This is a genomic window from Rhizobium sp. 1399 (genome assembly GCF_031455475.1).
Classification (GTDB): domain Bacteria; phylum Pseudomonadota; class Alphaproteobacteria; order Rhizobiales; family Rhizobiaceae; genus Rhizobium.
The window spans coordinates 113,682-224,401 of the sequence record NZ_JAVDSU010000010.1; the positions used below are offsets into that span (position 1 = coordinate 113,682).

Below are 110,720 nucleotides of genomic sequence, written 5' to 3' on the forward strand. Positions count from 1 at the left end.
CGCCGCGCTGCTGATCGTGCAGGAGGCCGTGAACCATCTCGCAGATCCGCGCATGCTCGAGGCACCGGTGCTCGGTCTTTCGATCAACTTCGCGGCCGGTGTCATCAATGCCGTCTGGGCACGGCTTTTGATCCGCACGGGGCGCAAGCATCGCTCTGCAGCACTGACGGCGGACGGGCAGCACATCATGTCGGATGTGGTCACTTCCGTCGGCGTTCTCGTCGGCCTGCTTCTGGCGCTTGCAACCGGCTATGCGATCTTCGATCCCATTCTCGCGATTCTCGTTGCGCTCAACATCCTCTATCAGGGCTGGAAGGTGATCTCGCAGTCGATCGGTGGGCTGATGGATCAGGCGGTCGAACCGCAGGAGGAAGAGGCGATCAAGCAGGCGATTGCCACCCATGCGACAGGCTCGATCGGCGTGCATGACCTGAAGACGCGGCGCGCCGGGTCGGTGACCTTCGTCGATTTCCATCTCGTCGTGCCCGCCAAGATGACTGTGCGGGAAGCGCATGATATTTGCGATCGCCTTGAAGATGCCATTCGGGCCGCGCATTCGGGCTCGACAATTGCCATTCACGTGGAGCCGGAGGGCGAAAAGGCCCATGGCATCCGCGTCAAAGTGATCAAGGAGGCGTAATGCCCAATACAGACGTTTCCAGCCTTTCGATGCTGGGCCAGCAGACGGAAACCGCCAGGAGTCCCGAAGAGGCGGTTCTGGAAAAAGTGCCGTCCAATCATGCCGGAACCGACTATGTCGTGCGCTTCACCGCGCCGGAATTCACGTCGCTCTGCCCAATGACCGGACAGCCGGATTTTGCCCATATCGTCATCGATTACATTCCGAACGAATTCCTGGTGGAATCGAAGTCGCTGAAGCTTTTCCTGCATTCCTTCCGCAATCACGGCGCCTTTCACGAGGATTGCTCGATCTATATCGCCAAGCGGATCGTCGAGCTTCTCGATCCGAAATGGTTGCGCATCGGCGCGTACTGGTATCCGCGCGGCGGCATTCCGATCGACGTCTTCTGGCAGACAGGCAAGCCGCCGGAAAGGGTATGGCTGCCGGATCAGGGCGTTGCGACCTATCGCGGGCGTGGGTGAGCCGTGGTCTGGCGCAGCCCGAGGAATCGATGCACTGCTTTGTTCTTCGCAATTCCGGACGAAATACCGCTTGGCACTTTTTCTGGAATTGCTCTGAATCGATTGCAACGGCGAACGCCCTGAGCTTAAGGCGAAGGGCCGGGAAACGGTGCGGCAATTGAAACCAACTGCCGCTCTTTCCTTACAGCTAAATCCTAGACATCCGTCGTGTCGTCGCCGGAGTCATCTGTAAAATCGTCGTTGTCCTCGTAATCGGCCTGCTGGATATTGTCGTTATTGTCGGCTTGGTTGTCGTCAGCCTTATTGTTGTCGCCGTAGTAATTGTTGATAACGGTTTCCTCGGTGGGCGCGCTCGCATTGCCGAAGGGATTGGCGCCGCCGAAAGGTGAACCCAAGCCGAGTGACGACATGTGGTTGCCGAAAATGCCACTGAGCGAATTGGCAAGCAGCATGCCGCCGGCAACGCCGGCTGCCGTGCCGAGGGCGCCGCGCAAGAAACTGCCGCCGGCGGACGGTGCATAGGCCTGCTGGCCCCAGGGGCCTGACGGTTGCTGCGGCACCTGGCGGGTGTTGTCGTAGCCGCGTGGCTGCTCGTAACTGTCTCTCGGAGCGCCACCCCATGGGCCGGGAGCCGGCGCCGGTTGTTGCGTCTGCGTGTTGCCGAAGATGGAGCTCAGAAAGCCGCCTTGTTCGGCCCGGCGGTGATCGGTTTCGCCCGCTTCGAACTGCCGGACACGCTCTTCAAGCTCCTTGATGTGATTGGCGGCAGCTTCCAGGCCCTTTTCCTGCACGATGACGGCCTGCGCCAGATAGTAAGTGGCGGAGGGTTGCGCACGGGTCGCTTCTGATATCAGCGTTTCGGCTTCCGGATCGCGCGGCGTGGCGTCGGCGGTACGCACGCGATCGAAGAGGGCGGTCAGCAATTGGCGTTCTTCCGGTGACATGTCCTGTCTCCTCTAAAGTTCTGCGGCTTTAACATTCGGCGGATGGGCCGCTAAGGCTGAGTTAGGAAGCGATTGGGGCATTTCAAAGCCTTGGCAACTTACATTTCAGTAAGCTCAGGCCTCCTTCAGCCAGATGCGCAGCGGCCCCAGAAGTTCGAAGCCCACGCGCAGCGCTTCGTCCAGCTCGTCGCCGCGTTCGTAGCCGACAAGCGGTTCTCGCGGATAGAGTTCGGCCGCCTGCGCAATCAGCCCGCGGCGGATGGTTTCACCGTGCCGGCCCTCGGCAAACAGGTTCGAATGGCCGACGACGCCGGCGTGGTGATTGAGGATGCCGCCCCCGACCGGTTGGCCGTGTTCGAAGCCGAGCAGAAAAGCGATTTCGGGATCGTGGAGTAGTGGTTCGGTAAAGATCTTCTGCGTTACCGGGCCGTTCGCCTTGCCCCATTCCGCCTCCCATCGCGCAAGGTCAGCAGCGCTTTCCACTCGCTGCCAGGTGATTGGGGACGCCGTTGAGACTGGCATGCGCATGCCGATCCATTCAGCTTCGAACAGCAGCTTGAAGCCAAGCGGCGCAAGATCGAGGGCCGCATAGCTGTCCTTGATCGCCCAGTCCCGTTTCTCGCTATTGATCAGCGTCGCGATCGTCTCTGTTTGTTCGCCGTCGGCCTCCGTCAGCGTTACGGCATCGGGATAGAAGGGCGGCGTGCCTCGACGATGAAACCAGAGTGTGGCCGTAAACTCACCGGGCGAGCCCAGCGCCTTGCAGACGGCATCGCACCAGAATGCATTGTTGCTGATGGCAGCACGCAGAAAGGAGGAGGTCATTTTGCGGTTCTCCCGGTCTTTTCAGAGGATGCGATGATATCGTCCGTTTGTCATAAGAATATCTTCACCGCTTCCTGCTTCCTCTTTTTCCCGCATTGTTTTACGCATTGAGTCGCACTATGTGCGAGGAACCGCATTAGACGTGAGAGAGGTTCGAATGAACGACGAAGAAGAACAGGACGACAAGACGAAGGAACTGCCGCTCGGCAAGGAAACGGAGGCGAACCTTTTCAAGTCGCGTTCGATCTTCATCTATGGGCCGATCACGCAGGAACTGGCGCAGAAGGTTAGCACCCAGCTCGTGGCGCTTTCAGCCGCCAATGACGAAGATATTCGTATCTATGTGAATTCGCCCGGCGGTCACGTCGAATCCGGCGATTCCATCCACGACATGATCAAGTTCATCAAGCCGAAGGTCTGGATGATCGGCACGGGCTGGGTTGCCTCGGCTGGTGCGCTCATCTATGCCGCGGCTCCGAAGGAACGTCGTATCTGCCTGCCGAACACCCGCTTCCTGCTGCACCAGCCGTCCGGCGGCACACGCGGCATGGCTTCGGACATCGAGATCCAGGCACGCGAAATCATCAAGATGAACGAACGCCTCATCAAGATCTTCTCGAAGGCAACCGGCCAGTCGGAAGAAAAGATCGCCAAGGACATCGACCGTGATTACTGGCTCTCGGCTGAAGATGCCGTCGCCTACGGTCTCGTCTCTCGCGTCGTGACCTCGCAGAGCGAAATCTGATCTTTCGCCATCTAGCTTTTTGAATATACGCCCCGTCTGCCAGTCGCAGGCGGGGCGTTTCCATATCTCCCGAGATAGCGCCGTGTAATATGGGGGATTGCCGCCCAAGAGAACATTTCCGGCGGCAATCCGGCTTGCGCGCCTCCCGCTTATGCGGCTCCATGCGCAATCTTCGCAGCCGGAGTCGCGCCATGCTCAAAGATTTTTCCGTCCAGAGCCTGTTCATGGGTCTACTGACGGCTTTCGTCGGGTTTACCAGCTCCTTTGCGGTCGTGTTGCATGGGTTGCAGGCGGTCGGCGCGACGGATGCGCAGGCGGCCTCCGGGCTGATGGCGTTGTCAATCTCGATGGGGCTTTGCGCCATCGTGCTCAGCGCCGTCACGCGTCTGCCGGTCAGCATCGCCTGGTCGACCCCAGGGGCAGCGCTGCTTGCCAGCATCGGCACGATCGACGGCGGCTTCAATGCGGCGGTTGGGGCTTTCATTCTTTGCGGTTTGCTCATCGTCATTGCCGGGCTGTTCAAGCCGCTCGGACGGGCGGTTGCCGCCATTCCGGCGCCGCTTGCCAATGCCATGCTGTCCGGCGTGCTGCTCGGTCTCTGTTTTGCCCCGGTCAAGGCCATTGCCTTCAATCCGCTGCTAGGCCTGCCGATCATTCTGACCTGGATCGTGGTCGGCGCCTTCAAGCGACTGTGGGCGGTGCCGGCAGCGCTGGTGGCCTTCGCGCTGGTGCTGGCGTTCGGCGTCGATATTCCCGAGGGGGCGTTTGCATCACTCGAACAGTCGCTGGTGCCCGCTATCGACATCGTTCACCCGGTCTTCAATCTCGCCGGTTTCGTGTCGATTGCTCTGCCGCTCTTCATTGTGACGATGGCGTCGCAGAATATTCCCGGCATCGCGGTGCTGAAGGTCAATCACTATGATCCGATGCCAGGCCCGCTCTTTGCCGTGACCGGCGTCTTCTCGCTTCTGGCGGCGCCATTCGGCGGGCATGCGGTCAACCTGGCGGCGATCACGGCAGCGATGTGCGCCGGGCAGGATGCGCATGCCGATCCTTCGCGGCGTTATTGGGCAGCGCTGATTTCGGGTGTCGGTTACGTCATTTTCGGCCTGCTTGCCGGGGCGGTGACCGCCTTTGTCGCGCTGGCGCCGCCGATTCTGATTGAGGCCGTTGCCGGTCTTGCACTGGTCGGCGCCTTCTCCGGTTCTGCCATGGCTGCCTTCCAGGCGCCGGAGTCACGTGAGGCGGCGGCTATCACCTTTCTCGTCACGGCTTCCGGCGTTTCCTTCGGTGGTATCTCCGGCGCCTTCTGGGGCCTGATTGCCGGCGGTCTGATGCTTGCGCTGTCCCGGATAGTGCAGGCGCGGAAAAAATAGGCGAGGGGTTGCCGGAGTTTGCGGCGAAGGCTATAAGCGCGGTCATGAAGAGCACGAGCGCACGGATTTCCGAGACGATTGCACGCAGCCGCACGGCATTGCGTGACAATACGCGCGCCCTGACCTCGCTTCTTCTCCTCGGCCTTACGCGCGGTTGCCGGGTCCTTTGAGGAGCGCCCGGCGGCCGAAAGCCCGCCCGGCCATCGCTCCTCGCGACTCACTCTCAAAATTGACCAAACGACCGAGTAAAGGTCCGCATTTGCAGTCGCCAAGCCAGATATGATCGGCTAAGACGCGGGGCAAATGCCGGGACGAGGAGACAAGACAATGGATACGAACACCAGCCGATCCTCCGCAAGCGCTGCTTCCGCCAAGGGCATGCCCGACGCCGCCGTGAAGTACCGGCCTTATCCGCAGGTAAACATTCCCGACCGCACCTGGCCGACCAAGACCATCACCAAGGCGCCGATCTGGTGCTCCGTGGACCTGCGCGACGGCAATCAGGCGCTCGTCGATCCGATGGGCCATGATCGCAAGGCCCGCATGTTTCAGCTGCTGCTGGAAATGGGTTTCAAGGAAATTGAGATCGGTTTCCCCTCTGCCTCGCAGACCGATTTCGATTTTGCCCGCTGGTGCATTGAAGAGGGCAGTGTGCCCGATGATGTCTCGCTGCAGGTGCTGGTGCAGTGCCGGCCTGAGCTGATCACGCGTACCTTCGAAGCGCTGGAAGGCGCCAACCGACCGATCGTGCATTTCTACAATTCGACCAGCGAATTGCAGCGCCGCGTTGTGTTCGCCAAGGATGTGCAGGGCATCAAGCAGATCGCCGTCGATGCCGCCAAGATGATCACAGACATGGCTGCCAAGGCCGGCGGCGGCTACCGTTTCGAATATTCACCCGAGAGCTTCACCGGCACCGAGCTGGACGTGGCGCTGGAAATCTGCAACGCCGTCATCGAGGTCATGAAGCCTACGCCTGACAACAAGCTCATCATCAATCTGCCCTCAACCGTCGAAATGGCGACGCCGAACGTCTATGCCGACCAGATCGAATGGATGTGTCGCAATCTCGATAACAGAGAAAACCTGATCATCTCGCTGCATCCGCATAATGACCGCGGCACCGGGATTGCCGCTGCCGAATTGGCGCTGCTGGCAGGCGCCGATCGCGTTGAAGGCACGCTCTTCGGCAATGGCGAGCGCACCGGCAATGTCGACGTCGTCACCATGGCGCTCAACATGTTCACGCAGGGCGTGGATCCGGAAATCGACTGCTCGAACATCGAACGCATCAAGGAAGTGTTCGAATATTCGAACCAGATGGCGATTGCCGATCGTCACCCTTATGTCGGCGAACTGGTCTACACGGCCTTTTCCGGTTCGCATCAGGATGCGATCAACAAGGGCATGAAGGCGGCGCAGGTTGCCAACCATCCAGTCTGGGAAGTGCCTTACCTGCCGATCGACCCGCGTGACGTCGGCCGCTCCTACGAAGCGATCATCCGCATCAATTCGCAGTCGGGGAAGGGTGGCATCGCCTATATCCTGCAGCAGGATTACGGGCTCAATCTGCCGCGCAATCTGCAGGTCGAATTCCGCGAAGACATCCAGCGCATCACCGATGAAGAGGGCAAGGAGCTTCCTTCGAAGCGCATCCACGACCGCTTCATCGAGCGCTACGTGACCCAGCCGGGTGCTCGTCTCCGGTTCGTCGACCACCACACCTATCCCGATACAGAGCACAAGGGACAGCGGATCGTGGCGGCCGAGATTACCGACAATGGTGAGATCAAGCGTATCGAAGGCCGCGGCAACGGCCCGATTGATGGCTTCATCAATGCGCTGTCGCACTATCTCGGTATCGAGATGTCTGTCGAGGATTATTCGGAGCATTCGCTGCAGCACGGCTCGAATGCCGCCGCCATCTCCTATGTCGAGACGTCCTATCCGGGCGGCAAGCTCTTTGGTGCCGGCATCAACACCAATATCGTGGCGGCATCGCTCGAAGCGATCGTCTCGGCTGCCAACCGCGTGCTCGACGTGAAGGCCGGCAAGGCCTGACCATTCTGATCAGGCCGCGATCGCCTCGGAGTGGCGCGGCCTGACGATGCAATCGGTGAGCTCATCGAGCTCGCCCTGCGCTTGCGCGTGGTTTTGTCCCCATTGGCAGAGGGCGAGAAGGATCGGCTCCAGCCCGAGGCCGAGTTCAGTCGCGGTATATTCCACGCGTGCGGGCACCTCTGCAAAGACTTCTCGGCGTACAAGGCCGTGCTCCTCCATCTCCCGCAACTGCTGGATCAGCACCTTCTGGGTAATCTCGGGCATCATGCGCTTGAGCTCTGAAAGCCGTTTCGGTCCTGAGAAGACATGATAGAGGATGACGGGTTTCCATCGCCCGGAAATAACCTTCAAGGCTCGTTCCACGGGGAGTTTCGGCAGTCTTTTCATGGGCTCGGCCATGGTCACCTCCTGGTGGGTATGGCACTGATATGTGTGTATTTTGAACCGTAAATCGAGTGCTACAGGCAGCCTTACGCCATCAGAATGTGAGGTCTGCCATGAAAGCCGTTCAATACACCCGCTTCGGTCCGCCTGAAGTTCTCGAAACTGTAGAGGTGCCGATCCCGAAACCCAAAGGCGGCGAAGTGCTGGTGCGCGTCCATGCCGCCGGCGTCAATTTCTTCGAAGTTCTGATGCGGGCGGATCGCTATGCCGTGACGCCACCGCTGCCTGTCTTTCCCGGTGTGGAAGTGGCAGGCGTCGTCGAAGAACTTGGGGCGGATGCCGATCCGTCGCTGCTTGGCGCGCGTGTCGCCGTGCCGCTCTTTGCAATCGCTCGTGGCTTCGGCGGTTATGCCGAATATGTGGCTATAGATGTTGGAGCGGCGGTGCGTTTGCCGGACGACCTTTCCTTTGCGGATGCGACGGCATTGATGGTGCAGGGTCTGACGACTCTGCACATGGTGCGTCGTAGTCCGCCGAAGGGAAAGGTGGTGCTCGTCAACGCTGCTGGCGGTGGGGTCGGGTCTCTGTTGCTGCAGCTTGCCAGGCTCGAAGGTGCGAGCATGGTAATTGCTGCAGCCGGCAGTGAGGCGAAGAGGCAGCTTGCACTCTCCCTCGGCGCCGATGTGGCGGTCGATTACACCGCCGAAGAGTGGACCGGTTCGGTCAGGACAGCGACCGGAGGGCAGGGGGCCGATGTCATTTACGAGACGGTCGGCGGCGATATCGCGAGGGCGTCTCTGACTGCTCTTGCTCCCGCCGGAGAAATGCTGTTTGCAGCCATGGGGCGGTTCTCGCTGGAGCTTTCCGAGATCGGCTCCATGCTCGATATGAACCAGTCGCTGAAGGGCTTTTCACTCTTGCCGCGGATTGCGGCGGGCAAATGGAAGGGCGATCTCGCTGCTCTCTTTGATCTTGCCGCATCCGGAGCGCTGAAGATCGTGCACGGCGGTCGGTTTTCGCTTGATGAAGCCGCTGAGGCGCATCGTGCGCTTGAGGAGCGTCGGGTCAGCGGAAAGGTCGTGCTGGTGCCATAACCGTCAAATGGCGGCGGCGATTTCCATGGCGAGCTGGCTGAGCGTGGCTTCGGCAGAGGGGCCTGCCAGCACATAGGACGTGCCGGCATTGTGCCAGGTTACAAGGCCGATCTCGTCGCGGATCGTTTCCTTGAAGTCTTCCGTTTCCGGTGGCTGCGCATCCTTTCGGAAGCAGATCGAGATGATATCGCCATCGGCATTGGAATAGACGAGTTGGCCGACAGGGCGGCTGTCACCAAGGATCACGCGCGCGCCCTGGAAGGTCCAGGATTCTGTGGAAAGATCCGGTACGCGGAACGGCACGCCAATCGCGGTCGTCAGCCAGGAGGAGATTTCCTCTGACTGTGAGGCCGGCACTTCGACAAGGTGACGCGGCTGGCGCACGAGAAGCCGCTGGAAGGCGGTGACGTCACCCAGCCAGTCATTGGTGTTGATCTGGGGGATTGCGGCCGATGTGGTGTCATCCGTATCCGGCGCATTGCCGATGAAATAGCCGATGCCACCGCCGACGACAAAGAGAATAAGGGCTGCGGCAAGCGCCTGGCGGCCATTTGGCGCGAGCTTCAGCTGCGGGCGCGCGTTGCGCTGGGCGATCGGCGTCTTCGGTGGCTGCGTGCTCTTGATCGAGCGAACAAGCGCCAGCGGAACAGGTTCCTTCAGCATGTCGTCCAACTTGCGACGGCCGAAATCGACGCCGTGGCGGAGCTTGTCGTAGATTTTACGGGCGTTTTCATCCGTTGCCAGCCTGCTTTCCAGTTCCAGCTTCTGTTCCGGTGTGGTTTCGCCGTCAAGGAGGGCGGCAAGCTGGGCTTCAAGCGGCTGTTTTTTGAAATCGAGCAAATCAGTCAGTACCTGTGGACGGGCGGATTGTGACCGGACAATGCGGCGAAATGGAGTCGTGCGGTCGCAAGCTGACCGGCAATGCCGCCAATCGCAATGCCCATGATTTCGGCTGCCTGCTGATAGGTATGACCTTCCACGTCGATCAGCACGAAGATGCTGGCCACGCCCTCGGGCATTTCCGCGAGCATGCGGTGCAGGGCGTCGGTATCGACGAACGCTGTACGGTCGCGAATGGCATCGCGGATATCGGTTACATTGCCCCGTGCGACCGGACGCGGCTTGCGCTTGCGGCTGTCATCGGCCCATTGCTGGCGGGCAAGTGTATAGATCCAGCTTTCCAGCCGGCCTTCGCCATTCCACTGATGTCCTTTGGAAATTGCGCGCAGACAGACCGCCTGGACCAGTTCATCGGCCGCAGCCGTCTCTCCCGCGAGCGTGATGGCAAAGCGGCGGAGGCGGGGCAGGAGACCGACGAGATCACGCCGGATATCGGTGGTGGTGGCGGGTTGGCGCATGGTTTTTCCAAGAAGCATTCACATTGGCCGAAACTCATACTAGCTTCAAATATGGGCCAGCTTCGCATGCGGGTCTTACCCGGCGGGTGCGAAGCCATCGTATTCATCCCGGCCATGCAGGCGGCTTTTATGGAACAAGTCGCCTGTATTTCGCAAGCGCGGGGTTCAATTCATCCATTCCATCCCAAGGGATTTCCGCACCATACCCCGCGGAGCTTGCCTCAATATGTCCTGTAGCCGTTCAGGCTCTGCAACAGAGCGCGATAGGCCCAAGTATTTTCGCCGCCGCGATCACGAATCTCGACGAGCTGGACGCGGGCGCCCTGAATGTCTCCCTGCTCGACAAGCGCCATGCCCATATAGGAGCGAGCAAGAATGTAATTCTCATCCTGCTGCAGCGCCTTCTTGTAGTAGGACATGCCGAGCTCCATGCGGCCAGCCTTGCGGTTGGCATAGCCGAGATAGTTCAGGATGCGCGGATCGTTCTGGTTCTTGGCAAGATTGAGCACCGTAATGGCGTTCTCATACTGGCCGGTATAGGCAAACTCGCGGGCGAACTTATAGAGATCGTCATCGTTGAAGCTCTGCTTCTTCGGATCGACGCATTCCTTCTTCTTGGCATCCCAGACCTTGCCCTTGGTGCAGGTCTTGGTCGTTTGGGTCTTCTGCGGCGGGGAGGTGTCATCGTTTCCGCCACCGACCGCGAAAGCGGACGTAGCGAGGCCGAAAGCAAAGACGGAAACAAGCGAAAGTCTGCACAGGCGATGAAGAGAAGCAGTCATCGGGCGTACTCCGTTTTGAAGCGCTGCGGTTGTTGAATTGTACGCCGACGCTTAAAAATACCAAGAGCCCCGACGGCCTTTATTGCCTATGTTGCGACATTGGCGATCGCTCTTCACATGTTGATTCAACAACTGCCGAAATTGATTCCGCAATCGCCTCTAAAGCGCGAAAATATCTGCACTTTCCGGCATCATTCCGTCGCCCGTATCATTTATGCTGAAGCGCTCGCCTTTCACTTCCCAAGCGCCGGGAGAACCGGAAATGGAGAAGAGATTGTAGGCGGCGCGCGGCTTGATGCCGCCCGGTCCTTGCGATGCCGAAGCGATGCCGACGACGGGTACGGGGCCTGTCTGTCCGCGCAGCCAGTGGAGTGTGTTGAGATGGGTATGGCCGTGCAGCACGAGCTCGGCTCCGCCGGTGGAGACAACGGCGGCAAAGCGGCGGATGCCGATCATGCGTTTATAGAAACGGGTCGCGCCGCGGATCGGCGGATGGTGGATCATGACGACACGGAACAGACCGGCCTCGCCGGCAGCACGCAGCATGTTGACCGTATCGCGCGCCTGGCGCGCGCCGAAAAAGCCGGAGGCCGCGAAGGGCGGAGTTGCAACGGCAGTCGAGCAGCCGACGATTGCGACCTTGTCGCGGATGCGAAGATAGGGAAAGATGTGCCGGTTTTCTTCCCATTCCGGTGGCGCAAGGTCGCCGCGCACATAGTCATACCAGGCGCGCATCGACTTCTCATAGGAGCCCGGCACATAGGCATCGTGGTTGCCAGGGACGACCGATGTCGCGGCGGGATCGCCGAGTTCGCGCAGCCAGGCTGCCGCGCTCCGAATCTCGATGCCGCTTGCGAGGTTGACGAGGTCGCCGGTCACCGCCAGATGGTCGGCCTTGTGTGAGCGGATATCGTCCAGAAGCAGATCGAGCGTGCTGCCGAAAAGATGCTTGCGCCGGTTGCGGTGCCAGTTCACAAAGCCCGTAATACGTTTTGAGAAAAGTTCGTGAATGGAAAGGCGGGGCAGGGGTCCGAGATGGACGTCGGAGATATGCGCGAGCTTGAACATGCAACGACACATAGACCAGCTTATTTACAATTCAAACACATCCCCGCGATGAGAGTATGAAAGAACCCATGGCAGACAAACAAACATGGCCCCTTCACATGAAAGTGTTGGTGCGATTGCTGCACGTGTATTTTTCCGTCGCGCGCGGCATGACGATGGGGGTGCGTGCAGCCTGTTTCGACGAGCAGGGGCGCCTCTTTCTCGTTCGTCACGGCTACACCGGCGGATGGCATATGCCAGGTGGCGGGCTGGAACGAAACGAGACGGCAGAAGAGGCGCTCATCAAGGAGTTGCGGGAGGAAGGCAACCTCAAGATCGTGGGCAAGCCACAGCTCTTTCACGTCTATTTCAACACCAATATCACCCGGCGCGACCATGTGGTCTTCTACCGAGCCATCGTGGAACAGACCGCGCCGCGCTTGCCGGATTGGGAAATTGCCGAGAGCGGCTTTTTCGAAATCGACAAGCTGCCGGCGGAGACGACTGAAGCGACGCATAGAAGGCTGGCTGAACTCCGCGGTGAGGCGGAGCCGGCGCATTACTGGTGAGGCTCAGGCAGCGGCTGCGAGCCTGTCCCGGCCGTGCGGCCGATCGAGATCGAGTGCAGGGCCGGCTGGCACGATGCCGGTCGGGTTGATGGTCTTGTGACTGCGGTAATAGTGCTCCTTGATGTGGCGCACGTTCACCGTCTCAGCGACATCGGGAGTCTGATAAAGGTCACGCAGATAGCCCGACAGGTTTTGGTAGTCCTCGATGCGGCGGATGTTGCACTTGAAGTGGCCGACATAAACAGGGTCGAAACGCACGAGCGTCGTGAAGAGCCGCCAGTCGGCTTCGGTCTGGCGATCGCCGAAAAGGTAGCGGCCCTTGCCGAGACGCTCATCGAGCTTATCCAGCGTTTCGAAGAGCTTGACGACATTCTCCTCGTAAGCCGCTTGCGTGGTGGCAAAGCCCGACTTGTAGACGCCGTTGTTGACGGTGTCATAGACCACGTCGTTCAGTGCATCGATATCGGCCCGCAGGTCTTCCGGGTAATAATCTGCCGTCGAGCCCGTCAGATGATTGAAGGCGCTGTTGAACATGCGGATGATTTCAGCCGATTCGTTGTTGACGATCGTGCTCGTCTTGATGTCCCAGAGCACCGGTACGGTGACGCGGCCGGAATAGTGCGGATCGGCCTTCACGTAGATTTCCCAGAGTGCCTTGGAGCCAAAAAGGTGATCGACGGTGGCGCCATTGCCGACTTTGAACTCCCAGCCATTTTCCACCATCAGCGGGTCGACGACCGAAACGGAGATCAGGTCTTCGAGCTTCTTCAGCTTGCGGAAGATCAGTGTGCGATGCGCCCAGGGACAGGCGAGGGAGACATAGAGGTGATAACGGCCGGCCTCGGCTTTAAAGCCGCCTTTGCCGCTGGGACCGGCCTCTCCGTCAGCTGTAATCCAGTTGCGGAACTGCGAGGGCTGACGCTTGAAATGGCCCTTCGTTTCCTTCGTATCGTACCAGACGTCATGCCAGACGCCGTCCACCAGCATGCCCATGTTTTGTACCTCTGAAATTGTTCGTTGCGCATAGATATCGCAGCACACCGCTTTTTGCAGGTCGGTAAAGATTGAACACTGCGTCTCGGTCGCTTAATTTCTGACCGAATTTTTACAATGGACGACGGAAATTTTTCCTGCTATCCGCCTTCCTCACAAATTTCTGGAATCCTGCTTGATGTCTATTCTCAGAGGCCTGCGACGACGCTGATGCTCCCGAACGCCGACGGCGTGTTCGCGAACCCACATCTGCGTCTATACGGTCTCTGTTCCCATGCTCATGTACAAGCACGATCTCGTCTACCTCACTGAGGATGCGTCTCACGACGCGACTATTGAACTCATCAACGAAGAAGCATTCGGCCCCGGCCGGCACACGCGCGCCGCTGCCCGTATTCGCGAGCAGGGACCGCATGACCTGTCGCTCTCCTTCATCTGCGCCGATGACGGCGAGACGATCGCTTCGGTGCGGATGACGCCGGTTCTGGCCGGAACGGTGAAAGGCCATCTCCTGGGACCGCTTGCCGTGCGGCCGTCGCACAAGAGCAAGGGCATTGGCCGCGAACTGGTGCGCATCGCGGTCGAGGCCGCCAAACGCAAGGGTTCGGAAGCCATCATCCTCGTCGGTGATCCGCCGTATTACGGCCCGCTCGGCTTCGAGAAGGTCGCATATGGCGCACTGACTTTTCCCGGTCCCGTCGATCCGGGCCGTGTGCTCGTGGTCCCGATCGCGGAAGATACGCATGCGCGGCTGAAAGGCACGATCGCCTGGCGGCGATAGAGCATTTCCGTTCTTCTTCGGATCACGGAAACACTCTATCTCTTTGTTCTTACGCAATTCCGGACGCAAAACAGCTGCGCACTTTTGCTGGAATTGCTCTCGTCAGAGCCTCTTCTTGAGGAAGGTCCGCGTCCTGCCCTCGGGAAAATCGGGCAGTTCGCCAAAGACTTCATAGCCCTGACGCTTGTATGCGCTGAGCGCATGCGGGTTGAACGTATCGATCCAGGCGCCACGGCAGCCCCGGGCGGCGGCTTCTTCTTCCGCCTTCGCGAGGATCTTGCCTGCCATGCCACTGCCGCGCAGCATGTCGGGAATGTAGAGCATCTGCACGAAGAGCCAGCCCCAGGCGGTGTAGCCCGACAGACCGCCGGAGACCTTGCCATCGGTATCACGGATCAGAACGGCAAGCGCCTGCCGTTTGGACGGGCCAACATCTTCCGTGTTGAAGGCTGTCAGGCCGTCGGTGATGATCGCGAGCTCTTCCGGTGACGGGGAGGCGGTGAGCTCGAATTCCGGCATGTCAGATGCCTTTCCTGGTCAGATTGAAGCATTCTGCCGGGCAACTTTCCGCCAGGATCGGAAGCGATCGGCTTGGACGTACCAGGAGGTATGCCCTTCGCCAATCACCTCCGCCCTGACGAAAATCTGCCCGACAGAATGCTTCAATCTGACCAGGAAAGGCATCTACCGTCCTTCACGCCACCACATGGCACCAAAGGCGAGGAGCAGGATTCCGACACCTGCGAAGCCCGCAAAGAGCGGCAAGGTATTGATGCCCTTCAGCACGGTTTCATTGGTCATGCGGATCGTCATGCGATCATTGTCGGCCACACGCACCTGGCCGCGCACCGGCAGGATCGGCGGGACGGTAATGGCGCCGGCATTGTTGACGACGCGTGTGACGAGACCGCGGCTCTTGTCGGTGATCGGCTTCAGCGCAGCGGTCGTCGAAATCATCGCCTTGAATTCGGGCGCATCGACGGCGCCAACATGTGCGAGCGTCGTCAGATCGCCGTTGCGGATTTCAAACAGGCCAATTTCGTCCATGCGCTTTTCGGCCTTGTAGAGGCCGGGCTCGGTCTGCGTCAGCGGCAGGTTCTCGGTCCTGCCCGAGGGGTAGCGGACGACCGCGTCTCCGGGGGCATCGCCAATCGTCTGGCGGGTGATTTCCAGTGTTCGGCCGGAGGTCCGCGCCGTCAGCGCCTCTTCCTCCAGTGCCGGTTCCTTCATCAACCAGTGGGCGATGCGGCGATAGAGCGAGACGTGCGGGCCGCCGCCCTCGAAGCCGCGCGCCCAGAGCCAGCCCTGATCGGAAAGCAGCATGGCGACACGGCCCTGGCCGGCGCGGTTGAGCACCAGCAGCGGATGGTTGTCGGCACCGAACATGACGGTCTGGCCCTGCGGCCGCTCGACATCGACGCTTCGGAACCAGCGGCCCCAATGCGGCGGCTCATCGCCGGAACCGTCAAGCCCGCGCGTGACGGGGTGCTTGCGGCCCTGTTCGGAAAGACGAGGATAGAAGGCCTGCTCGATCATACGGCCGGTCGGCTCTGCCGGCAGTACGGAGGCAAGCGGGGTCATGGCGATCGACTCCGGGCTTGCATGCTCAGGACCGGCGGCGATCAGCAGTGCACCGCCATTTTCCACATATTGCGCGATGTTGTCGTAATAGAGCATCGGCAGCACATTGGCGCGATCCTGATAGCGGTCGAAGATGATCAGGTCGAAATCCTTGATCTTGTCGACGAAGAGCTCTCGGGTCGGGAATGCGATCAGCGACAGCTCGTTGATCGGCGTACCGTCCTGCTTTTCCGGCGGGCGCAGGATGGTGAAATGCACGAGATCGACTGACGCGTCGGACTTCAGGAGATTGCGCCAGGCGCGCTCGCCGGCATGCGGTTCGCCCGAGACGAGAAGGACGCGCAGGTTCTGGCGGATGCCATCGATGATGTGCACGGCACGATTATTGGCATCCGTCACTTCGCCGGGAATACCGGCGACGGAGAATTCCAGCACGTTCGGGCCGCCGCGGGTCACCTTGAAGGAGAAGGGTGTATCCTGGCCGGGTGTTGCCTGCAGGGTGGCGATCTCGTCGCCGTTGAGGCGCACCGTCACATTCGCAGCGCCGCCGGGGCTCGGGCCGTCGTCGAAGACGCGCAGCACGAGCTGCTGCTCCTCGTTGACTATGCCGAAGCGGGGCGCCTTGATGACCTCGATGCGGCGATCGAACTCGTTCGGCTTGCCGGTGATGAGACCGTGGATCGGCGCGTCGAAGCCGAGCGCTTGATTGACGCCGGGCACATCATGCACCTCGCCATCCGTCAGCATGATCGCGCCGCCGACGCGCGAGGGCGGGACATCGGCGATCGAAGCCGACAGGGCCTCGAAGAGGCGTGTGGAGGGCACGTCGGAATTGCGGTCCTCGTTCACGTCCACGAAGCGGGGCTCGATCTGCGGAAAGCGGGCGAGCTGGGTTTTCAAGGATGCCAGCGCATCATCCGTCATCCTCATGCGGTCGGCCGTCTGCTGGCTCTGGCTGCGATCGACGATAACAGGGACGATGGTCGAAAGCTGGTCGCGGTCCTCCTGCAGCAGTACCGGATTGGCAAGTGCTGCCAGTAGCGCCATCGCCGCAAGCGTGCGGATCCATGCGCCGCGTATGCCGCGCCAGATCGCGAATACGGCGATCAGGAGGACGATGCCGGTCAGTACCGCCAAAAAGGGCCAGGGCAGGAAGGGTGAATAATCGAGCGTCATATCACTGCCCCAGCCGTTCGAGCAGGTCGGGCACGTGAACCTGGTCTGTCTTGTAGTTGCCGGTCAGCATGTACATCATGATGTTGACGCCGGCGCGGAAGGCATATTCGCGCTGCGTCTCATCCGGCGGCACAGTGGGCAGCAGCGGGGTGTCATTGTCGTCAACGGCCCACGCGCCGGCAAAATCGTTTGCGGTGATCAGGATCGGCGAGACGCCGTCTGCGGCAGCGGCCGGCCTATTGGCGCTGTTCTGGTTCTGGCCGCCCTGCCGCGCCTCGATCCAGAGCGGGCTGCCGGCGTAGCGGCCGGGGAAGCTGGACAGAAGATAAAAGGACTTGGTCAGCACATGGTCGTGCGGAACGGGTTCCAGCGGCGGAATATCCAGATTGGCGAGGATCTGCTGCAGGCGCTGGCCGTTGGCGGTCGTGTCGCTGCCCCCTTCGAGGGAGTCGAACTGGTCGCGTGTGTCGAAAAGCACCGTTCCGCCATTGCGCATATAGGCGTCGATACGGCTGATGGCGGCGTTGGACGGCATCGGTGCGGTTGCCGAAATCGGCCAGTAGATGATCGGGTAGAAGGATAACTCGTCCTTATTTAGGTCAATGCCAACGGGTGGGGACGGCTCCAGCGTGGTGCGGTAGGTCAGGAATCTCGTGAGGCCATTGAGCCCCTCTTCAGAAATATTGTCCACATCCTGTTCGCCGGTCACGACATAGGCGAGATGGGTATTGTCGAGCCGCTGCATGATGATGTCGTCGCCCGGCTGGGTGTCATTGGCATGCGAGATGTCCGGCTGCAGCATCAGGCCGGCCGCAAGTGCCACGGCGATCGTCGCCGCAGCCCGGGCGCGCGGCCGCAGGCGGGAGAAGGCGCCGTTCATGAAGAGCACGATCAGGCTATCGGCCAGAAGCAGCAGGAAGGCGATGAAGAAGAGCAAGGGTTTGGCCGACCAGCTTTCGCCACCGATAAGGCCGGCGCGCACGACATTGACGCCATCGATGTCGAGCGGTTTCAGCTCGGCATTGTCGGGCAGAACGTTCAGTGCCGTGAAGCCATCTTCGGAGCCATAGAGGCCGGGTGGATTGTCGAAATTGGCAACGGGTGCTGCCTTCGCATTCGGGATCAGTGGACGGGCATTGCCGGTTTCGGTGACCAGGATGCCCTTGGCGGTCAGCATGCGGAAGGGCGGCAGGGTTTCGGCAACGCGCGCACTGCCCGATGATTCCGAGGTTACTCCGCCGGAACGGGAGATCTGGATGAGGTGGCGCAGCATTTCGACGAAGGTGCCAGAAATCGGCAGGTTCGACCAGGTCGCTTCGGCACTCACATGGAAGAGCACGATCTGGCCGGCATTCATCTTGTTCATGGTCACGAGCGGCGTACCATCGGCAAGGCTTGCCCATGTGCGTTCGGCGAGATCGGGTGTCGGCTCTGCCAGCACCTGACGGTTGACCGTCACGTCGGTCGGACGCGGTATGCCGGCAAACGGGCTGAATCCAGGGAATTCGGCGAGCGCTTGCGGCTCGCTCCAGGACAGGCTGCCGCCAAGCGCACGTTCCCCCTGGCGCAGGGTGACAGGGATCAGCGGATCTTCGGCAGGTGCCGCGGCAAGGCGCGGGCCGGCAAAGCGCAGCAGCATGCCACCGTTCGATATCCAGCGCTGCAGGGGCGCGTAGGTATCCTCCGGCAGGCGGCCGATATCGGCCATGATGATGATCGAAGGATTATTGGCGAGCAGCTTCGGGATCGCGACCGAAAGATTGGCATCGGTCGGCCGCACGAGGTCCGCGTAGGGTTCGAGCGCCCGCTGGATGTAGTAGAGCGGGGAGAGCAGCGGCTGGAATTCATCGCCGCTTTCGCCCGAGAGAAGCACGACCCTGCGGCGCTTGAAGGCATCGTCGAGCAGATGCACCGCGCCTGCGGTGGCGCCGGTATTGATGCTGACGCGGGCAAAATCGTTGCGCATCTCGAAGGGGGCGGAAATGCCGGCATTGACGGCCGTCTGGCCGGGGGCGAAGTCAGCCCTGCCGGTGGCGATCACGCGGCCCTGCGCGTCCTGTGCATTGAGCGGGACGGAGGCCGCGCCACTGGCACTGAGGCGGGTCAGTTTGACCGTCATCGCATCGGCCGTATTGGTGGCGCCCGAGATTGCTACCGTCTGGGCAGCATCGCCTTCGATCACGCGCAGTTCGGCGGGCCGAAGGTCGGAGAGTTGACGGACGATAGCATCGTTGTCGCTGCTTGCTGCACCGTCGGTGAGGAAGGCAAGCGTGCCGGGATGCGTGCCGTTCAGGGCGGCGCGCAGCGCTTCGAAAGCCCGCTGGCGATCCGGCACAAGCGGCTTCGGTTCCGCGGCGCGGAGCTTTTCGCGGGCGGCAGCCGCAGTGCCGGGTGTCGCGTTATTGGTCGGGTCGGCGGTGAAGGCGATGGAGACGACAGCGCCGGCAGTCTCGGCATCGTCGATCAGCGCGTCGGCCGTCTGGACGCGGCGCTCCCAATCGGGTGCCGAAGCCCAGCTATTGTCGACGAAAAGGACGAGCGGACCACCCGATGCGAGCGAGCTGGTGCGCGGATTGAAGACCGGATCGGCGATCGCGAAGATGATGGCGGCTGCCAGAAGCATGCGCAGCAGCGTCAGCCACCAAGGGCTTTTCGCCGGCGTTTCCTCGCGCTTCAGCACAGTCGCGAGGATTTTCAGCGGCGGAAAGACTTCCGCCTGCGGGCGCGGCGGGGTGAGCCGCAGCAGCCACCAGATGACGGGCAGGGCAATCAGCGCGCCGAGGATAGCGGGATAGGCGAAGGCGAAGGGAAGCGCGCTCAAAACTGTCCTCCATGCGTTGCCTTTGCCGGCATGCCGGAAAGATACATATGGACGGCAACCAGCGCTTCGGACGCCAGATGATCGGTGCGGTGGCTGACGAAGGTCCAGCCGAGATGGCGCAGCGATTGGCCGAGATCTTCGCGTCGCGCGAGATAGGCGTTGCGATAGGCCTCCCGCAGGCCCTCCGCCCGCCCCGAGGTCAGCCTTTCGCCGGTTTCCGGATCGGTGAATTCGGTGCGGCCGTTATAGGGAAAGATTTCCTCGGCCGGATCGGCGATCTCGACCACGTGGCCACGCAGGCCCCGGCGGGCAAGCGGACCGAGACGAGCCATGATGGAAGGCGCGTCATCGAGGAAATCGCCGATGAGGATGAGATCGCTCCAACCGCGCACCATCGCGGTTTCGGGCAGGCCGCCAGTCAGCGGGGTGTGCATCAGGGCGGCTGCCAGCCTTTCGGCTGCATTGCGGGCGGAGACAGGTTCCATCACGCCGGGGCAGCCGATGCGCTCGCCGGAGCGGGCGAGGATCTCGGCAAGCGCCAGCATGATGACCAGCGCCCGGCTTTCCTTGGAAACGCTGCCATAGGTCGACTTGTACATCATGGAGGGCGACATGTCGGCCCAGAGCCAGATTGTGTGGGCAGCCTCCCATTCGCGGTCACGCACATAGGTATGGTCGTCGCGGGCGGAGCGGCGCCAATCGATGCGCGACAGGCTTTCACCTTCGCTATAGGGGCGGAACTGCCAGAAATTCTCGCCGATACCGCGTTTGCGGCGGCCGTGCCAGCCGGCAATCACGGTGTTGGCGATGCGCTTGGCTTCGACCAGGCAATCCGGCACGAGGGCAGCCCGCTGCCTTGCGCGGGAAAGGGCATCATTGCCGGGTGTCGGATTGACGATCTGTCCGATGGATGCCACGCGCAGCGCTTCCTTATCCCTTTGCCTGCTTGACCAGCCCGGCGATCACGTCGCGCACCGACATGCCTTCGGCGCGGGCGGCGAAGGTCAGCGCCATGCGGTGCTCGAGAACGGGCTCGGCCAGAGCGTAGATATCGTCGAGCGAGGGCGCCAGACGGCCCTCATAGAGCGCGCGGGCGCGGGCGCAGAGCATCATCGCCTGGCCGGCGCGCGGGCCGGGCCCCCAGGCCACATGCTTGTCGGTGGAGGCATTGCCCTGGCCCGGACGGGCGGAGCGCACGAGCGAGAGGATGGCATCGACGACGGTATCACTGACCGGCATCTGACGTACGAGCGTCTGGATTTCGGACAGACGTGCCGCATTGATGACCGGTTCGGGTTTGGCTTCGGTGAGACCCGTCGTTTCCAGAAGGATCTGGCGCTCGGCGGCAAGTTCGGGATAGTGAACATCGACCTGCAGAAGGAAGCGGTCGAGCTGGGCTTCGGGAAGCGGATAGGTGCCTTCCTGCTCCAGCGGGTTCTGCGTTGCGAGAACGTGGAAGGGTGAGGGCAGGTCATAACGCTGGCCGGCAATGGTGATATGATATTCCTGCATCGCCTGCAGCAGTGCCGACTGGGTGCGCGGCGAAGCGCGGTTGATTTCGTCGGCCATCAGAAGCTGGGCGAAAACCGGCCCCTTGACGAAACGGAAGGAGCGGCGGCCGCTCTCGTCCTGGTCCATCACTTCGGAACCGAGGATATCCGAAGGCATCAGGTCGGGCGTGAACTGGATACGGTTTGCGGCAAGGCCGAGGACTTCGCCGAGCGTCGTCACGAGCCTCGTCTTGGCAAGGCCGGGAACACCGACGAGGAGGGCATGACCACCGGAGAGAACGGCGAGAAGCGTGTTTTCAACCACGCTTTCCTGACCGAAGATGACCTTGGAAACTTCCGTGCGGATGGCGGCGATATCGGATAGCGCTCTTTCTGCGGCGGCGACAATCGCCTGTTCATCGAGGCTGGCTTCGGTCTTGATCATACCCACGGGCATCTCCAACGGCTGAAATCATTCGGCTGCGAATCGTCTGACTTTAATAGGCGTGCCTCATACCCGATACAGTTATGAAGATGTTGCGGGCTGACAAGTTTGTTTCAAATGACTATCTCGTGACTTTATTTTGTTAAGAGCAAACCGGGACAGAAGAATGGCAGCCGAGGAAATGAGGCATACGGCAGATGCAGCGGGACTTGCCGCGCTGATTTCGCGCGCTTCCGAGGCGAAATCCGGCAAAAAGCGCGGCTTGCCGCCTGTCGAGAAATGGAATCCGCCCTTTTGCGGCGATATCGACATGGAAATTCGGGCGGATGGCACATGGTTCTACATGGGCACGCCGATCGGCCGGGCTCCGCTGGTCCAGCTCTTTTCGACCGTTTTGAGGAAGGACGAAGACGGAAAAACCTATCTCGTAACTCCTGTGGAAAAGGTCGGCATCAGGGTCATTGACGCACCCTTTGTGGCCGTCGAGATGAATGCAAGTGAGCGAGATGGCCAGCAGGTTCTGACCTTCCGCACCAATGTCGGCGATGTCATCGAGGCCGGCAAGGATCACCCTCTGCGCTTTCCGGATCATGGGCCAGAGTATGGGAAAGACAGTGAACTAAAGCCCTATCTGCATGTGCGGGGCCGGCTTGAAGCATTGGTGTCACGCGCCGTGATGTATGAGCTGGTCGAACTCGGAGAGGTGGCCGAGGTTGCCGGCCGGGAGATGTTCGTCGTTCGCTCCGGTGGTGAGATTTTTCCGATCATGCCGGCCGACGAACTGGAAGCAGCCTCCCGATGAGTGAAGCGATCAGCAAGACCTATCCCCCGTTTTCGGCTGCCGAGTTCCGTCGCCGTGCGCTCAATCAGATCGGTGCACCCATCGATCACGCCTGGCGCGACCATGGCGACCATGTGCTCAATCCCGATATCGTTGCGCTGGCCGAGACCTTGAAACTCCGTGATGCGGCCGTGCTGGTGCCCGTCGTCGATGATGGCGAAGAGGCGAAGGTGATCTTCACCAAGCGGACGTCGACACTGCGCAAGCATTCTGGCCAGATCGCCTTTCCCGGTGGTTCGATCGATCCCGAGGATGTCTCGCCCGAGATGGCCGCGATCCGCGAGACCGAGGAGGAGATTGGTCTTGGCGGCGGCTTCGTCGAGACGGTCGGCCGGCTGCCGAACTATCTGTCGTCTACCGGGTTCCGCATCACGCCCGTTCTCGGCGTTGTGCAACGCGGTTTTTCGCTGCAGCTCAATCCGATCGAAGTGGACGACGTTTTCGAGGTGCCGCTTTCCTTCCTGATGAATCCTGCCAATCACACACGGGACAAGCGGGTAGTTGATGGTATCGACCGGCATTTCTACCGCATGCCCTATGAAACGCGGATGATCTGGGGCATCACCGCCGGCATCGTCCGCACGCTTTATGAAAGGCTTTATGCATGACCTCTGTTGCCGACCAGGCATGGTTTCAGGATCCGGCGCTCGGTCGGGTTTTTGCGCTCCTGAACGCCGATGGCGGGGAAGGGCGTGTGGTCGGTGGCGCGGTGCGCAACAGCCTGATGGGGCTAGCCGTCGCCGATATCGATGTCGCCACCACGCTGTTGCCGGAAGCCGTCATGGAGCGGGCCGCTGCTGCCGGCATCAAGGCGGTGCCGACCGGCATTGACCACGGAACGGTGACGCTCGTCATCGATGGCCGCCCCTTCGAAGTGACGACGTTGCGTACCGATGTGGAAACGGATGGCCGTCGCGCCAAGGTGGCCTTCAGCGCGGACTGGCAATCGGATGCGGAACGGCGCGACCTCACCATCAATGCACTTTACGCAAATGCTGCGGGCGAGGTGATCGATCTCGTCGGCGGGCTCGATGATATCGAGAAGCGCAATATCCGCTTCATCGGTAATGCAGCGACGCGGATCGCCGAGGACTATCTGCGCATCCTGCGCTTCTTCCGTTTCTTCGCCTGGTACGGTTCCGGACGGCCCGATGCGGAGGGGCTGAGAGCGTCATCCGCCGCGCGTTCGAAGTTGAAAACGCTGTCGGCCGAACGGGTCTGGTCGGAGCTCAGAAAGCTCCTGTCGGCGGAAGATCCAGGCCGGGCGCTTCTCTGGATGCGGCAGGTTGCAGTTCTCTCGGAAATCCTGCCGGAAACGGAAAAATGGGGCATCGATGCCATTCCGGCGCTTGTTGCGACCGAGAAGGCGCTCGGCTGGGAGCCTGATCCGCTGCTGCGGCTGGCCTCGATCATTCCGCCCGATCCGGTGCGGCTGGAGGAATTGGCAGCACGGCTGAAATTTTCGAATGCGGAAGCCGCCTATTTCAGGGCCTGGGCAAAAGCCGCCCCGGTCAATGACGAGATTTCCGCTGCCGCCTTCGAGAAGCTGCTCTACAGAAACGGCGTGGACGGCATCATCGTGCGGCTGAAACTGGCGCTTGGCGTTGCTCGGGGCAAGGCAGAGAATGGTAGTTTTGATGAGATGAGCCGTTCGGCGCGCCTTTCGAAGCTTCTGGACCATGCGCGCATCTGGAAGAAGCCGCAGTTTCCGCTGAACGGCGCAGATGTGATGGCCACGGGCATACAGGCCGGCCCGAAGGTCGGTGAAATCCTGTCGACCTTGGAAAACCAGTGGGTTGAAGAGAATTTTGTCTCCGACCGGGCGGCATTGCTCGCCCGGCTCTCGGAGATTGCAGGTTGAGATCAGGCCGCGTTCGCTTCGTCGCGGATGCGGGCCTTGATATTGTCCACCATGTTTTCGCGAATGGTCGTTTCGCCGTGGGCTGTTCTCATATGTTCGACGGCGCGGCGAACGACTTCAGCGTCATTGTCGGCCCTGGTGTGCCAATCGCATCCGGGAACGAGTGTACCGCATTCGAAAAGTCGCATGGTCTTCTCCTGTCTCTGAAATACAAAACCATCGCGCTTTCGCGCGTTTGAGGAATGTGCGGCAACGGAGAAGGTTCCGGGGGAGAAAGCTTCGGCCGACTTAGACGCCGGCCGAAAGGCTCTGTTTATTGATGGGGCATTGCCCAGGCCATGTAAGTCTCCGAAAGGTGCGCAGGCTTGTTGCTGTTGGCAGCACCTGTTGCCTGCTGTTGAAGTTCTTCCGGAGTCTTGCCGCCTGCTAGCTGCAATTTCACCTGCTCGACAAAGCAGGAGAGCGGCAGGTCGGAACCGCTTTTCGCTCTCAAGTCTTCGGCGATGCGCGTTAGAAACTCGGGCGCTTCGATTGCGCGGGACGTTTCCTGGATATCTGCAGAAGCAGGCGAGCTGCTTTGTACCGTCATGACAATCCTCCTCCGATTGTAACGCACAGAGACTAATTTAGGACGCACTCAGTTCTGATGAAGGCCGTTCAACGCGATTTTACCGGAATAGTATTTCAAATTTATCAGCGGGTTTGCCTTTGTCAGCATGCCGGTCTTTGCCTGCATGCTTGGCGCCGGCTTATGGCCAGCGCACGACGGGCGGCAGGGAAGAAAGAATGGATTCGACATTGCCGCCGGTTTTCAGGCCGAAGATCGTCCCTCGGTCGTAGAGCAGATTAAACTCGACATAGCGGCCACGGCGAATCAATTGTTCGTCACGGTCGGCCTCCGTCCAATCCCTGTTGAAGTTTGAGCGGACGATCTTGGGGTAAACCATGGCGAAGGCCCGGCCGACATCCCGCGTGAAGGCGAAATCGGCTTTCCAGCCGCCGGCTTCTTCGGCGGAATGCAGCCAGTCGTAGAAGATGCCGCCAACACCGCGCGCCTCGTTGCGGTGCTTGAGGAAGAAATAGTCGTCGCACCATTTCTTGTAGGCATCGTAATCAGCGACCGCATGGTTGCGGCAAGTGATTTCCATGGCCTTGTGGAAGAGCTGTGTATCCTCATCCTCCTGCGTGCGACGGCGACCGAGAACCGGGGTCAGGTCGGCGCCGCCGCCGAACCAGCGGCTGGTGGTGACGACCATGCGGGTGTTCATGTGAACGGCCGGCACGTTGGGATTGACCGGATGGGCGATCAGCGAAATTCCCGACGCCCAGAAGCGCGGATCTTCGGCGGCGCCCGGTATCTGTGCCCGGAAGTCGGGCGCGAATTCGCCATAGACGGTGGATGTATGAACGCCGACCTTTTCGAAGACGCGGCCTTCCATCATCGACATGCGGCCACCGCCGCCGGCACCGTTTTCGCGGGACCAGTCCTTGGCGACAAAGCGGCCGGGCTCCTGATCGGAGAGGGGACCTTCTAGTTCATCCTCCAGCGCTTCGAAGGAAGCGCAGATCGTGTCCCGCAGCCCCTCGAACCATGTACGGGCGGCAGTCTTTTTGTCCTCGATGTCTTCGGGCAGGCCGATCGGCAGTTCCGGTCTTTCCATGCGATTCGCTCTTTGTTGATTACAATCCCGGTTTAGCAGGTGCAGCAGAAGCCTGCCAGCAGTGGAAAGCGCCTGCAAGATTCGACTCGCAAAGGGCGGATTTCGATACTACTTTTCATTCAGAGGTAGGTTTTATGGCAAAAATTCCGGGGCCTCCGCCCTTCGAAGGCTTGAAGCGCAGAATAGCAAAGCATCGGGCAGAGGCGTCCGCCCGCGAGCGGGATCATTTTGTCCGCGAAACATACCGGATGGGGCTTTTGGAAGCCCGCGCCAAGGCGCGCGAATGGTTCGACGAATATCCGAAAGCCGCCTATTGGACCGAAGTGGAAAGCTGGCGCCAGCTGGAAGGCGATCAGATCGAATTCACCATGCGTCGCTTGCCATCCGCCGATTGAACTTATTCGGCTGCATCACGCAGGCGGCTTTCGATCAGAAGGCCGCTTTCGTCGAGGATCGGATGCGCCACTGAGACGATGTGCGCATTGATACGCTTCAGGTCACGCAGCATATCGAGATGAAGTGAGCTCGTCTGGAGGCTGTCGGCACGCCCGTCGCGCAGCCGCTCCAGGTGCCGCTCGGCCGATTGTTTTTCCATGCGGCGGACCTCGACCTTCACTTCCATCATCTGCCGGGCGAGATTGAAGTCGCGGGTGACGAAGATCGTCTGGGCGACGCGCAGGTTGTCGATCGTCAGATCAAACAGTTTGCGCAATTCCCTATAGCCGTCTTCGGAGAATTTCAGGCCGAGCGAGACCTTCTTGCCGACCTGCTCCAGCAGGCCTTTCTCGATGATGTCGCCCATGTGCTCGAGATTGATCGCATAGTCGATGATAACGATCGAGCGGCGGGCATTCTCGTCGCTGAGACCGCCGCGGCCGAGCTTGGAGAGATAGACCTTCACCTCCTGCTGCAGCAGATCCACGCGCTTTTCGAGCGCAGGGATCTCGGCGAGCTTGGACATGTCATTGTGTTCGAAGGCATCGGAAGCGCGCAGGAGCATGCGTTCGATCAGATCGCCGACGCCGAGTACTTCGCGCGTCGCGCTGGCAAGGGCCACGACGGGCGTCGACAGCTCCTGCATATCGAGAAACTTGGGACCCTGATCCGGCTGCACGTCATCGGGCACCAGGCGGGCGGTAAAGATAGCCAACATCCGCGAAAACGGCCAGGCAACGGCGGCAAGAAGGATGTTGAAAATCAGATGCGTATCGACTGGCAGCTTGGCGGGGCCGAAGGGCAGCATTTGAAGCAGCGGCGCCGCATAGCCGGCAAGCGGCAGCGCAATTAGGCAGCCCGCGGTGCGGACGATGAGATTGCCGAGCGTGACGCGTCTCGCCGAGGCAGGGCCGGAGAGGGTGGCGACAACGGGCGGAATCGCGCCGCCGAGATTGGCGCCGAGGACGAGAACGATGATCAGTTCCGGGGACACGATGCCCGTTGACGCGAGCGACAGGATCAGGACGACGACCGCAAGGCTCGACGACGAGATGAAGGCGAGCGCTGCGGAAAAAAACAGAGCGACCGGCCAGGCATCGCCGAGCAGGCCGATGAAGGCAGCCAGTGCCGGCGACGTGCGCATGGGCTCCGTCGCATTGCTGAGCAGATGCAGGGAGAGCAGCATCAGGCCGATGCCGATCATGGCCGTGCCGCCGCCGTGGCGGGCGCTGGATTTTCCGCGATAGAGAACGATGCCGCCGAGAATGAGCAGCGGCGAAAGCCATTCGATGCCGGTAGCGACTATCCAGGCGGTCACGGCAGTCCCGACATTGGCGCCGAGCAGCACGATCTGTGCCATGCGCGGCTTGATGAGGTCGCGCTCCACGAAAGAGGCCGTCATCAGGGCCGTCGCGGTCGAACTCTGCAGGGCGATGGTTGCCAGGAAACCTGACAGGATCGAGCGCGGCCCGTTCGCCGTGCCTGTCGCAAGCCCGGTCCTCAGGCGTGCGCCGAAGGCACGCGTGACGCCGTCCTTGACCTGCGCAAGGCCGAAGAGCAACAGCGCAATCGCGCCGAACAGATTGATCATGACGATCGTGGATTCCATGGCCTTGGTCTTTTTCTTCTTCTTGAGAAGTTTTCTCGGGTCTACGTTTCCGTAGTCGAGTAAATCATTGGAATCTCACTGCTTGTGCAGAATTATTGATTGCCTGGCTAATTAATATAGGCGCTTTTGCGTCGATTCAAAGCGTCGTTTGCGACATCAAGGCCGCCAAGGATCGGCATGGGCCGGTTCACGACCAGGCGGTCTGCCGCATTGCCTCGCCTGTTATCATCGCGGCGGAGACGGCAAGGTTGATCGAACGCTGGCCTTCCACCATCGGAATCAGAATGCGCCCGTCGGCGCGTTCATGCACATGATCGGGCACGCCGGCGCTTTCACGGCCGAAGAGCAGGATATCGTCGGGACGGAAGACGAAATCCGTGTAGCGCTGCGATGCCTTCGTGGTGGCGAGGATCAGGCGGCGGCCGGTGGCTGCGCGCCATTCCTCGAAGCGTTCCCAATTGACATGGCGGGTGAGGGCGGCGGTGGCCAGATAGTCCATGCCCGCGCGCTTCAGATTTCGATCGGAAATGTCGAAACCGGCGGGCTCGATGATGTCGACCGCAAAACCCAGGCAGGCGGCAAGGCGCAGGATCGTACCGGTATTGCCTGGGATATCGGGTTGATAGAGCGCCAGTCTGAGGTCTGCCATGGGAAATTGTCCGTTGAGATGATAAGCAACTTGCCTATCCGAACTGTGATTTTGAGGCAACAGAACGCTTTTTGACCTGTCGATGGCCACTTTCCGAGCGGTCGGGGCTGGAAATTTAGGCATTTTCGCGTTATCGGTGCATATCTTCAATCGCCAACAGGGAGCGCCGACATGGATATATTTGTGCTGATGCGTCTCCCGCCCGTGATGCCACGCTTGGCGATCTGGCGCATATAAGGCGCTTTTCTTTCCCCAATTGCCCATTTTGAATAATTGCGCGGCCATTACGGCCTCGCCCCTTGAGCCTCCGGTTCCCATATGTGCTTTCGTGCGCCCTAAGAGCGCAAAGCCGGGGCCGGAACGCGGAAGTTCTGGAGCGATTTCATGTTTGACTGGTTCGAACGGCGACTTAATCCCTATCCGAGCGAGGAGCCGGTCGCTCCTCCGAAGGGTCTTTTTGCCTTCTGCTGGCATTACAGCAAGCCGGCGGCGGGATGGCTTGCGCTCATGGCCTTCCTGACGGCGCTGATCGCAGTCGGTGAAGTGGCGCTCTTCCAGTTCCTTGGCGATATCGTCGACTGGTTGACGAATGCCGACAAGGCGACCTTCCTGCAGAATGAGGGTCACAAGCTGATCTGGATGGGTGCGCTGGTGCTGATCGGATTGCCGCTCATCGCCGGTCTCGATTCGCTGATCATGCACCAGATGATGCTCGGCAATTATCCGATGATCGCGCGCTGGCAGATGCACCGCTTCCTGCTGCGCCACAGCATGACCTTCTTTGCCAACGAGTTCGCCGGACGCGTGGCCACAAAGGTCATGCAGACGTCGCTTGCCGTGCGCGAAACGGTCATGAAGATCCTCGACGTCTTCGTCTATGTCGTGACCTACTTTCTGTCGATGATCGTCATCATCGCGGCTGCCGACTGGCGGCTGATGCTGCCGATCCTCGCCTGGCTCGGCATCTATGTCGGCATCGTCGCCTATTTCGTGCCGCGGCTTCGCAAGATTGCGGCGCAGCAGGCGGATGCTCGCTCGCTGATGACTGGCCGCGTAGTGGACAGCTATACGAACATTGCCACCGTGAAGCTGTTCTCCCATGCAGGCCGTGAAGAGGTCTATGCCAAGGAGAGCATGGACGGCTTTCTGGACACGGTGCACAGGCAAATGCGCAAGGTGACGCTCTTCCATATGAGCGTCTACATGAACAACTGCATTTCGCTGTTCATCATTTCCAGCCTGTCCATCTGGCTGTGGCTGAACGGCACGATCTCGGTCGGTGCGATTTCCATCGCCATCGGCCTTGCGATGCGCGTCAACGGCATGTCGCAGTGGATCATGTGGGAAGTCTCGGCGCTCTTCGAAAACATCGGCACCGTCTATGACGGGATGGAGATGATGTCGAAGCAGCACGATATCGTCGACAAGCCGGATGCGCCTGCGCTGACGGCGAAGAAGGGTGCAATCCATTACGAACGCATCGGCTTCCACTATGGCAAGGGCAAGGGCATCATCGACAACCTGTCGCTCGATATCAAGGCCGGCGAGAAGGTCGGTCTGGTCGGTCGCTCCGGCGCCGGCAAGACGACGCTGATGAACCTGCTCCTGCGTTTCTACGATCTGGAGGCCGGACGTATCACTATCGATGGCCAGGATATCTCAGATGTGTCGCAGGATAGTCTGCGCTCGTTGATCGGTGTCGTGACGCAGGATACGTCATTGCTGCATCGCTCGATCCGCGACAACATTGCCTATGGGCGTCCTGACGCAACCGATGAGGACGTCATCGAGGCGGCAAGACGGGCGAATGCCTGGGAGTTCATCGAAGGGCTTGTCGACATGCACGGCCGCAAGGGGCTTGATGCGCAGGTCGGCGAGCGCGGTGTGAAACTTTCCGGCGGCCAGCGGCAGCGTATAGCGATCGCCCGCGTCTTCCTGAAGGACGCACCGATCCTGGTGCTCGACGAGGCGACCTCGGCGCTCGATTCCGAAGTGGAAGCGGCGATCCAGGAAAACCTCTTCGCGCTGATGGAAGGCAAGACGGTCATCGCGATCGCCCACCGCCTGTCGACGTTGACCGAGATGGACCGGCTGATCGTGCTCGACAAGGGCCGTATAATCGAAAGCGGCACGCATGGTGAACTGGTCAGCCATGGCGGTATCTATGCCGATCTGTGGAATCGCCAGTCCGGCGGCTTCCTCGCCGATCACGAGGAAGAAGCCGAAGTCGCAGCCCAGTAAAATAAGCCCTTCCCGTTTCTGCGGGGAGGGCTTTTCTTTTGTCCTGCTGAAGAAATCAATTTTCCGCTTAGAGCGTGCGGACTCGGTCGGCGCAGAGGCTGTCGGCCCAGTCGATGACGCGATGATGCTCCACGACGATGATCGAGTTCGAAGCAAGCGACTGAAGCGTGAAAATCCGCAGCCGTTCCTCCCGTTCGATCCAGCTTGCGATGGCTTCCGTCACGATGCTGTCGCGCGGCACATCCAGCGCGTCCGCCAGGGCGTCGAGCTTTTCCGCAAGGGAAAGCGGAAGATGCGCATTGAGCGTTTTCGTTTCCATATCTGCGGTCTCCGGTAAGGCGCGATCATGGCACGAGATCGTGGCTGCTTCCACCCGTATCAATGGAGATGACGCCGATATTACCGATCATTACGAAAATATAAGGTTGCGTCCGCCTTATATTCTCTTTGCCGCAATTCTGAACGGGCCTATATCGCGGTGATGCTGCTCACTCCGATCCTTCGCCTGTTCGAAACTTGGATAGATCCCTTCCGCGCCAGCGACAATCTTCAGCCGCCGCGCAATACTTTTGGATTCATCTGGTTCTATATCAGTCAGGCCAAGTGGCCGTTTATCGCCATGCTGATGCTCGGCGGCATGTCGGCGGCAATCGAAGCAGCCCTCTTCTGGTTCGTCGGGCGCCTCGTCGACATCCTCAGCACGATCAAGCCCGGAGCCGGCTGGGGCACGCTTCTGGCCGCCCATGGCGGCGAGATTTTCGGCATGCTGGCGCTGATCGGCATTGTCCGTTTTGTCGTTGCCTTCCTGATCGCGCTGATCGACCAGCAGGTGATCACGCCGGGTTTCTATAATCTGGCGCGCTGGCAGTCCTATCTGCATGTGTCGCGCCAGTCGCTTGCCTTCTTCCAGAGCGATTTTTCCGGCCGCATCGTTACCAAGGTCTGGTCGGCGGGGCAGGCGACGGGCGATCTCGTGACGTCGCTGATGGAGAGCGTCTGGTTCGTCGGCATCTATGCCGTCACCACGCTGGTTCTCGTCGGGCAGCTCGATTTTTCGCTGGCGGCGGTGGTTCTCTTCTGGCTGGCGGCTTTCAGCGTGCTTGCCCGCTATTTCGTGCCGCGCATCCGCTATCACTCGCGTGAAACCGCAGAGGCAGCCTCGCTGCTCAATGGCCGCATCGTCGATGCCTACAGCAATATCCAGACGCTGAAGCTCTTCGCACGCGACGAGGAGAGCGACCGCTACATGCTTGACGGCTTCAACGCCTATCAGGAAACGGTGCTGAAGTTCACGCGTTTCATCACCGGGGTTCGTGCGTCTATGGCGCTGCTCTCGGGCCTGATGATCGTCACCATGGCCGGCCTCAGCATCGATCTGTGGCTGCGCGGGCTGATCAGCTCGGGTGGGGTCGCCTTTTCGCTGACGCTGGTTCTGCGGTTGAACTTCCTTCTCGGCCGATTGATGACCCAGTTTAACGGCATCATGCGCAATCTCGGCACCATTCAGAATGCGGCCGAGCTGATTTCCCAACCGCTGCATCTCGTCAACCGCCCCGATGCGAAAGAACTCGTCATCAAGCAGCCCGGTATCCGTTTCGAAAATGTTTCCTTCCACTACGGCAAGGAGAATGCGGTCATCGACAATTTTTCGCTGACGATCCGTCCTGGCGAAAAGGTCGGCATCATCGGCCGCTCCGGTGCGGGCAAGTCGACGCTGGTGAATATTCTCCTGCGTCTTTACGATCTCGAAGGTGGGCGCATTCTGATCGATGGGCAGGATATCGCCGCCGTCACCCAGGAATCATTGCGCATGCAGATCGGCATGGTCAGCCAGGATACGTCGCTGCTGCATCGCTCCGTGCGTGACAATATCCTCTTCGGCCGGCCCGATGCCGGAGAGGAACGCCTTGTCGAGGCTGCCGGACGCGCCGAAGCGCTCGATTTCATCGAGCGGCTGCGGGACCAGCAGGGGCGCAAGGGTTTTGACGCGCATGTCGGCGAGCGCGGGGTCAAGCTCTCGGGCGGCCAGCGCCAGCGTATCGCCATTGCGCGTGTGATGCTCAAGGATGCGCCAATCCTTGTTCTCGACGAGGCGACGTCGGCGCTCGATTCGGAAGTGGAAGAGGCGATACAATCGAACCTCAACCGCGTGATGGAAGGCAAGACAGTGCTTGCGATCGCCCACCGGCTTTCGACCATCGCCGCACTCGACAGGCTTGTCGTGATCGACCGCGGCAAGATCATCGAGGAAGGCACGCATGATGCGCTTCTCAAGCAGGGCGGGCTTTACGCCGAGCTCTGGGCACGCCAGTCGGGCGGCTTCCTCGCTTCCGATGACGATACGCGCTCAGTATTCGCGAACGAAATCGCTGACTAGGCCGTAATGGTTCGAGCCGAAGCTGTCCTCCAGCCGGCTCGTCGAGCGGATGAGCAGCGGCGGTCTTGCGAAGATATGGTCGATGCTGATGCCGAACGAGCCGGCGCTGACCGGCCAAGTGGTTGGTTCCGGGAAATCTGTGGTCAGGCCGGTTCCGCGCAGAAAGTGCTGAATCGTCGGCGCGAGGATCGAGGAATTGAAGTCTCCGGCGACCACCAGAGCCCCCGTGTGAGATTGCATGAAAGTCGGGAGATCCTGGAGTTCGTCAGACTGGAAATCATCAAAATATGGCTTGGACAGGTGAGGGAACAGGAAATCGACAGGCGTTCCATCGAAGTCGATCGAAACCGACACGAGCCGCTTTTTCCAAAGCTCGCCGATGTCATGGATCTCCTGCTGGACAAAGGGACGCTTCGACAGCACAAGCGTATCGCATGTCTCGCTCGCATCGCAGCCGATACGGTAGGGATAGAGTTGCAGAAGCCGTGGCAACTGCGCAAAGACCGGCTCGGCCTCCATGATGTCGACCACATCGGCGCCTGAAGCCAGTATGGCGTCGGCAATCCGCTCACCGTTTTCAAAATTGTCATTCTCGATGTTGAAGGACATTAGCCGGAAAAGGCGAGGGGCATTCTCCGGAGGCGTCCTGCCGGCGAATTCGCGCAGCATGATGACACCGTGGATATTCAGGAAGGTTGCCACCGCCAGCATCAGAAAGCCATACCAGTGCCGCTTGAAAAAGAGGGCAATGACCGCGCCGACGGCGCAAACGATGCTGAGATGAATCTGGAAGCTGTAAACGAGCGAAAGCAGCCAGAAATCGGTAAAATAGCGGAGCGAAACGAGGGCCAGGACAATGGTGATGAGGACGCTCAATATGCAGAAAACAGTATGCCTCATCGGCGCAAATCCAAATTCATATGGCAAACTCACCAGCGCCTAACACGCCCCCTCGTTTGTTGCAACGCAGCAAAGTTGCAAGCCAGTGATTGCCTTAAAAAATTCACTGAAATTTCCCGCGACATTGTGCCCCCATCCCCTTGCCAAGGCTGGACATAATTTGCGATCAAGCATAGAACGCGCCGGATTGGTGGGGAATCTATGGCCGAAATTTGTTCTGATAGATTCGCCGCCTCTGGAGGGGCAGGGCGGAATTCCGCGACAATTGCGCAGAGGATGGTTAAGCCGTGAGCGAACACGTAACGACAAGCGAGGCCTCAGAGCCCACTCGCCGTGATTTCCTTTATCTCACCACTGGCATGGCTGGTGCGGTCGGTGCCGTTGCGGTTGCATGGCCGTTCATCGACCAGATGCGCCCCGATGCGTCGACGCTGGCATTGGCTTCCATCGAAGTCGATGTCGCAAGCCTTACGCCCGGCATGTCGCTGACGGTCAAGTGGCGCGGCAAGCCGATCTTCATCCGCAACCGCACGCCGGAAGAAGTCAAGGCCGCCGCCGACGTCCAGCTGTCGGATCTCAAGGACCCGATCGCTCGCAACGCAAACCTTCCTCCCGACGCTCCGGCAACGGGCGCCGACCGCTCGGGCGGCAAGGATAAAGAAAACTGGATCGTCATGATCGGCACCTGCACCCATCTCGGCTGCGTTCCGCTCGGTCAGGCCGGTGAATACAATGGTTGGTTCTGTCCCTGCCATGGCTCGGTCTACGACACGGCCGGCCGCATCCGCAAAGGTCCGGCGCCGCAGAACCTGGCGATTCCGACCTTTTCGTTTTTGTCCGACACGAAGATCAAGATCGGTTGAGGGGAGACTGATTAATGAGTGGCCATTCCAGCTACGAACCATCAACCGGCCTGGAAAAGTGGGTCGATGCGCGCCTTCCGCTGCCGCGCATGGTCTATGACAGCTTCATTGCCTATCCGGTTCCGCGGAACCTGAACTACGCTTACACTTTCGGCGCCATGCTCGCCGTCATGCTGATCGTACAGATCCTGACGGGTGTCACGCTCGCCATGCACTATGCCGCCGACACGACGATCGCCTTCAACTCCGTTGAAAAGATCATGCGTGACGTCAACCACGGCTGGCTGCTGCGCTACATGCATGCCAACGGCGCTTCGTTCTTCTTCGTCGCAGTCTACCTGCACATCGCCCGCGGCCTCTACTACGGCTCCTACAAGGCGCCGCGCGAAATCCTCTGGATCCTCGGCGTCGTCATCTACCTGCTGATGATGGCAACCGGCTTCATGGGCTACGTTCTACCCTGGGGCCAGATGTCCTTCTGGGGCGCGACTGTTATCACCGGCTTCTTCTCGGCCTTTCCGCTGGTCGGCGAATGGGTTCAGCAGTTCCTTCTCGGCGGCTTCGCCGTCGACCAGCCGACGCTGAACCGTTTCTTCTCGCTGCACTACCTGCTGCCCTTCATGATCGCCGGCGTCGTTGTCCTGCACATCTGGGCTCTGCATGTGGTCGGCCAGACGAACCCGACGGGCGTTGAGGTCAAGACCAAGACGGACACGGTTCGTTTCACGCCTTACGCAACGCTCAAGGATGCGCTCGGCGTCTCGGTCTTCCTGATCGTCTATGCCTACTTCGTCTTCTACCTGCCGAACTATCTCGGCCATGCCGACAACTACATTCCGGCCGATCCGCTGAAGACCCCGGCCCACATCGTTCCGGAATGGTACTTCCTGCCGTTCTACGCGATGCTGCGTTCGATCACCTTCAACGTCGGTCCGATCGACTCCAAGCTCGGCGGCGTCCTCGTCATGTTCGGCGCGATCCTCGTGCTGTTCTTCCTGCCTTGGCTCGACACTTCGAAGGTGCGTTCGGCGGTTTATCGTCCGTGGTTCAAGCTGTTCTACTGGCTGTTCGTGATCAACGCGATAATCCTCGGCTGGCTCGGTTCGCAGCCTGCAGAAGGCCTGTACACGACGATTTCGCAGGTCTGCACACTCCTCTACTTCGCCTTCTTCCTGGTCGCGATGCCGGTTCTCGGTCTGGTGGAAACACCGCGCCGTATTCCGAACTCGATCACTGAAGCGGTGCTCGAAAAGCGCAACAAGATTGCTGCGGCCAAGGCCTGAGCGAGCGACGGGAAGGAATAGAAACATGAAAAAGCTTGTTGCAAGCATTCTGTCGCTCGCGGTCACAGCCGGTGTTGCCGGTGTGGCTTTTGCTCAGGAAGCGGCGGCTCCGGCCGCTCATCACGAGGAAAGCGCTACGCCGCATTATCCGCTGAAGGAGCCCAAGGAAATCGACTGGACCTTCGCAGGTCCGTTCGGTCACTACGACAAGGGCCAGCTCCAGCGTGGCTTGAAGGTCTACACGGAAGTCTGTTCCGCCTGTCACTCGATGAACCTCGTACCCTTCCGCATGCTGAGCGAGCTCGGCTATTCGGATGCGCAGGTGAAGACCTTCGCGGCCAATTACGAAGTCCAGGACGGCCCGGATGCCAGCGGTGAAATGTTCACCCGCAAAGCGGTTCCGTCTGACCACTTCCCGTCGCCCTATCCGAATGTGGAAGCGGCTGCTGCCGCTAACAACGGTGCGGCTCCGCCTGACATGTCGCTGCTCGCCAAGGCGCGCGAAGTCGAGCGCGGCTTCCCGCAGTTCGTCTTCGACATCTTCACGCAGTATCAGGAAAGCGGCCCCGACTACATTCACGCGCTGCTGACCGGCTACGAAGAGCCGCCGGCGGGCGTCAAGGTGGCGCAGGGCTCGCATTACAATCCGTATTTCCATGCCGCTGACGTGCTCGCCATGCCGAAGCCGCTCTCCGACGACCAGGTCACCTATGACGATGGTTCGCCGCAGACGGTCGATCAGTATTCCAAGGATGTCTCGTCGTTCCTGATGTGGGCGTCCGAGCCGCACCTCGAAGAACGCAAGCGCACCGGCTTCATGGTCATGATCTTCCTGCTGATCTTCACCGTGCTGATCTACCTGACCAAGCGGTCGATCTATTCCCGGACCGATCACTAAGCGGCCCCTTAGTCCCGAGGAAAAGGCGGCTTTTTAGCCGCCTTTTTTATTTGGTTTGATCCGACGCAGTTGATAGTGTGCGGGCGCTTTGTGCCCCTCGCAGATACGGATTATCGATGAACAATACGCTTTCGGAGCTTGCGGCCAGCATCCGCTCCATTCCGGATTACCCCAAGCCCGGCATCATCTTTCGCGACATCACCACGCTGCTCGGCAATCCGCGTGCCTTTCGCCGGGCGGTCGATGAGCTCGTGCAGCCCTATGCCGGTCTGAAGATCGACAAGATCGCCGGCATGGAAGCGCGGGGCTTCATCCTCGGCGGCGCGGTTGCGCATCAGCTTTCCTCGGGCTTCGTGCCGATCCGCAAGAAGGGCAAGCTGCCGCATGACACGGTGCGCATCGCCTATAGCCTGGAATATGGCGTGGACGAGATGGAGATGCACCGCGATGCCGTCCAGCCGGGCGAGAAGGTAATCCTCGTTGACGATCTGATTGCCACGGGCGGCACTGCTGTGGGCGCGACACAGCTTCTTCGCCAGATCGGCGCGGAAGTGGTCGGTGCCTGCTTCGTCATCGACTTGCCGGATCTCGGCGGCCGCAAGAAGCTCGAAGATCTCGGTGTCGACGTGCACACGCTCGTAGAATTCGCCGGTCATTGAGCATCTCAATTTCAGTAGAGCCGTTGCAAGCTCTGCTGAAATTGCTCCAGCCGGATCATTCGAATTCCAGCACGCTGCTTTCGAAACGGATGACGGGAATACCGTCCTGATTGACGCCTTCACAAAGAATGGTGTTGAGATGCCAGCCCGGCCGCGACGCAAGCGGCCGGCCCGAGAGAAAGGTCACGGAGTAGCTGACCGTCTCATCGACAAAAACCGGCTTCAGCCATTGCAGCTTCTGGAAGCCGGGTGAGGGGCCAAGGTTCGGCGGTTCCAGGCCCTCCTTCTTCAGGCGGTCAATCTCCGCCATCCAGTATCTGAGGAAGCATTGCATCCAGGCGGCCGTCGTGTGCCAGCCAGAGGCGCAGAGCGCGCCGAACATGGTGTCTTTCGCGGCCTGGCTATCGGTATGGAAACGCTGCGGATCGTATTTACGTGCGAAGCGGAGGATATTTTCCTCTGTAAAGACGTAGGTGCCGATCTCAACCTTGTCGCGGGCAGCGTAAAGTTCGGTCATTCTCATAAGCCAGCCTCCGGGCTACCACGCATGCCGAAGATGACGGAATTTTCCGACAGACAGACCAGTTCGCCGCGCTGGTTTTCCACCTCGTGGCGGAATTTGACGATGCCGAGGCCTGGACGCGAGCGCATCGGACGCGCCTCCAGCACCGTCGAATGGCCGGAGAGAGTGTCGCCTGCCAGCACCGGTTTGCGCCATTCCATGAAATCGACGCCTGGTGCACCTTCGCAAAGCGAGTTCAGCACGAAACTGTCGGCCATCATGCGCATGAACATCGCCGAAGTGTGCCAGCCGGAGGCGGCAAGGCCGCCGAGGATGCTGGCGCGGCCTGCCGCTTCGTCCAGATGCATCGGCTGCGGGTCGAACTCCGCGGCGAATTCGATGATTTCGGGTGCCGTTAGCGGCTTCGGGCCGAGCGGGAAGCGCCGGCCGGGCTGGAAATCCTCATAGGCGAGCTTTTCTGCAGGCATCAGGGTCTCTCATCATAGGCAGGCCTCATTGCTTACAATAGCATCCGCGCGGGCTCAATGATTCCCTGGGGGCGAACCAGAATGGCAGAACTAAGGTCGATACTCGATGAGGCGGCGCGGGAGGGGCTGATTACCGCCGAGGCCGGCGAGAGGCTGGCGCCGTTCCTTGCGGCGCGTGGCGTGACCGTCGAGGCGCAGGCGGCCGGGCCTGAAGAGCCTGCCTGGTCTGATACCGAGACACCGCGCTTCGTGCGCGGCTTCCACGATGTACTGATCACCATCGGCATTCTCATCGCACTTGCGGGCCTCTGGGGGCTTGCCTCGCTCTATGCGGTGCTGCCTGCGATCCTGGTGCTGGCGGAAATCCTCGTGAAGCGCCAGCGCCTCGCGCTGCCGGCTGTCGTGCTGACGCTGGCGGTTTTTGCCTGGACCTTCCGGATGATGCTGTCGGTCTATCCCTCCAATGCCGATCTGTGGCTGACCGGTGATGGCATCGATAGGTTCATCGTCGCATTCCCTGTCATCATGGGGCTTTTCTATCTGCGCTACCGTGTGCCGCTTGCGCTTGCGCTTAGCATCTTCTCGGGGCTGGCCCTCGTCCTCGCGCTTGTCTTCCGCCTGCTGCAATGGGGGAGCGGCGACGATGCCTTCATTCTCAACCATCCGACGCTCGTGTCGATCATCCTGTTTGCCAGCGCCGTTGGCCTGTTCGTCGCCGCACTCGGCTTCGATCTCAGCGACAGGTTCCGCCGCACGACGCGATCGGATGTCGCCTTCTGGCTTCATCTCGTCGCCGCGCCGGCTCTGCTTTACAGCATCCGGATATTGCTCTCACTAGACGGCGGCTGGCTGGATATCATGGACGCCAGCTCCTTCAAGACGCCTGTTGTCGTCGTGATCGTCGCGCTGCTGATGCTGATTGGCCTGATCATCGACCGGCGCGCTTTCGTGACGTCCGGCCTGTTGACACTGGGACTGGCGATCTATGGGATATTCCAGCAGGGGAGTGCGACCGTCGATACTTACATCTTCGGAACGCTTGTTGTCGTCGGCGTGATCGTGCTCGTCATCGGTACGGGCTGGATGCCGCTTCGGCGCATCGTGCTGCGCGCTTTGCCCTCAGGCGTCGTGGAAAGGCTGCCGCCGGGCTGAGCAGCATTTAAAGCATATGGCGACCTGAAAGATCACCACATGCTTTAAGTCTTTGTCCTGCACATGTCGTTGTCGCAAAACCGCTGCACACTTTTGCGCGACATGCTTTGGTCAATCAGGTGTTGAAGCGGAAGTGGATGACGTCGCCGTCCTGGACAACATATTCCTTGCCTTCGTCGCGCGCCTTGCCGGCTTCCTTGGCGCCGACTTCGCCGCCGAACTGGATGTAGTCGTCATAGGCGATGGTGTTGGCGCGGATGAAGCCGCGTTCGAAATCCGAGTGGATGACGCCGGCCGCCTGCGGCGCCTTGGTGCCACGCTCGATCGTCCAGGCCCGCGTTTCCTTCGGGCCGACCGTGAAATAGGTGATGAGATGGAGCAGCTTGTAACCGGCGCGGATCAGGCGGTCGAGGCCCGCTTCGTCAAGACCGAGGGCCGAGAGGAATTCCTTGGCCTCCTCGTCCGGAAGCTGGGCGACTTCGGATTCGATCGCCGCCGAGATGGTGACGGTTTCGGCACCCTGAGCCTTGGCCATCGCAGCGACGGCCTCGGTATATTTGTTGCCGGTCGAGGCATCGCCTTCGGCGACGTTGCAGACGTAGAGAACCGGGTGCGATGTCAGAAGGTTGAGGCCCTTCAGTATGTTGGTCTCTTCGGCATCGAGCTTCGAAAGCAGCGTGCGGACTGGCTTGCCGTCCTGCAGCAGCGCCAGCGAGGCTTCCATGATCGGCAGCATTGCCATGGAATCCTTGTCCTTGCCAGTGGCGCGCTTGCGCGTCTGCTCGGTACGGCGCTCGAGGCTGTCGAGGTCGGCGAGCATCAGTTCGGTCTCGATCGTATCGGCGTCGGCAACCGGGTCGATGCGGCCTTCCACGTGGGTGATGTCGCCGTCTTCGAAGCAGCGCAGCACATGCACAATGGCATCGACTTCGCGGATATTGGCAAGGAACTGGTTGCCGAGACCTTCACCCTTCGAGGCGCCGCGCACGAGGCCGGCAATATCGACGAAGTTGATCCGGGTCGGAATGATTTCCTTCGACTTGGCGATATTGGCAAGCTTCTGCATGCGCGCGTCGGGAACGGCCACTTCGCCGGTGTTCGGTTCGATCGTGCAGAAAGGATAGTTCGCCGCCTGTGCTGCCGCCGTCTTGGTGAGCGCATTGAAGAGGGTCGATTTGCCGACATTCGGCAGGCCGACGATACCGCATTTGAAGCCCATGGCTGAAACCTGCTGTTCTCTAGAATTCCTTGGCCGTGCCTATGGGATAAAGGAGGGGAGCGGTCAAGTCTTAGAGAGCTTTTCTCGCGGCTCCCTTGCCGACAGGGTCTAGTGGCCTTATTCTTATTGCGGCGGGATTTTTGCCGACACCGAGTGTCGAAATTCTGCAATCGAAATAGTTTAGTTAGATCGAACCCCCTTCCCATGTCATCAAGGGCGGATTTCCGATGGTTGACAACGATATTGCCTTGAAACCCAAAACCAGAACGAAGCTCAAGCTGGACAAGCCGAAGCTTTACAAAGTCATTCTCGTCAATGACGATTATACGCCGCGCGAGTTCGTCATCATGGTGCTGAAGATCGTCTTCCGCATGAGCGAGGATACCGGCTACCGCGTGATGATGACGGCGCACAAGCTCGGCTCGTGCGTAGTGGTTGTCTGCACTAAGGACATAGCGGAAACAAAGGCCAAAGAAGCCATCGACCTTGCCAAGGAGATGGACTTTCCGCTGATGTTCACCACGGAGCCTGAGGAATAAGGGCCTGAGAAATAGGACAGGCGTCTCAAGACGGCCGGCGGATATGGTAGCCGGTCTTGTCCTGCATGAAACCGCAATTTTCATAGAAACGCAGTGTCGCCGGATTTTTCGATCCGGTCAGCAGCATGACCTTGTAGCAGCCGGCATTCCAGGCTTGCGCAATCGCATGCCGGATGACCCTGCCGGCATAACCTTGCTTGCGGTGATCGGCGTGGGTGACGACGTTTTCGATCAGTGCGTAAGGGGCGCCATTGCGCGTCAGGTTGGGCACGATGATCAGCGTGACGGTCGCAGCAGCAATCTCGCCGGCAACGCCAATGAGGACCGTCATGCCGGGCTGCGCGAGAATGGCGGAGAAACGTTCCATTGCCACATCAGGCGCGAGGACCGGATCGGTCGGGCTGAGGTGCTGGTAAAGGGTGATCAGGTTCTGCAGATCGCCGACGACCGCAGGTCGGATGATGAAATCCCCGCCAGCCATAGCGTTCAGTCGCCCTTGTTGCCGAACATCTTCTTCAGCATCTCGGCCATGGGACCGGTTGCAGGAAGCTTCTGCTGGCTCTGATTGCGGGCCTGATGGATATGGGACTTTCCCGCCGGCTTCTTCTCCGGTTTCGGCTTTTCCTCTTCCGCTTTACCGCCCAGCGCCAGCGCGATCTTGTTCATGAGCTGGGAATCCTCTTTGCGGACCAGCATCTCGGCATTGTCGGCAAGCGTGTCGAGCAGTGGCTCCAGCCAGTCGCTGTCGACTTTGGCGAAATCGCCGAGCACATGGTTATGCACCAGTTCCTTGACGCCGGGATGGCCGATGCCAAGGCGCAGCCGGCGATATTCCTTACCGCAATGGGCGTCGAGCGACTTGATGCCGTTGTGGCCGCCATGGCCGCCGCCGGTCTTCAGCCGCGCCTTGCCGGCCGGCAGATCGAGCTCGTCATAGATCGCCACGAGATCGGAAGGCTGCAGCTTGTAGAAGCGCATGGCTTCGCCGACTGCTTCACCCGACAGATTCATGAAGGTCTGCGGCTTGATCAGCAGCACCTTCTCACCCGCCAGTTCGCCTTCGGAAATCTCTGCCTTGAACTTCTTCGACCAGGGCGAAAAGCTGTGGCGGCGGTAGATGGCATCCACCGCCATGAAGCCGATATTGTGCCGGTTGCCGGCATATTTCGCGCCGGGATTGCCGAGACCCGCAATGATCAGCATGGCCTGTCTTCCTTGCAAGAGCTGTTGGCGTTCACCACCGCGAAATGGCGGCAAAGTCAAGTGGCAAAGGCAGGTGTGAACGGCAGGCGGCCGATCATTTCAGCAGATGCAGACCATATTTCAGGAAGATCTGCTTCTGTTCGCCGCTGGCGATCAGCTTGTCCAGCGAGGCCTGCATGCGGGCCAGGAGATCGTCCGGGAAATTCTTCTCGCAGGCAATACCCATCGGCTGCGAGGACAGCACCGTCACCATTTCCAGCGGCTGGTCGGCCTTCAGCTTGTCGAAATAGAGTTCGGAGATCGGCATCATGTCGATGCGCCCGCCAAGCAGCTTGCGCAACGTCGCGTTGAAATCGCTGGCGACGTCGAGCTTGGTGAAGCCCTTCTCCTTCAGCGTCACTTCCGTGTAATCATCGCGCTGGGTGCCGATCACATATTTCTTCGCCTCTTCGAGATTGGTGGCAGAGACGCCCGATCCCTTGCGGGTGATCAGGATGTTGCGGTCGATGAGAAGCGGCTCGACCCATTTGAACAGGCCGTCACGCGCGGCGTTATGGGCGGTTGCGAATACGCAGGTCATCGGCGTAGTGCGGGCGAGGCTGAAAGCACGGGCCCAGGGCATCACGTCGAGCGTATAGTCGACGCCTATATCGACCATGACCTTCTCGACCTGTTCGACGGTCGCGCCCTTGATGACCTTGCCATCGCGGTAGTTGAAGGGCGCGTATTCCTCGGTCACGAAGGCTACCGTCTGGGCTGAGGCAGACGTGGCAAAGCAGGGTAGGGTCAAAAGTGCAAGAAGCAGCAGCTTTTTCATCGCGATACCTCCCATTTCGTCAGTTCATGAAGCGCGTGCCACGTTCGGCAGCGAGCTGCTTAGTTCCTCGATCAGCTTGGCGGCATTCTGCGGACGGTGGAATAGATAGCCCTGACCATAATCAAGACCCATCTGGTGCAGCGTACTGCATTCCTCCTCCGTCTCGATGCCTTCGGCGATGACGGTGCAGTTCATCTTGTGCGACAGCGTGGTGATGCCTTCGATGAGCATGCGGCTCTTCTGGCGCACGTCATCGTCAGCATCATTGATGGCGCGGGTGAAGGACTGGTCGATCTTGATGATGTCGACCGGGAAGCGGTTGAGATAGCTCAGCGACGAATAACCGGTGCCGAAATCGTCAAGCGCGATGCGGCAGCCGAAACGGCGCAGTTCCGTCACGATCATGCGGATCTGCGGGTTGTCGTGCATCAGCACAGCCTCCGTGATCTCGACGACGATACGATCCGGCAGGATGCCGTGGCGGCCGAGGATGGCGGCAAGGCGGGCAGCGAGCGCCGGCTCGAACTGCAACGGCGAGAAATTGATCGCGAGGTAGCTGTCCTGCATGCCCGGCAGGCGTGAAATCGTCGCCAGATTGGCGATCGCCTTTTCCATGATGACATTGCCGACGCGGACGATCTTGGCAGTCTCTTCGGCCACGCTGATGATCTCGGCCGGTGGCATGAGACCCTTCTGCGGATGGTTGAGGCGCATCAGCGCCTCGAAGCCGGCGATACCGCGGCCGTTCAGGTTGACGATCGGCTGGAGATAGGCCTCGAACCAGTCGTCAGCGAGACCGGCTTCGATATGGGCTTCGATCTCGGCGCGGCGGCGGGCATGATCGAGCATGCCGCTATCGAAGATCTGTGCGCCGTTCTTGCCGTCGCGCTTCTTGGCATACATGGCCATGTCGGATTTCTGCAGCAGTTCGGCGGCGGTCGCAGCGTGGCGAGGATAGATGGCGATACCAACAGAGGCGCTGAGATGCATGTCCGGGCCGAAGGGTGTCTCGAAGATCGAAGCGATCTGGTCGCACATGGCGCGGGCGCGCTTTTCGGCATTCTTGGCCGGCAGCAGGATGGCGAATTCATCGCCGCCTAGACGGGCAGCTTCATCGGAGGGGGCAAGCAGCGTCTTCAGCCGCTCCACGAGTTCGATGAGGGCCGCATCACCGGCGGCGTGGCCCATATTGTCGTTGATCCACTTGAAGCGGTCGAGGTCGACGAAGAGGCAGGCGAGTTCCTGATCGGCGGCATCGGCGGCTGCGATCTTGCTGTCGAGCACGGCTTCGAAGCCCTGGCGGTTCAGGAGGCCGGTCAGATGGTCAGTGATTGCCTGACGATGGTTGCGGTCTTCGGAGGCCTTCAGCTCCGTCACATCGGTCATGACGGAGAGCGACTGACCTTCCTCTCCGTGAGTCGTGAGCGCCGATTCCATGATCAGGACGTCCATGATGCGGCCGTCCATGCAGATGAACTTGACGGTGACGTCGCCGGTGCCGTTCTCACGCTGGCTCTTGCGCTTGATGAACTTGTCACGGGTGAAGGAGGTAACGAGATCGGAGAAGCTCCGGCCGATGACGGCGGCGCGGTGATAACCCGTCGCAAGCAGCCAGTAGTCGCTGACGGCGGTAATGCGGTCTTCCTCGTCGAGGGAGAAGAGCATGGCGGGCGTCAGGTTGTAGATGTCGGTGGCGCGGCGATGCGCGAGCTTCAGCTCGGTTTCTTCGTTTTCAAGCTTTGTCTGCATTTCGTTGAAGCTTTGGGCGAGCCGGCCCATTTCGTCGTTCGATTGCCAGTCGACATGGTGGCGGGAGCCGAGCTGGCGTGTCGCCTCGATTGCAGCCGTCAGGCGCATCAGAGGCTGGATGACGAAGATGCGGTTGCCGATGAGTGCGGTGGCGAAAACGGCCAGCACCGCGAAAATGAAGATCGAGATGAAGACGACCTCTTCCTGCTTCAGGCCGGAAAACAGGCCGAGTGCCGGATAGAAGACGGAAATGCTGCCGAGGTTCTTCGGCCCATCGACGGTGTTGTAGATGATGGCGCGGGAAACCTGAACCAGCTTGCCATCGAAGGACCTCGGAATGGTCGACTGGCTGACGTCGAGCTCGCCGGACTGGTCGCGGACCTCCACCTTGACGATGGCGCCCTGCGAAACGACCGTCGCGCTGATCTGGGTCACGCTATCGGCATCGAGATCCCAAAGCGGCTTGGCGAGCGCTTGGGCATTCGCCACAAGAAGAACGGAAATATGGTCGCGTATTTCCTTGTCGGCACGCTCAGAGGAAAGGAAAAGAAAAAGAACAAAGAGGGGAGCTACAAAAACAAGCAGCGCGCCGCAAACAATCGCAAAAAATCTGTTCTCAACGGAATTATTCATGGTTCCGTTTGCTCCACGGGGTCGGATTATTCTGCGGTCACGCGGCAGGGCGGGGACTTCGCAACCAGCCGGAGCATGCTTCCATAAATGTGTTAAATGTTGCTGAAATAAGCCTTTTTCGGCAATGAAAAAGCCCGTCTTCCTCACGGAAAACGGGCCTTATGCTTTACAAATTGGTAGAAGCTATCAGGCTTCTGCTTCGCCTTCGGCAGCAGCTTCGTCGATGCCGCCAGCCGGAGCAATGATCGTCGCGATGGTGAAGTCGCGATCGGTGATGACGGGCGTCACACCCTTCGGCAGGGTGACTTCCGAAATATGAATGCTGTCGCCGATCTTGTGACCGGAAAGGTCAACTGTGAAGAATTCCGGGATCGCGTCAGCCGGGCAGTGAACTTCGACTTCGTGACGCACGATGTTCAGAACGCCGCCGACCTTGAGGCCCGGGGACTTGTCTTCGTTGACGAAGTGAACCGGGATTTCAACGCTAACCTGGGTGTTGCCAGATACGCGCAGGAAATCGACGTGCATCGTGAAGTCGCGGACCGGATCGAGCTGATAGTCCTTCGGCAGAACCTTGTACTTCTTACCGTCGACGTCGATGGTCGCAACGGTGGTCATGAAGCCACCGGCATGAATGCGCTTCGTCACCTCATTGGTGTTGATAGCGATAGAAACTGGGGCCTGCTTGTCACCATAGATGACAGCGGGAATAAAGCCGTTGCGGCGGAGTTCACGGGCGGACCCCTTACCAACCCGTTCGCGCGCCTCGGCCTTGAGCTCGTAAGTTTCGTGGCTCATGGCTAGTCCTTTCGAGGTTATTTGGAGAGTCCGCGGCGAGCTTGAAGCCTTGTGCCGTCGGACCGGAGGCGGGCAAGCCCATCCTCATCCGCGTTGCCTCCAAGGGTGTCTACGCGGACGCGTGGCCTATAATATAAGTGTCACGCAAACGCAAGCGGTGACAGGCTCTGTCAAGAGGACCAATGCCGGTGGCCGTATCGCTGATCGCGCGTCATCGGCACTACACCCGAAAGATCGCGAAATGCAATCCCTGGTGTTTTGCAAGTAATTCCAAAAACCGCTGATAAGCCTTCGTTGTTCGGGCGTTAATCACAAAGTCGAACAGAAGGTTCCACTTTACCTGTGAAGGCGCCGGATTATCCCTTCTTTAACACGGCAAGACCGATGTCAGGCTTGAAAAGAATGGGTTTTCTCATGTTTGCGATCGTATACTGCCTGACATACCAACACGACTTTACGCTGGTTCTTCTGGCTGCCGTACTATGCCTTGTGTCCAATCTCGGAACGATCCTGTTCCTGAGAAGTGCTGGCAGGTCAAACGGCGTGCCACGCTGGATCTGGCTCTCCGTGGCGGGGGCGGCAGGCGGCTTCGGCATCTGGTCGACGCATTTCGTTGCCATGCTCGCCTATGATCCGGGCATCGTCGTCGGTTATGATCGCGATCTGACGCTTATTTCGCTCGGTGCGGCTTTTGCCTCTACCTTTGTGGCAGGCCTTGCCGCGGTGTCGCTTCCGGGTTCTCAGGCCAATATTGCTGCAGGCCTTGTCTTTGGCGTCGGCGTCGCAGCCATGCATTTCGTCGGCATGGCCGGTCTGCAGGTTCCGGGGGCCATCGTCTGGGATCGACATCTCGTTATCGCTGCGCTGATCATATCGGCTGCCATGGCGACCTGGGGATTTACGCTCACAAAGAACTGGAAGGGTTCGAACTGGAGCATTCTTGCGGCGGCGTCTGCGCTGTCGCTCGGCATCGTTTTGATGCATTTCACCGCGATGGGCGCGCTGACGATTATCGAAGGGGGCGCAAACGCGATCGAGCCGCAGGCGCTTTCGAAGCCGTTCCTTCTGGTGACCATTCTCGTCGTATCGATCTCAATGCTGGCCTCGGGCATTTCGGCATCGATCATTGCGTTTCGCGCCGCCAAGCAGGCAAGTGCAAGCGAGACCAGGTTTGAGCTGCTCCTGCAGGGCGTGACGGATTACGCAATCTACATGCTCGATCCTTCAGGCGTCGTGACGAACTGGAATACGGGGGCGGAACGCGCGAAGGGCTATAGCGCCGCTGATATCGTCGGCCAGAACTTCGCCCGGTTCTACTCCGCGGAGGATCAGCAGAATGGCCTTCCGCAGAGAGCGCTCGAATCCGCTCTCGCCAACGGCAGATTTGAGGCAGAGGGGCTGCGTTTTCGCAAGGACGGATCCTCGTTCTGGGCACATGTCGTCATCCAACCCGTGTATGACGATGGCCATGATCTCATCGGATACGTGAAGATTACCCGCGATATCACGCAGGCAAAGATCGACGGGGATCGCATCAAAGAAGTATCGAGGAACCTCGATCTGGCACTAGAGAACATGAGCCAGGGCATCTCGATGTTTGACCGCAATGAGCGGCTGATCCTCGCAAACGCCAGGTATAGCCAGCTCTTCGGATTCCCTGAGAATTTCATTCGCCCGGGTCTTGCCTATTCCGAGATCGTTCGCAGCGGCTATCAGATCGTTTTTGGCGATAGTGATGCTGCGGATTCGAAGGCGGCCGATCACTATCGCAGGCATATGGCGACCATGCGCTCCGGCCAGAAGACCCTTGTGCATCAGACGACGAGCGGCCGGTCAATTCTTGCGACGTTTAATGTTCTCGCGGATGGTGGCTGGGTTACGACATTCGAAGACATTACCGACCGGCTGGCGCGCGAAGAGAAAATCGCGTTCATGGCCAAGCACGATGCTTTGACCGGTCTGCCGAACCGTCCCACCTTCAATGACTATCTTTCACATCAGCTGACAATTGCCAAAAGGCTGTCGACCAAGGTTGCGGTGATTGGCATCGATCTGGATAAATTCAAAGAGATCAATGACCAGATGGGCCATGTGGCTGGAGATTTCGTGTTGAGCACATTGGCTGCACGATTGAACGGGATACTGCGTGACGAGGAACTTGTCGCCCGGCTTGGCGGCGATGAGTTCGCGGCTGTGAAGCGCTTCAATGACAGGGCAGAGCTAGACGACTTCATTGCGCGGCTGGAAGCCACGCTCATGGAGAAGATGGATTTCGAAGGGCATCACATCGTCCCCGGCGCAAGCGTTGGTGTCGCACTTTACCCCGACGCCGGCGAAAACGCCGAAACGCTTCTCGCAAACGCAGATCTGGCCATGTATCGCGCAAAACACGAGGTCGGGCGCAATGTCTGCTTCTATGAGGAGTCCATGGACGAAGTGTCGCGCGACAGGAGAAGGCTGGCGCGTGACCTCTGGGTCGCAATCGAGCGCGACCAGATGTACCTTCACTATCAGGTGCAGAAGTCGGTCGCGACCGGCAAGACGACCGGCTACGAAGTGCTGCTCAGGTGGAACCATCCTGAACGCGGAAATATTCCGCCCGTCGATTTCATTCCGATCGCCGAGGAATGCGGTGCAATCATGCCTATCGGAGAATGGGTCCTTCGCGAGGCATGCAGGGAAGCGGTCAGCTGGAAGGACGACATCAAGATCGCCGTCAATATTTCGCCCATCCAGATCGCCCATGCAAACATCGCCGAACTGGTTCGGTCCGTCCTCCAGGAAACGGGCCTGCCAGCATCGCGGCTCGAACTTGAAATAACCGAGTCATCGATCATCGTCGACAAAAGCAAGGCGCTGCTTGCAATGCGTGCGCTCAAGCAGCAGGGCGTTGCGATCGCCATCGACGATTTCGGAACAGGCTATTCGTCGCTCGAGACCCTTCGCTCGTTCCCCTTCGACAAGATCAAGCTCGATCGCAGCTTCATGAACGAAGTCGAGAGCAGTCAGGAAGCAAAGGCGGTCATTCGCTCCATCCTGGCGCTGGGACGCGGCCTGTCGATCCCTGTGCTTGCTGAAGGGGTCGAAACGTTGAGCCAACTCGAACTATTGACATCCGAAGGCTGTGACGAGGCCCAGGGCTACTATTTCGGTCGCCCGGCGCGAATGGAACAACAATCGGTTACCCTCAACACTGCGGCCTGACGCAGGGCGAGATCAGAATCGAGGGCCTTCGCGTGCGGTAGTGCCCGGCAGGATACGTTCACTCTCAGCCGTGGTCGCAAAATAACATTTGTCCAAACGTGCCGGGTTGACACCGGAAGATATCCGATCTTCCTATGGCCGCATTCAAAGCGGCTGAGGAGAGTGTGAATGCGTCTCAAACTTGTCACGACAACGCTTGTTGCCCTATCGCTGTTCGGGGCGGCGCAAGGGGCTGAGATCAATCAGGATGGAGCGAACAAGCTTCGCGACAGCCTGACGGGCTTCCTGCCCGAGGATTTCGCCAAGAGTGGTTTTGTGACCGTCAACCCGGCGGGTACCCGCTATGAGGTTATCTACGATCTTGCCAAGCTGCTTTCGAAAGTGGATACGACCAAGTACGCGGTGAACGGGCTGACGCCCTGGTCGGTCTTCGCCACACCGCTCGACAGCGGGCTCTGGAATCTCGAAGGCAACAACAGCTTCAACATCTCCGGCAACGTCAAGGGGCCAGACGACAAGAGCACCGATTTCACTTATTCCATTGCCTCGATGGTCTATAACGGTGTCTTCGATCCGGCGATCGCCTATCTGCGTTCCGGCGATTTCAAGGCCAGCGATATCCGCCTCACGTCGAAGTCCGACGCCGATCAGGTCGATGCGAGCTTTGCCGGCATGAATTACAGGCTCGATTCGACTGACAGCGCCAGCGGCAATGGCCGGCTGGATTTCAAGGCGAGTGGTGCGTTTACCGCGCTGTCGGAGACGGTTACCAGCGCGCAGACGCCGCCGGTCACCATCAAGGCGGATTCGATCGACTTCAATGCCGATGTGGCCAGCCTGCCGGCGAAGGAAATTCGCGATATCGTCTTCTTTATCCTTGACCATGTGGATGAGAAGGAGCTCAGCAAGGAAGACGGCGAAAGGCTGAAGTCCGTCCTCAAGGCATCCTTTCCGCTGTTCTCCTCCGCCAACGAAACGATCACGGTAAATAATCTGGCGGTCGGCACCGTCGCCGGAAGTGGCGGCGCCAAGGCCTTCGGCTATAATTTCTCGGTCGACGGGCCGAGCGATGCTGTCCGATTTGCCTTCGGGATGAATGCCCAGGAGGTCACGCTCGACAGCCCGGTCGTGCCGGCGAGCTACCATGCCTTCCTGCCGAAGAGTATCGATATGCAGATCGCCGTGCCGGACATGGATTTCGCCGCTTTCGGCGATGAGTTCATGAAGATCGATTTCTCGTCGGGCAACAATTCGGAAGAAAGCGGCAAGCTGGCTGCCGAGAAGCTCTTCCACGACGGCGTCGTCGTCGTCGACCTGCCGAAGTTCATAGCAGTCTCGGATGTCTACGATATTGACGTCACTGGCAAGCTGCAGGGCCGCGTCGATACGCAGAAGGATTATTCGCTCCAAGCTTCGATCCTGGCGCGGGATCTCGACAAGTCGATCGCCGCCATCCAGGAGCTTGCCAAGAGCGATCCGAACCTCCAGCAGGTCTCCTTCGGCATGATGATGGCCAAGGGCTTTGCCAAGACGGACCCAGATGGCCGCTCGCGCTGGGATATCAATGTCGCCGGCGACGGTTCCGTGGCGATCAACGGCCAGCAGATCAAGGGGCCGGATGCCGAGGAACCGGATCAGGATCAAGATCAGGGGCTGGAGCCAGACCAGGGGCAGGGGCAGGAACCGGAGCAGGGTCAGCCGCAATAAGTGCTCTGAACTGCAGCCTGAAACGAAAGGAGCCGGCCTCGTGCCGGCTTTTTTGCGTCTGGTGTCACATGCAAATTGGTCGGCAAATCGATTGCCACCGTTCAGGAGTTCACAAGAAAGGCACCTGATCTCAGCGAGGTCGGCTTTGGGATGATGATGTCCAAAGGCTTTGCTAACACCAACAGTTCGGACGGCAATGGTGCGCGGACGGCGCAGTGACCGTTGATGGTCAATCTTTGAGAGGACAGCACGGATCAGCGGTAAATGTCAGAGAACTGCAATTCGAAGATCAAAAGAGCCGGTCGAATGCCGGCTCTTTTAGTCGAAGAGGCTGGAGACGGATTCTTCCTGGGCCGTGCGGCTGATGGCTTCGCCGATCAGCGGAGCTGTCGTGACGACGCGGATATTGTGGGCCGAGAGCACGGCCGTGGTCGGCTGGATCGAGTCCGTAATCACGAGTTCGCGCAGCTTCGAGGAGGTGACGCGGGTGACCGCGCCGCCGGAGAGGACGCCGTGGGTGATATAGGCGGTGACGCTGGATGCGCCCTTGGCGAGCATCGCATCGGCCGCGTTGCAGAGCGTGCCGCCGGAATCGACAATGTCATCGATCAGCAGGCAGTCCTTGCCGGTGATGTCGCCGATAATGTTCATGACTTCGGATTCACCCGGCCGATCGCGACGCTTGTCGACGATGGCCAGAAGACAGTCCAGGCGCTTGGCGAGCGCGCGGGCGCGCACCACGCCGCCGACGTCAGGTGAGACGACCATGACGTTGCTGAGGTCATAGTGGCTCTTGATGTCGCGTGTCAGCACGGGAAGAGCGAAGAGATTGTCTGTGGGTATATCGAAGAAGCCCTGGATCTGCCCGGCATGGAGATCGAGCGTCATGACGCGGTCGGCGCCGGCTTCGGTAATGAGGTTTGCAACCAGCTTGGCGGAGATCGGCGTACGGCCGGAGGCGCGGCGGTCCTGACGGGCATACCCGAAATAAGGGAGAACGGCAGTGATGCGGCGGGCTGACGAACGACGCATCGCGTCGATCATGATCAGCAGTTCCATCAGGTGGTCATTGGCGGGAAAGGCGGTCGGCTGCACGAGGAAAACGTCCTCACCGCGCACATTTTCCTGGATCTCCACGAAGATTTCCTGATCGGCAAACCTTCGGACACTGGCTTTCCCTAAGGGAACATTGAGATAGTTGCAGATCGCTTCGGCGAGTTGCCGGTTCGAATTGCCTGCGAAAACCTTCATCTTGGTCCGCCTGTTATGCGCTGATAGCCGCGCTTTTTAGCCAGCTTCCCGGTGAATGCAAGGGCTAAGGCGTCACATACTTTTATATTTATAAAAAGCTTGTGACTAACCGCCCTGGCTTTGCCGCCAGGATGTGAACTCGGTGATCGTCTTTGAGGCGATCTGCTGCATCACGGAGGCGGGCACGCCGGCCCAGGGATCGGCCGCCGCCGTCGGCACGCTTTCCTGTCCCTGAATGCGGTGCAGGCGGGCGCCGGCATTGTCAAGCACGTCCCAGACATAGACCACGGTGACCTTGCCCTCGTCGCTGAAAGCGGAGAGGTAGCCCTTCAGAATATAGTCGCTGCTGGTGTCGTTGGAGCTCTTGATGGCAAGGCCATGAGCGCGGGCCTCCGCGCCAAGCTGGCGGGACAGCGGGGTGACAGCTTGTACGGGCGCACCGATGATGGGCAGGAAGCGCACTGTATTGCCGCGTACCGAGGTCGATGATGAAACCGAAGGATCAAGCGCTGCTGTCTGCGTCGGCTGCTGCGGTGCCGGTTGCTCGGTGGCGGCGGATGGTGGCGCCAGTGATTGGCCTTCGATCGGTCCGGAGGCAGCGGGCGAAGAGCCGTCACGGGAAAGCGCATCGGCCTGGGCCTGCATAGTCGTCGGCGGAGCGCCGGTGCCGGGCCGGTAGGCCTGCGCTTGGTAGTTCGGCTGGGTCGGAGAGGTCTGCTCGCTGTAGGCTGGCGTATAGCCGTTCCGGCGGGGTGCCGCCGGGAAGGTCCGTTGCGGCGCTCCGGCCATACGCTCGGCTTCGCTCTGCGTCACCGGTGTGGATGAGCGCTGACTCATCGAAGAGTCGCCGATTTCCATCGGCGGCGTGAGCGTCAATGCATCGGTCGTGTTGCAAGCAGAAAGCAAGGCAAGACAGATCAGGAGCGTGGGTGCAGTCGCAACTCGCGTCATCCCTCGGTTCGTCCTTCCCACATTCGCGTCAGCCCCGTGCGAATTTATGGGGGTGGGGGGACCTGTCTGTCAATTCCGGATTCTTGCCGGTGATTGCGGAGGTTAGACCCCGGTGAAATCCAGCGGATGGCGCGAAAGTGCACGAGGGGCTTCACCTGTCGTCAGATAGGTCTGTCCGAGGGTCATGGCTGTGCCGGTGTCGGAATCGGCGATGATCATGTGCACGAAGAGCGACATGCTCGGCTCGATCGGCTGCGGATTGCCGGCATGGAACATCTGGTGCTCCATCCAGGACGGCGAGAAGCGCGCGCCGAGCGAATAGCCGCAAGCATTCAGGCGATGGCGGGCGAGGCCGCGCTCATCCATGATCCTGGCATGCATGTCGAAGACATCGCCGAAGGTATGGCCAGGCTTCAGCACGGTCTCGATCGCCTGGATCGTTTCGAGGCAGGCATTGTAGAGTTCTCGGTGGCGATGCGTCGGCTCGCCGATGACGATCGTACGCATCATGGCGGCATGATAATGTGCGTAAACACCGGCCCATTCGAGAGTCAGCTGGTCATTGGCGTCGAGCTTGCGGCGGCCGGCCTTGTAACGGCAGAGCAGTGCATCCGCGCCGGAGCCGATGATGAACTCGTTGGCCGGATAGTCGCCGCCGCCGGAGAAAACCGCGCCTTGCATGGCGGCGAGGATATCGGCCTCATCGGCACCGGGCTTGGTCAGGCGGATCGCTGCGTCCAGCGCATCGTCTGCCAGCACGGCGGCATGCTCGACATAGGCAACCTCGGTCGGGCTCTTGATGAGGCGCAGCCGGCTGACGAGGTAGGAAGCGTCACTGATCTGGCCGAAGGTCGTCAGTTGCGCGTCGAGCAGCCGGGCGACGCGGCCGGTCATGCCGTGCGTGTCGTACTCGACACCGATGCGGGTGCCGAGTAGGTCCATTTCGACCAGCAGGTTCTTGAGGTCCATCGTCGGATCGGCATTGACGCGATCGACCCAGACATGGATGTCCTCGATAACGGAGGTGTGCCGGGCCTGACGCAGGTCGGCCGAGCGGGTGAGGAGCGTCATTGTGCCGTCAGCCTTGACGACCAGCGTCTGAAAGAAGCAGTAGCCGAACGTGTCGTAGCCGGTCAGCCAGTACATGCTTTCCTGCGCAAAGAGCAGCAGGGCATCGAGCTTTTCTTCCTTCATCTTGTCCGTCAGGCGGGCAAGCCGGCTTGCGAATTCAGCCCGTTCGAAATGAAGTGCCATGCTGCTTACATCTCCCTGATGCTGATCGCCGAAATCTGGCGGCCGTAATCCGGCTCCTTTTTATGTGTGGTCCGCCGATAGGAAAAAAAGCGCTCGCTATCGGGATAAGTGCAGAGACCGAGGCTTTCGGCACGCACGCCCGCGTTTTTCAGCCGATCGACGGTCAGTCCCGGCAGGTCGAACATGGCGTGACCCGCTGTCGGGGAGGGGATGAAGTAACGCTCATAGGCCGGATCATAGGCAAAGAAGCGCTCGACGAATTCCGGGCCGACCTCATAGCTTGCCTGGCTGATCGAGGGGCCGAGGCAGGCGACGATATTGGCCCTGTCGGCACCAAGGGCTTCCATGGCATCGATGGTGTTTTCAAGCACGCCGATCAATGCGCCCTTCCAACCGGCATGGGCCGCACCGATGACGCGGTTTTCAGGATCGGCGAACAGGATCGGGCCGCAATCGGCTGCAAGCACACCAAGCACAATGCCCGGCGTTGCGGTGACCATGGCATCTGCCGGCGGCCGGTCGCCGTCATAGTCCGGCCCGATGATGACGACGTCAGGCGAATGGACCTGATGGACGGTTGCCAGTCGCTCTACCGGCAGGTCGAACCAGGCGGCGACGCGTCTGCGGTTCTCCTGCACATTTTCGCGCTTGTCATTCGAGCCAAGGCCGACATTGAGGCCGCGATAGATGCCCTGCGAAATGCCGCCTGCGCGGGTGAAATAGCCGTGGCGGATCGCGCCGCCGGTCGCTTCGTTCAGCAGCGCGCTTTCGATCGGTGCGGGAGAGGCCGCGTCTGTCATCTGATATTCCGGGACTTTTGGAGAGGGATCGACGTCATCCTGGCCGGACATTGTCCGGCGAAGCGGTGTCATTTTGCGGCGGATGTTGGCGAGCGTAAGGCTGGCTGTCAATCCACCGGACGGAACGGCATCAGGTCGATCGCCGGATAGGAGACGGCGAGCACCTTGAAGAGTTCGCCCATGCGGCCTTCACCTGCACCGGCGAGCCGATCGACCGCGCTCTGGATGATCTGCTGCGTATTCGGCTCGCGGTCGCGACCGAGGGCTGCGGCGCGCTCGAGAATGCCGAGGCCGGTCAGGAAGTCACCCTGGTGCAGTGCGCCGTTAATGTGGACGCCGGCAGACGCTGCCGTTTCGGCAAGCTGCTGGAAATCGACATGGCTGGTCAGATCCGCTTCGCCGGGATGGGCAAGCGGCGGATCGAATTCGTGCATCCGCACGGCCTGCAGCGTATCGCCGAAACCGGTGACGAGATGTCCGTAGTCGATCGCAAGCGCCGTGCCGCTGAAGATCCGCAGCCTTTCGCAGATGGCGCTCATGACCGCCTGGCGGGCGGGCGAGATCTCGAACAGCGTCCCAACAGGCACGTTCTGCGCAGGCTCCGGCAGCAAGGCCGAATCGATGCCGGCAACACCGGCCGCAAACATCAGCTCTCCATCCGCGTCGAGGCCGACCATGCGTTCGCGGAAGCCGGTCGATGTGCGCACGAACTGGCGGATCGGGATCGCGTCGAAGAGTTCGTTGGCGACGATCAATGTGAAGCCGGGGGGCACTTCGTCGAAGCCAGCATGCCAGCTGATCTTGCCTTCATAGGCTTCCAGCGTCTGGCTCTGGATATCGCGCAGGCGTTCGCTGGTTTCGACGAGATGGATCGTCATGTTGTCGAAGAGCGGCGGGGCGATGCGCGAAATCACGCGCAACATGTCCGCCATCATCGTACCGCGGCCGGGCCCAATCTCGACGAGGCGGACGCCTGCAGGCGTCGCGTGGCGCTGCCAGGCGTGGACGACGAAGACGCCGATCATTTCGCCGAAGAGCTGGCTGACCTCAGGTGCGGTGACGAAATCGCCCGAACGGCCGAAGGGCTCGCGGGTGCGGTAATAGCCGTGTTCGGGATCGGCAAGGCAGAGCGAAAAATAGTCGGTGACGCTGAGCGGCCCGTTTGCCTGGATGATCGTCTTGATCTTTTCGCTTAATGCGGTCATGGCGGTCGTTCCGGGAGCTTCAGTGCTGCAGGGCAGCAGCCTGGCGGCGGGCGCGGAAGATCGCCCAAAGGCCGAGCAGGATCATCGGGAGGGACAGGACTATGCCCATCGTCAGCCAGTTTGTGCCGAGCAGGTAGCCGAGCTGCGCATCCGGCTCGCGGAAGAATTCCACGAAGATGCGCGAGAGCGCGTAGCCGCAGACGAAGACGCCGGTGATGAGCCCGGGGCTCTTCAGGGCCTTGGCGCCGTAGACGAGGGCGACAAGAACGAGCAGCAGGACAATGCCTTCGAGGCCGGCTTCATAGAGCTGGCTCGGATGGCGGGCGAAGGGGCCGCCAGTCGGGAAGACGACTGCCCAGGGCACGTCCGTCAGCCTGCCCCAGAGCTCGCCGTTGATGAAATTGGCGATACGGCCGAAGAACAGGCCACAGGGCACGACCGTCGCAACGATATCGAAGAGGCTCCATATCGGGATGCGGTTGCGGCGGGCAAAGAGGATCATGGCGATCGTCGTGCCGGTCAGGCCGCCATGGAAGGACATGCCGCCGTTCCAGATCTGCACGGCGCGGATCGGATTTTCGATGATGGCGCCGAGATCGTAGAAGAAAATGTAGCCGATGCGGCCGCCGAGAACGATGCCGAGGGCTGCCCAGACGATGAAGTCGTCGAGCTGGGACCTTGATATGGGCGAGGTATTGTTCGGCCAGAGTGCGTCGTTTGCAGCAATGCGGCGGGCATAGGCCCAGCCGAGCAGGATGCCGGCGACATAGGCCAGGCCATACCAATGAATCGCCAGCGGGCCGATCGAAAAAGCGATCGGGTCGATATTAGGGAAAGGCATTATAGCAAGAAGATCAGCAGCTATCGGCAAGGTTTTCCCACCCGTTGAGATGCGCGGAACATGGCGCTGCGATCTTTGGCGGTCAAGTGCATTGTTCGTCACGGCCCCGTGCGCAAGGGCTTATCCCGTGCAAAGCGCTTGCATCCTTAACGGCGAAGCCCTACCTCCATTTCAGTGGCCGCAAGGCCTGACATTCACGTCGTGCGAAGGGAGAAATACGCCATGACGACCGGAACGAACCGCATCATGGATGAATTCGCCAAGCTGATGACCGATGCGGCAGGTGCCGCGCAGGGTGTGCGCAAGGAGGTCGAGACCGCCTTCAACGCTCATGCCGAGCGCTGGCTGAACAGCATGGATGTCGTCAAGCGCGAGGAATTCGAAGCCGTGCGTGAAATGGCGATCAAGGCCCGTGACGAAAACGAGGCGCTCGCAGCCCGCATCGCTGCGCTCGAGGCCAAGCTCGCTGCAAAGGGCAAGTGATCTCAGCTTAAAGAAGATGCTGTATAAGGTGCGGCGTGGCCCATATGTTACATGCCGCATCTTGGATAAAAAAATCGGGTGTGATTTTTCACCTGTGGACACTGCCAAAAAAGCCAATGGGCAGAGTCTTTTACCTCCCCCGCTGAATTTGATTCCATAAGTGCTTTCCACAGCAGGCCAGGCCAAATTTCCGGGAAGGGGGCTGGCAGGGTGCAAGGGGCATTATACACTGATTTTAAATGATGATTCGAAGCGAATTGGTAAGCTCCGGGCAGGTTCACTGCGTTAGTCTGGCAGCGGTTCAGCGATCATCCCCAGTGGTTGTTTCCGGTATTGCGTGTGTCTCGTTTTGTGTTTTTCACGAAGTTAGGCCGCATTCATTCCGGTCAAGAAGGTGCTGCATGAGCCTTATGGAATTGGAAGTCGAACGCCAGTCGAACCCGGTCGACATGATCGAGTACGTGGCTTCAAACAATGACTGGGCCTTCGAGCGCTCCGGCGAAGACGAGATCGCGATGACGGTCGAAGGTCGCTGGGCCGACTATCACGTCTCTTTCTCGTGGATGGAGGAATTCGAAGCGCTGCATCTTGGCTGCGCCTTCGACATCAAGGTTCCCGAAATCAGGGTCAACGAGGTGGTGAAGCTGCTCTCGGCGATTAACGGCCAGGTGCTGATGGGGCATTTCGACCTGTGGCGGCAGGAAGATGTCGTCATCTTCCGCCAGTCGCTGCTGCTTGCCGGCGGTGCCGAGCCCACGAACCGTCAGGTGGAAGTTCTGCTTTCCAGCGCGCTCGATACCTGCGAAGCTTATTTTCAAGCTTTCCAGTTCGTCGTCTGGTCCGGTATGGAAGCCAATAAGGCGATGGAAGCGGTCCTCTTTGAAACCGTCGGTGAGGCGTAAAACATGCCTGCGAATGCCTTTTCTGCTGCCAATCCGGTCGTTCTCATCGGTGCCGGCAATATGGGCGGAGCGATGCTCTCCGGCTGGCTGAAGAGCGGCGTTCCGGGTTCCGCCGTGGTCGTGGTCGATCCCGGCCCATCGCCGGCGATGCTTTCGACCATTGCCGATGCGGGTGCCTCCCATGTCACGGCCGCTCCCGCCGGTCTCAAGGCCGGGGTCCTGTTCCTTGCCGTGAAGCCGCAGGTAATGGAAGCCGTGCTTCCGGCGGTCAAAAGTGTCGTCGGGCCTCAGACGGTTGTGGTTTCGGTTGCTGCAGGCAAGACGCTCGCCTTCCTTGAAAAGCATCTCGGCGAGGCGGCCATGGTGCGCGCCATGCCGAACACGCCTGCCATGGTCGGGCGCGGTGTGACCGGCGCCTATGCCAATGCGCGTGTCAGCGCTGAACAGCGCGATGGCGTCAATGCTCTTCTTCGTGTGTCCGGCCCTGTCGAATGGGTGCCTTCCGAATCCGATATCGATTCGGTGACGGCGCTGTCGGGCAGCGGGCCTGCTTATGTGTTTTATCTCGTCGAATGTATGGCAGAAGCGGGCCGTAAACTTGGCCTGCAGGCGGACCTTGCCATGCGTCTTGCGCGGGAAACAGTCGCGGGGGCTGGTGAGCTGCTGCACCAGTCCCCCGACGACGCTGCGCGCCTGCGCCAGAATGTCACCTCTCCAGGCGGCACGACCGCGGCCGCACTTTCCGTATTGATGGCTGAAGATGGCATGCAGCCGTTGTTCGACGAGGCGCTTGCGGCTGCCCGCAAGCGCGCCGAAGAGCTCGCCGGCTGAGAAAGACTGTTATGGCTGAAGAGATCACTTTTGCTGATTTCGAGCGCGTGGATATCCGTATCGGGACCATCATCGAGGCAAATCCCTTTCCGGAAGCGCGAAAGCCGGCGATCAAGCTGCTCATCGATTTCGGCTCCGAGATCGGCGTCAAGAAATCTTCGGCGCAGATCACGGTTCATTATTCGCCGGAACGGCTCGTCGGGCGACAAGTGCTCGCCGTCGTCAACTTTCCGCCGCGCCAGATCGGGCCGTTCCGCTCCGAAGTCCTGACGCTCGGTTTTGCCGATGAGGCGGGCGATATCGTGCTTGCCGCGGTCGAGCGGCCGGTGCCGAACGGCCAGAAGCTGATGTAGGCCGGCCAGACCGGTCAGCTGCATTTCGCGACTGCATAGATGATCTGGTCTTCGCCGAAGCGCGACACTTTTTTGAATTCCCGCATTCCGCACCGCTCGAGCAGACGCCGTGAGGGGAGATTGGCGGATTGCGTTTCCGCAACCAGCCTTTCGAGGCGAAGCTTATCGAAGCAATAGCCGATAACGGCGGACACGGCCTCGGTCGCCAATCCCGTTCCCCATGAAGACGGCAGGAACTGGTAGGATATCTCGATATCTTCACCATCATGATGCCGGTCGAGTTCGACAAGGCCGATGCATCGTTCGCTCTCGCGCAGCCGGACTGACCAGCGATTTTCGGCCGGTGCAAAGACCGGTGCATCTGTACGCCTCTCCGCCGCCAGTTCCGAAAGAGCGCCGCCGAGATATTGGCGAACCGCGTGATCCGTGAGCAGTTGTTTCAGTGTCTCCCGATCCTGCATCGTCGGTGCCATCAGGTCGCATCTGAGGGTCCGGAGCACGTTTTCGGCCGGCGTCATGGCTACAGGCTCAGTGGATGTCGCGCGAGAGCGGATCGCTCAATGTGAAATCGTGGAAGACGGCTTCGAAGCCGGCGCGTTGCGGCGAGCAGAACACGGGGCCGACCAGCGTGTTCTCGAAAGCCGGATCGAACCAGGCGAGGCGGGCCATGCGCCATTCGTCCATGGTGTCCGTGCTGTATTGGATGAACAGGGTGTCGCCGTTGCGGGTGGCGCGCACCGAGATGGCATCAAAGTCATGGCCGATGCGGAAGGCCGACCAGTCGGAATTGCCGTTGGTGACCACGGTGCTGAAATGCCTGGCCCCATCGGTAAATTCGATGCCGCATTTCACCCAGTGCTTCTCATCGGCACGGATCATCAGGCCGGCCTGATCGTAGAGCGCTTCATAGTTGCCGGAGAAGGTGACTTCGGCGGTGAAGTCACCCTTGCGGCTTTCATGCAGGAAGTGACCGTCGTCGCGATGGAAGCCGTAATAGGTGCCCTGCCAGAAATCGGTCTTTTCGCCGGAGCGGACATGGAGCGCGCCGTCACGTTCCTCGAAGAATGGTGGCGGGTTCAGCCAGCTCATATGTTTCATGCTCAGATCTCCCGCAGGAAGGGGTTTTCACGGCGTTCGTCACCGATGCGGCTGCCTGGGCCGTGACCGCAGATGAAGCCGACATCGTCGCCGAGCGGCAGCACTTTGTCCCTGATGGAATCGAGAAGCTGGCGATGATTGCCACCAGGCAGGTCGGTGCGGCCGATCGAGCCGTTGAAGAGCACATCCCCGAGATGGGCAAATTTCTGGGCGCGGTTGAAATAGATGACGTGGCCCGGCGCATGGCCCGGCGTGTGATAGACTTCGAATTCGTGAGAGCCGAAGGAAATCTTGTCGCCATCCTTCAGCCAGCGGTCTGGCGTGACGTTCTGCAGGCCCTGTATGCCATATTTCTCGGCCTGGGTTTCTATGCGCTGCAGGAGCGGCAGGTCGTCCTCATGCGGGCCGACGATATCGACACCGAGCTTTTCCTTGAGCTCCTTGGCGCCGCCGGCGTGGTCCAGATGACCGTGGGTGAGCCAGATTTCCTTGATCTTGAAGCCCTGCTCTTCGATCACGCCCGAAATGACAGAGACGTCGCCGCCGGGATCGACGACCACGCCTTCCTTCGTATCGGGGTCGAAGAGAATGGTGCAGTTCTGCTGGAAGGGGGTTACCGGAATGATGCCGGCCTGGAGCATGCCCATGAATGCCTCGCTTCGCGTCTTTCAATTGCCTGTCTCTATAGGCGCAAACGCAGCCGAAGGCAGCCTGAATTTTCGGCCGGCTCACGCGAAAAAGACAGGCTGCAACAGGAATTTATCGGCTTGCGGAGAGCGGCGCTGCGCTGCCTACAAGTGAATTTTTGAAGCGATTTCAGATGCTTGCTTCGGCCTTCTTTATGCCATTCTTCAGCCGCGCCGGCCGCGGCGGAACAACCACGCAACCCGTGCGTTCTCAGCCCATCGCAACAAGGAGACCTAGAATGACCCTGAAGAGAAACCTTCTGCTGGCCGGCGCCTTTCTGGCTGCGAGTGCCGGCCTTGCTCAGGCGGAGATGGTGGCGACGTCCATCAACGACCTGAACATCCGCTCCGGGCCTGGCCCGCAATATCCCTCCGTCGGCCTTGCCACGCGCGGCTCGACTGCCGTGCTCGACGGCTGCATCGAAGGCAGCCGCTGGTGCCGGGTCGATGTAAACGGCGTGCGCGGCTGGGTCTATGCCGAATATCTGCAGGTTGATCAGGGCGGCTCGCCTGTCATCGTCGAGCAGCATCGCGATGATCTCGGCGTGCCTGTGGTGACCTATGAGACGACCTCCAGCGTCGTGCCGGCGGAGCCAATGCCCGCGCCCGGTGATGAGCTGATCGGTCCGGTCGGCTCGGTCGAGGCGATTACGCCGCCGGAGGAAGTCCGCACCTATATCGACACCACGCCGGGGCAGGCCGTGCGGCTTGGCGGTGATGTGGTCGTCGGTGCCGAAGTGCCCGCCGATGTGACATTCGAGACGATTCCGGATTACCAGTATCGCTACGTCCGCATCAACGATCGGCCGGTGCTGGTCGACCCGGGCACGCGCCGCATCGTCTATGTCTATCAATAGGATCATGGGAAAGGCGGCCATGCTGCCGCCTTTCTCCTTTCCATGAAGGATCCGCAGAGCTCTCGCATGGGTTGCCAGAATCCTCTACTTCTCCTCGTAAATATGATAATATTCTAACATGACATCCGGTGATGGCATGAGTCGGCGATCGGGGAGATCGCCAGAGGAGAAAATCATGGAAGCGCTACTTCCGCTCATCACACAACTGGTTGCAGGCGCAGTCGGCGGCAATGTCGCAAGCGCCGCGCTGAAACAGCAGGCGATCAATGTCGTTGCCCGCACGATTGCGGGCGCCATTGGCGGCATTGGCGGCGGCATGCTGCTCAGCATGGTCGGCGGGGAAGCAGCAATGACCGGGCTGATCGCTGACGGCATTGGCGGACTGATCGGCGGCGGCATCCTTTCGTCGGTCGCCGGGCTGGTTATGGCCAAGGCACGCTGAAGGTTCGGACGCTGGACAACGAAACGGTCGGCAAACGCACGCGCCTGGCCGGGTCGGCATGATCAATACGGGCCGAGTTCAGACACGGGAGTAACTTCCGCTGTCGAACCGGTCTGGCAGCGTCCGGAGAAGCTGCTCAGCTCTTCCGGGAAGAGTGCCCGTTTGACGACCTCAACGCCACGGCGTTTGGCGAGTTCAATCACCGTCCGGTGAGTGATGCCGTTCAGGAAGCAATCCGGGGTCGGCGTGTGAATGACGCCATCCTCGACGAAGACGATATTGGCGTCCTCGCCACGGTGATGCGGTTCGCCTGCGCGGAAACGCTCATCATCTCACTCCCGCGCGTCGTGCGATCGGCCGCACGTAAGCTTCAGAGAACTGAAGCCATCCTTGCCTCTCCGGCGCGTTTGCGCCATGTCGGTTGATTGTTGTCCCCATTACGTTCTATCCACTGACGCAAGGGGAAATTGCGCGTTGCGTTGGAGATTTGCCGGGCGGGCTTTAGTTTCCGGGGAAAGAACAAGTCCGCGGGGCCTACAACGTTCGGGGAAGCTAGCGGCGACGCAAATTACGTCAATAAAGCTGACATATTTTGCGAAAGCTCCGCAAGGCTCACGCCAAGAGAGAGGAAATGCCGAGTGCCACGACAGACCAGCTCGAAAGCAGGCAAACCTGAGCCGCTGGCCACGCCGATGGAAGATGTCGGGATCATCGATTTCGAGATCATCGAGCTGTTCTTCTTCGCTTATCGCGACTTCGTATCCGATCCCGATGCCATTCTCGAAAAGAGCGGTTTTGGGCGGGCGCATCACCGCGTCGTGCACTTCGTCAACCGAAATCCGGGCATGACGGTCGCCGATCTGCTCGATACGCTGAAGATCACCAAGCAGAGCCTTGCAAGAGTGCTGAAACAACTGATCGATTCAGGCTATATTCGGCAGGTAGCAGGCCCGGAGGATCGCCGACAGCGCAAGCTCTATCCCACCAAATCGGGCAGGGAGTTGGCACTGGCGCTCGCCGAGCCGCAATCACGCCGTATTGAACGGGCATTCGAGGGAGCTACCTCGGAGGCGCGAGAGGGCGTAAAGGCATTCCTCAGAGGCATGCGAGACAGACAGAAGGCGGATTGAATGGCGGTCAAGACAGGCATTTCCGATGACGCGGCGCATCTTCTCGTCGTCGACGACGATACCCGTATCCGCGCGTTGCTGAACCGCTACCTGACGGAAAACGGTTTTCGCGTGACCATTGCCTCTGACGGGGCGGAGGCGCAGCGCAAGCTGGCAGGGCTCGATTTCGACCTCATCATCATGGACGTAATGATGCCGGGCGAATCCGGCATCGAGGTGACACGCGGGCTCAGGGCCGTGAAAAACGTGCCGATCATCATGCTGACGGCGCTTGCCGAATCCGACAGCCGTATTGCCGGGCTTGAAGCCGGCGCCGATGATTATCTTCCCAAGCCTTTCGATCCACGCGAACTCGTCCTGCGCGTCAACAATATCCTGCGGCGCAACAGCGGCGGTGATACGCCGAAGATCGAGCAGATCATGTTCGGGCCTTACACCTTCTCGCTGACGCGCAAGGAATTGAAGAAGGCTGCGGAGGTGATCCGCCTGACCGATCGCGAGCAGGAGATCATGCTGCTTTTTGCCCGCCGGGCCGGCGACACGATCCCGCGGCACGAGCTGATTGGAGACGATGCGGAAGTCGGCGAACGTACCATCGACGTGCAGATCAACCGTCTGCGCCGCAAGATCGAGGATGATCCTGCCAATCCGGTCTGGCTGCAGACAGTGCGCGGTATCGGATACAGGCTGAGCATCGACTGAAACGACGGGTTCGGGACCGGCGCAAATGGTGACATTCGACAGCTTGCGGCGGGAAGACCGCTCTCCTGCACCCGGCTGGCGCTGGTTCGTGCGCTGGCTGCGCCGGCGATTGCCGACGGGCCTTTATACGCGTTCGCTGCTCATCATCATCATTCCGATGGTGCTTCTGCAGTCGGTCGTCGCAGCGGTCTTCATGGAACGTCATTGGCAGATGGTGACGGAGCGGCTGTCGCTCGCCGTGACCCGCGATATTGCTGCCATCATCGAGGTCATCGACACCTATCCGCAGGGTGATGATTACAGCGATATAATCCGTATCGCCCGCGACCAACTCAACCTGCAGATTTCGATCGAGCCGGATGGAGACCTGCCGCCGCCGCGCATTAAGCCGTTCTTCTCGATCCTCGACGGCATTCTAAGCGACGAGATCACCGATGAAATCCGCCGGCCGTTCTGGATCGATACGGTCGGCAATTCCAACCTTATTGAGATCCGTATCAAACTCGACAACCGCATCCTGCGCGTGATCACTAAACGCAGCCAGGCCTATGCCTCGAACACGCATATTTTCATTCTCTGGATGGTCGGCGCGTCACTCGTGCTGATCGCCATCTCAATCCTGTTCCTGCGCGGCCAGATCCGGCCGATCCTCAATCTGGCGCGGGCGGCGGAAAACTTCGGCAAGGGACAGAAGGCCGACAGTTTCTATCCGCGCGGCGCCGACGAAGTTCGCCGGGCCGGCCTTGCTTTCATTCTCATGCGTGAACGTATCGAGCGGCAGATGGAGCAGCGCACGGCGATGCTCTCAGGCGTCAGCCACGACCTCAGAACCATCCTGACGCGCTTCAAGCTGCAGCTGGCGCTCGCCGGGGACAACCCTGATCTTGCCGGGCTCAACGATGACGTCAACGACATGCAGACGATGCTGGAGGCCTATATGGCCTTTGCCAAGGGTGAGGTGGAGGAGGATGTCGGCGAGCTGAAGCTCAGCGAGATCTTTGAAAAGCTCGAGATCGATTTCGAGCTGCATGGCAAGGTGTTGACCTATTCCATCGAGGGCGAGGACCATATCTCGGTGCGCCCCAATGCCTTCCTGCGACTTGTGACCAATCTCGCCTCGAATGCCAGGCGCTATGCCGACACGCTCCATATCGAGGCCAAGCATGGCGCGAAGTGGCTGACGATTGTCTTCGATGACAATGGTCCCGGCATCCCGGAGAAGTACCGGGAGGATGTGTTCAAGCCGTTCTTCCGGCTGGATAGCGCACGCAATCTCGATGCTTCGGGCACCGGTCTCGGGCTTGCCATCGTGCGGGATATCGCCCGCAGCCACGGCGGCAATATCACGCTTGGCGACAGCCCGCTTGGCGGGCTGAGAGCGACTGTGCGTCTTCCGGCCTAGCTTTTTGCAGCCGGTTTGGGGGCGTCGAATTCATTCAGGTGGATGACGATCCAGCGCCAGAGCGAGACGACCTGGGTCAGCAGTTCGCGGCCGAGTGGTGTCAACTCGTATTCCACGCGTGGAGGCACCTGCGGATAGAGCGTGCGGATGACGAGGCCGTCGCTTTCGAGCGTGCGCAATGTCTGTGTCAGCACCTTCTGGCTGATATCCTCCACCCGCTCCAGCACCCTTGAAAACCGCAAGGGGCCATCGGCCTCAGAAAGCACATGCAGGACGCGCAGCGGCCATTTGGCGGCGGCGCGTTCCAGCATCTGCCGGGCCCGCGCATCCTGGTCGTCGCTCATGTTGCGGCAGAAATCGAAGATATCGTCTTTCATCACAGTTACTTTCAGGTGTGTATAGATCTCCAAGGTACCTTCTTTCCATTGGAGACAATAGATCCTAAATGGGGCGGGAACCGAAAAGGAGGTTTCCCATGTCAAAGGTTTGGTTGATTACAGGAAGTTCGCGTGGTCTCGGCCGGGCGCTCGCACAGGCCGTGCTTGAGGCCGGTGACAAGCTGGTCGCGACGGCGCGCAATCCGGGCCAGCTTGCCGATCTCGTCGAAGCGTATGGGCCACGCGTTCTGGCGCTGCCGCTCGACGTGACGGATGAGGCGGCAGCCGAGTCTGCGGTGAAGACTGCGGTCGAAACATTCGGCCGGCTCGATGTGCTGGTCAACAATGCCGGCTACGGCAATGTCGCGCCGATCGAGGATACGAGCCTTGCGGAATTCAGGACGCAGATCGAGACCAATCTCTTTGGCACAATCATCATGACCAAGGCGGCGATCCCGGTGATGCGCGGGCAGGGGGCGGGCCACATCATTCAGTTCTCGTCCGTGGGCGGCAGGATCGGGCCTGTCGGGCGTGCGCCTTACGCGGCAGCGAAATGGGGTGTCGAGGGTTTTTCCGAAGTGCTTTCCAAGGAAGTCGGGCCGCTCGGCATCAAGGTGACGGTCATCGAGCCCGGCGGTTTCCGGACGGATTTTGCCGGTTCATCAACGGCGATCTACGGGGGACGTCCGGAATATGCCGCAACGGTCGGCGCCATGGCGGAATATCAGCGCAACTATAATGGCCGCCAACCAGGCGATCCGGCCAAGGCGGCCGCCGTGGCCCTGCACATTGCCTCGCTCGATACCCCACCACTGCGCCTGCTGCTCGGCAGCGACGCAGCCGCGGCCGTGGAGAAGGCGGATGCTGCGCGAATGGAAGCCGATCGCACCTGGCGCGTCGTCAGCGAGTCGACCGATTTTGAACAGGATGGAAGTGCCAAGCCTATGCCTTGGGAGAAGAAGGCCGGCTGAGGTGTGGACAAAAGAAAAGCGCCGCATTGTGGCGGCGCTTCTCGTCTGAATATCTTCAACCTATCAGCTTGCGACGCAGAAATGTTCGCGACCGTCATTGCCGACATAGGTGCCGCTCTGCGGATCGAAGCTGCGATAGCGATAAGAGCAATAGCGCTGCCATTGAGCGCTCCAGGGTTCCATGGCGCCGACTGGGCGACCATAGACGGGGCGGCTGTAGACCGGCTCGGAGTAGACCGGACGCGCGCGGTAAACCGGGGGCGGAGCATATTCCGGCTCATAGACCGGCGGGTCGATGTAACGGCGCTCTTCATAGACCGGGCCATTATTGGCATTGGCGATGGCAGAGCCGACGATCAGGCCAGTGGCAAGGCCGACAGCACCACCGACCAGCGCATCGTTGCCGTGGTCGCGGCCATGACGCCAGTAGCGATCGCCTGCAGAGGCTTCGCCGATGGCCGAAAGGGTGAGGGCGGCAGCGGTTGCGGTCAGAAGAATGGTCTTTGCAAGCCTGTTCATGGCGTAAAATCCCGGTATCGGGAACCGGAAGCGGTCCCTTCTCAATGGTTCTGAAACTAACGGCGTCATGCTGAATGGAGTCTGAACGACAAAACCCGGCATCGCTGCCGGGCTTCAACTCGAATTCCACGCCAATGCGAGGGTTCAGCCTGAAATCTGCAGATTGACGGCCTTCGGGCCCTTGCCGCGGCGATCCGGCTCCGTGTCGAAGCTTACTTTCTGGTTTTCCGTCAGACCGGCCAGACCGGAAGCCTGAACGGCAGAAATGTGAACGAAGATATCGGCGCCGCCCTTGTCCGGCTTGATAAAGCCGAAGCCCTTGTCGGTATTGAAGAATTTTACAGTGCCAGTCTCGGCCATGCCTCAGGTCCTTTTGTCTCCGCCCGCCATCCACACGGGCAGCATTACGCTATTGCCTTCTTGCGAAGACGCTGGCAGGCAGATCTTGAAATGTGAGAAAAAGGTCCCCTCTACCTCCGCCGGTTCCAGACAGGACTTAACGCCTGCTGTTTTTTGGGACCGGCTGACCGGAATATTAGCGTTTCCGGCTCGCAAATTCTTAAGGACTTCCCATGCTCGCAAAATGCCCGAACGCGCGAAGATTGCTGCGTTTGAAGGATTTTGGCAAGCAAAAGTTTTTTAACGTGTCCCTAAGAACACACCCGCAAATATGACCTGTTTTCGCAAAAACGCAAAAAATCCTCCGTCGGGAGCAAATGATTAACGTTTTATATCGTCTGCAATATAAGTTCCGGGCAGATTTTACCAAAAATGCAACGCTAGCGCGTCTTAACACCTGCTTAAAAAAAATTTCAGATGGCACTAAACGCCCCACAAATGGACGCGTGTTCAGGCCGTTTGCGAACGTCGGCGGGTCATTTCGGGCACGAGCTCGACTACAAGCATAGCGATAAACATCAGCGCACAACCGATATAGCCGAGCGGCGGCATGCTCTCGCCCAAAAGAAGTGCAGCGAGCGTGGCACCGAACAGTGCTTCGGCGGACAGGAAGATCGCCGCCTGTGACGGCGTGGTGTAGCGCTGGGCGACGACCTGCAGCACGAAGGCGACACCCGAGGAGAAGATGCCGACATAGAGGATTTCGGGTGCTGCCGCGCGGATATCTGACAGGCTGATCGGTTCGAAAATGGCAGCGATGATGAGCGCGCAGACTGCCGTGATCGCAAACTGGGCGCTGGACAGAGCAAGTGGCCGACCCGTTTCCCCAACCGTCGTTCCGGCAAGCGTGATCTGGACCGACCAGAAGATGGCGCAGACGACAGTCAGCAGGTCGCCGATCGTAAGGGCCGAAAGTTGGCCGCCGGAGAGCAGGTAAATGCCTGACACGGCCATGATAGCGCCCGGCCAGATGATCCAGTGCGGCGAGCGGCGCAGGAAGAAGACGGCAATCAGCGGCACGAAGATCACATAGAGGCCGGTGATGAAGCTGGAATTGGTGACGGTCGTCGTCTGCAGGCCGATCTGCTGTGTCAACGCGCCGCCGAAGAGCGCCAGTCCGATCAGAAGATAGAGACCGAGATGTCTGCGGCTGGTTGCGATCTTTGCATTACGGGCTTCGAAGAGTGTGAAGGGCAGGGTGGCAAATGCGGCGATGGCGAAGCGCAGACCGATGAACCAGAAGGGACCGATCGCCTTCATTGCCGTCGACTGGGCGACGAAGCCTCCGCCCCAGATGGCGGCTGCAAGCAATAGAAGGAGGTTCGCCTGAATGCGCGTCATTTTCACCCTCGATGTTGGGGAAGCGTCTTGGAGCTATGCTCAGCGGGTTAGCAGTTGCATTTCTTTTCGGCAAGGATGAGGATTCCCCAAATGGTTCGGAGGACATGCAGATGAAGGGGCAACTGATCGCCATCGCGACAGCAGTCGTTCTGGCGGGGCTTAAGGGCGCTTCAGCCGAGGCTTCCTCGTCCGTCCGCCTGATTTCGCTCTTTGCCGATCTGCCGGAGTCCATGCGGGCGGATATCGAGCCTGATGATGGCGACTGCCATATCGAAGAGCGGCGCCTTGCCTATGGCGACGCCTTCGAAGTCACCCAGGAGAAAGGGATGAGGCTAATCATCGTGCCCTGCGGCCCGACCGGGGCCTACAACATGCCTTTCGCGATTTATGGCGGTCATGGCAGCCAGATTTCTCGAACGGTCTTTCCGCTGAAGTTTTCAGAAACGACGGGCGATACGGCTTTCAACATTCGCTACGATGCGATGGAGAGGCGTTTCACCTCCTTCGTGAAGGGGCGTGGCATGGGCGATTGCGGCAGCTATTATACCTGGCGTGTCGCAGAACCTGAGAACACGGATTTCCTTGTTCTCGAGGAAGTGCGCTTCAAGGAAGAGTGCGATGCAAGGGCCGATGGCGGTCCGGCAACATGGCCGCTCGTGTGGAAGCGCCAATGACGGCGGGATATTCCGGCACGCCGCTCGCAAGGAAGCTGGGGCTCAAACCGGGACAGACGGCCTTGCTCATCAATGTTCCCGATGGGTTGGCCGAGATCAGCCGGTTCGAGGGTTTCGCTACGGTCGAACGAGTCTTTCCGAAGGCTCCCGATCGGCAATTCGATTATATCCACGTCTTCGAAACACATCGTGTGGCGTTGGAAGAGATGGCGGCGGCGTTATTCCGTGTGATCAGGCCCGATGGCATGGTCTGGATATCCTGGCCGAAGAAGAGTTCGAAGGTGGCGACCAGCGTCAACGAGGACGCGTTGCGCGAGATTTTGCTGCCGACAGGCCTCGTCGACGTCAAGGTCTGCGCCGTCGACGAAACATGGTCGGGGCTGAAATTCATGATCCGCAAGGAATTGCGGAACTCGCTTTAGCCGGCCCGGTCTGCGGCGCGGGAAACCCGAAGCAATTCGCCGTCATTCTCGTCGGTCACCATCAGCAATGCGCCATCGAGGGCGACGATCACATCGCGAATGCGGCCGTAATCGCCTTCGAACATGCGCTCCTCGGCAGCGAAGGCGCCGCTCGCATCCCGCTCCATGCGCGACAGCAACTGGAACTTCAGCGCGGCGACGATGAAATTGCCGTTCCATTCCGGAAACATCTTGCCGCGATAGACGACGAGAGCGCCCGGGGCGATCGACGGATCCCAATAGTGCAGGGGCTGCTCCAGGCCTTCCTTGGCGGTGCCTTCGCCGATCTTGGCGCCGGAATAGTCGCGGCCATAGGTGATGATGGGCCAGCCGTAATTCTTGCCGGGTTCGGGATTGTTGATCTCGTCGCCGCCGCGTGCGCCATGCTCGACGGTGTAGAGCTTGCCGTCGGCACTGTCGAAGGTGATGCCCTGCGGATTGCGATGGCCCTTGGACCAGATCTCTGGCAGGGCTTTGCTGCTATTCTTGAAGGGATTGTCGGCGGGAATGCTGCCATCGGCGTTGAGATGGACAATGGAGCCGGCATCATCCTTCCAGTCCTGCGAGCGGTTGCGGTCACCGCGATCGCCGACGCTGATGAACAACGAGCCGTCGGGGGCGATCGCGATGCGTGAGCCGTACTGGATGTTCCCGCGGGTAAAGTGCCGCATGGTGAAAATGGGCGTGACGTTTTTGAGGCTCTTTTCATCTGAGGACAGTGTGGCGCTGAAAGCCTCGGTGCCGGAGCCTCGATCGCTGGCGGTTGCGGCAGTCAGGTAGAGCTTTCGGCTGGTGGCGAAATCCGGGGCAAGCGCGACATCCATCAAGCCGCCCTGGCCGCGGGCGCTCACCTTTGGCACGCCATCGATTGGATCGGAAACCTTGCCGTCGCGGATGATGCGCAGCCGCCCCGGCCGCTCCGTGACGATATAGCCGCCATCGGGCAGGACCTCGACTGCCCAGGGGTGCTCCAGCCCTTCGGCGAGTTTCTCGACACGAACCGAAACTTCCTGCGTCCTGACGATGTCCCCGATCTGGGCAAGAGCTGGACTTGCAAAAGCAGCGGCTCCTGCCAGCAGCGCGGCGAAACGGAAAGTCGAAATGGCGTCCATCATAATCCCCCGTCGTCAGTTTAAGGGGAAGGTGGCGCGGGGTATGGTGCGCTTCAACCGTAGTCGGCGCTCCATAACGGTTTTGTGTTCTCGGATTGAATGAGAGCAGGTCAGTTGATTACGCGGGGAGGGAAACGGGTATCGAAATCGGCCTGTTGCAATTCCGCGCTCATTATCCGCTGTGTGATGTAGTAGCCGGTGCGCTTTGCTTCAGCTTTCAGGAAAAGTCCGCAGCCGATCAGCGCCATGCCGTAGAAGGCAAGGCAAACGATACCGACGGCGACCAGTTTCTCGACGATCGAAAGCCCGGGAAGACGGGGTCTTGGCGGTGCAGGCGGTGCCTCGTGGGCAGACGCGGCGGCCATTGCCAGCTCCATGTAGGTCGGCAGCGGCTCGAACGTGTCCGCTTCCTCGGTCCAGCTGGAACGCTGCGGCTTAGCGGGCATCGCGCCGGCCTCCCCAGATGACAAGGCCCTTAATGCGACGCAGCCAGATGGCGAGCCCGTTTGCGGCGACCAACGCGGCGAAAAGCACTGCTACGCCATCGGCAATCTTCTGGTCGGCATAGGAAGCGTGGAGCGAACTGGAAGCCATGGCCGGTCCTGCTTCGGCGACTGAAAAGAGGCCGAACGCCGCGACGACACAGCTTGCAAACGCGATGACCGCCACCATCAGCGACAGAGAAACCCGGCTTGCGCGCAGGCGTCCCGCTGCACGCTCGTCTTCCAGAAACATGGCATACCCTCAATAACCAGTGTCGGATGGTGATAGAGTAGCGGTTTGATCTCGGCGCTCTCACGACCGAATTGCGGCATGCCGCGGCATTTGTTGCGGCTTATTCGTGGCAAATGGTAAACGGGCGATAACCTTGATTTTAAGGAATAAAACAGGGCCGACTTCAGAAACTGATTCAACTTCCTGTGAGCCTGGATCCACCCCTTGCGACGTCTCTTCGAAGCTTGGTTCAAAATTCCAGAGGCAGGTGCGGCAATCGATCAATAAGAATCATTGCCGCCATCACGCCTTTGCGCTTGAAATGATGTCACACATTGGACATAGAGCTTAGCGCAGAACTCCGGTCCCGGCCTTCTGCCCGTTTCAACCTTGTAGGACCGATATCATGGCCTTCCTTGCCGATGCCCTTTCCCGCGTGAAGCCTTCAGCCACCATCGCCGTTTCTCAGAAAGCGCGCGAGCTGAAAGCCAAAGGACGCGACGTCATCGGTCTCGGCGCAGGCGAGCCCGATTTCGATACGCCCGAGAATATCAAGAAAGCCGCCATCGACGCGATCAATCGCGGCGAGACGAAATACACGCCGGTATCCGGTATCCCCGAGCTGCGTAAGGCGATTGCCGCCAAATTCAAGCGCGAGAACGGTCTGGAATATTCCTGGGAGCAGACGATCGTCGGCACCGGCGGCAAGCAGATCCTGTTCAACGCCTTCATGGCGACGCTGAACCCCGGCGATGAAGTCGTGATCCCCGCGCCTTACTGGGTGTCCTATCCCGAGATGGTGGCGCTCTGCGGCGGCACACCGGTTTTCGTTTCGGCCACCCAGGAGCATAATTTCAAGCTCCAGCCCGCCGATCTCGAAAAGGCGATCACGCCGAAGACTAAGTGGTTCATCTTCAATTCGCCGTCCAACCCGACGGGCGCTGCCTATACGCATGGCGAGCTGAAGGCGCTGACGGACGTGCTGATGAAGCATCCGCATGTCTGGGTGCTTACGGACGACATGTACGAGCACCTGACCTATGGTGACTTCAAATTCGTCACGCCCGTCGAAGTCGAGCCGAAGCTCTACGACCGCACGCTGACGATGAACGGCGTCTCCAAGGCCTATGCGATGACCGGCTGGCGTATTGGTTATGCGGCAGGCCCGATCCAGCTGATCAAGGCTATGGACATGATCCAGGGGCAGCAGACATCGGGTGCGACCTCGATCGCCCAGTGGGCGGCCGTCGAAGCGCTGAACGGCACGCAGGACTTCATCCCAGAGAACAAGAAGATCTTCGAAGGCCGCCGTGATCTCGTTGTTTCCATGCTGAACCAGGCCAGGGGCATCGTCTGCCCGGTGCCGGAAGGCGCCTTCTACGTCTATCCGTCCTGCGCCGGGCTCATCGGCAAGACAGCCCCGTCCGGCAAAGTCATCGAGACGGACGAGGATTTCGTTTCCGAACTCCTGGAATCGGAAGGCGTCGCCGTCGTTCACGGCTCTGCCTTCGGCCTCGGCCCGAACTTCCGTATCTCCTATGCGACCTCGGAAGAGCTTCTGGAAGAAGCGTGCCGCCGCATCCAGCGCTTCTGCGGCGCCTGCAAGTAATCATCGGCTATCAGCCGCATTAAAAAAGTCCGCCAGAGATGGCGGGCTTTTTGTTTGTCTGATGTTCTGATTTAACGCGCTGCAAAAATGATTCCGCTCGTCGCGTTAAGTCGCTGATTTCAGATTCAAAGTCCGATCGCCGTCAGCATGATGAAGGTGGCGAAGAGGATGAAATGGGTCATGCCTTCGATGGCATTCGTCTCGCCGTCATTGAGGTTGATGGCGGCTGCAATCAGCGTGATCGCCACCATGACCGTCTGGACCGGCGACATGGCCATGATGAAGGGCTGGCCGGTATAGAGCGCGATGGCTTCCATGACCGGTACCGTGAGGATGACCGTCGAGAGAGACGCGCCCATGGCGATGTTGACGGTTGCCTGCATACGGTTGCGGAGCGCCGCCCTCAAGGCCGTCAAAATTTCCGGTGCGGCGGAGATGGCGGCAACCACGATGGCAGTCACGGCAACAGGAGCGCCGGTATCGCGCAGGCCTTCGCTCATGAAGCCTGACATGAATTCGGCAAGCGCGCCGATGATGATGACGCCGATGAGGATGATGGTGATCGAGGTTGCGACCGATCCCTCTCCGTCATGTTCCTCGGGATGTTCCTTCTGCCGTTCCGAACGCGGATAGCTGTAGGAGAAGAAGTAGCTGTGCTGGCCGACCTGCATGCGCAGGAAAAGGCCGTAGAGCGCGATCATGGCGATGATGGTGAAGCCGGAATAATAGTGCCACTTGTCGTCGGGCACGAATTCCGGAACGATCATCGAGATGCCCATGGCGGTCAGAATCATCACACCATAGGTCTTGCCGGAATTGTCGTTATAGGGCTGCTCGCCATGTTTCAGGCCGCCGAGCAGGGCAGCTAGGCCGAGGATGCCGTTGATGTCCAGCATGAGCGCCGAATAGATCGTGTCGCGCACAAGCGTCGGCGACGTTTCCTCGCCGCTCATCATGATGCCAAGGATGATGACTTCGACAGCGACGGCCGAGAGCGTCAGGATCATCGTGCCGTAGGGGTCGCCGACCTTGACGGCCAGCAGTTCTGCGTGATGGGCGACACGCATGGAGGCGAGCACGATGGTGGCGATCAGCGCGGCGGCGGCGAGAAGCGCCATGCCTCGGCCGGCCTCCATGACCGAATGTTCCAGCAAGTAGGCGATGACAGCGACGACGACCGCTACGATCAGGAACTTTTCTTCCTTAAGATGCAATGCCATTTCTACCACCAGCGCCGATTTTGATTCCCTCGGGAATCTAAGCCGGTGATTTTTCTATGCAAGCAGACTCCCCACTGATGAAATTTGCAGTCTGTGACGATTAATGAAATACTGCTTTTCATACGGCAGCCGGAACCCAGATCGCGGCGTCCTCGAAATCTTCTCAAGCGGCCCGCGCTGAACCGGACATGATCCGGGAGCCTACGGATGCGCAACGAGAAGAAGAGGAGACACATGCATGGTCAAGGTGGTCTACGAAGTCGTACCGCATGACGGCGGCTGGGCCTACAAGCTGGGAGACGTCTATTCCGAGGCATTTCCGAGCCACTCCGAAGCGCTCGAAGCAGCCCGCATCGTCGCGGCCGAGCAGCAGGTCGGCGGCGACTCCGCCGAGATCAGCTGGCAGGATGCGCAAGGCAAGTGGCACGAGGAATATGCCGAGGGTGGCGATCGTCCCGAGACCGAGGTCGTGGACGGCTTTACCAAGGGCCGTTCGCCTGAGGTTTCCCCAGAGCCCTGATCTCCAGCCGATTTCCCGAAATCTTTCAGCGCGTCGTTAGGCGCGCGTTTCCTTGCATGACTTGATATAGTTCAGCAGACCCCTGACCAGCGCGTCGAAGGTGACGCGGCAGCGCGGCGAGGTCTTGAGGCTCTCGTGCATCGCGACCCATGTGCCGAGCGGGATCTCGAATTCATCTGCCAGAATATGGACGAGATCGGGGTTCGGGCGGGCAAGCCCCGTCTGGCAGACGCCGATGCCTATGCCGGCGCGAATGGCCGTATAATGCGCCAGATGGCTGCTGGTGCGGAAGGCATACGCAAAGTCGTCCGCTAGCGGGTAGAGTTTGCGCATCATGCGGATATAGGCCGTCTGCCGGTCAAAGCCGATGAGGCGATGGCCGGCAAGTTCGGTCATGGTTTGCGGCATGCCGTATCGTTCCAGATAGCGGCGATGCGCGTGGAAGCCGAGCGGAATATCGCCGATGCGCCGTACCACCAGCGCGTCCTGCTGCGGCTCAGCCATACGCACCGCAATATCCGCCTCCCGGTTCATGAGATCTTCCAGTGCATCGGATGCCGACAGCTCCACCTGCAGACCGGGATAGGCTTCCTGCAGATCGGCGATGATCGGCGGCAGCACTTCGATGCCGATCACCTCGCTGGCGCTGATGCGCACGGTGCCTTCCACTTTGTCGCGCTGGCTTGATGCGGTGCGCAGGAAGGCGGCCGTCGTTGTCGCCAGCGTTTCGGCATAGGGCTGGAGGTCGAGTGCCACATCGGTCGGCAGCAGACCATTTGATGAGCGGATGAAAAGCTCAGCGCCAACGGCCTCTTCCAGCGCATCGATATGGCGGCCGATCGTCGGCTGCGTCAGGCCGAGTTCCCGGGCAGCGGCCGAGAGTGATCCGTGGCGTAGCACGGTGAGAAAGGAGCGGTAGAAATCCCAGCTGGGTTCGATATCCATATATTTATGTATAGCGGCGGAACTTATTTCGTCAATTTTGTTTATCTGCGGTTGGAGGCATAGTCGTCTCATCGAACAAGGAGATGATCATGAGCAGCGGATATCGGGACAAGAAATTGGCGCTCGTTCTCGGCGCCACCGGGGGTATCGGCGGCGCGGTTGCCCGCAAACTGCAAGCGCGCGGCTGGATTATCAGGGCGCTCAACCGCAACGCCGCGAAAGCATCTGCGAGCGGGGAAAGCTTCGACTGGGTACAGGGTGACGCAATGAATGCCGCCGATGTTCGCAAGGCCGCGGAAGGTGCTGATCTCATCGTTCATGCCGTCAATCCCCCTGGCTATCGCGACTGGGAGAAACTGGCTCTGCCGATGCTCGACAATACGATCGCTGCGGCTCGCACGGCTGGTGCGCGCATCATGCTGCCAGGCAATGTCTATAATTTCGGGCCGGACGCCTTTCCGGTCGTGATGGAGGACAGTCCGCAGCGCCCGGTAACAAAGAAGGGCAAGATCCGCGTCGAGATGGAGAAGCGCCTGAAGGCTGCTTCCGAGAGTGGCACCGGCGTCATCATCGTCCGCGCCGGCGATTTCTTCGGGCCGGGCGCTACCAGTAATAGCTGGTTCTCCGCTGCTTTTGCCACGCCTGGCAAGCCTGTTGGTACTATCAAGAATCCGGCCAGGCCGGGCATCGGCCACCAATGGGCCTATCTGCCCGATGTCGCCGAGACGATGGTGCAACTCGTCGAGCGGGCCGAGCGCCTCCCGGCTTTCGCCTGCTATCATATGAACGGTTTCTGGGATGGGGATGGCCGGCAGATGGCAGAGGCGGTCCGGCGCGTTGCCGGCGGTGCGGCGAAGATCGGTCGTTTCCCCTGGTTCGTCGTGCCGCTGCTTGCTCCTTTCATGAGGCTGATGCGGGAGCTGAAGGAGATGCGCTATCTCTGGAAGGTGCCGCTGCGTATGAAGAACGACAGGCTGGTCACCGAACTCGGAACCGAGCCGCATACGCCGATCGATGAGGCGGTGCGTGCGTCGCTTATTGCTCAGGGCTCGCTGCCGGAGCTGCCGCATGGCGCGACGGCGCTTCTCGCGCACCCTGAAAAGGCGGGTTAGGCAAGCTCCGTGAGCGCGATGCGGGCAACTGCCAGAGGCTTTTCCGCGGAGGTATGGTCGCCATCCTCAAGAAACCAGGCGGCCGAGAGACCGGAATAGGCCACAATCCATTTGAGCAGCCGTGCCGGCTCGATGTCAGCTTCCTTGGAGACGATCGGAAGCTGACGCTGAAGGCGTTTGGGATCTGTCGTCGTCGGCAGGTCTTCGTTGGCGAAGATATTGGCAAAGTCGTAACCGCGCTCGCCATAGATCCGCTTGGGATCGATTGCGAGCCAACCCCGTTCGCCGAAATCAAGGATGTTGCGGTGATGGATGTCGCCGTGGAGAATGCTGAGCTGCTGTGGTGTTGCAAGCAGAGTGCTCGCGATCTTCCAGCAATCGGCAAAGGTGCCGCCATGCGTGCGCGCTGCCGGCTCCAGACTGCGGAACCAGCGCTCAAGTGTTGGGGAATCCTGAAGGGACTTGAGGCGGGGCGCATGCAGCTTTGCTGCAGTGCGCACCATGATGCGGCTTGCCTCATCATCCTCGCCGTTCATTGCCATGTGCAGCAGCGAGTGCTTGTCGGTCGCGCGCTCCAGAAGGATGGCGTCATCTTCCTGCGCATAGACCCGAGCTGCGCCATCGCCGTCCCACCATTTCATCAGCAATGCGCCTTCGCGCTCGCTGCTGTCGGTTGCGACTTTCAGCATGGCGGGCTTGTCCTGCCAAATGACTGGCAGAAGGCGGCTAGAATGGGTGATGATGGGTTCGCCGTCTGATGTCAGCGACCAGCGTTCGAGATAGGGTGAGAACATGGCGGCATGCTAGCGGCAATGTTTCGAGATGGAAATCCCGCCGGATGGCGGGATTTCTGTTTTCTGAAGGCGGTCAGGCGACCTTTTCGAGAGCCGGATAGTCCGTGTAGCCCTTCGTGCCGCCGCCGTAGAAGGTCGGCTGATCGGGCGTATTCAGCTGTGCGCCAAGCTTCAGGCGTTCAACGAGATCCGGGTTGGCGATGAAAGGCTTGCCGAAGGAGACGAGGTCAGCGCGGCCGCTTTCGACTGCATCGATGGCCGTCTCGCGATCGTAACCGTTGTTGACCAGCCAATTCGACTTGCCGCCGGCCTTCTCATAGGCGAGGCGCAGAGCCTTGTAGTCGAAGGGCTTGTCGCCCTGCTGGAAGTTGCGGTCGCCGCCGGTCTGGCCTTCGACGATGTGGATATAGGCGAGATTGTACTTCGCCAGACCTTCGACGACATAGGTGAAGATCGTCTGCGGGTCGGTGTCGGAGGAGTCATTCGACGGTGTGACCGGCGAGATGCGGATAGCGGTGCGACCTTCGCCGACTTCCTTGCTGACGGCGTCCACGACTTCGAAAAGGAAGCGTGCGCGGTTTTCGAGCGAGCCGCCGTATTGATCGGCGCGATCGTTGATGCCGGAGCGCAAGAACTGATCGATCAGGTAGCCGTTGGCGCCATGGATTTCCACGCCGTCAAAGCCAGAATCAATGGCGTCGCGGGCGGCTCTGCGGAAATCCTCGATGATACCGGCGATCTCTGCGGTGTCCAGTGCGCGCGGCTCGGAGGTTTCGGCGAAGGCGCCGGTGCCGTCGACATTAACGAGATAGGTTTTGGTCTTGGCGACCTTGGAGGTGGAGGAGACCGGCTGTCCGTCGTTCGGCTGCAGGCTGGTGTGGGAGACGCGGCCGACATGCCAGAGCTGCACGACGATCTTGCCGCCGGCTTCATGAACGGCGCTGGTCACGCGCTTCCAGCCTTCCAAAGCTTCCGGCTTGTAGAGGCCGGGAACATCGGCATAACCCTGACCCTGCTGGGTGATGGCCGTGCCTTCGGTGATGATCAGGCCGGCCGTGGCTCGCTGGCGGTAATATTCGACGTTCAAATCGTTCGGGATAGCGCCCGGAGACCGGTTGCGGGTGAGTGGCGCCATGACGATGCGGTTCTTGACGACGATGTCGCCCACCTGTGTCGGTTCGAAAAGCTTGGCCATGAATTATCCTTTCTTTGGGAGGGTCACTCGGCAGCAGCGGGGGCGGTCTGCGCCCGGCCGGAGAGATAGGTGAGAACAGTGGCGGCAAGGCCGATCAGGGCCATGACGGCTGCGGCGAGGGGAACGCGATTGAGATCGAGGCCGGCATCGATGACCATGCCGCCGACCCAGGCGCCGAGGGCATTGCCGGTGTTGAAGGCGCCGATATTGATAGTCGAGACCAGGTTCGGGGCACCCTTGCCGAAACCGACGACGCCGACCTGCAGGGCGGGAACCGCGGCGAAAGTGGCGGCGGCCCACAGGAAGAGGGTAATCTCGGCGGGGATGAAGAAGCGGCTCGTATAGAAGAAGATCGCTGAAGTTAGTGCGATCGCCGCGAAGATGGCGGCAAGGGCTGTGCCGAGGCGCCAGTCGGCGAGCTTGCCGCCGATCAGGTTGCCGACCGTCAGGCCGACGCCGATCAGGAACAGCGACCAGGTCACGCCTTCCGGCGAGATACCCGTTACGTCGCGCAGCAGCGGGGCGATGTAGGTGAAGAGCGTGAACATCGAGGCCGAGAAGAAGACGGTAACCGAGAGCGCCATCCAGAGGCGGCCATTCCGCAATGCTGCGATTTCGCGCAGGATGCTGCTCTGCTCTTCCTGCTTATCTCTGGGCAGGATGGCGATCAGGCCGACAATGGTGACGATGCCGATCGCGGTAACCACCCAGAAGGTAGAGCGCCAGCCGAAGGCCTGACCGACGGCGGTGCCGAGCGGCACGCCGAGCACGTTTGCGAGCGTCAGGCCGGTAAACATCAAGGCGACGGCGCGTGCCTTGCGGTCTTCGCTGACGAGATTGGCGGCGACGACCGAGCCGATGCCGAAGAAGGCGCCGTGGCAGAGGGCGGTGACGATGCGTGCCACCATCAGCACCCAATAGTTCGGAGCGATGGCGCAGAGCAGGTTGCCGGCAATGAAGAAGGCCATCAGCATGATGAGTGCCGAGCGGCGCTTCAGCTTGGCGGTCGAGACCGCCATGATGGGGGCACCGAGCGCGACGGCCAGCGCATAACCCGTAACCAGCCAGCCGGCCTCAGGGATCGTGACAGAGAGGTCGGCTGCGACTTCGGGCAGAAGGCCCATGATGACGAATTCGGTGGTGCCTATCGCAAATGAGCTCAAGGCAAGAACGAGCAGGGCAAGGGGCATGATTAAAGATCCTGCGTTAGCTGCTGGAGGAAGGCAGCGATCGTTTCTTCGTTACGCTTGTAGAAGATCCACTGGCCGACGCGCTTGCTGGTGACGAGGCCGGCGCGGTGAAGCGTGCCGAGGTGGGCGGAAACCGTGGATTGGGAAAGGCCGCAGCGTTCGAACTGGCTGGCGCAGACGCCCATTTCAAACGGGTGCTCCTGCGTCGGAAAGTGTTCTTCCGGATTTTTCAACCAATTGAGGATGTCCATCCGGGCAGGGTTGGCCAGCGCCTTGAGAATCTCGTCTTTGTCCATCGTCGTTCATCGAAGTATAAATCGGATTTTCCCGATATATGGATCGGTGATTTTCGATATGCAAATCACGGAGGCGTGAGCTGACGATTTTTCCGGCTTGCTTAAATTTTAAGCAAAAAAAGAGGGCCACCGGAAAACCAGGGCCCTTTTAAGTGTGAAGGTCAAAAACCTCCAGAGGGGAACAGCCAACGCGGTGGCACTGGGAGAGAAGCCACCAAATGCATCAGCTATGAGCGATATGGTGGTTCTTTGTGCAGCTTTCAATACATTTTTGTGCATGTCTGCTATGCACTGCACAAATTTTTCCGCATTGCGGTATCTACCGACAAAAATTCGGGCAAAAAAAGAGGGCCACCGGAAAACCAGGGCCCTTATAAGTGTGAAGGTCAAAAACCTCCAGAGGGGAACAGCTAATGCGGTGGAACTGGGAGGAAAAGCCACCGTGTGCATCAGCTATGTGCGATATGGTGCTTTAATGAGCAAACAACAACCCTTTTTTGTGCATGTCAGTCATGCGTGGGTTGCATGATTTGAAATTCGTTCCATAAAAATGGAAATCAGAAGTTCCAGTTGCGGGCCTTGCTAACGATGAAATCGCGGAAGGCTTTCAGCTTGGCGGCGTTCTTGATCTCATCCGGATAGCAGAAATAGGTATCGAAGGAGGGGACGTCGGCATTGATTGCCAGCTGAATCAGACCGGGGTCGCGACCGACGATATAATCCGGCAGGCAGGCGATGCCGATGCCGAGCAGGCAGGCCCGCTTGATCGAGGTTTGGCTGTTGATCTGCAGATGCGGAATGCGCTTGTTGTCCGACGAGCGGCCAGCGATTTCCAGCCAGTTGACGTCGAGCAGATAGTTCGGCGCAGGCTCGCCGAAGGTTATGATGCGGTGATTGTCGAGATCCTCGATCGTCTGCGGCTCGCCGTGGCGGTTGATGTACGAGGGGGCCGCATAGACGTGCATATGCACGGTGAAGAGCTTGCGCTGGATGAGGTCCGACTGCTGCGGCTGGCGAAGGCGGATAGCGCAATCGGCATGGCGCATGTTCACATCCACTTCCTCGTTGTCGAGGATGAGCTGGATCTGCACATCGGGATAGAGCTGCAGGAATTCCTGGATCTTGTCGGTCAGCCATCCCTGGCCGAGGCCGACTGTCGTGGTGACGCGCAGCTTGCCGGACGGCGTTTCCGTCGTCTCGGTCAGTTGCATCTTCACGGTTTCGAGCTTCAGCAGCACATCATGGGCGGTGCGGTAAAGCAGTTCGCCCTGTTCGGTCAGGATCAGGCCGCGCGCATGGCGGTGGAAGAGCTTGGTGCCCACATCCTGCTCAAGCGCGCTGACCTGACGGCTGATGGCCGACTGGGACAGGTGCAGCTTGTCAGCCGCATGCGTAAACGATCCGGCTTCGGCAGCTGCGTGGAAAATACGCAGCTTGTCCCAGTCCAATGGCATTCCCCCACCCCTCATGCCACTGTTACTCCGCTGCTACGGCAACGGGCATGTGGCCCGTTAGATAACGTTCTGCTTCGAGGGCGGCCATGCATCCCATGCCTGCGGCGGTGACCGCCTGGCGGAACGTATCGTCCGTCACATCGCCTGCGGCATAGACTCCCTCCAGGCTGGTCGCAGTCGAATCCGGTGCGGTCCAGAGATAGCCATTGTCCTTGAGCTTCAGCTTGCCCTTGAAAAGTTCGGTTGCCGGCGCATGACCGATCGCCACGAAGACGCCGTCAACGACGACATCGGTGATGGCGCCGGTGCGCGTGTCGCGCAGACGAGCACCGGAAACGGACGGCGGCATTGGGGGCTTTGCCGGCGTGCCCGTGATTTCGGCGACTTCGGTATTCCAGAGAACCTTGATGTTCTCTTTGGAGAAGAGACGTTCCTGCAGGATTTTTTCTGCACGGAAGCTATCGCGGCGGTGCACGACGGTGACCGACTTCGCGATGTTCGACAGATAGAGCGCCTCCTCGACGGCGCTGTTGCCGCCGCCGACCACGATCACATCCTTGTTGCGGTAGAAAAATCCGTCGCAGGTGGCGCAGGCAGACACGCCAAAGCCCTGGAAATGCTGCTCGCTTTCGATGCCGAGCCACTTGGCCTTGGCGCCGGTCGCAATAACAAGCGTATCGGCAGTCCAGACCTGGCCGCTATCGGTGCGGGCAACGAAGGGGCGCTGGTTGAGGTCGACTTCGGTCACGAGGTCGTTGACGATCTCGGCGCCGACATGCTGAGCCTGCTGCAGCATCTGGTCCATCAGCCAGGGGCCCTGGATAGGATCGGCAAAGCCCGGATAGTTCTCGACATCGGTGGTGATCATGAGCTGGCCGCCCTGTTCCAGACCGGCGATCAAAACCGGTTTTAGCATGGCGCGCGCGGCATAGACCGCTGCCGTATAGCCGGCAGGTCCGGAACCGATAATGAGCACCTTTGTATGGCGGGCAGACATGGAATTTCCTTTCGACTGGCAGGATGCGGCGGCTAAGAGGCGAATAAGGCCGTTTCGCGATCCCTTCGCCATTTATGAACGACCAATGCTTTTATTCAAGGGCAGCCTTGCATTACCAACAAGGCAAATGCAGGCGCTGTGCAAGATTCCGTCATCTGACTGAAACTTTCTTGCGTATTCCGTCGCTTTATATAGAAGCTGCCCGCGGGGAATTAAAGAAAGGCCTAAGCGTGGTTCGCGCTGAACTTGACGTTATCGACATAAAGATATTGCGGGAACTGCAGGCCGACGGCCGCATGACCAATGTGGAACTTGCCGACCGGGTGGGAATTTCAGCGCCGCCCTGCCTGCGCCGGGTGCGCAAGCTCGAAGAGGCGGGTGTCATCGAAGGCTATCACGCGATGCTGAACAGCCCGAAGCTCGGGCTCGATCTCGTCGCCTTCTGCATGGTCGGCCTCAAGCACCAGTCCGAAGCCAATCTGAAGGCCTTTGCCGCTGCCACCACCGAATGGCCGCTGGTGCGCCAGGCCTGGATGGTTTCCGGCGACAGCGATTTCCTGCTGCATTGCGTGGCCCAGAACCTGACCCGCTTCCAGGACTTCGTCATCGAGGTGCTGACGGCCAACGAGCATGTCGATACCGTTCGCACCATGCTGACGATCCGCCAGGTGAAGAAGCTCGGGCTCGTCGAACTGTAATCTAAGGCGTGTCGCGATCTTCCAGATCCGCTTGCCACGCTTTAGACTCTTGTTTTCGCATGTCGTTGCCGCAAAACCGCTACACACTTTTGCGCGACATGCTTTAGCCTCGCCAAGCATTGCTCAGCCAATCGGTATTGCCGATGCGGCGATACCATTTCTGTCCGCCGCCTTCAAAAACCTCACTCATTTTCGGGCTACCGGCAAAGACGACGATCTTGGCCTCCGGCGGCCGCTCAGGATCGCGCCAGAAGCTCTTGATGTGGCGCGGCACGCAGGCATTCTTGAAGCTCACGCACCATTCGCGCGGCCAGTATTGCAGATGTCCATGCGCCTCGAGCTGTGCACTCTGGAACTGCTGGGAGATCTCGTATTTGGACATGGCCGCCACCGGATCGGCGACATAGGTATCCAGAATATAAGCGTGGGCGCCGATTTCGTAGCGGAAGACCGAACTGTTGCCGACCGAGCCCAGGAACTTCTCGCGAGCGGGATTGAGTTTGCGCAGCGGCTTGGCGCGGAAGAGATCGTCATCGCGGATGATGAGGAACTCTCCAGGATGCTGGAAGAGCGGTTCCAGATCATCGACGATGACGAGGTCGAGATCGAGGAAGAGGGCAATGCCCTCGAGATCGGCAAGCTCGCGGCGGAAGAGCGCAAGCTTCTGCCAGCGGCGATCCTTGGAGCCCGCCGGCAGGCCGAGCTCGGGTAGGGGGAAGGTTTCAATTCCCGCCTCGAGGCCCTCCGTATTGTCGGTGAAACAGACGAAACGATGCGGGCGCTTCAGGTGCCTTTTGACGCCGCGATAGAGATTGTTGACATATTCGGGGCCGTAGAGCGTTCCCCACTTCATGCAGAGCACGTTGACCAGATCGTTATTGTTTGCGGTCGACATCTCCGAGACTCTGCCTTCCTGATATGTCTGTCACTTGGGTTCGGCTTAAGCGTCGAGAAGCTGCTGGTAAATCCGGTTGATCGCCGTTGCTTCCTTTTCCAGCGCGAAATTTTCACGCACATGCCGGAGCGCCGTTTCGCCCTGTGCTACGGTCAGCGCAGGATCGGCGAGATAGGTGGCGATGGCTGCCGTCAGTGCGCTGCCGTCGCCGGGTGGTACGATGACGCCGTTTTCGCCTGCTACGATCATTTCGGCATAGGCGCCGGCATCGGAGGCGACGACAGGTGTCTTCGACGCCATGGCTTCCAGCGGCGTCAGGCCGAAGCCTTCATTACGGGAGGGGGCGACATAGAGCGTCAGGCGGCGATACCAGACCTTGATATCTGGCACTTCGCCAATGAAGACGATGCGGTCGGTCAGGCCGGCTGCGGCGATATCGGTTTTCAGCTTGTCGGCGAATGCAGTGTGTTCCGGGGTGACGCGACCGGAAATCACGGCCGTCCAATCCGGATGTCGCGGCAGCAGCGCGATCATCGCCTGCACGAAAAGATCGGTGCCTTTCTGATGTCGCACGCGGCCGAAGCAGCCAATGAGATAGCGGCCGGGCAGGCCGGTGGCAGCGATCGTGTCGACAGACCCTTCGGGGGGATGGAAGAGCGTGAGATCGACGCCGTGCTGGATGACCGTGTGCGGCACCTTGAGGAAGGAGCCGGAGCGGCTGCTGGTGGCGATGACAGCATCCATCTGGCGGATCAGCCAGCGCGTATAGGAGGTGTGGCGGCGCTGGGCGGCCGAGGTGAAGACGAGCTTCAGCGGCATGCGCAGCACCTGCCGCATGAAGATGCCGGCCGCCATCTCATTGTTGCGGCGCGCGTGCCAGACCCGGTGACGCCGTCCCGCGGGCGGACGCCAGAGGCCAGCAAGCTGCGGCCATTTCAGGCGCGGAAGTTCTGGCGGAAGGCCGGGGCCGAGAGCCGCGATCCTGATCCCCAGCCGGATCTGGCAGGGGATAAGCTGGACGATCGTCGACGTGACGCCGGAGAGCCGGCGTTTCAGGTTGGGCGCGATGATCTCGACGTCACTGATATCCGGCACTGGCTGCTCTTGAAGAGGGAGGCGCGGGCGATCAGCCCCAGGAAACGGAGAGGATTTCGTAGGCCTTCGAACCGCCGGGAGCGTTGACTTCGATGGAGTCGCCGACTTCCTTGCCGATCAGCGCGCGGGCGATCGGGGAGGAGATCGAGATACGGCCTTGCTTCACGTCGGCTTCCTGATCGCCGACGATCTGGTAGGTCTTTTCCTCTTCGGTGTCCTCGTCGACGAGCTTCACCTTGGCGCCGAACTTGATCTTGTCGCCCGACATCTTGGAGAGATCGATGACTTCGGCGCGCGCCGTCAGGTCTTCGAGCTCGGCGACGCGGCCCTCATTGTGGCTCTGCGCTTCCTTGGCGGCATGGTACTCGGCATTTTCGGAAAGGTCGCCATGGGCGCGTGCTTCCGCGATTGCCTCGATGATTCGCGGGCGCTCCTCCTGCTGGCGCCAGCGCAGTTCTTCCTGCAGCTTGACGAAACCACCCTGTGTCATCGGTACCTTATCAACCATTTTTTCGTCCTTCTCTCCCCGCATCTGCAGTTCTCGCAGACACAAAAGAAAACAGGTCCCGAAGGGAACTTCGGAACCGTGCTACAATCTTAGTTCGTTGCTTATAGCAGATCGGCACGCGCGATTTCCATAAAATTCTTACCGAAGCTTTCCGCTTCCCGCAGAAGTGCCTGCTTTTGAAGGGAAGTTGGATGGAGGCTCATTTCTTAGTCTTGATTTTGCCGCCGTGAACATTTAGTGAACATTGCGATGAAGAAATCGCTTAAAGAACGGTTGGCGATCCTCTCCGATGCCGCCAAATATGATGCTTCCTGCGCCTCCAGCGGCACAGTCAAACGGGATTCGGCTGCCTCTGGAGGGCTCGGCTCCACCGAAGGCTCGGCCATTTGCCATGCCTATGCGCCGGATGGGCGATGCATCTCGCTTCTGAAGATCCTGCTCACCAATTTCTGCATCTATGATTGCGCCTATTGCATCAACCGCTCGTCCAGCAATGTCGAGCGCGCCCGCTTCACACCGGAAGAAGTGGTCTGGCTGACGCTGGAATTCTACCGGCGCAACTATATCGAGGGATTGTTTCTCTCCTCCGGCATCATCCGCTCGTCCGACCACACGATGGAGGAAATGGTGCGCATCGTGCGGGAGTTGCGGGTCACGCATCAATTTCGCGGCTACATCCATCTGAAATCCATTCCGGAGGCCTCCGCGCATCTGATCGAGGAGGCGGGGCTCTATGCCGATCGCCTGTCGCTCAATATCGAACTGCCAACCGATAGCGGCATCAACCGTTTTGCGCCGGAGAAGAAGCCGGCCAGTATCCGCCGGTCGATGGGCGATCTCAGGCTGAAGATCGAGGCTGCGGAAGAGCCGACGCTGCAGACCAAGAGGCGCAAGCGCTTCGTACCGGCCGGCCAGAGTACACAGATGATTGTCGGCGCCGACGGCGCCAATGATGCGACGATCCTATCGACCAGCGGCCAGCTCTACAGCAGCTATGGTCTCAAACGCGTCTATTATTCCGCCTTCAGCCCGATCCCCGACAGTTCGAAGAACCTGCCGCTCATCAAGCCGCCGCTGATGCGCGAGCACCGGCTCTATCAGGCGGACTGGCTCTATCGTTTCTATGGTTTCGGCATCGACGAAATCACCTCGACACAGCAGGGCGGCATGCTGGATCTCAATCTCGATCCCAAGCTCGCCTGGGCACTCGGCCATCGCGAGGACTTCCCCGTCGATGTCAACCGCGCCGATCGCGAGAAGCTGCTGCGTGTGCCGGGCCTCGGCACCAAGACGGTAAAGGCGATCCTGACTGAGCGGCGGCAACGCCGTCTGCGGCTTGAAGACTTGCCGCGGCTCGGCGTGTCGATCCGCAAGGTGCAGGCCTTCATCACTGCCGAGGGCTGGACGCCGCATCGTCTTGTCGACCGGCCGGACTTGCGCGCGATGTTCGAGCCAAAACCCGAACAGTTGTCGCTGCTATGATGCGCCGGGTGGTTCTGGAGGGTAGGGGCAATTTCGAGGAATGGCGCAAGGCCGCTCGCGCCTTTGCCGCAGCTGGGATTCTGCCAGAAGAGATCGACTGGCATGAAAAGAGCAGCGAACCGGGCTTTGCCTTCCAGCGTGACGCCTTGCCGCCTGATCCTCCTGCCGACGCCAAGCCGATGAGCGTTTCGCCGGCTTTCATGGCGTTAGCCGAGGCCGTGATCTGCCATAGCGATGCCAGGCGTTTTTCGCTGCTCTATAGCCTGCTCTGGCGATTGCAGGAAAACCGGAACCTGCTGGATCTGGCGTCCGATGAAGAGGTGTCGCGTGCTCTGCTGATGCAGAAGAGCCTGCATCGCGACGCCCACAAGATGACGGCCTTCGTGCGCTTCAAGGAGGTGGCGGCACCTGCCGGCGGGCGGCGAAAATTCATAGCCTGGTTCGAGCCGGATCATTATATCGTCGCGCGCAAGGCGCCCTTCTTCCAACGCCGCTTCACCGACATGGACTGGCTGATCGCGACGCCGAAGGGTTCGGCTGCCTGGGACGGCGAGCGGCTGACGACAAGCAATGTGGCCTGCGAGAAGCCTGACATCAGTGACGCGACCGATGATCTCTGGCGCATCTATTATGCCAGCATCTTCAATCCGGCGCGGCTGAAGGTGAAGGCCATGCAGGCAGAGATGCCGAAGAAATACTGGAAGAACCTGCCGGAAGCCGATCTCATCCCTGGCCTGATCGCCGAGGCCGAAGCAAAAGTGCTCGCCATGGCCGAGCGCGAGGCGACCATGCCGCTTCCCTATCACAATAAGATCCAGGAGGCGGCAGCCCGCATGCCGGCCCCGCAGATGGCCCCTGCGGGAACGCTGGAGGCATTGCGCGAGGCCGCCGCCGTCTGCAGCCAATGCCCGCTGCATGCGAAGGCGACGCAGACCGTCTTCGGCGAAGGGCCAGATGATGCCGAGATCATGTTCGTCGGCGAGCAACCAGGCGATCAGGAGGATCTCGCAGGTCGACCCTTTGTCGGGCCGGCGGGTAAGGTTTTCGACGAAGCGATCGCGCAGGCCGGCATCGATCGGTCGAGGCTCTATGTCACCAATGCCGTCAAGCATTTCAAATACGAGCCGCGTGGCAAGCGGCGTATCCACCAGAAGCCCAATCTCGGCGAGGTGCAGCATTGCCGCTGGTGGCTGAAGCTGGAACTCGATCTCGTAAAGCCGAAATTGATCGTGGCGATGGGCGCGACGGCGCTCTATTCGCTGACCGGCGAAAAGCGGAAGCTGGAGGATCTGCGCGGACGCCCGATCGCGATGGAGGAGGGGCGGTTGCTCTTCGTCACGGTGCATCCCTCCTATCTGCTGCGAATTCCGGACGAGGAGAGGAGGGCACAAGAGCTGACCCGCTTCCGGCAAGATATGAATCTGATCAAGGGCCTGGCTGCGTGAATGCAGAATTCGATTCAATGCGTCAGGGGACGAAGACGGGATCTTTCGGCAGGTTCGGCGGGTTATATCCGGTCACCATGCGCTCCCTCACGGATTCATGCAGGTTTGCGCCATCGGGGATGAAACGCCTGTCTTCGCGGGGCAGATAAATGCCCCTTCTGTCGCCGCGCTTGCGCCAGGAGTTTTCCGGCACGCGCCGCGGAATATATTCGAGCAGTTTCCAGCCTACGCTCATCGAGTCATGCAGCGGTGCGGCCGCATTGAGCTCGACATAGTACTTGTCGCTCTTGCCAAGAACGATGTTGTTGATCGTACGCGAAACGTAGAGCAGGCCTGCAGGCCCCGTTTCACGGATCATCCAGTCAAGCGGTATCTTGATCTGAGCGCTCTCGGCTTCCGGGTAACCGCCGCCGATATCGCCGTGGACACCGGCAAACCAAACCTCCTTGAAGTCCTGTTTTGCGGTTGCGGGTTTGAAGGGATTACCGCGATAATCCTGATCGGGCGTCCACAATTCCGGCTGGAACATGGTTCTTCGCTCGTCGATCGCCATGGCATGGCGCACATATTCGACGCTGGGATTCTTTCGGGTAAAGGGATGGGTCTTGAACTGAATGCGTCCTTTGCCCTTTTCGATGACAGAGGCGACGGTGTCGAAGAGACCGAGCAGCTTGATCGGCGGGCGGTCGTTGCGCAGCATGCGCTCGTAGAGCCGCATGCTCTTGAAGGCCGATGAGGGATCCCCGCCATCGGCGCGCTGCTCCTGTTCGGGAATGCCCTTATAGGTTCTGTAAGAGTAATCGAGCAGGTTCAGGTGATATCTGCTACACAGCCCAAAAGCATGGATGAAACCTGCGAGAACGCGGGCCGTATAGGCGCCGCGGCTGAAGCCGAAAATATAGATGCGATCCCTGTCGGGATGGCCGCCGTGATCGTCGGGCGTGCCGGCATCGTAATTTTCGACGAGGAAGCGGTAGGCGCCTTTGACGTTTTCATCGAGACCCCAACCAGTGGTAAGGCCCCAGACCTCGATAGACTTGCGGTAGAAGGGCGACCAGGCGTCTGACGCACCCAGCGTGCCGACGCCGGGGTCGTAATAGACGATCTGTTCGTCGGAGCGCTTCAGCGTTCCGAACAGACGTAAAATATTGGTGCGGTCTGCAGTTATCTCGTTCGACGTGCCGTCGAACAGGATGACGATATTCTTCGACATGCTGCTTCCCCGATACGGCCGGGGAGCAGGCTAACACCAAGTATCCATGTCTGCAATTTTGGGTCGCAGTTTTGACGAGCCGAGGACGCGAGCGCGAAGAGGCTATGCCTCTTCGCGGGATCAGAAGTAGCTCTGCAGCGGGCGGACTTCGAGATTGCCGGCCTTGAGTGCCTTGATGGCCTGGGCGGCAGCTTCGGCGCCGGCCATCGTGGTGTAATAGGGCACCTTCTGCATCAGCGTGGCGCGGCGCAGCGACTTCGAATCCGAGATCGCCTTGTTGCCGTCGGTCGTGTTGATGACGAGCTGGACCTGGCGGTTGCGGATGGCGTCTTCGATATGCGGACGTCCCTCGAGAACCTTGTTGATCTTCGCGGCGGTGATGCCGTTTTCAGCGAGGAAGCGGGCGGTGCCGCCGGTCGCGAGAACCTTGAAGCCCTGTTCGACGAGGATGCGGATCGCCGGCAGAACGCGCGGCTTGTCTTCGTCGCGCACGGAAACGAAGACCGTGCCTTCACGCGGCAGTTCGACGCCGGCGCCGAGCTGTGACTTGGCGAAGGCCAGCGCGAAATCGGTATCGAGGCCGATGACTTCGCCGGTCGAGCGCATTTCCGGTCCGAGCAGCGTATCGACGCCCGGGAAACGGGCGAAGGGGAAGACTGCTTCCTTGACGGCGATGTGCTTCAGGGCACGCGGATCGGGCTTCTCGCCGTAAGCCGCAAAGGTCGCATCCAGCTTCTCGCCGGCCATGACGCGGGCGGCGATCTTGGCGATCGGCGCGCCGATGGTCTTGGCGACGAAAGGCACCGTCCGCGAAGCACGCGGATTGACTTCGAGCACGTAGACCGTGCCGTCCTTGATGGCGAACTGGACGTTCATCAAGCCGCCGACATTGAGGGCCTTTGCCATGGCTTTCGCCTGGCGCTCCAGCTCGTCGAGCATCTCGCGCGAGAGCGTGCGCGGCGGCAGCGAGCAGGCGCTATCGCCGGAATGGATGCCGGCTTCCTCGATGTGTTCCATGATGCCGGCGACATAGACGTCTGTGCCGTCGGACAGGCAGTCGACGTCCACCTCTATGGCGTGGCTGAGATAGCTGTCGAACAGCAGCGGGTTCTTGCCGAGCAGGGTGTTGATCTGGCCGGTCTTGTCGTTCGGGTAGCGTTGCTTGATATCCTCGGGTACCAGTTCCGGAACCGTGTCGAGCAAGTACGTCTGCAGCTGGCCTTCGGAATGCAGGATCTGCATGGCGCGGCCGCCAAGCACGTAGGACGGGCGCACGACCAGCGGGAAGCCGATTTCGGCGGCGACGAGGCGGGCCTGCTCGACCGAGTAGGCGATGCCATTGTTCGGCTGATTGAGATCGAGCTTCATCAGAAGCTTCTGGAAGCGGTCGCGGTCTTCGGCAAGGTCGATCATGTCGGGCGCGGTGCCGAGGATCGGGATGCCGTTCTTTTCGAGCGCTTCTGCGAGCTTCAGCGGGGTCTGGCCGCCGAACTGGACGATGACGCCGACGACTTCACCCTTTTCCTGCTCTGCGCGCAGAATTTCGATCACGTCTTCGGCCGTCAGCGGCTCGAAATAGAGGCGATCGGAGGTGTCGTAGTCGGTGGAAACCGTTTCCGGGTTGCAGTTGATCATGATTGCTTCATAGCCGGCATCCTTCAGCGCGAAAGCGGCATGGCAGCAGCAATAGTCGAACTCGATACCCTGGCCGATACGGTTCGGGCCGCCACCGAGGATGACCACCTTCTTGCGGTCGGAGACCAGCGCCTCGGAGCGCGCAGCGCCGACGAAAGGCGTTTCATAGGTCGAGTACATGTAGGCGGTCGGCGAGGCGAATTCGGCGGCACAGGTGTCGATGCGCTTGAAGACTGGGCGGACGTTGAGCGCGTTGCGCAGCTCGGCCACTTCCTTCGGGCGCTTGCCGGTCAGGGTGGCGAGGCGGGCGTCGGAGAAGCCCATGGCCTTCAGCATGCGCAGGTTGGTTGCATCATCAGGCAGGCCGTGCTCGCGGATGCGGGCTTCCATCTCGACGATGTTCTTGAGCTGGGCGATGAACCACGGGTCGATCTTGCAGCCTTCATGAACCTCTTCGATGCTGAGGCCCATGCGCAGCGCCTGGGCGACCATACGCAGGCGGTCCGGCGTCGGCGTGCCGATCGCGGCGCGGATGGCGTTGTGGCTAGATTCGCCTTCTTCGGAGTCCGGGATTTCGATCTCGTCGAGGCCGGTCAGGCCCGTTTCGAGGCCCCGCAGTGCTTTCTGCAGCGATTCCGCGAAGGTACGGCCAATCGCCATGACTTCACCGACCGACTTCATGGCCGTGGTGAGAACCGGGGATGCGCCCGGGAATTTTTCGAAGGCGAAACGCGGGATCTTGGTGACGACATAGTCGATCGACGGTTCGAAGGAAGCGGGCGTCGCGCCGCCGGTAATGTCGTTCTCCAGCTCGTCAAGCGTATAGCCGATCGCGAGCTTGGCGGCGATCTTGGCGATCGGGAAGCCGGTGGCCTTGGAGGCCAGCGCCGAGGAGCGCGACACGCGCGGGTTCATTTCGATGACGACGAGGCGGCCGTCCTTCGGGTTGACGGCGAACTGCACGTTCGAGCCGCCGGTTTCGACGCCGATCTCGCGCAGCACCGCGATCGAGGCGTTGCGCATGATCTGGTATTCCTTGTCCGTCAGCGTCAGCGCCGGAGCGACGGTGATCGAGTCGCCGGTATGGACGCCCATCGGATCGATGTTTTCGATGGAGCAGATAATGATGCAGTTGTCCGCCTTGTCGCGGACGACCTCCATCTCATACTCTTTCCAGCCGAGGACGGATTCTTCGACCAACACTTCGGTGGTCGGCGAGGCATCGAGGCCGCTGCCGACGATTTCGAAGAATTCCGAACGGTTATAGGCAATACCGCCGCCGGTGCCGCCGAGGGTGAAGGACGGTCGGATGATGGCGGGCAGGCCGACATGGTCGATCGCCTGGGCGGCGATTGCCATGGCATGGCTCATATAGCGCTGCTTGCGGTCGCTCTCGCCGAGGTTCCACTGGTTTTCCAGCTCGTCGAGCGCCTTGTCGAGGTCGGGGCCGGAGAGGCTCTCTCGCAGCTTGGTACGCTCGGCTTCATGCGTCTTGCGGTCGGCGTCCTTGATGTCGGTGGCGTTTGCCAGCATCGAGCGCGGCGTTTCAAGGCCGATGCGGGCCATCGCCTCGCGGAACAGCGCGCGGTCCTCAGCCATGTCGATGGCGGCAGGTTTTGCGCCGATCATCTCGACATTGTAGCGATCGAGCACGCCCATGCGCTTCAGCGAGAGAGCGGTATTCAGTGCCGTCTGGCCGCCCATGGTTGGCAGCAGCGCGTCGGGGCGCTCCTTGGCGATGATCTTGGCGACGACTTCAGGCGTGATCGGCTCGACATAGGTTGCGTCGGCGAGGCCCGGATCGGTCATGATCGTTGCCGGGTTGGAGTTGACGAGGATGACGCGGTAGCCTTCCTCCTTCAGCGCCTTGCAGGCCTGGGTGCCGGAATAGTCGAATTCGCAAGCCTGGCCAATGACGATCGGTCCCGCGCCGATGATGAGGATCGATTTGATGTCTTGGCGCTTCGGCATGGCGATATCCATTTCTAGCTGCGCAAAAAGCCGGCCAGGGTGGGAGGTCACCGGGTCGGGTCGCGCATTGAGGGTCTTTTCAGGCTAGAAGCGGCTTATAGGCAAATGTTTTTGCAAACGGAACCCCATAAATCATGGAATCGACAGGAATTCGGACCGGCCTTTGGAAGCCTATTGCCCGCCGGGCACGACGAGCGTGCGAATCTCGCCGCCAAGCGCCGGATTGGCGATCGCTTCAGGCGCCTGTTCGAGTGTGATCCGACGCGAAATCAGCGGCTCCACCTTGATTGCGCCTGAGGCGATGAGATCGGCGGCGCGCCCGTGCGTGAAAGGGTTGAGGAAAGAGCTGACGAGGTTCACTTCGCGAAACAGCAGGTCGAAGGGCTCGATCTCAATCTTTGCGCCTTGCGGCATGACTCCGAGGATGATGGCCGTGCCGCCGCGTCTTGCAAGCTTGGAAGCCTGCATCATCGTTTCCGGCACACCAGCACATTCAAAGACGACATCGGCGCCGCCGGGCAGCAATCCACCTTCTCCGGTAATGCCGCTGACGGCATCCGCCTGTGACGGATCGAAGGTCACCGTCGCGCCAAGCCTTTCGGCGAGCGCGCGTTTCTCGGCGTTACGGGTAACTAGAAGAATGCGTGTCGCACCGGCGAGCCGGGCAAGCTGGACGGTGAGCAGGCCGATCACACCGCCTCCAAGCACGATCACGGAAGCGCCTGTCTTGATGTTGGCGAGATCGACGCCGTGCAGGCAGCAGGCGAGTGGCTCGCAAAAGGCGCCGTGCAGGGGATCGAGGCCAAGCGGCAGGGCGAAGGCCTGTTTCTGCGGAAGGATGACATAATCGGCAAAACCGCCGTCTTTATGGATCCCGATCGCCTGCAGGTTCCGGCAGAGATTGACGCGGCTGTTGTGGCATTCCTCGCAGCGCCCGCAGGCGATATTGGGATCGCCCGTGACCCGCATGCCGGGGTGGAAGCCGGTGACCTCGGGGCCGACCGCTTCGATGATGCCGGCGAATTCGTGGCCGAGGGTCACCGGTGGGTGGGAGGGGAACTCACCGAGGAAAAGATGCCGATCGGTGCCGCAGATGCCGCAGGCTTCCACGCGCACCAGCAGGTCCCCGGGTCCGGCAACGGGCTTTTCGACCTCGCGCATAAACAGCTTTCCGGTCGCTTCCAGGCGCACCGCTTTCATCGGCGTTCTCCTCCAGGTCTCCTCATCATCAGGAAGCGGGAAAGCAGGAGTCGCGTCAAGCATTTGCCGGCATTTCTTCAGCCGAAGCGTTTGCGGGCTTCCTCGGCAAAACTCCGGCTGACCGGGATCTGCGTGCCGTCACGGGTGAGGATCAGGCTCTTGCCGTTATCGCGTTTCAGGGATTCGACATGGGCATCGGCCACCCAATGCGACCTGTGTACCTGAAGCCCTGGCGTTTCTCCGATCTCGCGCAGCGCATCGGAAAAGCGCAGGAGCACCAGCTCGCGGCCGCGGCTGGTGACAACCTCGGTATAATGGTCCTGCACGGAAAGGCGCAGCAGGGCGCCGCGGTTCTGCGGCTTCAGCCGGTCGAGGACGGAGGCTGCCGGAGGTGTTTGCGCCGTTGCCTGCTCGATCTGCCGATGCATGGCGAGGTAGGTCAAAAAGCAGAAGAGGGCGCAGAGCGGCAGCGCGAAGAGCGCCCTTGCGAAGCTGCTGCCAAGCGCGGCCGGATTGCCAGTGAAGGCATAGTCGACGAGGCCGATTGCAAAGCCGATCGGCAGGGCTGCGACCAGTGAGCCGATCATCATGCGCCAGAACATGCGGTCCAGCACCTTGCGCAGCAGCGCATCGGCAAGAACCGAAAACAGGATGGCGATGGACCAGGCGACGGCGTGCAGGATCAGCCAGTAGGCTAAGCGCTCGCCGGCCGCCATGCTTTCCATCGTGCCATAGGGGCCGGTGATCGCGAAGATCAGAACGATGGCGAGGAAGGTTCCCCAGAAGCGCGGCGCGCGCCAGAAGACCTGCAATTCGCGAAGCGTGGATTGCAAGGATGGGTGATCCACGAAGTTTTCCCGCCGTCTACGCCATGTTTGTTGAGAGGAATGCAGTCATGCCGGAAACGGGGGACGAATTCAACCGGAGCCGCTCATGACCCTGGAACCTCTACTTAATGCCCCTGTTCCCATTCAGGTCCACGTTGCCGCCGTGGTGCCGGCGGCTATCCTCGGCGCCCATCTGCTCGCGTGGCCGAAGGGCACGCCGCGGCATCGTCTGCTCGGCAAAATCTGGATGGTGCTGATGGTGGTGACGGCTCTGTCGAGCTTCTTCATCCACCAGATCAATCTCGTCTATGGCTTCAGCCCAATCCATCTTCTTTCAGTCCTCGTGCTCGCGGGAAGCTGGCGGGCGGTTCTTGCCGCGCGGCGGCATGATATCCGTACACATCGGCGGATCGTATCGGGCATGTATTTTGGCGGCATCGTCGTTGCCGGCCTTGCGACACTGCTGCCGGGCCGGCTGATGCATGCGGTCACATTCTCCGGCAATAGCTGGCTGGCCCTGGCGCTGCTTGGGCTGGTCACCGCTGCGATCGGCGCGGCCATCGGGTTTCGTCCGCGCCGCAGCCGGGTCGCGTGAGGAAGCGGCTGGAATTCGTGCTCGCGGCGGATATATAACTGACTCCTGTGAGCATGCATGAGGCGCATCGCCGGGGAGATCGATCATGGAATGGAAAGGCCGGCGTCAGTCCGACAATATCGAGGATCGCCGTGGCGATCCATCCGGTGGCGGACGCAATCCCTTCGGCCGCGGCGGCGGCTTCAGCTTTCCGTCAGGCGGCGGCGTTGGCCGTCGTGGTGGCGGGCTCAGCATTGGCACGATCATCTTTCTCGTCGTCATCTACCTGATCTTCAAGGCGATGGGTATCGACCTGATGCAGGTGATGGATGGCGGCGGCGGTTCGACGGGAGATTCCGGCTATTCGCAGAGCGAGTCTTCCCCACAGGCGCCTGCCAATGACGAGATGACCGCCTTCGTGCGCACTGTTCTCGCTGAAACCGAAGATACCTGGCATGGCATCTTCCAGTCGCAGGGCAAGGATTATGAGGAGCCACGTCTCGTGCTCTTCTCCGGCCAGACCCAGTCGGCCTGTGGATTTGCCTCGGCTGCCACCGGTCCGTTTTACTGCCCCGGTGATCACAAAGTTTATCTCGACACGGCCTTTTTCCAACAGCTTTCCGACCAGTTCGGCGCATCCGGCGATTTCGCCGAGGCCTATGTGGTCGCCCATGAGGTCGGCCATCACGTGCAGAACCTGCTCGGCATCCTGCCGAAGTTCAATCAGGCGCGCCAGAGCATGAGCGAGGCCGATGCCAACAAGATGTCGGTCCGCGTCGAACTGCAGGCAGATTGCTTTGCGGGCATCTGGGGCAAGTATACGCAGCAGAAAGGCATTCTCGACGCCGGCGATCTGGAGGAGGCGTTGAACGCTGCGCAGCAGATCGGCGACGATACGCTGCAGAAGCGTTCGCAGGGCTATGTCGTGCCTGAGAGTTTCAACCACGGCACGTCGGCGCAGCGCATGCGCTGGTTCAAGCGTGGCTTCGATAGCGGACAGCTTTCGGCCTGCGATACTTTCTCCAACCCGATCTGATCAGGATATTCGGCACCCTGCCCGAAGGCAGGGTGCCGGTCAGCCGGGCAGCTTACTTTTCGCTGTCCATGTGCTTGAGCTGAGCTTCAGGATAACGGGCGCCCTTGGCGGCCCCCTTCGGCACGGCGCGTTCAATGGCGGAGAGATCGTCTGCGGTGAGTTCCACTGCGCGGGAGCCGAGCGCTTCCGTCAGCCGGTCGCGGCGGCGGGCGCCGACCAGCGGTACGATATCCTTGCCCTGTGCCGCTACCCAGGCGATCGCGACTTGTGCGACCGAGGCGCCCTTGAGGGTGGCGATCTTCCGGAGTTCTTCCACCAAAGCAAGGTTTTCATCGATATTGCCTTCCTGGAAGCGCGGACTGACGGCCCGGAAATCGCCTGCGCCCTGCTGGCCTTTCTGCCAGTGGCCGCTGATGAGGCCGCGCGACAGCACGCCATAGGCGGTGATGGAGATGCCGAGCTCACGGGTCGCGGGCAGGATCTCACCTTCGATGCCGCGGGAGATCAGCGAATATTCGATCTGCAGGTCGGCAATCGGTACGACGGCAGCGGCCCGGCGGATCGTATCGGCGCCGACTTCGGACAGCCCCACATGGCGGACGTAACCAGCCTTGATGAGATCTGATATCGCGCCGACCGTGTCCTCGATTGGCACATTCGGATCGAGGCGGGCAGGGCGGTAGATGTCGATATAATCGACGCCTAGGCGCTGCAGCGTATAGGCAAGGAAGTTCTTCACGGCGATCGGGCGGGCGTCGTAGCCGTTCCAGCCATTGGCGGGATCACGCAAGGCGCCGAACTTGACGCTGATGATGGCGTCTTCACGCTTGCGGCCCTTGAGCGCCTCACCGATCAGCATTTCATTATGGCCCATGCCATAGAAGTCGCCTGTGTCGAGCAGGTTGACGCCGGCATCGAGTGCTGCGTGGATGGTCGCAATGCTTTCAGCGCGATCAGATGGGCCGTACATGCCCGACATGCCCATGCAGCCGAGGCCGATAGCCGAGACTTCTGGACCGGTTTTTCCCAAACGATAGGTCTGCATTTTCTTCTCCTTCAGCGGCGCCCGACGGCGTCTTCGGATGCTGTTTTACCGCAGCCGAATTTGTGCGATAATCCGGATAGTCTCGAACGGGCCGTACGGGAAAATGCACAATGGACGACCTTCCCCTCAGTGATCTGGATGCCTTTGCCGCAATTGCAAGAGAGCGCAGCTTCCGCTCCGCGGCCCGCAAGCGCGAGGTTTCTGCGTCGTCGCTGAGCGACTCCCTGCGGCGCCTCGAAGAGCGGCTCGGTGTCAGGCTTCTCAATCGTACGACGCGCTCCGTCACGCTGACGGCGGCGGGCCAGCGATTGCTCGAGAGGCTTTCGCCGGCGCTTGCGGAAGTGGCGGCCGCGCTCGGTCAGCTCGACAGTTTTCGTGACAGTCCGGCGGGCACGCTCAGGCTCAACGTGCCTGGTATCGTCGTAAACCTCTTCATGGCCGATCTCGCCGTGCGGTTTCTGGCGCTCTACCCGCAGATCACGCTGGAGATCATTGCCGAAGATACATTCATCGATGTGCTGGCCGCCGGCTTCGATGCCGGCATTCGTTATGACGAGAGGCTGGAGCGCGACATGATTGCCGTGCCGATCGGTCCGCGCCGGCAGCGCTATGTGACGGCGGCTGCTCCCGCCTATCTGGAAAAGTGGGGCATGCCACAACATCCGCGGGATCTGCTGGAGCATAGCTGCATCCGCCATCGCTTCATCAGCGGCGCTTCGCTTGCCTGGGAATTCGAGCGGGGTGACGAAGTGCTGGTGATTACGCCATCCGGTCCCATCATCGCCAATGCTGTGGAGATGGAGATCGAGGCCGCTCTTGCCGGTCTCGGCGTCATCCGTACCTTTGAAGAACTGCTTGCGTCGGGCATTGCTGAGGGCAGGCCGATCCTTGAGGAATGGGACAACGAATTTTCCGGCCCCTTTCTCTATTATCCGAGCCGCCACCACATGCCCGCGCCATTGCGGGCTTTTGTCGATTTTGTACGGATGGAGCAGCGAAAGAGCGCGTGAACCATCTGTTTCGGCGGTCTCTCCATCAAAAACATTGAAATGTTCACGTATTGTTTCGGTCATTCCAATCGGCTATGTCATATATCCGGCGACGAGATCGTCTTTCCAGAAAATATCAGCTGTAGAGATGTCTTATGCTTGATCCGAAATTCGTTCGCCGCGGCCTTTTCCTGGTCTTCATCATTCTCTTTCTGGACGTTATCGGCATTGCGATCATCATGCCGGTACTGCCTGTTTATCTGGAGCAATTGACGGGCGGCACGGTCAGCGATGCAGCCGTTGATGGCGGCTGGCTGATGCTGATCTATTCGCTGATGCAATTCCTGTTTGCGCCGCTGCTCGGAAACTTGAGCGACCGTTTCGGGCGCCGCCCGATCCTGCTGCTCTCGGTGCTGACCTTTGCGTTCGACAATTTCATCTGCGCCATCGCCACCAGTTACTGGATGCTCTTCGTCGGCAGGGTGCTCGCAGGCATCAGCGGGGGCAGTTTCGCCACCTGCTCGGCTTACATTGCCGACATCAGCAACGAGGAGAACCGCGCCAAGAATTTCGGCCTGATCGGTATCGCTTTCGGTGTCGGTTTCACGGTCGGCCCCGTGATCGGCGGCTTCCTCGGTGAGTTCGGGCCGCGCGTGCCGTTCTTCGGTGCGGCCGCGCTTTCCTTCATCAATTTTGTTGCCGCCTGTTTCCTGCTGCCGGAAACGCTCGAAGCGAAGAACCGCCGCACCTTCGAATGGAAGCGCGCAAACCCACTCGGCGCTTTGCGGCAGATGCGGCACTATCCCGGGATCGGCTGGGTTTGCCTTGTCATGTTCCTATTTTTCCTCGCCCACGCCGTCTATCCCTCGGTCTGGTCCTTCGTTTCGACCTTCCGCTACGGCTGGAGCGAAGGGCAGATCGGCCTGTCTCTCGGCCTCTACGGGATCGGCGCCGCTGCGGTCATGGGACTCGTTCTGCCGCGTGTCGTGCCTGTTCTCGGTGAATGGAAGACGGCGCTGCTCGGCCTGTGTTTCTCGATGGCCGCCCTCACAGGTTATGCTTTCGCCTGGGAGGGCTGGGTCGTCTATACCGTGATCGTACTGACGGTCATGGAGAATGTTGCCGATCCGCCGCTGCGCAGCATTGCCGCCGGCAAGGTGCCGCCATCCGCACAGGGTGAGTTGCAGGGCGCGCTTACCAGCATCGGCAGCATCACGACGATCATCGGCCCGCTGATCTTCACCCAGATGTTCGGCTATTTCACCAAGCCGGATGCACCGATCACCTTTGCCGGCGCGCCTTATCTGCTGGCCGCTTTCTTCATCCTCCTTGCTGCGGTTGTATTCCTGACGCGGGTGACGACATCGAAAACACCGGCACAAGCCTTCAACGCGGCCGAGTGATCCATCAAAAACAGTGAAGCCGTGATGAATTTTTCAGCATCTGCCTGTTTTGGGGTGGTTCTTTGCGTCGCTTTGCTCTAAGCCGACATGATATTTTGCCGCACTGCGGCCCTTAACGATTCAATCTCAGGAATAGTGTCATGGACACGCCGATCGACGTGCGCGCCGTTGCGCCTGCAAACGACAACCGCTGGTCTGCGCATTTTCGCGCCACGCTGATGCTCGGCGTGCCGCTGATCGGCGCTCAACTCGCGCAATTCGGCATCGGCATGACCGATGTGATGATCGTCGGTCAGCTCGGAGCAGAGCACTTGGCCGCCATGGTGCTTTCCGCGCAGTTCCTGTTCACGATCCTGATTTTCGGTTCTGGCTTTGCGATTGCCGTCATCCCGATGGTGGCCCAGGCCTATGGCCGCGGCGATGTCGTGAGCGTGCGCCGTTCGCTGCGCATGGGTATCTGGGTCGTCATCTGCTACTGGTTGCTGATGCAGCCGGCCTTCTACAATTCCGAGACGATCCTGCGATACTTCGGGCAGAAGCCTGAAGTGGCGAAGCTTGCCCACGGCTATATCATCATCGGTCAGTTCGGCGTGCTGCCGGGCCTGCTCTATAATGTCATGCGCGGGCTCGTCAGCGCCATCGGCAAGGCCGGCGTCATTCTTCAGGTCACCATCGCCATGCTGGTGCTGAATGCGATCGGCGCCTACATCCTCGTGCTCGGCCATTTCGGCTTCCCGGTCATGGGGCTGGAAGGGGCTGCAATCGTGTCCGTTGCGGTGCAGGCGGCCGGTTTCCTCTTCATCCTCTCCTATGTACAGGGCAGGGAGGAGACGCGGCGTTATGAAATTTTCGTGCGCTTCTGGAAGCCGGACTGGCATGCCTTTTTCGAAGTCATCCGCTTGGGCTTGCCGATCAGCATCACCATTCTCGCCGAAGTTAGCCTCTTCACGGCAGCCTCGCTGCTGATGGGCCATATCGGCACGATCGAGCTTGCTGCGCATGGCATCGCTCTGCAGTGGGCATCGATGGCTTTCATGATCCCGCTCGGTCTCGGCCAGGCGGCAACGGTGCGGGTCGGTGTCGCGCACGGGCAGGGCGATCATGCCGGGCTGGTGCGGGCGGCGATCACGGTGCTGATCATCGCCAGCATCGCTGCGATCATCGGCAGCATCATCTTTGCGACCGTGCCGCAGCTTCTGGCGCGGCTGTTCCTCGATGTCAGCCTGCCGGAAGCGCTTGAGGTGCTGGCCTATGCCGGTCCGCTGATCGTCATTGCCGGTCTCTTCCAGTTCGTCGATGGCGTGCAGGCGATCGCCAGCGGCCTGTTGCGCGGGCTGAAGGATGCGCGCGTGCCGATGATCCTGGCGCTGATTGCCTACTGGCCGATCGGCTTCTTCCTAGCCTGGGCCTTTGCCTTCCCGCTCGGTTTTGGCGGTCTCGGCATCTGGTTAGGCTTTCTTGTCGGGCTTGCGGCCGCGGCCGTCATGCTCTGCACGCGCTTTTATATTCTCGTTCGTCGGGAAGGGGCTGCGGCCGGCGCCTGAGCCGGCCGTCCTACAGCATCGGCCCGAAAATCGGAATCGATTTTCGGAAGCCTGATGCGTAGATTCAAAGAGTTAGAGCGTCCTTTGTGCGTCCGAATGGACGCACGGCGCTCTAGTATCAGGCGGCGACAGGCTTGTAGCTGGCGATATCTGCGCGGATGCCGAGGCGCGCAAACATTTCCTGCGGGTCGAAATTGGCCGCCTTGTGGGCTGCGGCAACGACCGCCCGCACGCGTTCGACGACATCGGCGCTTTCCCATTCGGCAACCGTGACGAAATTGAATTCGCCGGGGCCGGCAACCTGTTCCAGCACCGTATGATTGATGAAGCCGTCCTGTGCCTCCAGCACCTTATGGGTCATCATCACATTGACGAGAAATTCCTCACGCGCCGCAGCCGGCACGACGAATTTGTCTATCCTGTAGAAAGCTCCGCTCATCCGATCTTCTCCTGCATCTGATGTGTTGCAGGCAGTTCTGTAATTCCTCAAGTTAAGTTGAGGTCAATATGCCGGCAAGAAAAAAGGCCCGCCTGAGCGAGCCTTGATCCGGTATCAGCGTTCGGCGAGTGCCGCTTCGCCCTTCTTCTCGCGCACCATGTTAACAAAGCGGCGGAAGAGGTAGTGGCTGTCCTGCGGGCCGGGAGAGGCTTCCGGGTGGTGCTGGACGGAAAAGACCGACTTGCCGAGAACGCGCAGGCCGCAATTCGTGCCGTCGAACAGCGATACGTGAGTCTCTTCAACGCCTTCGGGCAGCGACTTCGTGTCGACCGCGAAGCCGTGGTTCATGGAGACGATCTCGACCTTGCCGGTCGTGTGATCCTTGACCGGGTGGTTTGCGCCGTGATGGCCCTGGTGCATCTTCTCGGTCTTGGCGCCGAGTGCCAGGCCGAGCATCTGGTGGCCGAGGCAGATGCCGAAGACCGGGATATCGGTGCCGATCAGTTCCTTGATGACTGGCACGGCATATTCACCTGTGGCGGCCGGGTCGCCCGGGCCGTTCGACAGGAAGATGCCATCCGGCTGAAGGGCGAGCACATCCTGTGCACTCGCCGTTGCCGGCATGACCGTGACCTTGCAATCGAGACCGGCGAAGAGGCGCAGGATGTTGCGCTTCACACCGTAATCCAAGCAGACGACATGGTACTTGCTGTCGGAGGCGGCGAGTTCACCGTATCCTTCGTTCCAAACCCATGGGGTCTGCGACCACTGCGAGGACTGGCCGGACGAAGCGATCTTGGCGAGGTCGAGGCCTTCGAGGCCGCTCCAGGCCTTGGCTTCCGCCTTCAGCGCGTCGACGTCGAAATTGCCTGCGGGGTCATGGGCGATAACGGCGTTCGGCGAGCCGTTTTCACGGATCCAGGCCGTCAGTGCGCGAGTGTCGATGCCGCAGAGGCCGATGATGCCGCGGGCCTTCAGCCAGGCGTCGAGATCTTTGGCGGCGCGGTAGTTCGAGGGTTCGGTGATGTCAGCCTTGAAGATCACGCCGACCGCACCGTGGCGGGCTGCCGGCGTCAGGTCTTCGATATCTTCTTCATTGGTGCCGATATTGCCGATATGCGGGAAGGTGAAGGTAACGATCTGGCCGAGATAGGAGGGGTCGGTGAGGATTTCCTCGTAGCCGGTGAGCGCCGTGTTGAAGACCGCTTCCGCTTGAACCTTGCCGGTTGCGCCGATACCTTTGCCTTCGATGACTGTGCCGTCTGCAAGAACGAGCAGGGCGGTCGGCTTTTCGGTTGTCCAGGGTGCTGTCGCGGTCATCTTCATCCCGTTTCCGGCGGGCTTGGCGTTCTGAAAACGCGAGCCGGCCATTTGATCTCGCAGGTGCAGGCGCGCGGCTTTGGCCGCGTTTGACGCCTGATCACGAATTTTTGGTGCAGGTGGCGGTAGATAGCCACGCTCTCTGCCTAGGTCAATCTTTGTACTGCAGATTGCGGCACTTTTCCTGCCGATATTGCCGGGATTCTCGCAATTTATTTGATCCCACACATCAGCGTGGTTTATGAAAGCGCCATTCCAGAGCGGTGGGCCGGGAAACGGGTTCGCCGCTTCAAGTTTTTGTTCAAGCATCGGCTTATCTGAAAAGCCCCTTCACACTTTTCGGTCCGGTGCTTCAGAAGGAGTAATGACATGCTGCGCGATCAACTCGCCACCCAGCTCAAAGAGGCTATGAAGGCGAAGCAGATGGAGCGTCTCGGCACCATCCGCCTCATCCAGGCCGCGATCAAGGATCGCGACATCGCCAATCGCGGCGTCGGCAAGGAAGAGGCGGGCGACGACGAAGTGCTGCAGATCCTCGCCAAGATGGTGAAGCAGCGCGATGAGTCGGCGAAGATCTACGAAGAGAACGCCCGTCCCGAGCTTGCAGCCAAGGAGCGCGCGGAAATTGTCGTTATCCAGGACTTCATGCCGAAGCAGCTTTCCGACGATCAGGTGCGTGCCAATATCGCCGCCATTATCAAGGAAGTCGGCGCAGAAGGCCCGAAGGACATGGGCAAGATCATGGCTGCCCTGAAAGAGCGCTATGCCGGCCAGATGGACTTTGCCAAGGCTTCCGGCACCGTCAAAGAGCTGCTGAAATAAGGCGTCTTGCCTGCGGTTGTTCTTCGACCGCAGGCCCAAGCACGGCTTCGGCGGCTGAATCGATGATGGCGAATTTCGCCGCCTGATAGTTCCAATATTCGAGCACGAAACCGCGGGAGAGCCAAAAATCGCCCTTTCTCGGCGGTTCGGTCCATCCCACGCTTCCCATATCGGCGGCCTGCGCGAGCAGGCGTTTCAGGTGGGTATTGGAAATCATGAACTGATCGCGAATCTCGCGCAGCGACAACGGGCCGACGATGACGCGATCGGCAGAACGCGGAAAGCCCGTCAGGCGCGAAATCAGATAGTCCATCACGAGGCCGCCGGAATTGGCCCAATTAAAGAGATTGAAGGTAGCGCCCGGATCGCGCACTGCTTCGGTTTCGATGATCTTCTTGGCGATTAGCGGCTGCAGGCGGGCGATCAATGTTGGATCGGCCATCAGATTTTCCGCGCGGCGGCCGCCATCGAGGCTATCCAGAATCATCAGATGGGCGACCAGCCATTTGGTAAAATGATGCTCCGCCGTTTCTGTCGGCTCAAGGAAGCGCGTACGTTTGTCATCGCCCGGAATGGGACGCAGAAACCGGTAGACCAGCATTTCCTGCACGAAGGCAGCTGCCGTGTTGCGGCTGGCGATCTTGTTCTGGATGACGAAATCGATGAAGCGGCCGGAATAAAGGCCGCGCCTCTCTTCACCAGGATAGCCGTAATAGAGAGCAAAACCAGTATGCGCCATCAGCCAGCGCTGCTGTGCGGCGAATATCGATGCAATACGCGGGCTGTCGCGATAAATCGCGAGCATTTCATTGGCACAATGAAGAATTGCAGCAAGAAAACTATCGTCGGCTGCAAGATTTTCTGCGGTGTAGGCCATAGCGCTGTCCAGGAGTTTCGCGCATTCATTTGCCACGCCTATTGGAAGTGTCAATGCTTTTGTATTTTAGGGGTTAATTGGTAAGGTAAAGCTCAATAAAAGCGGCGGCGTATAGCCCAAAAATTAAGAAGGCAGGAGCTGGGGGCGCTCCTGCCTTCTTGCTCTTTGCTTCCGTCAGCGACGCAGGGTCGAAACCCAAGCCGGCGGGTATTTGCAAAGGCACCCTTGCGAGGCGGCGCCGGGGGTAGGGATGGTGCCTCGCTTGGGGATCGCTTTGTTGAGTTCGAACTTATGGCCAGCCCCCGGCTTATTCAAATTACAAAAATATAATAATCCCGGATTCGGCCTGTCGGGATGTGAATATGGAGTTCGGCCGCGCATTCCGAAAAAGCCTGGGCAATCCACTCCGATCTCTTTTAATTGATTGTTTTTTCATATTCTTTCTCCGAACCGGCTTTCCGCGATATGGACGGCGCCATTCTCTCGGAACTTGGAAAATGTCAAAAATGTCGCACCCCCAGTCAGGGGCCGATAACACGTTGTTGAGTGGCATTGGCCGACGTTTGTGACAATGTCCTGCGCCCTGTGAAAAGCGGGATTTACGGCAGAAGTTTCGTGGCGCGGCGCGGTAAAGCTGCTTATATGGATGTTCTGCAAGAGGTAGAGATGCGCTTTTCCCCCACCTTCCTGGACGATATCCGCGACCGCGTTCCCATTTCGAACGTGATTGCGCGGCGCGTGGGCTGGGACAAGCGCAAGACCAACGTGTCGCGCGGCGACTATTGGGCCTGCTGCCCTTTCCATGGCGAGAAGTCGCCGAGCTTCCATTGCGAGGATCGCAAGGGCCGTTACCATTGCTTCGGCTGCGGCGTGACCGGAGATCATTTCCGCTTCCTGACCGAGCTCGAAGGCCTGAGCTTTCCCGAGGCGGTGCAGACGATCGCCGACATGGCCGGCGTGCCGATGCCGGTCGCCGATCCGCAGATGGAAAGACGCGAGAAGGAGCGTACCTCGCTTCTCGACGTCATGGAAATGGCGACCCAGTTCTTTCAGGACCAGCTGCAGACGGCGAATGGTGCGAGGGCACGCGCCTATCTGCGCGACCGCGGGTTGACGGGGCGCACCATCGAGACCTTCCGGCTCGGTTTTGCACCCGACAGCCGCAATGCGCTTAAGGAATTTTTGGCCGGCAAGGGTGTCAGCAAGGAGCAGATCGAGGCCTGCGGGCTTGTGGTGCACGAGAATGTGCCTGTTTCCTACGACCGGTTCCGCGACCGCATCATGTTCCCGATCCTGTCGTCGCGCGAGAAGGTCATTGCTTTCGGCGGACGCGCCATGTCACCGGATGCGCCGGCGAAATATCTCAATTCCAACGAGACCGAACTCTTCCACAAGGGCAACGTGCTCTACAATTTCGCCCGGGCGCGTCGCGCGATGCAGGGCGCAAATGGCGAAGGCACCATCATTGCCGTCGAAGGCTATATGGATGTCATTGCGCTGCATCAGGCCGGTATCGAGAATGCCGTGGCACCGCTCGGTACGGCGCTGACCGAAAACCAGCTCGATCTGCTCTGGAAGATGACGTCGCAGCCGGTGCTCTGCTTCGATGGCGACGGTGCCGGCATTCGCGCCGCCAACCGCGCCGCCGATCTGGCACTGCCGCATCTGAAGCCGGGGCGAAGCGTGCGTTTTGCGCTGCTGCCTGACGGCAAGGACCCCGATGATCTCGTGCGTCAGGATGGCAGGGCGCCTTTCGATAAGGTCATGGCGCAGGCAAAGCCGCTGTCGGAAATGCTGTGGGACCGCGAGGCGAGAAACGGGACCTTCGATACGCCTGAGGCGCGCGCCGAGCTGGAAGCACGGCTGAAACAGCTCGTTGCCGTCATTGGTGACGAGAATGTGCGGCGCCATTACCAGCAGGACATGCGCGACCGGCTGAACAGCTTCTTCCAGCCGCAGTTCCAGAACCGCGGCGGCGACCGGCGCAACTTCGGTGGCGGCAGCAATTTCGGCGGGGGCAATTTCCGTGGGCAGAAGGAGCGGGGCGGGAAGGCTGGAGGGCCTCGAACGCAGGCGTTCGCATCAGATCGCCTGACCCGTTCGGGGCTCGTGCGCGGCCATCAGGAAAATGCGGCGCTCCGGGAGTGTGTGCTGGCGCTGACCGTCGTCAACCATCCCGCGCTGATGCTGGACGATTATGATGAGATCGCTGCCATCGATTATGACAATCGCGATCTGCAGAAGCTCTGGTCGGCGATGCTGGGAGCAGCTGCCGTTGTCGCCGGGCCACATCTGACGCGTGATTACCTGTTGGAATGCCTTGATGTCGCCGGCTTCGGTTCGCTCCTGAAAAACCTTGACCAGCAGGTGCGTAATGCCCGGCTCTGGACGGCTACCGAGCAGGCAGCGATGGAAGATGCCCGTGAGGGTTATCGCCAGGCGCTCGCCTTCCACAAGCGCGCCAAGGATCTGCGCTGGCAGAAGATCGAGCTGGAGCGTGATATCGCCCAGGCGACCGAGGCGGGCGACGATGCCGAGATCGACCGGCTGATGCGCGCTTCGCAGGAAGTGCATTTCGAGGCGTTGCGGCTCGAAAACCAGGAAGCCATTATCGATGGCTTCGGTGTGCTCTCCGGGCGCGTCAAGGGCGCTGCGAGCCACTGATGTCGCAGACTGAAAGCCACGAGCCGCTGTTTTCCGCATCCGACGCGCTGTTTTCAGGCGCGGCCAAGCCGCTCGATGTGCTGAAG

114 protein-coding genes and 2 pseudogenes (2 of these 116 cut by a window edge) are annotated in these 110,720 nt (G+C 60.1%); 52 read left to right on the forward strand and 64 right to left on the reverse strand.

Annotated features, from left to right (window positions below):
• On the forward strand, positions 1–640 hold the 3' portion of the coding sequence (gene emfA / locus J2X71_RS26805) for a CDF family cation efflux transporter EmfA (RefSeq protein ID WP_310386891.1). The gene continues 275 nt to the left of window position 1, outside the view; 640 of the gene's 915 nt are visible here — the last part of the coding sequence; its start codon lies off the left edge, out of view; the stop codon is at positions 638–640.
• Positions 640–1,104: a preQ(1) synthase gene (gene queF, locus J2X71_RS26810; RefSeq protein WP_310386894.1), complete on the forward strand. Its 465-nt coding sequence runs from the start codon at positions 640–642 to the stop codon at positions 1,102–1,104. Before emfA ends, queF begins: the two co-directional genes overlap by 1 nt.
• 194 nt (positions 1,105–1,298) lie before the next feature.
• Here queF and J2X71_RS26815 read toward each other — a convergent pair whose 3' ends face one another.
• Positions 1,299–2,048 (reverse strand): DUF2076 domain-containing protein, encoded by a 750-nt coding sequence (locus J2X71_RS26815; protein ID WP_310386896.1) that lies wholly within the window; start codon positions 2,046–2,048, stop codon positions 1,299–1,301.
• Positions 2,049–2,162: 114 nt separating this feature from the next.
• Entirely contained in the window at positions 2,163–2,873 is a 711-nt protein-coding gene (locus J2X71_RS26820) for a hypothetical protein (protein WP_310386898.1), read from the reverse strand.
• 157 nt (positions 2,874–3,030) lie between these two features.
• Between J2X71_RS26820 and J2X71_RS26825 the strand changes: the two genes are divergently transcribed.
• The 4 genes from J2X71_RS26825 (at position 3,031) to leuA (ending at position 7,055) form a co-directional block, all read left to right on the forward strand.
• On the forward strand, positions 3,031–3,618 hold the full coding sequence (locus J2X71_RS26825; protein ID WP_113321993.1) for an ATP-dependent Clp protease proteolytic subunit: 588 nt from the start codon (positions 3,031–3,033) through the stop codon (positions 3,616–3,618).
• A gap of 161 nt (positions 3,619–3,779) precedes the next feature.
• The gene (locus J2X71_RS26830) at positions 3,780–4,994 is read left to right on the forward strand and encodes a benzoate/H(+) symporter BenE family transporter (RefSeq protein WP_310386901.1); all 1,215 of its coding nucleotides are present in this window, start codon (positions 3,780–3,782) and stop codon (positions 4,992–4,994) included.
• A 44-nt stretch (positions 4,995–5,038) separates the two neighbouring features.
• On the forward strand, positions 5,039–5,164 hold the full coding sequence (locus J2X71_RS26835; protein WP_280110109.1) for a hypothetical protein: 126 nt from the start codon (positions 5,039–5,041) through the stop codon (positions 5,162–5,164).
• 157 nt (positions 5,165–5,321) lie between these two features.
• Complete coding sequence (leuA, locus tag J2X71_RS26840; RefSeq protein ID WP_310386906.1) at positions 5,322–7,055, forward strand: 2-isopropylmalate synthase; 1,734 nt, start codon at positions 5,322–5,324, stop codon at positions 7,053–7,055.
• A gap of 9 nt (positions 7,056–7,064) precedes the next feature.
• Here the strand turns inward: leuA and J2X71_RS26845 are convergent, their stop codons facing one another.
• Positions 7,065–7,454: a helix-turn-helix domain-containing protein gene (locus tag J2X71_RS26845; RefSeq protein WP_007824484.1), complete on the reverse strand. Its 390-nt coding sequence runs from the start codon at positions 7,452–7,454 to the stop codon at positions 7,065–7,067.
• 98 nt (positions 7,455–7,552) lie between these two features.
• On the opposite strand from J2X71_RS26845, the gene J2X71_RS26850 reads away from it, so the two are divergent.
• Complete coding sequence (locus J2X71_RS26850; RefSeq protein ID WP_310386908.1) at positions 7,553–8,533, forward strand: zinc-binding dehydrogenase; 981 nt, start codon at positions 7,553–7,555, stop codon at positions 8,531–8,533.
• A gap of 3 nt (positions 8,534–8,536) precedes the next feature.
• Here the strand turns inward: J2X71_RS26850 and J2X71_RS26855 are convergent, their stop codons facing one another.
• From J2X71_RS26855 to J2X71_RS26870, 4 genes are all read right to left on the reverse strand, one after another.
• Entirely contained in the window at positions 8,537–9,373 is an 837-nt protein-coding gene (locus J2X71_RS26855) for an anti-sigma factor (RefSeq protein ID WP_310386910.1), read from the reverse strand.
• Between the two features lie 5 nt (positions 9,374–9,378).
• Entirely contained in the window at positions 9,379–9,891 is a 513-nt protein-coding gene (locus tag J2X71_RS26860; protein WP_310386912.1) for an RNA polymerase sigma factor, read from the reverse strand.
• A gap of 221 nt (positions 9,892–10,112) precedes the next feature.
• Complete coding sequence (locus J2X71_RS26865; RefSeq protein ID WP_310386913.1) at positions 10,113–10,673, reverse strand: hypothetical protein; 561 nt, start codon at positions 10,671–10,673, stop codon at positions 10,113–10,115.
• A 159-nt stretch (positions 10,674–10,832) separates the two neighbouring features.
• Complete coding sequence (locus tag J2X71_RS26870; RefSeq protein WP_113322000.1) at positions 10,833–11,741, reverse strand: metallophosphoesterase; 909 nt, start codon at positions 11,739–11,741, stop codon at positions 10,833–10,835.
• A gap of 68 nt (positions 11,742–11,809) precedes the next feature.
• Between J2X71_RS26870 and J2X71_RS26875 the strand changes: the two genes are divergently transcribed.
• The gene (locus J2X71_RS26875; RefSeq protein WP_113322001.1) at positions 11,810–12,289 is read left to right on the forward strand and encodes an NUDIX domain-containing protein; all 480 of its coding nucleotides are present in this window, start codon (positions 11,810–11,812) and stop codon (positions 12,287–12,289) included.
• A gap of 3 nt (positions 12,290–12,292) precedes the next feature.
• Here the strand turns inward: J2X71_RS26875 and J2X71_RS26880 are convergent, their stop codons facing one another.
• Entirely contained in the window at positions 12,293–13,282 is a 990-nt protein-coding gene (locus tag J2X71_RS26880) for a glutathione S-transferase family protein (protein ID WP_310386916.1), read from the reverse strand.
• A 210-nt stretch (positions 13,283–13,492) separates the two neighbouring features.
• Between J2X71_RS26880 and J2X71_RS26885 the strand changes: the two are divergent.
• Positions 13,493–14,063 (forward strand): annotated as a pseudogene (locus J2X71_RS26885) (GNAT family N-acetyltransferase).
• A 102-nt stretch (positions 14,064–14,165) separates the two neighbouring features.
• On the opposite strand, the gene J2X71_RS26890 reads toward J2X71_RS26885, so the two are convergent.
• The 5 genes from J2X71_RS26890 to J2X71_RS26910 form a co-directional block, all read right to left on the reverse strand.
• The gene (locus J2X71_RS26890; RefSeq protein ID WP_310386918.1) at positions 14,166–14,582 is read right to left on the reverse strand and encodes a GNAT family N-acetyltransferase; all 417 of its coding nucleotides are present in this window, start codon (positions 14,580–14,582) and stop codon (positions 14,166–14,168) included.
• 165 nt (positions 14,583–14,747) lie between these two features.
• On the reverse strand, positions 14,748–16,820 hold the full coding sequence (locus J2X71_RS26895; RefSeq protein ID WP_310386920.1) for a hypothetical protein: 2,073 nt from the start codon (positions 16,818–16,820) through the stop codon (positions 14,748–14,750).
• Position 16,821: 1 nt separating this feature from the next.
• Entirely contained in the window at positions 16,822–19,641 is a 2,820-nt protein-coding gene (locus J2X71_RS26900) for a DUF4159 domain-containing protein (protein ID WP_310386922.1), read from the reverse strand.
• A complete protein-coding gene (locus tag J2X71_RS26905) occupies positions 19,638–20,558 on the reverse strand; it encodes a DUF58 domain-containing protein (RefSeq protein WP_310386924.1) in 921 nt (306 codons plus the stop codon). The genes J2X71_RS26900 and J2X71_RS26905 overlap by 4 nt, the downstream gene beginning before the upstream one ends.
• A 13-nt stretch (positions 20,559–20,571) precedes the next feature.
• Positions 20,572–21,582 (reverse strand): MoxR family ATPase, encoded by a 1,011-nt coding sequence (locus J2X71_RS26910; protein ID WP_037100272.1) that lies wholly within the window; start codon positions 21,580–21,582, stop codon positions 20,572–20,574.
• A 160-nt stretch (positions 21,583–21,742) separates the two neighbouring features.
• Here J2X71_RS26910 and J2X71_RS26915 point away from each other — a divergent pair, with 160 nt between their 5' ends.
• Genes J2X71_RS26915 through J2X71_RS26925 form a run of 3 tightly spaced genes read left to right on the forward strand, consistent with a single transcriptional unit; the run spans position 21,743 to position 24,278 of the window.
• Positions 21,743–22,378, forward strand: coding sequence for a DUF1285 domain-containing protein (locus J2X71_RS26915; RefSeq protein ID WP_310386927.1), 636 nt, complete (start codon positions 21,743–21,745; stop codon positions 22,376–22,378).
• Complete coding sequence (locus J2X71_RS26920; RefSeq protein WP_029868578.1) at positions 22,375–23,025, forward strand: CoA pyrophosphatase; 651 nt, start codon at positions 22,375–22,377, stop codon at positions 23,023–23,025. The genes J2X71_RS26915 and J2X71_RS26920 overlap by 4 nt, the downstream gene beginning before the upstream one ends.
• Positions 23,022–24,278 carry a CCA tRNA nucleotidyltransferase gene (locus J2X71_RS26925; protein WP_310386929.1) on the forward strand — a complete coding sequence of 419 codons (1,257 nt, stop codon included), beginning with the start codon at positions 23,022–23,024 and terminating at the stop codon, positions 24,276–24,278. The genes J2X71_RS26920 and J2X71_RS26925 overlap by 4 nt, the downstream gene beginning before the upstream one ends.
• A gap of 2 nt (positions 24,279–24,280) precedes the next feature.
• Here the strand turns inward: J2X71_RS26925 and J2X71_RS26930 are convergent, their stop codons facing one another.
• The 3 genes from J2X71_RS26930 to hemF form a co-directional block, all read right to left on the reverse strand.
• Complete coding sequence (locus tag J2X71_RS26930; RefSeq protein WP_007824454.1) at positions 24,281–24,466, reverse strand: DUF1059 domain-containing protein; 186 nt, start codon at positions 24,464–24,466, stop codon at positions 24,281–24,283.
• Positions 24,467–24,591: 125 nt separating this feature from the next.
• Positions 24,592–24,867, reverse strand: a complete 276-nt coding sequence (locus J2X71_RS26935) for a hypothetical protein (protein ID WP_310386932.1) — start codon at positions 24,865–24,867, stop codon at positions 24,592–24,594.
• Positions 24,868–25,027: 160 nt separating this feature from the next.
• Positions 25,028–25,939: an oxygen-dependent coproporphyrinogen oxidase gene (gene hemF, locus J2X71_RS26940; RefSeq protein ID WP_310386934.1), complete on the reverse strand. Its 912-nt coding sequence runs from the start codon at positions 25,937–25,939 to the stop codon at positions 25,028–25,030.
• A gap of 134 nt (positions 25,940–26,073) precedes the next feature.
• Between hemF and J2X71_RS26945 the strand changes: the two genes are divergently transcribed.
• On the forward strand, positions 26,074–26,334 hold the full coding sequence (locus J2X71_RS26945) for a hypothetical protein (RefSeq protein WP_037100062.1): 261 nt from the start codon (positions 26,074–26,076) through the stop codon (positions 26,332–26,334).
• Positions 26,335–26,336: 2 nt separating this feature from the next.
• On the opposite strand, the gene J2X71_RS26950 is transcribed toward J2X71_RS26945, so the two are convergent.
• On the reverse strand, positions 26,337–27,983 hold the full coding sequence (locus J2X71_RS26950) for a Na/Pi cotransporter family protein (RefSeq protein WP_310386937.1): 1,647 nt from the start codon (positions 27,981–27,983) through the stop codon (positions 26,337–26,339).
• Between the two features lie 187 nt (positions 27,984–28,170).
• Positions 28,171–28,632 carry a tRNA (cytidine(34)-2'-O)-methyltransferase gene (locus tag J2X71_RS26955; protein WP_310386939.1) on the reverse strand — a complete coding sequence of 154 codons (462 nt, stop codon included), beginning with the start codon at positions 28,630–28,632 and terminating at the stop codon, positions 28,171–28,173.
• 384 nt (positions 28,633–29,016) lie between these two features.
• On the opposite strand from J2X71_RS26955, the gene J2X71_RS26960 reads away from it, so the two are divergent.
• Positions 29,017–30,873 carry an ABC transporter ATP-binding protein gene (locus J2X71_RS26960; protein WP_310386941.1) on the forward strand — a complete coding sequence of 619 codons (1,857 nt, stop codon included), beginning with the start codon at positions 29,017–29,019 and terminating at the stop codon, positions 30,871–30,873.
• Between the two features lie 67 nt (positions 30,874–30,940).
• On the opposite strand, the gene J2X71_RS26965 is transcribed toward J2X71_RS26960, so the two are convergent.
• On the reverse strand, positions 30,941–31,192 hold the full coding sequence (locus tag J2X71_RS26965; protein ID WP_007824443.1) for a CopG family ribbon-helix-helix protein: 252 nt from the start codon (positions 31,190–31,192) through the stop codon (positions 30,941–30,943).
• A 162-nt stretch (positions 31,193–31,354) separates the two neighbouring features.
• On the opposite strand from J2X71_RS26965, the gene J2X71_RS26970 reads away from it, so the two are divergent.
• The gene (locus J2X71_RS26970; RefSeq protein ID WP_310387135.1) at positions 31,355–33,250 is read left to right on the forward strand and encodes an ABC transporter ATP-binding protein; all 1,896 of its coding nucleotides are present in this window, start codon (positions 31,355–31,357) and stop codon (positions 33,248–33,250) included.
• Here J2X71_RS26970 and J2X71_RS26975 read toward each other — a convergent pair.
• Positions 33,221–34,150, reverse strand: a complete 930-nt coding sequence (locus J2X71_RS26975) for an endonuclease/exonuclease/phosphatase family protein (protein ID WP_310386944.1) — start codon at positions 34,148–34,150, stop codon at positions 33,221–33,223. The genes J2X71_RS26970 and J2X71_RS26975 overlap by 30 nt on opposite strands.
• Positions 34,151–34,437: 287 nt before the next feature.
• On the opposite strand from J2X71_RS26975, the gene petA reads away from it, so the two are divergent.
• From petA to J2X71_RS26995, 4 genes are all read left to right on the forward strand, one after another.
• Positions 34,438–35,013, forward strand: coding sequence for a ubiquinol-cytochrome c reductase iron-sulfur subunit (gene petA / locus J2X71_RS26980; RefSeq protein WP_310386946.1), 576 nt, complete (start codon positions 34,438–34,440; stop codon positions 35,011–35,013).
• 14 nt (positions 35,014–35,027) lie between these two features.
• Positions 35,028–36,296, forward strand: coding sequence for a cytochrome b N-terminal domain-containing protein (locus tag J2X71_RS26985; protein ID WP_310386948.1), 1,269 nt, complete (start codon positions 35,028–35,030; stop codon positions 36,294–36,296).
• Between the two features lie 25 nt (positions 36,297–36,321).
• Entirely contained in the window at positions 36,322–37,194 is an 873-nt protein-coding gene (locus J2X71_RS26990) for a cytochrome c1 (RefSeq protein ID WP_113322015.1), read from the forward strand.
• A gap of 116 nt (positions 37,195–37,310) precedes the next feature.
• The gene (locus J2X71_RS26995) at positions 37,311–37,853 is read left to right on the forward strand and encodes an adenine phosphoribosyltransferase (protein ID WP_310386951.1); all 543 of its coding nucleotides are present in this window, start codon (positions 37,311–37,313) and stop codon (positions 37,851–37,853) included.
• 55 nt (positions 37,854–37,908) lie between these two features.
• Here J2X71_RS26995 and J2X71_RS27000 read toward each other — a convergent pair whose 3' ends face one another.
• Together J2X71_RS27000 and J2X71_RS27005 are read right to left on the reverse strand one after the other, a co-directional pair.
• Positions 37,909–38,376, reverse strand: coding sequence for a MaoC/PaaZ C-terminal domain-containing protein (locus J2X71_RS27000; protein ID WP_310386953.1), 468 nt, complete (start codon positions 38,374–38,376; stop codon positions 37,909–37,911).
• A complete protein-coding gene (locus J2X71_RS27005; RefSeq protein WP_310386955.1) occupies positions 38,373–38,843 on the reverse strand; it encodes a MaoC family dehydratase in 471 nt (156 codons plus the stop codon). The genes J2X71_RS27000 and J2X71_RS27005 overlap by 4 nt, the downstream gene beginning before the upstream one ends.
• Before the next feature lie 81 nt (positions 38,844–38,924).
• On the opposite strand from J2X71_RS27005, the gene J2X71_RS27010 reads away from it, so the two are divergent.
• Entirely contained in the window at positions 38,925–39,995 is a 1,071-nt protein-coding gene (locus J2X71_RS27010; protein WP_310386957.1) for a hypothetical protein, read from the forward strand.
• Positions 39,996–40,110: 115 nt separating this feature from the next.
• Here J2X71_RS27010 and ychF read toward each other — a convergent pair whose 3' ends face one another.
• On the reverse strand, positions 40,111–41,214 hold the full coding sequence (gene ychF, locus J2X71_RS27015; RefSeq protein ID WP_310386959.1) for a redox-regulated ATPase YchF: 1,104 nt from the start codon (positions 41,212–41,214) through the stop codon (positions 40,111–40,113).
• Positions 41,215–41,441: 227 nt separating this feature from the next.
• Between ychF and clpS the strand changes: the two genes are divergently transcribed.
• Positions 41,442–41,753, forward strand: a complete 312-nt coding sequence (clpS, locus tag J2X71_RS27020) for an ATP-dependent Clp protease adapter ClpS (RefSeq protein WP_037100028.1) — start codon at positions 41,442–41,444, stop codon at positions 41,751–41,753.
• 25 nt (positions 41,754–41,778) lie between these two features.
• Here clpS and J2X71_RS27025 read toward each other — a convergent pair whose 3' ends face one another.
• The 4 genes from J2X71_RS27025 to J2X71_RS27040 form a co-directional block, all read right to left on the reverse strand.
• Positions 41,779–42,234 (reverse strand): GNAT family N-acetyltransferase, encoded by a 456-nt coding sequence (locus J2X71_RS27025; protein ID WP_310386962.1) that lies wholly within the window; start codon positions 42,232–42,234, stop codon positions 41,779–41,781.
• Positions 42,235–42,239: 5 nt separating this feature from the next.
• Entirely contained in the window at positions 42,240–42,956 is a 717-nt protein-coding gene (pth, locus tag J2X71_RS27030; RefSeq protein WP_037100023.1) for an aminoacyl-tRNA hydrolase, read from the reverse strand.
• Positions 42,957–43,050: 94 nt separating this feature from the next.
• The gene (locus J2X71_RS27035) at positions 43,051–43,773 is read right to left on the reverse strand and encodes a transporter substrate-binding domain-containing protein (protein WP_310386965.1); all 723 of its coding nucleotides are present in this window, start codon (positions 43,771–43,773) and stop codon (positions 43,051–43,053) included.
• Positions 43,774–43,797: 24 nt separating this feature from the next.
• Positions 43,798–46,107 (reverse strand): EAL domain-containing protein, encoded by a 2,310-nt coding sequence (locus J2X71_RS27040; protein WP_310387137.1) that lies wholly within the window; start codon positions 46,105–46,107, stop codon positions 43,798–43,800.
• Between J2X71_RS27040 and J2X71_RS27045 the strand changes: the two genes are divergently transcribed.
• Positions 45,997–46,242 carry a hypothetical protein gene (locus J2X71_RS27045; RefSeq protein ID WP_310387144.1) on the forward strand — a complete coding sequence of 82 codons (246 nt, stop codon included), beginning with the start codon at positions 45,997–45,999 and terminating at the stop codon, positions 46,240–46,242. The two genes, J2X71_RS27040 and J2X71_RS27045, sit on opposite strands and share 111 nt — an antisense overlap.
• Before the next feature lie 99 nt (positions 46,243–46,341).
• Here the strand turns inward: J2X71_RS27045 and J2X71_RS27050 are convergent, their stop codons facing one another.
• Entirely contained in the window at positions 46,342–46,953 is a 612-nt protein-coding gene (locus J2X71_RS27050) for a 50S ribosomal protein L25/general stress protein Ctc (RefSeq protein WP_113324366.1), read from the reverse strand.
• A 414-nt stretch (positions 46,954–47,367) separates the two neighbouring features.
• Between J2X71_RS27050 and J2X71_RS27055 the strand changes: the two genes are divergently transcribed.
• Together J2X71_RS27055 and J2X71_RS27060 are read left to right on the forward strand one after the other, a co-directional pair.
• A complete protein-coding gene (locus tag J2X71_RS27055; protein ID WP_310386968.1) occupies positions 47,368–50,157 on the forward strand; it encodes an EAL domain-containing protein in 2,790 nt (929 codons plus the stop codon).
• A gap of 168 nt (positions 50,158–50,325) precedes the next feature.
• Positions 50,326–51,864, forward strand: coding sequence for a hypothetical protein (locus J2X71_RS27060; protein WP_310386970.1), 1,539 nt, complete (start codon positions 50,326–50,328; stop codon positions 51,862–51,864).
• A gap of 318 nt (positions 51,865–52,182) precedes the next feature.
• Here the strand turns inward: J2X71_RS27060 and J2X71_RS27065 are convergent, their stop codons facing one another.
• From J2X71_RS27065 to lgt, 6 genes are all read right to left on the reverse strand, one after another.
• Positions 52,183–53,115, reverse strand: a complete 933-nt coding sequence (locus J2X71_RS27065) for a ribose-phosphate pyrophosphokinase (RefSeq protein WP_007824382.1) — start codon at positions 53,113–53,115, stop codon at positions 52,183–52,185.
• A gap of 105 nt (positions 53,116–53,220) precedes the next feature.
• Positions 53,221–54,066, reverse strand: a complete 846-nt coding sequence (locus J2X71_RS27070; RefSeq protein WP_310386973.1) for a hypothetical protein — start codon at positions 54,064–54,066, stop codon at positions 53,221–53,223.
• 102 nt (positions 54,067–54,168) lie between these two features.
• On the reverse strand, positions 54,169–55,320 hold the full coding sequence (locus J2X71_RS27075; protein WP_310386974.1) for a Xaa-Pro peptidase family protein: 1,152 nt from the start codon (positions 55,318–55,320) through the stop codon (positions 54,169–54,171).
• 5 nt (positions 55,321–55,325) lie between these two features.
• Complete coding sequence (gene pgeF / locus J2X71_RS27080) at positions 55,326–56,120, reverse strand: peptidoglycan editing factor PgeF (RefSeq protein WP_310386977.1); 795 nt, start codon at positions 56,118–56,120, stop codon at positions 55,326–55,328.
• Positions 56,121–56,227: 107 nt separating this feature from the next.
• Positions 56,228–57,325 carry a class I SAM-dependent methyltransferase gene (locus J2X71_RS27085; protein ID WP_310386979.1) on the reverse strand — a complete coding sequence of 366 codons (1,098 nt, stop codon included), beginning with the start codon at positions 57,323–57,325 and terminating at the stop codon, positions 56,228–56,230.
• Positions 57,326–57,344: 19 nt separating this feature from the next.
• The gene (gene lgt, locus J2X71_RS27090) at positions 57,345–58,196 is read right to left on the reverse strand and encodes a prolipoprotein diacylglyceryl transferase (RefSeq protein WP_310386981.1); all 852 of its coding nucleotides are present in this window, start codon (positions 58,194–58,196) and stop codon (positions 57,345–57,347) included.
• A gap of 192 nt (positions 58,197–58,388) precedes the next feature.
• Between lgt and J2X71_RS27095 the strand changes: the two genes are divergently transcribed.
• From J2X71_RS27095 to J2X71_RS27110, 4 genes are all read left to right on the forward strand, one after another.
• Positions 58,389–58,649 carry an accessory factor UbiK family protein gene (locus tag J2X71_RS27095; protein WP_113185736.1) on the forward strand — a complete coding sequence of 87 codons (261 nt, stop codon included), beginning with the start codon at positions 58,389–58,391 and terminating at the stop codon, positions 58,647–58,649.
• A 401-nt stretch (positions 58,650–59,050) separates the two neighbouring features.
• Positions 59,051–59,551, forward strand: coding sequence for a YbjN domain-containing protein (locus J2X71_RS27100; protein WP_113323648.1), 501 nt, complete (start codon positions 59,051–59,053; stop codon positions 59,549–59,551).
• Between the two features lie 3 nt (positions 59,552–59,554).
• Positions 59,555–60,382 (forward strand): pyrroline-5-carboxylate reductase, encoded by an 828-nt coding sequence (gene proC, locus J2X71_RS27105; RefSeq protein WP_310386985.1) that lies wholly within the window; start codon positions 59,555–59,557, stop codon positions 60,380–60,382.
• An 11-nt stretch (positions 60,383–60,393) separates the two neighbouring features.
• Positions 60,394–60,735 carry a tRNA-binding protein gene (locus J2X71_RS27110; protein WP_310386987.1) on the forward strand — a complete coding sequence of 114 codons (342 nt, stop codon included), beginning with the start codon at positions 60,394–60,396 and terminating at the stop codon, positions 60,733–60,735.
• A gap of 14 nt (positions 60,736–60,749) precedes the next feature.
• Here J2X71_RS27110 and J2X71_RS27115 read toward each other — a convergent pair whose 3' ends face one another.
• The 3 genes from J2X71_RS27115 to J2X71_RS27125 are packed head-to-tail and all read right to left on the reverse strand — an operon-like array spanning position 60,750 to position 62,480.
• Positions 60,750–61,208 (reverse strand): GNAT family N-acetyltransferase, encoded by a 459-nt coding sequence (locus J2X71_RS27115; RefSeq protein WP_310386989.1) that lies wholly within the window; start codon positions 61,206–61,208, stop codon positions 60,750–60,752.
• Between the two features lie 55 nt (positions 61,209–61,263).
• Positions 61,264–61,833 (reverse strand): DUF1349 domain-containing protein, encoded by a 570-nt coding sequence (locus J2X71_RS27120; protein WP_310386991.1) that lies wholly within the window; start codon positions 61,831–61,833, stop codon positions 61,264–61,266.
• A gap of 2 nt (positions 61,834–61,835) precedes the next feature.
• A complete protein-coding gene (locus J2X71_RS27125) occupies positions 61,836–62,480 on the reverse strand; it encodes an MBL fold metallo-hydrolase (RefSeq protein ID WP_310386993.1) in 645 nt (214 codons plus the stop codon).
• A gap of 278 nt (positions 62,481–62,758) precedes the next feature.
• On the opposite strand from J2X71_RS27125, the gene J2X71_RS27130 reads away from it, so the two are divergent.
• Positions 62,759–63,376: a DUF1236 domain-containing protein gene (locus J2X71_RS27130; RefSeq protein WP_113323653.1), complete on the forward strand. Its 618-nt coding sequence runs from the start codon at positions 62,759–62,761 to the stop codon at positions 63,374–63,376.
• A 175-nt stretch (positions 63,377–63,551) separates the two neighbouring features.
• Positions 63,552–63,818 (forward strand): hypothetical protein, encoded by a 267-nt coding sequence (locus J2X71_RS27135; protein WP_113323654.1) that lies wholly within the window; start codon positions 63,552–63,554, stop codon positions 63,816–63,818.
• A gap of 65 nt (positions 63,819–63,883) precedes the next feature.
• Here J2X71_RS27135 and J2X71_RS27140 read toward each other — a convergent pair.
• Positions 63,884–64,102: pseudogene (locus J2X71_RS27140) on the reverse strand (aminotransferase class IV); the annotation flags it as partial.
• Here J2X71_RS27140 and J2X71_RS27145 point away from each other — a divergent pair.
• The 4 genes from J2X71_RS27145 (at position 64,067) to J2X71_RS27160 (ending at position 67,052) form a co-directional block, all read left to right on the forward strand.
• The gene (locus tag J2X71_RS27145; protein WP_310386996.1) at positions 64,067–64,243 is read left to right on the forward strand and encodes a hypothetical protein; all 177 of its coding nucleotides are present in this window, start codon (positions 64,067–64,069) and stop codon (positions 64,241–64,243) included. The pseudogene J2X71_RS27140 and the gene J2X71_RS27145 sit on opposite strands and share 36 nt — an antisense overlap.
• Before the next feature lie 213 nt (positions 64,244–64,456).
• A complete protein-coding gene (locus tag J2X71_RS27150) occupies positions 64,457–64,948 on the forward strand; it encodes a MarR family transcriptional regulator (protein ID WP_310386998.1) in 492 nt (163 codons plus the stop codon).
• Positions 64,949–65,650, forward strand: coding sequence for a response regulator (locus J2X71_RS27155; RefSeq protein ID WP_007824352.1), 702 nt, complete (start codon positions 64,949–64,951; stop codon positions 65,648–65,650).
• 25 nt (positions 65,651–65,675) lie between these two features.
• A complete protein-coding gene (locus J2X71_RS27160; RefSeq protein WP_310387002.1) occupies positions 65,676–67,052 on the forward strand; it encodes an ATP-binding protein in 1,377 nt (458 codons plus the stop codon).
• Here J2X71_RS27160 and J2X71_RS27165 read toward each other — a convergent pair.
• The gene (locus J2X71_RS27165) at positions 67,049–67,432 is read right to left on the reverse strand and encodes a winged helix-turn-helix transcriptional regulator (RefSeq protein ID WP_405049761.1); all 384 of its coding nucleotides are present in this window, start codon (positions 67,430–67,432) and stop codon (positions 67,049–67,051) included. The two genes, J2X71_RS27160 and J2X71_RS27165, sit on opposite strands and share 4 nt — an antisense overlap.
• A 95-nt stretch (positions 67,433–67,527) precedes the next feature.
• On the opposite strand from J2X71_RS27165, the gene J2X71_RS27170 reads away from it, so the two are divergent.
• The gene (locus tag J2X71_RS27170) at positions 67,528–68,400 is read left to right on the forward strand and encodes an oxidoreductase (RefSeq protein WP_310387005.1); all 873 of its coding nucleotides are present in this window, start codon (positions 67,528–67,530) and stop codon (positions 68,398–68,400) included.
• A 63-nt stretch (positions 68,401–68,463) separates the two neighbouring features.
• On the opposite strand, the gene J2X71_RS27175 is transcribed toward J2X71_RS27170, so the two are convergent.
• From J2X71_RS27175 to J2X71_RS27185, 3 genes are all read right to left on the reverse strand, one after another.
• Positions 68,464–68,919, reverse strand: coding sequence for a BA14K family protein (locus tag J2X71_RS27175; protein ID WP_310387007.1), 456 nt, complete (start codon positions 68,917–68,919; stop codon positions 68,464–68,466).
• A 144-nt stretch (positions 68,920–69,063) separates the two neighbouring features.
• Positions 69,064–69,279, reverse strand: a complete 216-nt coding sequence (locus J2X71_RS27180) for a cold-shock protein (protein WP_007824341.1) — start codon at positions 69,277–69,279, stop codon at positions 69,064–69,066.
• A gap of 489 nt (positions 69,280–69,768) precedes the next feature.
• Positions 69,769–70,659: a DMT family transporter gene (locus tag J2X71_RS27185; protein ID WP_310387014.1), complete on the reverse strand. Its 891-nt coding sequence runs from the start codon at positions 70,657–70,659 to the stop codon at positions 69,769–69,771.
• Positions 70,660–70,769: 110 nt separating this feature from the next.
• Here J2X71_RS27185 and J2X71_RS27190 point away from each other — a divergent pair, with 110 nt between their 5' ends.
• Both J2X71_RS27190 and J2X71_RS27195 read left to right on the forward strand, forming a co-directional pair.
• Positions 70,770–71,333 (forward strand): DUF1176 domain-containing protein, encoded by a 564-nt coding sequence (locus tag J2X71_RS27190; RefSeq protein ID WP_310387016.1) that lies wholly within the window; start codon positions 70,770–70,772, stop codon positions 71,331–71,333.
• Complete coding sequence (locus J2X71_RS27195) at positions 71,330–71,755, forward strand: hypothetical protein (RefSeq protein ID WP_405049760.1); 426 nt, start codon at positions 71,330–71,332, stop codon at positions 71,753–71,755. The genes J2X71_RS27190 and J2X71_RS27195 overlap by 4 nt, the downstream gene beginning before the upstream one ends.
• Here J2X71_RS27195 and J2X71_RS27200 read toward each other — a convergent pair.
• The 3 genes from J2X71_RS27200 to J2X71_RS27210 all read right to left on the reverse strand — a co-directional run bounded on the left by J2X71_RS27200 (position 71,752) and on the right by J2X71_RS27210 (position 73,641).
• Positions 71,752–72,906 carry a PQQ-dependent sugar dehydrogenase gene (locus J2X71_RS27200; RefSeq protein ID WP_310387139.1) on the reverse strand — a complete coding sequence of 385 codons (1,155 nt, stop codon included), beginning with the start codon at positions 72,904–72,906 and terminating at the stop codon, positions 71,752–71,754. The two genes, J2X71_RS27195 and J2X71_RS27200, sit on opposite strands and share 4 nt — an antisense overlap.
• A 110-nt stretch (positions 72,907–73,016) precedes the next feature.
• Complete coding sequence (locus J2X71_RS27205; RefSeq protein WP_310387021.1) at positions 73,017–73,352, reverse strand: sortase; 336 nt, start codon at positions 73,350–73,352, stop codon at positions 73,017–73,019.
• A complete protein-coding gene (locus J2X71_RS27210) occupies positions 73,342–73,641 on the reverse strand; it encodes a hypothetical protein (protein ID WP_007824323.1) in 300 nt (99 codons plus the stop codon). The genes J2X71_RS27205 and J2X71_RS27210 overlap by 11 nt, the downstream gene beginning before the upstream one ends.
• A gap of 385 nt (positions 73,642–74,026) precedes the next feature.
• Between J2X71_RS27210 and J2X71_RS27215 the strand changes: the two genes are divergently transcribed.
• A complete protein-coding gene (locus J2X71_RS27215; protein WP_310387024.1) occupies positions 74,027–75,229 on the forward strand; it encodes a pyridoxal phosphate-dependent aminotransferase in 1,203 nt (400 codons plus the stop codon).
• Between the two features lie 125 nt (positions 75,230–75,354).
• Here the strand turns inward: J2X71_RS27215 and J2X71_RS27220 are convergent, their stop codons facing one another.
• Positions 75,355–76,449 carry a calcium:proton antiporter gene (locus J2X71_RS27220; protein ID WP_310387026.1) on the reverse strand — a complete coding sequence of 365 codons (1,095 nt, stop codon included), beginning with the start codon at positions 76,447–76,449 and terminating at the stop codon, positions 75,355–75,357.
• A 238-nt stretch (positions 76,450–76,687) separates the two neighbouring features.
• Here J2X71_RS27220 and J2X71_RS27225 point away from each other — a divergent pair, with 238 nt between their 5' ends.
• Positions 76,688–76,969, forward strand: a complete 282-nt coding sequence (locus J2X71_RS27225) for a DUF2188 domain-containing protein (RefSeq protein WP_007824317.1) — start codon at positions 76,688–76,690, stop codon at positions 76,967–76,969.
• Between the two features lie 36 nt (positions 76,970–77,005).
• Here J2X71_RS27225 and J2X71_RS27230 read toward each other — a convergent pair whose 3' ends face one another.
• A complete protein-coding gene (locus tag J2X71_RS27230; RefSeq protein ID WP_310387028.1) occupies positions 77,006–77,914 on the reverse strand; it encodes a LysR family transcriptional regulator in 909 nt (302 codons plus the stop codon).
• An 89-nt stretch (positions 77,915–78,003) separates the two neighbouring features.
• Here J2X71_RS27230 and J2X71_RS27235 point away from each other — a divergent pair, with 89 nt between their 5' ends.
• Positions 78,004–79,026 (forward strand): NAD(P)H-binding protein, encoded by a 1,023-nt coding sequence (locus J2X71_RS27235; protein WP_310387031.1) that lies wholly within the window; start codon positions 78,004–78,006, stop codon positions 79,024–79,026.
• Here J2X71_RS27235 and J2X71_RS27240 read toward each other — a convergent pair.
• The 6 genes from J2X71_RS27240 to trxB form a co-directional block, all read right to left on the reverse strand.
• Complete coding sequence (locus J2X71_RS27240; RefSeq protein ID WP_310387033.1) at positions 79,023–79,820, reverse strand: aminoglycoside phosphotransferase family protein; 798 nt, start codon at positions 79,818–79,820, stop codon at positions 79,023–79,025. The genes J2X71_RS27235 and J2X71_RS27240 overlap by 4 nt on opposite strands.
• Positions 79,821–79,893: 73 nt before the next feature.
• Complete coding sequence (locus J2X71_RS27245; protein WP_310387034.1) at positions 79,894–81,015, reverse strand: alkene reductase; 1,122 nt, start codon at positions 81,013–81,015, stop codon at positions 79,894–79,896.
• 23 nt (positions 81,016–81,038) lie between these two features.
• Entirely contained in the window at positions 81,039–82,205 is a 1,167-nt protein-coding gene (locus J2X71_RS27250; protein ID WP_310387036.1) for an MFS transporter, read from the reverse strand.
• 2 nt (positions 82,206–82,207) lie between these two features.
• Positions 82,208–82,501 (reverse strand): helix-turn-helix transcriptional regulator, encoded by a 294-nt coding sequence (locus J2X71_RS27255; RefSeq protein ID WP_113325116.1) that lies wholly within the window; start codon positions 82,499–82,501, stop codon positions 82,208–82,210.
• Positions 82,502–83,058: 557 nt separating this feature from the next.
• Entirely contained in the window at positions 83,059–83,955 is an 897-nt protein-coding gene (locus tag J2X71_RS27260; RefSeq protein ID WP_112543602.1) for a LysR family transcriptional regulator VtlR, read from the reverse strand.
• 22 nt (positions 83,956–83,977) lie between these two features.
• Positions 83,978–84,952, reverse strand: a complete 975-nt coding sequence (gene trxB / locus J2X71_RS27265; protein WP_310387041.1) for a thioredoxin-disulfide reductase — start codon at positions 84,950–84,952, stop codon at positions 83,978–83,980.
• Between trxB and J2X71_RS27270 the strand changes: the two genes are divergently transcribed.
• Positions 84,951–85,115 (forward strand): hypothetical protein, encoded by a 165-nt coding sequence (locus J2X71_RS27270; protein ID WP_310387043.1) that lies wholly within the window; start codon positions 84,951–84,953, stop codon positions 85,113–85,115. The genes trxB and J2X71_RS27270 overlap by 2 nt on opposite strands.
• Before the next feature lie 67 nt (positions 85,116–85,182).
• A complete protein-coding gene (locus J2X71_RS27275; protein WP_007824299.1) occupies positions 85,183–85,650 on the forward strand; it encodes an Lrp/AsnC family transcriptional regulator in 468 nt (155 codons plus the stop codon).
• 103 nt (positions 85,651–85,753) lie between these two features.
• On the opposite strand, the gene J2X71_RS27280 is transcribed toward J2X71_RS27275, so the two are convergent.
• From J2X71_RS27280 to greA, 3 genes are read right to left on the reverse strand one after another with little or no spacing between them, the layout of a single operon-like run.
• The gene (locus J2X71_RS27280; RefSeq protein ID WP_310387048.1) at positions 85,754–86,545 is read right to left on the reverse strand and encodes a hypothetical protein; all 792 of its coding nucleotides are present in this window, start codon (positions 86,543–86,545) and stop codon (positions 85,754–85,756) included.
• A gap of 45 nt (positions 86,546–86,590) precedes the next feature.
• Positions 86,591–87,640 (reverse strand): glycosyltransferase family 4 protein, encoded by a 1,050-nt coding sequence (locus J2X71_RS27285; protein WP_310387050.1) that lies wholly within the window; start codon positions 87,638–87,640, stop codon positions 86,591–86,593.
• 31 nt (positions 87,641–87,671) lie between these two features.
• Positions 87,672–88,148 carry a transcription elongation factor GreA gene (gene greA / locus J2X71_RS27290; RefSeq protein ID WP_113325123.1) on the reverse strand — a complete coding sequence of 159 codons (477 nt, stop codon included), beginning with the start codon at positions 88,146–88,148 and terminating at the stop codon, positions 87,672–87,674.
• A 249-nt stretch (positions 88,149–88,397) separates the two neighbouring features.
• On the opposite strand from greA, the gene J2X71_RS27295 reads away from it, so the two are divergent.
• Both J2X71_RS27295 and J2X71_RS27300 read left to right on the forward strand, forming a co-directional pair.
• Complete coding sequence (locus tag J2X71_RS27295; protein ID WP_310387053.1) at positions 88,398–89,630, forward strand: putative DNA modification/repair radical SAM protein; 1,233 nt, start codon at positions 88,398–88,400, stop codon at positions 89,628–89,630.
• Positions 89,630–91,075 (forward strand): UdgX family uracil-DNA binding protein, encoded by a 1,446-nt coding sequence (locus J2X71_RS27300; protein ID WP_310387140.1) that lies wholly within the window; start codon positions 89,630–89,632, stop codon positions 91,073–91,075. Before J2X71_RS27295 ends, J2X71_RS27300 begins: the two co-directional genes overlap by 1 nt.
• 22 nt (positions 91,076–91,097) lie before the next feature.
• Here J2X71_RS27300 and J2X71_RS27305 read toward each other — a convergent pair whose 3' ends face one another.
• The 4 genes from J2X71_RS27305 to J2X71_RS27320 all read right to left on the reverse strand — a co-directional run bounded on the left by J2X71_RS27305 (position 91,098) and on the right by J2X71_RS27320 (position 97,942).
• A complete protein-coding gene (locus tag J2X71_RS27305; protein WP_310387055.1) occupies positions 91,098–92,288 on the reverse strand; it encodes a DUF2235 domain-containing protein in 1,191 nt (396 codons plus the stop codon).
• Between the two features lie 120 nt (positions 92,289–92,408).
• On the reverse strand, positions 92,409–95,894 hold the full coding sequence (carB, locus tag J2X71_RS27310; protein WP_310387058.1) for a carbamoyl-phosphate synthase large subunit: 3,486 nt from the start codon (positions 95,892–95,894) through the stop codon (positions 92,409–92,411).
• Between the two features lie 171 nt (positions 95,895–96,065).
• Positions 96,066–97,094 (reverse strand): zinc-dependent alcohol dehydrogenase family protein, encoded by a 1,029-nt coding sequence (locus J2X71_RS27315; protein WP_310387059.1) that lies wholly within the window; start codon positions 97,092–97,094, stop codon positions 96,066–96,068.
• A gap of 77 nt (positions 97,095–97,171) precedes the next feature.
• Positions 97,172–97,942 carry a LytTR family DNA-binding domain-containing protein gene (locus J2X71_RS27320; RefSeq protein ID WP_310387061.1) on the reverse strand — a complete coding sequence of 257 codons (771 nt, stop codon included), beginning with the start codon at positions 97,940–97,942 and terminating at the stop codon, positions 97,172–97,174.
• 85 nt (positions 97,943–98,027) lie between these two features.
• On the opposite strand from J2X71_RS27320, the gene J2X71_RS27325 reads away from it, so the two are divergent.
• Both J2X71_RS27325 and J2X71_RS27330 read left to right on the forward strand, forming a co-directional pair.
• Positions 98,028–98,516 carry a DUF2306 domain-containing protein gene (locus J2X71_RS27325; protein ID WP_310387063.1) on the forward strand — a complete coding sequence of 163 codons (489 nt, stop codon included), beginning with the start codon at positions 98,028–98,030 and terminating at the stop codon, positions 98,514–98,516.
• Between the two features lie 85 nt (positions 98,517–98,601).
• Positions 98,602–99,531 (forward strand): neutral zinc metallopeptidase, encoded by a 930-nt coding sequence (locus tag J2X71_RS27330; RefSeq protein WP_310387065.1) that lies wholly within the window; start codon positions 98,602–98,604, stop codon positions 99,529–99,531.
• A gap of 52 nt (positions 99,532–99,583) precedes the next feature.
• Here J2X71_RS27330 and J2X71_RS27335 read toward each other — a convergent pair whose 3' ends face one another.
• Positions 99,584–100,576 carry an aldo/keto reductase gene (locus J2X71_RS27335; protein WP_310387067.1) on the reverse strand — a complete coding sequence of 331 codons (993 nt, stop codon included), beginning with the start codon at positions 100,574–100,576 and terminating at the stop codon, positions 99,584–99,586.
• A gap of 110 nt (positions 100,577–100,686) precedes the next feature.
• Between J2X71_RS27335 and J2X71_RS27340 the strand changes: the two genes are divergently transcribed.
• From J2X71_RS27340 to J2X71_RS27350, 3 genes are all read left to right on the forward strand, one after another.
• Positions 100,687–101,586, forward strand: a complete 900-nt coding sequence (locus tag J2X71_RS27340) for a LysR family transcriptional regulator (protein WP_310387069.1) — start codon at positions 100,687–100,689, stop codon at positions 101,584–101,586.
• Positions 101,587–101,720: 134 nt separating this feature from the next.
• Positions 101,721–102,968 carry a TCR/Tet family MFS transporter gene (locus tag J2X71_RS27345; RefSeq protein WP_310387071.1) on the forward strand — a complete coding sequence of 416 codons (1,248 nt, stop codon included), beginning with the start codon at positions 101,721–101,723 and terminating at the stop codon, positions 102,966–102,968.
• A 140-nt stretch (positions 102,969–103,108) separates the two neighbouring features.
• On the forward strand, positions 103,109–104,512 hold the full coding sequence (locus J2X71_RS27350) for an MATE family efflux transporter (protein ID WP_310387073.1): 1,404 nt from the start codon (positions 103,109–103,111) through the stop codon (positions 104,510–104,512).
• A gap of 118 nt (positions 104,513–104,630) precedes the next feature.
• Here J2X71_RS27350 and J2X71_RS27355 read toward each other — a convergent pair whose 3' ends face one another.
• Both J2X71_RS27355 and carA read right to left on the reverse strand, forming a co-directional pair.
• The gene (locus tag J2X71_RS27355) at positions 104,631–104,951 is read right to left on the reverse strand and encodes a hypothetical protein (protein ID WP_007824261.1); all 321 of its coding nucleotides are present in this window, start codon (positions 104,949–104,951) and stop codon (positions 104,631–104,633) included.
• 114 nt (positions 104,952–105,065) lie between these two features.
• Complete coding sequence (gene carA, locus J2X71_RS27360) at positions 105,066–106,271, reverse strand: glutamine-hydrolyzing carbamoyl-phosphate synthase small subunit (RefSeq protein WP_310387076.1); 1,206 nt, start codon at positions 106,269–106,271, stop codon at positions 105,066–105,068.
• 369 nt (positions 106,272–106,640) lie between these two features.
• On the opposite strand from carA, the gene J2X71_RS27365 reads away from it, so the two are divergent.
• Complete coding sequence (locus J2X71_RS27365; RefSeq protein ID WP_310387078.1) at positions 106,641–107,093, forward strand: GatB/YqeY domain-containing protein; 453 nt, start codon at positions 106,641–106,643, stop codon at positions 107,091–107,093.
• Here J2X71_RS27365 and J2X71_RS27370 read toward each other — a convergent pair.
• Positions 107,074–107,970 carry a hypothetical protein gene (locus J2X71_RS27370; RefSeq protein WP_310387079.1) on the reverse strand — a complete coding sequence of 299 codons (897 nt, stop codon included), beginning with the start codon at positions 107,968–107,970 and terminating at the stop codon, positions 107,074–107,076. The genes J2X71_RS27365 and J2X71_RS27370 overlap by 20 nt on opposite strands.
• A 666-nt stretch (positions 107,971–108,636) precedes the next feature.
• Here J2X71_RS27370 and dnaG point away from each other — a divergent pair.
• Together dnaG and recQ are read left to right on the forward strand one after the other, a co-directional pair.
• Positions 108,637–110,634 (forward strand): DNA primase, encoded by a 1,998-nt coding sequence (gene dnaG / locus J2X71_RS27375; protein ID WP_310387081.1) that lies wholly within the window; start codon positions 108,637–108,639, stop codon positions 110,632–110,634.
• Positions 110,634–110,720, forward strand: partial view of a DNA helicase RecQ gene (gene recQ, locus J2X71_RS27380; protein ID WP_310387084.1) — the 5' end (the start) only. 1,779 nt of this gene lie beyond the right edge of the window; the window shows 87 of its 1,866 coding nt (coding positions 1–87); its start codon is at positions 110,634–110,636; its stop codon lies beyond the right edge, outside the window. The genes dnaG and recQ overlap by 1 nt, the downstream gene beginning before the upstream one ends.

Coding starts and splice junctions, on each gene's coding strand:
- queF (WP_310386894.1), top strand. CDS start 640: ATGCCCAATACAGACGTTTCCAGCCTTTCGATGCTGGGCCAGCAGACG.
- J2X71_RS26815 (WP_310386896.1), bottom strand. CDS start 2,048: ATGTCACCGGAAGAACGCCAATTGCTGACCGCCCTCTTCGATCGCGTG.
- J2X71_RS26820 (WP_310386898.1), bottom strand. CDS start 2,873: ATGACCTCCTCCTTTCTGCGTGCTGCCATCAGCAACAATGCATTCTGG.
- J2X71_RS26825 (WP_113321993.1), top strand. CDS start 3,031: ATGAACGACGAAGAAGAACAGGACGACAAGACGAAGGAACTGCCGCTC.
- J2X71_RS26830 (WP_310386901.1), top strand. CDS start 3,780: ATGCGCAATCTTCGCAGCCGGAGTCGCGCCATGCTCAAAGATTTTTCC.
- J2X71_RS26835 (WP_280110109.1), top strand. CDS start 5,039: ATGAAGAGCACGAGCGCACGGATTTCCGAGACGATTGCACGCAGCCGC.
- leuA (WP_310386906.1), top strand. CDS start 5,322: ATGGATACGAACACCAGCCGATCCTCCGCAAGCGCTGCTTCCGCCAAG.
- J2X71_RS26845 (WP_007824484.1), bottom strand. CDS start 7,454: ATGGCCGAGCCCATGAAAAGACTGCCGAAACTCCCCGTGGAACGAGCC.
- J2X71_RS26850 (WP_310386908.1), top strand. CDS start 7,553: ATGAAAGCCGTTCAATACACCCGCTTCGGTCCGCCTGAAGTTCTCGAA.
- J2X71_RS26860 (WP_310386912.1), bottom strand. CDS start 9,891: ATGCGCCAACCCGCCACCACCACCGATATCCGGCGTGATCTCGTCGGT.
- J2X71_RS26865 (WP_310386913.1), bottom strand. CDS start 10,673: ATGACTGCTTCTCTTCATCGCCTGTGCAGACTTTCGCTTGTTTCCGTC.
- J2X71_RS26870 (WP_113322000.1), bottom strand. CDS start 11,741: ATGTTCAAGCTCGCGCATATCTCCGACGTCCATCTCGGACCCCTGCCC.
- J2X71_RS26875 (WP_113322001.1), top strand. CDS start 11,810: ATGGCAGACAAACAAACATGGCCCCTTCACATGAAAGTGTTGGTGCGA.
- J2X71_RS26880 (WP_310386916.1), bottom strand. CDS start 13,282: ATGGGCATGCTGGTGGACGGCGTCTGGCATGACGTCTGGTACGATACG.
- J2X71_RS26890 (WP_310386918.1), bottom strand. CDS start 14,582: ATGCCGGAATTCGAGCTCACCGCCTCCCCGTCACCGGAAGAGCTCGCG.
- J2X71_RS26895 (WP_310386920.1), bottom strand. CDS start 16,820: ATGACGCTCGATTATTCACCCTTCCTGCCCTGGCCCTTTTTGGCGGTA.
- J2X71_RS26915 (WP_310386927.1), top strand. CDS start 21,743: ATGGCAGCCGAGGAAATGAGGCATACGGCAGATGCAGCGGGACTTGCC.
- J2X71_RS26920 (WP_029868578.1), top strand. CDS start 22,375: ATGAGTGAAGCGATCAGCAAGACCTATCCCCCGTTTTCGGCTGCCGAG.
- J2X71_RS26925 (WP_310386929.1), top strand. CDS start 23,022: ATGACCTCTGTTGCCGACCAGGCATGGTTTCAGGATCCGGCGCTCGGT.
- J2X71_RS26930 (WP_007824454.1), bottom strand. CDS start 24,466: ATGCGACTTTTCGAATGCGGTACACTCGTTCCCGGATGCGATTGGCAC.
- J2X71_RS26935 (WP_310386932.1), bottom strand. CDS start 24,867: ATGACGGTACAAAGCAGCTCGCCTGCTTCTGCAGATATCCAGGAAACG.
- hemF (WP_310386934.1), bottom strand. CDS start 25,939: ATGGAAAGACCGGAACTGCCGATCGGCCTGCCCGAAGACATCGAGGAC.
- J2X71_RS26945 (WP_037100062.1), top strand. CDS start 26,074: ATGGCAAAAATTCCGGGGCCTCCGCCCTTCGAAGGCTTGAAGCGCAGA.
- J2X71_RS26950 (WP_310386937.1), bottom strand. CDS start 27,983: ATGGAATCCACGATCGTCATGATCAATCTGTTCGGCGCGATTGCGCTG.
- J2X71_RS26955 (WP_310386939.1), bottom strand. CDS start 28,632: ATGGCAGACCTCAGACTGGCGCTCTATCAACCCGATATCCCAGGCAAT.
- J2X71_RS26960 (WP_310386941.1), top strand. CDS start 29,017: ATGTTTGACTGGTTCGAACGGCGACTTAATCCCTATCCGAGCGAGGAG.
- J2X71_RS26965 (WP_007824443.1), bottom strand. CDS start 31,192: ATGGAAACGAAAACGCTCAATGCGCATCTTCCGCTTTCCCTTGCGGAA.
- J2X71_RS26970 (WP_310387135.1), top strand. CDS start 31,355: ATGCTGCTCACTCCGATCCTTCGCCTGTTCGAAACTTGGATAGATCCC.
- J2X71_RS26975 (WP_310386944.1), bottom strand. CDS start 34,150: ATGAGGCATACTGTTTTCTGCATATTGAGCGTCCTCATCACCATTGTC.
- J2X71_RS26985 (WP_310386948.1), top strand. CDS start 35,028: ATGAGTGGCCATTCCAGCTACGAACCATCAACCGGCCTGGAAAAGTGG.
- J2X71_RS26990 (WP_113322015.1), top strand. CDS start 36,322: ATGAAAAAGCTTGTTGCAAGCATTCTGTCGCTCGCGGTCACAGCCGGT.
- J2X71_RS26995 (WP_310386951.1), top strand. CDS start 37,311: ATGAACAATACGCTTTCGGAGCTTGCGGCCAGCATCCGCTCCATTCCG.
- J2X71_RS27000 (WP_310386953.1), bottom strand. CDS start 38,376: ATGAGAATGACCGAACTTTACGCTGCCCGCGACAAGGTTGAGATCGGC.
- J2X71_RS27005 (WP_310386955.1), bottom strand. CDS start 38,843: ATGCCTGCAGAAAAGCTCGCCTATGAGGATTTCCAGCCCGGCCGGCGC.
- J2X71_RS27010 (WP_310386957.1), top strand. CDS start 38,925: ATGGCAGAACTAAGGTCGATACTCGATGAGGCGGCGCGGGAGGGGCTG.
- ychF (WP_310386959.1), bottom strand. CDS start 41,214: ATGGGCTTCAAATGCGGTATCGTCGGCCTGCCGAATGTCGGCAAATCG.
- clpS (WP_037100028.1), top strand. CDS start 41,442: ATGGTTGACAACGATATTGCCTTGAAACCCAAAACCAGAACGAAGCTC.
- J2X71_RS27025 (WP_310386962.1), bottom strand. CDS start 42,234: ATGGCTGGCGGGGATTTCATCATCCGACCTGCGGTCGTCGGCGATCTG.
- pth (WP_037100023.1), bottom strand. CDS start 42,956: ATGCTGATCATTGCGGGTCTCGGCAATCCCGGCGCGAAATATGCCGGC.
- J2X71_RS27035 (WP_310386965.1), bottom strand. CDS start 43,773: ATGAAAAAGCTGCTGCTTCTTGCACTTTTGACCCTACCCTGCTTTGCC.
- J2X71_RS27050 (WP_113324366.1), bottom strand. CDS start 46,953: ATGAGCCACGAAACTTACGAGCTCAAGGCCGAGGCGCGCGAACGGGTT.
- J2X71_RS27055 (WP_310386968.1), top strand. CDS start 47,368: ATGTTTGCGATCGTATACTGCCTGACATACCAACACGACTTTACGCTG.
- J2X71_RS27060 (WP_310386970.1), top strand. CDS start 50,326: ATGCGTCTCAAACTTGTCACGACAACGCTTGTTGCCCTATCGCTGTTC.
- J2X71_RS27065 (WP_007824382.1), bottom strand. CDS start 53,115: ATGAAGGTTTTCGCAGGCAATTCGAACCGGCAACTCGCCGAAGCGATC.
- J2X71_RS27070 (WP_310386973.1), bottom strand. CDS start 54,066: ATGACGCGAGTTGCGACTGCACCCACGCTCCTGATCTGTCTTGCCTTG.
- J2X71_RS27075 (WP_310386974.1), bottom strand. CDS start 55,320: ATGGCACTTCATTTCGAACGGGCTGAATTCGCAAGCCGGCTTGCCCGC.
- pgeF (WP_310386977.1), bottom strand. CDS start 56,120: ATGACAGACGCGGCCTCTCCCGCACCGATCGAAAGCGCGCTGCTGAAC.
- J2X71_RS27085 (WP_310386979.1), bottom strand. CDS start 57,325: ATGACCGCATTAAGCGAAAAGATCAAGACGATCATCCAGGCAAACGGG.
- J2X71_RS27095 (WP_113185736.1), top strand. CDS start 58,389: ATGACGACCGGAACGAACCGCATCATGGATGAATTCGCCAAGCTGATG.
- J2X71_RS27100 (WP_113323648.1), top strand. CDS start 59,051: ATGAGCCTTATGGAATTGGAAGTCGAACGCCAGTCGAACCCGGTCGAC.
- proC (WP_310386985.1), top strand. CDS start 59,555: ATGCCTGCGAATGCCTTTTCTGCTGCCAATCCGGTCGTTCTCATCGGT.
- J2X71_RS27110 (WP_310386987.1), top strand. CDS start 60,394: ATGGCTGAAGAGATCACTTTTGCTGATTTCGAGCGCGTGGATATCCGT.
- J2X71_RS27115 (WP_310386989.1), bottom strand. CDS start 61,208: ATGGCACCGACGATGCAGGATCGGGAGACACTGAAACAACTGCTCACG.
- J2X71_RS27120 (WP_310386991.1), bottom strand. CDS start 61,833: ATGAAACATATGAGCTGGCTGAACCCGCCACCATTCTTCGAGGAACGT.
- J2X71_RS27125 (WP_310386993.1), bottom strand. CDS start 62,480: ATGGGCATGCTCCAGGCCGGCATCATTCCGGTAACCCCCTTCCAGCAG.
- J2X71_RS27130 (WP_113323653.1), top strand. CDS start 62,759: ATGACCCTGAAGAGAAACCTTCTGCTGGCCGGCGCCTTTCTGGCTGCG.
- J2X71_RS27135 (WP_113323654.1), top strand. CDS start 63,552: ATGGAAGCGCTACTTCCGCTCATCACACAACTGGTTGCAGGCGCAGTC.
- J2X71_RS27155 (WP_007824352.1), top strand. CDS start 64,949: ATGGCGGTCAAGACAGGCATTTCCGATGACGCGGCGCATCTTCTCGTC.
- J2X71_RS27160 (WP_310387002.1), top strand. CDS start 65,676: ATGGTGACATTCGACAGCTTGCGGCGGGAAGACCGCTCTCCTGCACCC.
- J2X71_RS27170 (WP_310387005.1), top strand. CDS start 67,528: ATGTCAAAGGTTTGGTTGATTACAGGAAGTTCGCGTGGTCTCGGCCGG.
- J2X71_RS27175 (WP_310387007.1), bottom strand. CDS start 68,919: ATGAACAGGCTTGCAAAGACCATTCTTCTGACCGCAACCGCTGCCGCC.
- J2X71_RS27180 (WP_007824341.1), bottom strand. CDS start 69,279: ATGGCCGAGACTGGCACTGTAAAATTCTTCAATACCGACAAGGGCTTC.
- J2X71_RS27185 (WP_310387014.1), bottom strand. CDS start 70,659: ATGACGCGCATTCAGGCGAACCTCCTTCTATTGCTTGCAGCCGCCATC.
- J2X71_RS27190 (WP_310387016.1), top strand. CDS start 70,770: ATGAAGGGGCAACTGATCGCCATCGCGACAGCAGTCGTTCTGGCGGGG.
- J2X71_RS27195 (WP_405049760.1), top strand. CDS start 71,330: ATGACGGCGGGATATTCCGGCACGCCGCTCGCAAGGAAGCTGGGGCTC.
- J2X71_RS27200 (WP_310387139.1), bottom strand. CDS start 72,906: ATGGACGCCATTTCGACTTTCCGTTTCGCCGCGCTGCTGGCAGGAGCC.
- J2X71_RS27205 (WP_310387021.1), bottom strand. CDS start 73,352: ATGCCCGCTAAGCCGCAGCGTTCCAGCTGGACCGAGGAAGCGGACACG.
- J2X71_RS27210 (WP_007824323.1), bottom strand. CDS start 73,641: ATGTTTCTGGAAGACGAGCGTGCAGCGGGACGCCTGCGCGCAAGCCGG.
- J2X71_RS27215 (WP_310387024.1), top strand. CDS start 74,027: ATGGCCTTCCTTGCCGATGCCCTTTCCCGCGTGAAGCCTTCAGCCACC.
- J2X71_RS27220 (WP_310387026.1), bottom strand. CDS start 76,449: ATGGCATTGCATCTTAAGGAAGAAAAGTTCCTGATCGTAGCGGTCGTC.
- J2X71_RS27225 (WP_007824317.1), top strand. CDS start 76,688: ATGGTCAAGGTGGTCTACGAAGTCGTACCGCATGACGGCGGCTGGGCC.
- J2X71_RS27230 (WP_310387028.1), bottom strand. CDS start 77,914: ATGGATATCGAACCCAGCTGGGATTTCTACCGCTCCTTTCTCACCGTG.
- J2X71_RS27235 (WP_310387031.1), top strand. CDS start 78,004: ATGAGCAGCGGATATCGGGACAAGAAATTGGCGCTCGTTCTCGGCGCC.
- J2X71_RS27240 (WP_310387033.1), bottom strand. CDS start 79,820: ATGTTCTCACCCTATCTCGAACGCTGGTCGCTGACATCAGACGGCGAA.
- J2X71_RS27245 (WP_310387034.1), bottom strand. CDS start 81,015: ATGGCCAAGCTTTTCGAACCGACACAGGTGGGCGACATCGTCGTCAAG.
- J2X71_RS27250 (WP_310387036.1), bottom strand. CDS start 82,205: ATGCCCCTTGCCCTGCTCGTTCTTGCCTTGAGCTCATTTGCGATAGGC.
- J2X71_RS27255 (WP_113325116.1), bottom strand. CDS start 82,501: ATGGACAAAGACGAGATTCTCAAGGCGCTGGCCAACCCTGCCCGGATG.
- J2X71_RS27260 (WP_112543602.1), bottom strand. CDS start 83,955: ATGCCATTGGACTGGGACAAGCTGCGTATTTTCCACGCAGCTGCCGAA.
- J2X71_RS27270 (WP_310387043.1), top strand. CDS start 84,951: ATGGAATTTCCTTTCGACTGGCAGGATGCGGCGGCTAAGAGGCGAATA.
- trxB (WP_310387041.1), bottom strand. CDS start 84,952: ATGTCTGCCCGCCATACAAAGGTGCTCATTATCGGTTCCGGACCTGCC.
- J2X71_RS27280 (WP_310387048.1), bottom strand. CDS start 86,545: ATGTCGACCGCAAACAATAACGATCTGGTCAACGTGCTCTGCATGAAG.
- greA (WP_113325123.1), bottom strand. CDS start 88,148: ATGGTTGATAAGGTACCGATGACACAGGGTGGTTTCGTCAAGCTGCAG.
- J2X71_RS27295 (WP_310387053.1), top strand. CDS start 88,398: ATGAAGAAATCGCTTAAAGAACGGTTGGCGATCCTCTCCGATGCCGCC.
- J2X71_RS27300 (WP_310387140.1), top strand. CDS start 89,630: ATGCGCCGGGTGGTTCTGGAGGGTAGGGGCAATTTCGAGGAATGGCGC.
- J2X71_RS27305 (WP_310387055.1), bottom strand. CDS start 92,288: ATGTCGAAGAATATCGTCATCCTGTTCGACGGCACGTCGAACGAGATA.
- carB (WP_310387058.1), bottom strand. CDS start 95,894: ATGCCGAAGCGCCAAGACATCAAATCGATCCTCATCATCGGCGCGGGA.
- J2X71_RS27315 (WP_310387059.1), bottom strand. CDS start 97,094: ATGAAAGCGGTGCGCCTGGAAGCGACCGGAAAGCTGTTTATGCGCGAG.
- J2X71_RS27325 (WP_310387063.1), top strand. CDS start 98,028: ATGACCCTGGAACCTCTACTTAATGCCCCTGTTCCCATTCAGGTCCAC.
- J2X71_RS27330 (WP_310387065.1), top strand. CDS start 98,602: ATGGAATGGAAAGGCCGGCGTCAGTCCGACAATATCGAGGATCGCCGT.
- J2X71_RS27335 (WP_310387067.1), bottom strand. CDS start 100,576: ATGCAGACCTATCGTTTGGGAAAAACCGGTCCAGAAGTCTCGGCTATC.
- J2X71_RS27340 (WP_310387069.1), top strand. CDS start 100,687: ATGGACGACCTTCCCCTCAGTGATCTGGATGCCTTTGCCGCAATTGCA.
- J2X71_RS27345 (WP_310387071.1), top strand. CDS start 101,721: ATGCTTGATCCGAAATTCGTTCGCCGCGGCCTTTTCCTGGTCTTCATC.
- J2X71_RS27350 (WP_310387073.1), top strand. CDS start 103,109: ATGGACACGCCGATCGACGTGCGCGCCGTTGCGCCTGCAAACGACAAC.
- J2X71_RS27355 (WP_007824261.1), bottom strand. CDS start 104,951: ATGAGCGGAGCTTTCTACAGGATAGACAAATTCGTCGTGCCGGCTGCG.
- carA (WP_310387076.1), bottom strand. CDS start 106,271: ATGACCGCGACAGCACCCTGGACAACCGAAAAGCCGACCGCCCTGCTC.
- J2X71_RS27365 (WP_310387078.1), top strand. CDS start 106,641: ATGCTGCGCGATCAACTCGCCACCCAGCTCAAAGAGGCTATGAAGGCG.
- J2X71_RS27370 (WP_310387079.1), bottom strand. CDS start 107,970: ATGGCCTACACCGCAGAAAATCTTGCAGCCGACGATAGTTTTCTTGCT.
- dnaG (WP_310387081.1), top strand. CDS start 108,637: ATGCGCTTTTCCCCCACCTTCCTGGACGATATCCGCGACCGCGTTCCC.